The 112,704-nt window shown below is 64.8% G+C and carries 107 protein-coding genes and 2 pseudogenes (2 of these 109 cut by a window edge); 68 read left to right on the top strand and 41 right to left on the bottom strand.

Annotation, left to right across the window (positions count from 1 at the left end):
* From IB258_RS07995 to IB258_RS07985, 4 genes and pseudogenes are all read left to right on the top strand, one after another.
* Window positions 1-1,413 carry the 3' portion of an acyltransferase family protein gene (locus tag IB258_RS07995; RefSeq protein ID WP_054456331.1) on the top strand. Its footprint begins 555 nt before the window's first position, so the window shows 1,413 of its 1,968 coding nt (coding positions 556-1,968); its start codon lies beyond the left edge, outside the window; its stop codon occupies window positions 1,411-1,413.
* A 223-nt stretch (window positions 1,414-1,636) separates the two neighbouring features.
* Window positions 1,637-1,801, top strand: a pseudogene (locus IB258_RS30335) (transposase); the annotation flags it as partial.
* A gap of 123 nt (window positions 1,802-1,924) precedes the next feature.
* A complete protein-coding gene (locus tag IB258_RS30330) occupies window positions 1,925-2,398 on the top strand; it encodes a transposase (RefSeq protein WP_225590318.1) in 474 nt (157 codons plus the stop codon).
* Between the two features lie 83 nt (window positions 2,399-2,481).
* Window positions 2,482-3,111 (top strand): DUF2239 family protein, encoded by a 630-nt coding sequence (locus IB258_RS07985; RefSeq protein ID WP_054456330.1) that lies wholly within the window; start codon window positions 2,482-2,484, stop codon window positions 3,109-3,111.
* 120 nt (window positions 3,112-3,231) lie between these two features.
* On the opposite strand, the gene IB258_RS07980 is transcribed toward IB258_RS07985, so the two are convergent.
* Entirely contained in the window at window positions 3,232-3,825 is a 594-nt protein-coding gene (locus IB258_RS07980; RefSeq protein WP_175181328.1) for a LysE family translocator, read from the bottom strand.
* A 118-nt stretch (window positions 3,826-3,943) separates the two neighbouring features.
* On the opposite strand from IB258_RS07980, the gene IB258_RS07975 reads away from it, so the two are divergent.
* Both IB258_RS07975 and IB258_RS07970 read left to right on the top strand, forming a co-directional pair.
* Window positions 3,944-4,894, top strand: coding sequence for a GlxA family transcriptional regulator (locus IB258_RS07975; protein WP_192352395.1), 951 nt, complete (start codon window positions 3,944-3,946; stop codon window positions 4,892-4,894).
* Window positions 4,895-5,001: 107 nt separating this feature from the next.
* The gene (locus IB258_RS07970) at window positions 5,002-5,382 is read left to right on the top strand and encodes a DCC1-like thiol-disulfide oxidoreductase family protein (protein WP_013394373.1); all 381 of its coding nucleotides are present in this window, start codon (window positions 5,002-5,004) and stop codon (window positions 5,380-5,382) included.
* 58 nt (window positions 5,383-5,440) lie between these two features.
* On the opposite strand, the gene IB258_RS07965 is transcribed toward IB258_RS07970, so the two are convergent.
* On the bottom strand, window positions 5,441-5,710 hold the full coding sequence (locus IB258_RS07965; protein ID WP_054456327.1) for a hypothetical protein: 270 nt from the start codon (window positions 5,708-5,710) through the stop codon (window positions 5,441-5,443).
* Between the two features lie 122 nt (window positions 5,711-5,832).
* Window positions 5,833-6,552, bottom strand: coding sequence for a carbonic anhydrase (locus tag IB258_RS07960; RefSeq protein WP_175161491.1), 720 nt, complete (start codon window positions 6,550-6,552; stop codon window positions 5,833-5,835).
* A 193-nt stretch (window positions 6,553-6,745) separates the two neighbouring features.
* Between IB258_RS07960 and IB258_RS07955 the strand changes: the two genes are divergently transcribed.
* From IB258_RS07955 to IB258_RS07945, 3 genes are all read left to right on the top strand, one after another.
* Entirely contained in the window at window positions 6,746-6,931 is a 186-nt protein-coding gene (locus tag IB258_RS07955; protein WP_054456325.1) for a hypothetical protein, read from the top strand.
* Between the two features lie 164 nt (window positions 6,932-7,095).
* Window positions 7,096-7,587 carry a hypothetical protein gene (locus tag IB258_RS07950; RefSeq protein WP_233564603.1) on the top strand — a complete coding sequence of 164 codons (492 nt, stop codon included), beginning with the start codon at window positions 7,096-7,098 and terminating at the stop codon, window positions 7,585-7,587.
* A 2-nt stretch (window positions 7,588-7,589) separates the two neighbouring features.
* On the top strand, window positions 7,590-8,189 hold the full coding sequence (locus tag IB258_RS07945; RefSeq protein WP_119451338.1) for an OmpA family protein: 600 nt from the start codon (window positions 7,590-7,592) through the stop codon (window positions 8,187-8,189).
* A 29-nt stretch (window positions 8,190-8,218) separates the two neighbouring features.
* Here IB258_RS07945 and IB258_RS07940 read toward each other — a convergent pair whose 3' ends face one another.
* From IB258_RS07940 to IB258_RS07930, 3 genes are read right to left on the bottom strand one after another with little or no spacing between them, the layout of a single operon-like run.
* Window positions 8,219-8,728 carry a RidA family protein gene (locus IB258_RS07940; RefSeq protein WP_192352394.1) on the bottom strand — a complete coding sequence of 170 codons (510 nt, stop codon included), beginning with the start codon at window positions 8,726-8,728 and terminating at the stop codon, window positions 8,219-8,221.
* Window positions 8,728-9,699 (bottom strand): tripartite tricarboxylate transporter substrate binding protein, encoded by a 972-nt coding sequence (locus IB258_RS07935; protein WP_192352393.1) that lies wholly within the window; start codon window positions 9,697-9,699, stop codon window positions 8,728-8,730. The genes IB258_RS07940 and IB258_RS07935 overlap by 1 nt, the downstream gene beginning before the upstream one ends.
* A gap of 25 nt (window positions 9,700-9,724) precedes the next feature.
* A complete protein-coding gene (locus IB258_RS07930; RefSeq protein WP_088141054.1) occupies window positions 9,725-10,732 on the bottom strand; it encodes a membrane dipeptidase in 1,008 nt (335 codons plus the stop codon).
* Window positions 10,733-10,830: 98 nt separating this feature from the next.
* Between IB258_RS07930 and IB258_RS07925 the strand changes: the two genes are divergently transcribed.
* From IB258_RS07925 to IB258_RS07870, 12 genes are all read left to right on the top strand, one after another.
* On the top strand, window positions 10,831-11,712 hold the full coding sequence (locus tag IB258_RS07925; protein WP_192352392.1) for a LysR family transcriptional regulator: 882 nt from the start codon (window positions 10,831-10,833) through the stop codon (window positions 11,710-11,712).
* Window positions 11,713-11,728: 16 nt separating this feature from the next.
* Entirely contained in the window at window positions 11,729-11,938 is a 210-nt protein-coding gene (locus IB258_RS07920) for a hypothetical protein (protein ID WP_119451334.1), read from the top strand.
* Window positions 11,939-12,221: 283 nt separating this feature from the next.
* Entirely contained in the window at window positions 12,222-12,452 is a 231-nt protein-coding gene (locus IB258_RS07915) for a hypothetical protein (RefSeq protein ID WP_054456318.1), read from the top strand.
* 237 nt (window positions 12,453-12,689) lie between these two features.
* Window positions 12,690-13,667: a LysR family transcriptional regulator gene (locus IB258_RS07910; RefSeq protein ID WP_054456317.1), complete on the top strand. Its 978-nt coding sequence runs from the start codon at window positions 12,690-12,692 to the stop codon at window positions 13,665-13,667.
* Entirely contained in the window at window positions 13,664-15,127 is a 1,464-nt protein-coding gene (locus IB258_RS07905; RefSeq protein WP_192352391.1) for an NAD(P)/FAD-dependent oxidoreductase, read from the top strand. Before IB258_RS07910 ends, IB258_RS07905 begins: the two co-directional genes overlap by 4 nt.
* On the top strand, window positions 15,124-16,098 hold the full coding sequence (locus tag IB258_RS07900) for an ABC transporter permease (protein ID WP_054456315.1): 975 nt from the start codon (window positions 15,124-15,126) through the stop codon (window positions 16,096-16,098). Before IB258_RS07905 ends, IB258_RS07900 begins: the two co-directional genes overlap by 4 nt.
* Complete coding sequence (locus IB258_RS07895; protein WP_192352390.1) at window positions 16,095-17,009, top strand: ABC transporter permease; 915 nt, start codon at window positions 16,095-16,097, stop codon at window positions 17,007-17,009. Before IB258_RS07900 ends, IB258_RS07895 begins: the two co-directional genes overlap by 4 nt.
* Window positions 17,006-18,013 carry an ABC transporter ATP-binding protein gene (locus tag IB258_RS07890; protein ID WP_054456313.1) on the top strand — a complete coding sequence of 336 codons (1,008 nt, stop codon included), beginning with the start codon at window positions 17,006-17,008 and terminating at the stop codon, window positions 18,011-18,013. The genes IB258_RS07895 and IB258_RS07890 overlap by 4 nt, the downstream gene beginning before the upstream one ends.
* Complete coding sequence (locus IB258_RS07885) at window positions 18,010-19,023, top strand: ABC transporter ATP-binding protein (protein ID WP_054456312.1); 1,014 nt, start codon at window positions 18,010-18,012, stop codon at window positions 19,021-19,023. Before IB258_RS07890 ends, IB258_RS07885 begins: the two co-directional genes overlap by 4 nt.
* A 65-nt stretch (window positions 19,024-19,088) precedes the next feature.
* Complete coding sequence (locus IB258_RS07880) at window positions 19,089-20,681, top strand: ABC transporter substrate-binding protein (RefSeq protein WP_192352389.1); 1,593 nt, start codon at window positions 19,089-19,091, stop codon at window positions 20,679-20,681.
* 3 nt (window positions 20,682-20,684) lie between these two features.
* The gene (locus IB258_RS07875; protein ID WP_192352388.1) at window positions 20,685-21,980 is read left to right on the top strand and encodes an acyl-CoA thioesterase/bile acid-CoA:amino acid N-acyltransferase family protein; all 1,296 of its coding nucleotides are present in this window, start codon (window positions 20,685-20,687) and stop codon (window positions 21,978-21,980) included.
* Window positions 21,981-21,998: 18 nt separating this feature from the next.
* Window positions 21,999-23,168, top strand: coding sequence for a CMD domain protein (locus tag IB258_RS07870; protein WP_082401146.1), 1,170 nt, complete (start codon window positions 21,999-22,001; stop codon window positions 23,166-23,168).
* Between the two features lie 87 nt (window positions 23,169-23,255).
* Here the strand turns inward: IB258_RS07870 and IB258_RS07865 are convergent, their stop codons facing one another.
* Window positions 23,256-23,885, bottom strand: coding sequence for a LysE family translocator (locus IB258_RS07865; protein WP_192352387.1), 630 nt, complete (start codon window positions 23,883-23,885; stop codon window positions 23,256-23,258).
* Window positions 23,886-23,919: 34 nt separating this feature from the next.
* Entirely contained in the window at window positions 23,920-24,324 is a 405-nt protein-coding gene (locus tag IB258_RS07860; RefSeq protein ID WP_192352479.1) for a VOC family protein, read from the bottom strand.
* Window positions 24,325-24,554: 230 nt separating this feature from the next.
* On the opposite strand from IB258_RS07860, the gene IB258_RS07855 reads away from it, so the two are divergent.
* The 4 genes from IB258_RS07855 to IB258_RS07840 all read left to right on the top strand — a co-directional run bounded on the left by IB258_RS07855 (window position 24,555) and on the right by IB258_RS07840 (window position 27,313).
* Complete coding sequence (locus IB258_RS07855; RefSeq protein ID WP_192352386.1) at window positions 24,555-25,415, top strand: SAM-dependent methyltransferase; 861 nt, start codon at window positions 24,555-24,557, stop codon at window positions 25,413-25,415.
* Between the two features lie 109 nt (window positions 25,416-25,524).
* The gene (locus tag IB258_RS30325) at window positions 25,525-25,845 is read left to right on the top strand and encodes a hypothetical protein (RefSeq protein WP_225590317.1); all 321 of its coding nucleotides are present in this window, start codon (window positions 25,525-25,527) and stop codon (window positions 25,843-25,845) included.
* A gap of 39 nt (window positions 25,846-25,884) precedes the next feature.
* On the top strand, window positions 25,885-26,100 hold the full coding sequence (locus IB258_RS30320; protein ID WP_225590316.1) for a hypothetical protein: 216 nt from the start codon (window positions 25,885-25,887) through the stop codon (window positions 26,098-26,100).
* A 913-nt stretch (window positions 26,101-27,013) separates the two neighbouring features.
* On the top strand, window positions 27,014-27,313 hold the full coding sequence (locus tag IB258_RS07840) for a hypothetical protein (protein WP_192352385.1): 300 nt from the start codon (window positions 27,014-27,016) through the stop codon (window positions 27,311-27,313).
* Between the two features lie 96 nt (window positions 27,314-27,409).
* Here IB258_RS07840 and IB258_RS07835 read toward each other — a convergent pair.
* From IB258_RS07835 to IB258_RS07820, 4 genes and pseudogenes are all read right to left on the bottom strand, one after another.
* Window positions 27,410-28,568 (bottom strand): annotated as a pseudogene (locus tag IB258_RS07835) (IS30 family transposase).
* Window positions 28,569-28,672: 104 nt separating this feature from the next.
* A complete protein-coding gene (locus tag IB258_RS07830; RefSeq protein WP_192352384.1) occupies window positions 28,673-29,167 on the bottom strand; it encodes an SLATT domain-containing protein in 495 nt (164 codons plus the stop codon).
* A 245-nt stretch (window positions 29,168-29,412) separates the two neighbouring features.
* Window positions 29,413-30,042 carry a hypothetical protein gene (locus IB258_RS07825; RefSeq protein WP_192352383.1) on the bottom strand — a complete coding sequence of 210 codons (630 nt, stop codon included), beginning with the start codon at window positions 30,040-30,042 and terminating at the stop codon, window positions 29,413-29,415.
* A 424-nt stretch (window positions 30,043-30,466) separates the two neighbouring features.
* Complete coding sequence (locus IB258_RS07820) at window positions 30,467-31,318, bottom strand: hypothetical protein (RefSeq protein ID WP_192352382.1); 852 nt, start codon at window positions 31,316-31,318, stop codon at window positions 30,467-30,469.
* Between the two features lie 161 nt (window positions 31,319-31,479).
* Here IB258_RS07820 and IB258_RS07815 point away from each other — a divergent pair, with 161 nt between their 5' ends.
* Window positions 31,480-31,809, top strand: a complete 330-nt coding sequence (locus IB258_RS07815) for a YciI family protein (protein WP_192352381.1) — start codon at window positions 31,480-31,482, stop codon at window positions 31,807-31,809.
* Between the two features lie 82 nt (window positions 31,810-31,891).
* Here the strand turns inward: IB258_RS07815 and IB258_RS07810 are convergent, their stop codons facing one another.
* The 3 genes from IB258_RS07810 to IB258_RS07800 all read right to left on the bottom strand — a co-directional run bounded on the left by IB258_RS07810 (window position 31,892) and on the right by IB258_RS07800 (window position 34,810).
* Window positions 31,892-32,692 carry a hypothetical protein gene (locus IB258_RS07810; protein ID WP_192352380.1) on the bottom strand — a complete coding sequence of 267 codons (801 nt, stop codon included), beginning with the start codon at window positions 32,690-32,692 and terminating at the stop codon, window positions 31,892-31,894.
* Window positions 32,693-32,789: 97 nt separating this feature from the next.
* A complete protein-coding gene (locus tag IB258_RS07805) occupies window positions 32,790-33,770 on the bottom strand; it encodes a tripartite tricarboxylate transporter substrate binding protein (RefSeq protein ID WP_192352379.1) in 981 nt (326 codons plus the stop codon).
* Between the two features lie 113 nt (window positions 33,771-33,883).
* Window positions 33,884-34,810, bottom strand: a complete 927-nt coding sequence (locus tag IB258_RS07800) for a LysR family transcriptional regulator (protein ID WP_192352378.1) — start codon at window positions 34,808-34,810, stop codon at window positions 33,884-33,886.
* Window positions 34,811-34,902: 92 nt separating this feature from the next.
* Between IB258_RS07800 and IB258_RS07795 the strand changes: the two genes are divergently transcribed.
* The gene (locus tag IB258_RS07795; protein WP_192352377.1) at window positions 34,903-37,170 is read left to right on the top strand and encodes a DUF3604 domain-containing protein; all 2,268 of its coding nucleotides are present in this window, start codon (window positions 34,903-34,905) and stop codon (window positions 37,168-37,170) included.
* Between the two features lie 12 nt (window positions 37,171-37,182).
* Here IB258_RS07795 and IB258_RS07790 read toward each other — a convergent pair whose 3' ends face one another.
* Window positions 37,183-38,154, bottom strand: coding sequence for a LysR family transcriptional regulator (locus tag IB258_RS07790; protein ID WP_125472374.1), 972 nt, complete (start codon window positions 38,152-38,154; stop codon window positions 37,183-37,185).
* 287 nt (window positions 38,155-38,441) lie between these two features.
* Here IB258_RS07790 and IB258_RS07785 point away from each other — a divergent pair, with 287 nt between their 5' ends.
* The 4 genes from IB258_RS07785 to IB258_RS07770 are packed head-to-tail and all read left to right on the top strand — an operon-like array spanning window position 38,442 to window position 43,207.
* The gene (locus tag IB258_RS07785) at window positions 38,442-39,770 is read left to right on the top strand and encodes an MFS transporter (protein WP_192352376.1); all 1,329 of its coding nucleotides are present in this window, start codon (window positions 38,442-38,444) and stop codon (window positions 39,768-39,770) included.
* On the top strand, window positions 39,767-40,546 hold the full coding sequence (locus IB258_RS07780; RefSeq protein WP_192352375.1) for an SDR family NAD(P)-dependent oxidoreductase: 780 nt from the start codon (window positions 39,767-39,769) through the stop codon (window positions 40,544-40,546). Before IB258_RS07785 ends, IB258_RS07780 begins: the two co-directional genes overlap by 4 nt.
* Window positions 40,547-40,574: 28 nt before the next feature.
* Window positions 40,575-42,317, top strand: coding sequence for a dihydroxy-acid dehydratase (gene ilvD, locus IB258_RS07775; protein WP_192352374.1), 1,743 nt, complete (start codon window positions 40,575-40,577; stop codon window positions 42,315-42,317).
* On the top strand, window positions 42,314-43,207 hold the full coding sequence (locus tag IB258_RS07770) for an NAD(P)-dependent oxidoreductase (protein ID WP_192352373.1): 894 nt from the start codon (window positions 42,314-42,316) through the stop codon (window positions 43,205-43,207). Before ilvD ends, IB258_RS07770 begins: the two co-directional genes overlap by 4 nt.
* A gap of 43 nt (window positions 43,208-43,250) precedes the next feature.
* On the opposite strand, the gene IB258_RS07765 is transcribed toward IB258_RS07770, so the two are convergent.
* On the bottom strand, window positions 43,251-43,868 hold the full coding sequence (locus IB258_RS07765; RefSeq protein WP_192352372.1) for a cysteine hydrolase family protein: 618 nt from the start codon (window positions 43,866-43,868) through the stop codon (window positions 43,251-43,253).
* A 151-nt stretch (window positions 43,869-44,019) separates the two neighbouring features.
* On the opposite strand from IB258_RS07765, the gene IB258_RS07760 reads away from it, so the two are divergent.
* The 9 genes from IB258_RS07760 to IB258_RS07720 all read left to right on the top strand — a co-directional run bounded on the left by IB258_RS07760 (window position 44,020) and on the right by IB258_RS07720 (window position 53,012).
* Window positions 44,020-44,970 (top strand): GlxA family transcriptional regulator, encoded by a 951-nt coding sequence (locus IB258_RS07760; protein WP_054456291.1) that lies wholly within the window; start codon window positions 44,020-44,022, stop codon window positions 44,968-44,970.
* Between the two features lie 277 nt (window positions 44,971-45,247).
* Window positions 45,248-46,075, top strand: a complete 828-nt coding sequence (locus tag IB258_RS07755; RefSeq protein ID WP_225590315.1) for an ABC transporter permease — start codon at window positions 45,248-45,250, stop codon at window positions 46,073-46,075.
* Complete coding sequence (locus tag IB258_RS07750) at window positions 46,072-46,926, top strand: ABC transporter ATP-binding protein (RefSeq protein ID WP_225590314.1); 855 nt, start codon at window positions 46,072-46,074, stop codon at window positions 46,924-46,926. The genes IB258_RS07755 and IB258_RS07750 overlap by 4 nt, the downstream gene beginning before the upstream one ends.
* Window positions 46,919-47,956 (top strand): aliphatic sulfonate ABC transporter substrate-binding protein, encoded by a 1,038-nt coding sequence (locus IB258_RS07745; RefSeq protein WP_192352370.1) that lies wholly within the window; start codon window positions 46,919-46,921, stop codon window positions 47,954-47,956. The genes IB258_RS07750 and IB258_RS07745 overlap by 8 nt, the downstream gene beginning before the upstream one ends.
* Window positions 47,949-48,707 (top strand): LLM class flavin-dependent oxidoreductase, encoded by a 759-nt coding sequence (locus tag IB258_RS07740; RefSeq protein WP_192352369.1) that lies wholly within the window; start codon window positions 47,949-47,951, stop codon window positions 48,705-48,707. The genes IB258_RS07745 and IB258_RS07740 overlap by 8 nt, the downstream gene beginning before the upstream one ends.
* Window positions 48,704-49,927, top strand: coding sequence for an LLM class flavin-dependent oxidoreductase (locus IB258_RS07735; protein WP_192352368.1), 1,224 nt, complete (start codon window positions 48,704-48,706; stop codon window positions 49,925-49,927). Before IB258_RS07740 ends, IB258_RS07735 begins: the two co-directional genes overlap by 4 nt.
* 228 nt (window positions 49,928-50,155) lie before the next feature.
* Window positions 50,156-51,016, top strand: a complete 861-nt coding sequence (locus tag IB258_RS07730; RefSeq protein WP_192328403.1) for a hypothetical protein — start codon at window positions 50,156-50,158, stop codon at window positions 51,014-51,016.
* 127 nt (window positions 51,017-51,143) lie between these two features.
* A complete protein-coding gene (locus IB258_RS07725) occupies window positions 51,144-52,067 on the top strand; it encodes a bifunctional helix-turn-helix transcriptional regulator/GNAT family N-acetyltransferase (protein WP_192352367.1) in 924 nt (307 codons plus the stop codon).
* Window positions 52,068-52,127: 60 nt separating this feature from the next.
* Window positions 52,128-53,012 (top strand): DMT family transporter, encoded by an 885-nt coding sequence (locus tag IB258_RS07720; RefSeq protein ID WP_192352366.1) that lies wholly within the window; start codon window positions 52,128-52,130, stop codon window positions 53,010-53,012.
* Window positions 53,013-53,037: 25 nt separating this feature from the next.
* Here the strand turns inward: IB258_RS07720 and IB258_RS07715 are convergent, their stop codons facing one another.
* From IB258_RS07715 to IB258_RS07700, 4 genes are all read right to left on the bottom strand, one after another.
* A complete protein-coding gene (locus tag IB258_RS07715; RefSeq protein ID WP_125472351.1) occupies window positions 53,038-53,610 on the bottom strand; it encodes an HD family hydrolase in 573 nt (190 codons plus the stop codon).
* A 45-nt stretch (window positions 53,611-53,655) separates the two neighbouring features.
* Entirely contained in the window at window positions 53,656-54,036 is a 381-nt protein-coding gene (locus IB258_RS07710; RefSeq protein ID WP_192328409.1) for a hypothetical protein, read from the bottom strand.
* Between the two features lie 67 nt (window positions 54,037-54,103).
* Complete coding sequence (locus tag IB258_RS07705) at window positions 54,104-54,748, bottom strand: hypothetical protein (protein WP_192352365.1); 645 nt, start codon at window positions 54,746-54,748, stop codon at window positions 54,104-54,106.
* 247 nt (window positions 54,749-54,995) lie between these two features.
* Window positions 54,996-55,379, bottom strand: a complete 384-nt coding sequence (locus tag IB258_RS07700) for a hypothetical protein (RefSeq protein ID WP_054456281.1) — start codon at window positions 55,377-55,379, stop codon at window positions 54,996-54,998.
* A gap of 166 nt (window positions 55,380-55,545) precedes the next feature.
* On the opposite strand from IB258_RS07700, the gene IB258_RS07695 reads away from it, so the two are divergent.
* A complete protein-coding gene (locus tag IB258_RS07695; protein WP_225590313.1) occupies window positions 55,546-56,061 on the top strand; it encodes a hypothetical protein in 516 nt (171 codons plus the stop codon).
* A gap of 253 nt (window positions 56,062-56,314) precedes the next feature.
* On the opposite strand, the gene IB258_RS07690 is transcribed toward IB258_RS07695, so the two are convergent.
* Window positions 56,315-57,460: an alpha-hydroxy acid oxidase gene (locus IB258_RS07690; RefSeq protein ID WP_054456279.1), complete on the bottom strand. Its 1,146-nt coding sequence runs from the start codon at window positions 57,458-57,460 to the stop codon at window positions 56,315-56,317.
* A 162-nt stretch (window positions 57,461-57,622) separates the two neighbouring features.
* On the opposite strand from IB258_RS07690, the gene IB258_RS07685 reads away from it, so the two are divergent.
* Both IB258_RS07685 and IB258_RS07680 read left to right on the top strand, forming a co-directional pair.
* Window positions 57,623-57,961 carry a hypothetical protein gene (locus IB258_RS07685; protein WP_125472354.1) on the top strand — a complete coding sequence of 113 codons (339 nt, stop codon included), beginning with the start codon at window positions 57,623-57,625 and terminating at the stop codon, window positions 57,959-57,961.
* A 112-nt stretch (window positions 57,962-58,073) separates the two neighbouring features.
* Window positions 58,074-58,505 (top strand): VOC family protein, encoded by a 432-nt coding sequence (locus tag IB258_RS07680; RefSeq protein ID WP_054456277.1) that lies wholly within the window; start codon window positions 58,074-58,076, stop codon window positions 58,503-58,505.
* 28 nt (window positions 58,506-58,533) lie between these two features.
* Here the strand turns inward: IB258_RS07680 and IB258_RS07675 are convergent, their stop codons facing one another.
* Both IB258_RS07675 and IB258_RS07670 read right to left on the bottom strand, forming a co-directional pair.
* On the bottom strand, window positions 58,534-58,950 hold the full coding sequence (locus IB258_RS07675) for a VOC family protein (RefSeq protein WP_192352364.1): 417 nt from the start codon (window positions 58,948-58,950) through the stop codon (window positions 58,534-58,536).
* A complete protein-coding gene (locus IB258_RS07670) occupies window positions 58,947-60,974 on the bottom strand; it encodes an aminotransferase class I/II-fold pyridoxal phosphate-dependent enzyme (RefSeq protein WP_192352363.1) in 2,028 nt (675 codons plus the stop codon). Before IB258_RS07670 ends, IB258_RS07675 begins: the two co-directional genes overlap by 4 nt.
* Window positions 60,975-61,064: 90 nt before the next feature.
* Between IB258_RS07670 and IB258_RS07665 the strand changes: the two genes are divergently transcribed.
* Window positions 61,065-62,765, top strand: a complete 1,701-nt coding sequence (locus tag IB258_RS07665; RefSeq protein WP_192352362.1) for an NAD(P)H dependent flavin oxidoreductase family protein — start codon at window positions 61,065-61,067, stop codon at window positions 62,763-62,765.
* A 24-nt stretch (window positions 62,766-62,789) separates the two neighbouring features.
* Here the strand turns inward: IB258_RS07665 and IB258_RS07660 are convergent, their stop codons facing one another.
* The gene (locus tag IB258_RS07660) at window positions 62,790-64,703 is read right to left on the bottom strand and encodes a radical SAM protein (protein ID WP_192352361.1); all 1,914 of its coding nucleotides are present in this window, start codon (window positions 64,701-64,703) and stop codon (window positions 62,790-62,792) included.
* A 110-nt stretch (window positions 64,704-64,813) separates the two neighbouring features.
* A complete protein-coding gene (locus IB258_RS07655) occupies window positions 64,814-65,356 on the bottom strand; it encodes a hypothetical protein (protein ID WP_192352360.1) in 543 nt (180 codons plus the stop codon).
* A 170-nt stretch (window positions 65,357-65,526) separates the two neighbouring features.
* On the opposite strand from IB258_RS07655, the gene IB258_RS07650 reads away from it, so the two are divergent.
* A complete protein-coding gene (locus IB258_RS07650) occupies window positions 65,527-65,931 on the top strand; it encodes a hypothetical protein (protein WP_119451283.1) in 405 nt (134 codons plus the stop codon).
* Between the two features lie 16 nt (window positions 65,932-65,947).
* Here the strand turns inward: IB258_RS07650 and IB258_RS07645 are convergent, their stop codons facing one another.
* The gene (locus IB258_RS07645; protein ID WP_192352359.1) at window positions 65,948-67,123 is read right to left on the bottom strand and encodes a diguanylate cyclase; all 1,176 of its coding nucleotides are present in this window, start codon (window positions 67,121-67,123) and stop codon (window positions 65,948-65,950) included.
* 243 nt (window positions 67,124-67,366) lie between these two features.
* On the opposite strand from IB258_RS07645, the gene IB258_RS07640 reads away from it, so the two are divergent.
* Window positions 67,367-68,302, top strand: a complete 936-nt coding sequence (locus IB258_RS07640) for a DNA/RNA non-specific endonuclease (RefSeq protein ID WP_192352358.1) — start codon at window positions 67,367-67,369, stop codon at window positions 68,300-68,302.
* Window positions 68,303-68,347: 45 nt separating this feature from the next.
* Here IB258_RS07640 and IB258_RS07635 read toward each other — a convergent pair whose 3' ends face one another.
* The 4 genes from IB258_RS07635 to IB258_RS07620 form a co-directional block, all read right to left on the bottom strand.
* On the bottom strand, window positions 68,348-69,148 hold the full coding sequence (locus tag IB258_RS07635) for a hypothetical protein (protein ID WP_192352357.1): 801 nt from the start codon (window positions 69,146-69,148) through the stop codon (window positions 68,348-68,350).
* A 32-nt stretch (window positions 69,149-69,180) separates the two neighbouring features.
* The gene (locus IB258_RS07630) at window positions 69,181-69,984 is read right to left on the bottom strand and encodes a hypothetical protein (RefSeq protein WP_192352356.1); all 804 of its coding nucleotides are present in this window, start codon (window positions 69,982-69,984) and stop codon (window positions 69,181-69,183) included.
* Between the two features lies 1 nt (window position 69,985).
* A complete protein-coding gene (locus IB258_RS07625) occupies window positions 69,986-70,651 on the bottom strand; it encodes a hypothetical protein (RefSeq protein ID WP_192352355.1) in 666 nt (221 codons plus the stop codon).
* A 137-nt stretch (window positions 70,652-70,788) separates the two neighbouring features.
* On the bottom strand, window positions 70,789-71,268 hold the full coding sequence (locus IB258_RS07620; protein WP_192352354.1) for a VOC family protein: 480 nt from the start codon (window positions 71,266-71,268) through the stop codon (window positions 70,789-70,791).
* A gap of 241 nt (window positions 71,269-71,509) precedes the next feature.
* On the opposite strand from IB258_RS07620, the gene IB258_RS07615 reads away from it, so the two are divergent.
* Both IB258_RS07615 and IB258_RS07610 read left to right on the top strand, forming a co-directional pair.
* Window positions 71,510-72,970 carry a DUF1254 domain-containing protein gene (locus IB258_RS07615; protein WP_192352476.1) on the top strand — a complete coding sequence of 487 codons (1,461 nt, stop codon included), beginning with the start codon at window positions 71,510-71,512 and terminating at the stop codon, window positions 72,968-72,970.
* Between the two features lie 100 nt (window positions 72,971-73,070).
* Window positions 73,071-74,558 carry a DUF1254 domain-containing protein gene (locus IB258_RS07610; RefSeq protein ID WP_192352353.1) on the top strand — a complete coding sequence of 496 codons (1,488 nt, stop codon included), beginning with the start codon at window positions 73,071-73,073 and terminating at the stop codon, window positions 74,556-74,558.
* Between the two features lie 56 nt (window positions 74,559-74,614).
* Here the strand turns inward: IB258_RS07610 and IB258_RS07605 are convergent, their stop codons facing one another.
* A complete protein-coding gene (locus tag IB258_RS07605) occupies window positions 74,615-76,639 on the bottom strand; it encodes an alkyl/aryl-sulfatase (protein ID WP_225590310.1) in 2,025 nt (674 codons plus the stop codon).
* Between the two features lie 336 nt (window positions 76,640-76,975).
* Here IB258_RS07605 and IB258_RS07600 point away from each other — a divergent pair, with 336 nt between their 5' ends.
* The 9 genes from IB258_RS07600 (at window position 76,976) to IB258_RS07560 (ending at window position 86,252) form a co-directional block, all read left to right on the top strand.
* Window positions 76,976-78,577 carry a diguanylate cyclase gene (locus IB258_RS07600; protein ID WP_192352352.1) on the top strand — a complete coding sequence of 534 codons (1,602 nt, stop codon included), beginning with the start codon at window positions 76,976-76,978 and terminating at the stop codon, window positions 78,575-78,577.
* 15 nt (window positions 78,578-78,592) lie between these two features.
* On the top strand, window positions 78,593-79,375 hold the full coding sequence (locus IB258_RS07595; protein ID WP_054456266.1) for a hypothetical protein: 783 nt from the start codon (window positions 78,593-78,595) through the stop codon (window positions 79,373-79,375).
* A gap of 57 nt (window positions 79,376-79,432) precedes the next feature.
* Window positions 79,433-80,401, top strand: coding sequence for a hypothetical protein (locus IB258_RS07590; protein WP_192352351.1), 969 nt, complete (start codon window positions 79,433-79,435; stop codon window positions 80,399-80,401).
* A 172-nt stretch (window positions 80,402-80,573) separates the two neighbouring features.
* Window positions 80,574-81,323: a DUF899 domain-containing protein gene (locus IB258_RS07585; protein WP_217472161.1), complete on the top strand. Its 750-nt coding sequence runs from the start codon at window positions 80,574-80,576 to the stop codon at window positions 81,321-81,323.
* A 218-nt stretch (window positions 81,324-81,541) separates the two neighbouring features.
* Window positions 81,542-82,093 (top strand): hypothetical protein, encoded by a 552-nt coding sequence (locus IB258_RS07580; protein ID WP_192352350.1) that lies wholly within the window; start codon window positions 81,542-81,544, stop codon window positions 82,091-82,093.
* Between the two features lie 102 nt (window positions 82,094-82,195).
* Complete coding sequence (locus IB258_RS07575) at window positions 82,196-82,681, top strand: nucleoside deaminase (RefSeq protein WP_054456486.1); 486 nt, start codon at window positions 82,196-82,198, stop codon at window positions 82,679-82,681.
* A 96-nt stretch (window positions 82,682-82,777) separates the two neighbouring features.
* The gene (locus tag IB258_RS07570; protein WP_192352349.1) at window positions 82,778-83,266 is read left to right on the top strand and encodes a hypothetical protein; all 489 of its coding nucleotides are present in this window, start codon (window positions 82,778-82,780) and stop codon (window positions 83,264-83,266) included.
* A gap of 87 nt (window positions 83,267-83,353) precedes the next feature.
* Complete coding sequence (locus IB258_RS07565) at window positions 83,354-84,655, top strand: UDP-N-acetylglucosamine 1-carboxyvinyltransferase (RefSeq protein ID WP_054456262.1); 1,302 nt, start codon at window positions 83,354-83,356, stop codon at window positions 84,653-84,655.
* Between the two features lie 205 nt (window positions 84,656-84,860).
* On the top strand, window positions 84,861-86,252 hold the full coding sequence (locus tag IB258_RS07560) for an FAD-binding oxidoreductase (protein ID WP_054456261.1): 1,392 nt from the start codon (window positions 84,861-84,863) through the stop codon (window positions 86,250-86,252).
* Between the two features lie 27 nt (window positions 86,253-86,279).
* Here the strand turns inward: IB258_RS07560 and IB258_RS07555 are convergent, their stop codons facing one another.
* Complete coding sequence (locus tag IB258_RS07555; RefSeq protein WP_175162265.1) at window positions 86,280-86,696, bottom strand: DUF1801 domain-containing protein; 417 nt, start codon at window positions 86,694-86,696, stop codon at window positions 86,280-86,282.
* Between the two features lie 137 nt (window positions 86,697-86,833).
* Here IB258_RS07555 and IB258_RS07550 point away from each other — a divergent pair, with 137 nt between their 5' ends.
* A complete protein-coding gene (locus IB258_RS07550) occupies window positions 86,834-88,231 on the top strand; it encodes an HdeD family acid-resistance protein (protein ID WP_054456259.1) in 1,398 nt (465 codons plus the stop codon).
* Window positions 88,232-88,258: 27 nt separating this feature from the next.
* Window positions 88,259-89,308 carry a DUF4105 domain-containing protein gene (locus IB258_RS07545; protein WP_054456258.1) on the top strand — a complete coding sequence of 350 codons (1,050 nt, stop codon included), beginning with the start codon at window positions 88,259-88,261 and terminating at the stop codon, window positions 89,306-89,308.
* On the opposite strand, the gene IB258_RS07540 is transcribed toward IB258_RS07545, so the two are convergent.
* Together IB258_RS07540 and IB258_RS07535 are read right to left on the bottom strand one after the other, a co-directional pair.
* Entirely contained in the window at window positions 89,257-90,852 is a 1,596-nt protein-coding gene (locus tag IB258_RS07540) for an FAD-dependent monooxygenase (RefSeq protein ID WP_192352348.1), read from the bottom strand. The two genes, IB258_RS07545 and IB258_RS07540, sit on opposite strands and share 52 nt — an antisense overlap.
* A 159-nt stretch (window positions 90,853-91,011) precedes the next feature.
* Entirely contained in the window at window positions 91,012-91,917 is a 906-nt protein-coding gene (locus IB258_RS07535) for a LysR substrate-binding domain-containing protein (RefSeq protein ID WP_192352347.1), read from the bottom strand.
* 113 nt (window positions 91,918-92,030) lie between these two features.
* Here IB258_RS07535 and IB258_RS07530 point away from each other — a divergent pair, with 113 nt between their 5' ends.
* From IB258_RS07530 to IB258_RS07520, 3 genes are read left to right on the top strand one after another with little or no spacing between them, the layout of a single operon-like run.
* A complete protein-coding gene (locus tag IB258_RS07530; protein ID WP_054456255.1) occupies window positions 92,031-93,713 on the top strand; it encodes an alkaline phosphatase family protein in 1,683 nt (560 codons plus the stop codon).
* 10 nt (window positions 93,714-93,723) lie between these two features.
* The gene (locus IB258_RS07525) at window positions 93,724-94,176 is read left to right on the top strand and encodes a cupin domain-containing protein (protein ID WP_054456254.1); all 453 of its coding nucleotides are present in this window, start codon (window positions 93,724-93,726) and stop codon (window positions 94,174-94,176) included.
* Between the two features lie 3 nt (window positions 94,177-94,179).
* Window positions 94,180-95,151, top strand: a complete 972-nt coding sequence (locus IB258_RS07520; protein WP_192352346.1) for a tripartite tricarboxylate transporter substrate binding protein — start codon at window positions 94,180-94,182, stop codon at window positions 95,149-95,151.
* Window positions 95,152-95,176: 25 nt separating this feature from the next.
* Here the strand turns inward: IB258_RS07520 and IB258_RS07515 are convergent, their stop codons facing one another.
* The 5 genes from IB258_RS07515 to IB258_RS07495 form a co-directional block, all read right to left on the bottom strand.
* Entirely contained in the window at window positions 95,177-96,475 is a 1,299-nt protein-coding gene (locus IB258_RS07515) for an acyl-CoA thioester hydrolase/BAAT C-terminal domain-containing protein (RefSeq protein ID WP_192352345.1), read from the bottom strand.
* A gap of 9 nt (window positions 96,476-96,484) precedes the next feature.
* Window positions 96,485-97,471 carry a tripartite tricarboxylate transporter substrate binding protein gene (locus IB258_RS07510; protein WP_054456251.1) on the bottom strand — a complete coding sequence of 329 codons (987 nt, stop codon included), beginning with the start codon at window positions 97,469-97,471 and terminating at the stop codon, window positions 96,485-96,487.
* Window positions 97,472-97,698: 227 nt separating this feature from the next.
* Window positions 97,699-98,256 (bottom strand): DUF1415 domain-containing protein, encoded by a 558-nt coding sequence (locus IB258_RS07505; protein ID WP_054456250.1) that lies wholly within the window; start codon window positions 98,254-98,256, stop codon window positions 97,699-97,701.
* A gap of 69 nt (window positions 98,257-98,325) precedes the next feature.
* On the bottom strand, window positions 98,326-99,798 hold the full coding sequence (locus IB258_RS07500; protein WP_054456249.1) for a M20 family metallopeptidase: 1,473 nt from the start codon (window positions 99,796-99,798) through the stop codon (window positions 98,326-98,328).
* A 249-nt stretch (window positions 99,799-100,047) separates the two neighbouring features.
* The gene (locus IB258_RS07495) at window positions 100,048-101,673 is read right to left on the bottom strand and encodes a methyl-accepting chemotaxis protein (protein WP_054456248.1); all 1,626 of its coding nucleotides are present in this window, start codon (window positions 101,671-101,673) and stop codon (window positions 100,048-100,050) included.
* 169 nt (window positions 101,674-101,842) lie between these two features.
* Between IB258_RS07495 and IB258_RS07490 the strand changes: the two genes are divergently transcribed.
* From IB258_RS07490 to IB258_RS07480, 3 genes are all read left to right on the top strand, one after another.
* Window positions 101,843-102,349, top strand: a complete 507-nt coding sequence (locus tag IB258_RS07490; RefSeq protein ID WP_054456247.1) for a sigma-70 family RNA polymerase sigma factor — start codon at window positions 101,843-101,845, stop codon at window positions 102,347-102,349.
* Window positions 102,346-103,308, top strand: coding sequence for a FecR family protein (locus IB258_RS07485; protein WP_192352344.1), 963 nt, complete (start codon window positions 102,346-102,348; stop codon window positions 103,306-103,308). The genes IB258_RS07490 and IB258_RS07485 overlap by 4 nt, the downstream gene beginning before the upstream one ends.
* 102 nt (window positions 103,309-103,410) lie before the next feature.
* Entirely contained in the window at window positions 103,411-105,807 is a 2,397-nt protein-coding gene (locus IB258_RS07480) for a TonB-dependent siderophore receptor (RefSeq protein WP_175181383.1), read from the top strand.
* A gap of 82 nt (window positions 105,808-105,889) precedes the next feature.
* Here the strand turns inward: IB258_RS07480 and purL are convergent, their stop codons facing one another.
* The gene (purL, locus tag IB258_RS07475; RefSeq protein ID WP_192352343.1) at window positions 105,890-109,939 is read right to left on the bottom strand and encodes a phosphoribosylformylglycinamidine synthase; all 4,050 of its coding nucleotides are present in this window, start codon (window positions 109,937-109,939) and stop codon (window positions 105,890-105,892) included.
* Window positions 109,940-110,296: 357 nt separating this feature from the next.
* Here purL and IB258_RS07470 point away from each other — a divergent pair, with 357 nt between their 5' ends.
* The 3 genes from IB258_RS07470 to IB258_RS07460 all read left to right on the top strand — a co-directional run.
* On the top strand, window positions 110,297-110,845 hold the full coding sequence (locus IB258_RS07470; RefSeq protein ID WP_054456244.1) for a TRAP transporter small permease: 549 nt from the start codon (window positions 110,297-110,299) through the stop codon (window positions 110,843-110,845).
* Complete coding sequence (locus IB258_RS07465; protein WP_054456243.1) at window positions 110,842-112,140, top strand: TRAP transporter large permease; 1,299 nt, start codon at window positions 110,842-110,844, stop codon at window positions 112,138-112,140. The genes IB258_RS07470 and IB258_RS07465 overlap by 4 nt, the downstream gene beginning before the upstream one ends.
* A 94-nt stretch (window positions 112,141-112,234) precedes the next feature.
* A protein-coding gene (locus IB258_RS07460; RefSeq protein WP_119451268.1) for a DctP family TRAP transporter solute-binding subunit crosses the window boundary here: on the top strand, window positions 112,235-112,704 show its 5' end (the start). The gene runs 559 nt beyond the window's last position; 470 of the gene's 1,029 nt are visible here — the first part of the coding sequence; its start codon is at window positions 112,235-112,237; its stop codon lies off the right edge, out of view.

Genomic DNA, 112,704 nt, shown 5'->3' with positions numbered 1-112,704 from the left:
ATTGGTCAGAGGTACCTAGCTTCAGATCCATCGTTCTCCTATTACATGCTGCCAGCACGCGCGGGGGAACTGATGATGGGAGCCGCGGCATATTGGCTGGCTACTCGAACAACAAAACTCCATCCGGCAAATGCCGAGTTGCTCGCCCTGACCGGTTTCGCACTCATCGTCTGGTCAGTAGTAAGCCTGAGTGAAGCGGCAGGATTTCCCGGCTATGCAGCGATCCCGCCCACCTTCGGCGCCGCGATGCTTATCCTTGCTGGCTCCACGCGCAAGAGCATGGTAGGACGATTGCTATCCATGGCGCCTATGGTCGCCATCGGACGGGTTTCCTTCTCGTTGTATCTTTGGCACTGGCCGATCATGGCCTTCTATCGATATGCCTATGGAGAACCGACAACGGCAGGCTATCTCGCCTGCGCAACCGCCATGGCAATCATGACGCTGATTTCGTACTTCGGCGTTGAAAAACCTTTTCGGATCGCCAGCCCCAAGCCTAATGTCCAATCTGCACTGAAGTTCGCTACGGTGAGTGCCACGCTGGCAGGTATTGCTATGGCTACCGCCTTCACCAGCGGGCTGCCCTTCTTCAAACCAACTGGCTACGGCGCAGAATTGGCCAAATTGGACGGCACCACCAAACCGGCAAGTGAGTATCCATTCAATTGCCAGATGGGCGGTTTCGACGAACGGATGTTGACCGACGCCCGGTGCATCATAGGAGCCAAGAATGCGGCAGCGAAAACTCTGCTCTGGGGCGACTCCCATGCCGCACATTACGTTGGCTTTTTCAAAACGATTGGCGAGCATACAGGAGTCGCGCTCAGAAATATCTCCCTCTCAGGCTGCATGCCACTCTTCGGCACATCCTCGCAGTATGCGCCGGTCACCATCCGTGAAACTTGCGCCAAGTTCAACGAAGCAATGGAAACCGAGGTGACTAAGTACGACACCGTGATTGTGGGAAGCGCCTGGGCTGGCTTCGATCGGGACAATTCTCGGAGAGACATCGCCAACACAATCGAGGAATTGAGCAAGAAGGTTCCGCGCGTCGTGATCGCACTATCGGCACCGCTGTTTCTCCAGTACGACCGCCAGTGCGACAGGAAGGCGCTGATGATCCCCGGGATGCACTGCGAGGAAAAACGCTCGCAGCGCGACGGCCCGGAACGGAACATCAATGCATACTTGGTGGAATTGGCCTCGAAGTTCCCAAATGTCGAAACCTTCGATATTCACAATCTTCTATGCGATGGCGCCATGTGCAGGGCCGAAGTCAAGGGCCAGCCGGCCTACTTCGATGCCGGGCATATAAGCATGACAGGCTCCGAGAGTTTGGCGGAAGAGGCCATCGCGCAGAACCATACGCCGACATTCATGTTGCCGGCCAGCGGATCTGCCCTGCGGCCCTGATCTACAAATTGACAAGAGCCGCTTGAACAACCGCAGCGAGTGGCGCCCCGCCACACGGTCACGTGTTGGCCATTCCCCCTGGAGCCCCATCCTTGTATGGTGTAGGTGCCACTTCCACGGTTGGGAACGGTCGGTCCAGCATCGTCGGTTGGCTCAGGCGGCTGCTCGCTGGTTGCGTGATCGCAATGGAAGCCCGGTGGCTATCAAGAGCTTTTAAGCCGGGCTGGCCCATGAACGTGGGTTTACGGTTTATGTTTTAAACCCTACGCGCGTCCATCACTATGCGATCTCGCTGGGCAATCGAGGCAAGACCGACCGCCTGGATGCCGAGGTGACCGCCCAATACGTCGCGCAGCGTCATACGACCTTGCATCGCTATGAGCCGATCTCGGCAGAGCTACAACAGGTTCGAGCGCCTCAAGCGCTTAGATCGACGGTGGTACGCGTAGGGACTTCGCTAAGGTTGTCGGCGCAGCGACATGGTTGCGTAAGCTGTCATCAGAAGACGGCCTTGGCCAGTCTGAGTTCGTGGGCGCAACAGCTAGAACGGGAGCTGATCGCCAAGGTCAAGGTCCAGAGCGAGTGGACCAAGACATACGGTCTACTAACCGGAATCTGCGACATTGGGCCGATCAATGACGCTGCCCTGACAACCTTGTTCAACCGCGTTCACTTCACGAGCAGTGACGCTGCGGTGGCCTTCTGTGGGCTGGTTCCCAGGCCAAACGAGTCTGGCAGAAAGGTCGGTAGGCAACGCCTGAGCAAACAGGGTGACAAGGCCGCCAGGACCTTGCTGCACAACGCGGCCAGTTCGGCGGCTCGCACGGTTTACTTCAAGGATTACTACGCCATGCTCAGAACTCGAGGACTAGCCTCGAGGGCAGCCTTGGTGGTGATCGCACGCAAATTGTTGCGCATCGCCTACGGAGTCTGGCGCACTGGCCAAGCCTTCGATCCTGGAAGGTCGAGCCTCAGAAAAGCTTGACCCGCACCATAGAATCTCGTTTATTGACATTTAATTTTATCCGGATAATAATTGGTTTTAAATTTTACCCGGATAAAATTAACATGTTCCTCCACGCCTCCGCCAACACTTACACCGTCTTCGACAATTCGCGCATTCTCACATCAGGCGCACTCGGCTCCGTGGCCCTGACCGTCAAACGGATAACGGCTGTGCGCGCCGATGCCACAGTCCTCGTCTTTGACGACCGGTCGGGCAAACAGGTAGATCTCGATCTGCGAGGTAGTGACGCTGACATCATCGAGCGCCATCAACCGACTCCCAAGATCCCAATTACACGAGCCGTAGCGGAAATGGAAGCCGGCGACACCCAATCGCGCGGCCGAGGCCGGCCCAAGCTGGGTGTGGTAGCGCGCGAAGTGACTCTGTTGCCGCGCCACTGGGACTGGCTGGGCGCGCAGCCCGGCGGCGCCTCGGTGGCCTTGCGCAAGCTGGTGGAACAGGCGCGGCGCGACAACGAGGCGCGGGACCGCCGCCGCGAGCGCCAGGAGGCCGCCTACCAGTTCATGTCCAGCATGGGCGGCAACCTGCCCGGCTTCGAGGAAGCGACGCGGGCGCTGTATGCCGACGACCGCGAGCGCTTTGAGCGACAGATCGCTGCGTGGCCTGAGGATGTGCGCGGCTACGCCACGCAATTGGCGTGGGACACCTCCGGCGAAGCCACGGCGGAGTAGTCCAGACCGGGGGCCCAGGAAGTGGTCCGCGCGCCTGGCCGGCCCGTTCGCCCTGGACTCCTTGCTCGAAAACGCGCTGACGCGGCACGCCGAACGAACGAGTCCGGCTGCCGCGGCTCGTCACCGCAGCATCGGCCACAATGTCAGCGCCAGCAGCGTTCCCATGCCGATGTTGAACCACTTCAGCCTTCCAGGCTGCGCCAGGAATCCGCGCAGCGCCACGCCGAAGCCCGCCCACAGCGAAACGCTGGGCACGTTCACCACCGCGAACACCAGGCACATCCACGCCAGCGACGCCCAGGGCGCCGCGGCATCCACATAGACCGCAACCGCGGCCAGCGCCACGATCCAGGCCTTGGGATTGATCCATTGGAACAAGGCCGACTCAATGAACGTGAGCGGCCTGGCGGACGCCTGTCCCGCACCGATGGAACGCGATAGGGCTATGCGCCATGCCAGGTACAGCAGATAGGCCGCGCCCCCAACCTTCAGTCCCGCCGACAGGGCCGGCCAGGCGTGGAACAGCGCACCGAGGCCCAGGCCTACCCCAAGCAGCAGCGAAGTGAAGCCGGCGGTGATGCCCAGCACTTGGGGCAGCGTCCGGCCGAAGCCGAAGTTCGCGCCAGAGGTCATCAGCATGACGTTGCTAGGCCCTGGCGATACCGAGGTCACGAAGGCGAATACCGTCAGGGCAAGCAGATTTTCAAAAGACAAGACAAGGCTCCGGCAAGACGCGGCGCACGCTTGCGCCAGCGGTCAGACAGCGCCATTGTGAGTCCGGGCGGGCCTTATTAATATTGGCGGTTTTGACATCTTTGATAGCGTTCTTGCCATGAAGATCCAGATCCTGGCCCTGGAGGGCGTGTTCGATACCGGCCTGTCGGCCATCCTGGACGTGTTCACCACGGCCAACGAGCTGGCGCCGCTGCTGCCCGAACCGGTCCGGCCGTTCGACGCGCGGATCGTCGGCATGCGCCGCAAGGTGCGTACCGCACAGGGATTCGGCGTGCCCGTCTCGGGCAGCCCGGACCCGTCGGACCCGGACTGGCTCGTGATCCCCGCCATTGCCTGCAAGATGCCCGAAACCCTGCTGCCCGCGCTGGACCGCGCCGACGTGCGCGACGCCGGCCGCATGCTGCGGCAGCGCGCGCCCGGCGCGAACACCGCCGCAGCCTGCATCGGCACCTTTGTGCTGGCGGAATCCGGCCTGCTGGACGGCCACAAGGCCACCACCACCTGGTGGCTGGCCCCGCTGTTCAGGCAGCGCTATCCGGCGGTGGACCTGGAGGACGAACGCATGCTAGTGCGTTCGTCGTCGCTGCTGACCGCGGGCGCGGCGCTCAGCCACATGGACATGGCGCTGTGGCTGGTGCGCCAGGCCAGTCCGGAGCTGGCCGCGCTGGTGGCGCGCTATCTGATCGTGGACCAGCGGCCCTCGCAGTCGGCCTATGTCATTACCGATCACCTGACGCATGCCGAGCCGCTGGTACAGGCCTTCGAGCGCTGGGCCCGCGCGCATCTTGCGCAGGGGTTCTCGCTGGACGCCGCGGCGCAGGCGCTGGGCGCCAGCAAGCGCACGCTGGCGCGCCGCATGCAGGAGGTCTTGGGCAAGAGCCCGCTGTCGTTCTTCCAGGACCTGCGCGTGGAGCGCGCGGCCCATTTGCTGAAGACCAGCAACCAATCGCTGGAGCAGATCGCGGCGCAAGTCGGCTATGCCGACGGCGTCACGCTGCGCAACCTGCTGCGCCGGCGCCTGGGCCACGGCGTGCGCCAGATGCGCTGAAACCCGCGCCGCGATGCGGGCGGTGGGCGCTTGCCGCGATATGCGTTTTAATCGGATGTAAGAGGCAGGCGCGCCTTTCGCGCCCGCGCATTTCCACACGGTGCATCATGGCCATCGCAAAGAACTTCCTGCTCTACGACGGAGACTGCCCTTTCTGCTCGAACTACGTGCGGATGCTGCAACTGCAGAAGGCCGTCGGCCCCATCGACCTGCTGAACATGCGCGACCACCCAGACCTGGCGGTGGCCTACAAGGCGCAAGGCTACGACCTGAACCAGGGCATGCTGCTGCACCTGGACGGGCAGGACTACTGGGGCGCGGACTGCATCAACCGCCTGGCGCTGATCAGTACCGGCAACGACCTGTTCAACAGCGTCAACGCGGCCGTGTTCCGCAACCCCTGCCTGTCGACGGCGCTCTACCCCTTCATGCGCACCGGCCGCAGCCTGGCGCTGACGCTATTGGGCAAGAAGAAGATGCAGATGTAGCCGCGCCAGCCGCTGAGCCAACGCAGGAACGGTGTCTGATTAAATACGGCGCGCCACGCTACGCGGCGCCGACGGCTCTCGCCAAAGGCGCTTCGGCCGTTTCCGTGTGCACGCCCGCATCGGAGCGGCGCCACCCCGAAGCCGGGTCGCGCTTGTCGTAGAGATAATCCCAATCCGTGCCGCACACCGCACATGTGTACGCCTCGTGCTGCACGCCGCGTTGCTGCTGCCCCGTCGATCGCACCACGCCCAGGCTGATCAGGCTGTCATGACCAGGCGCGTCGCGCCGGTCCCTGACGATAGCCTCGCATTTTTCGCACGCCCCCATGCCTCTTCCCCTTTCAATATCCTTTCATCGGATATTACGAAGGGAAAAACGATTAAAGCTCAGCAATTCTCACCAGTTCGAGGCCGGCCGGCGCTGGAATTCAGCCGACCCCGGCGCTGGCGTCAGACCAACGTCACCTTGCCCGTTGCCAGGCTGTACACGCCGCCCACCACTCCCAACTTTTTCTGCTGCACCATCTCTTGCAACAGCGGCTGCGCAGTCTTCAGGCGTTCAACCGCAAGGCGCACATTGGCCTGCACGGCAGCCGACATCAGATCCCTTGCGCCCGACTTGCTCGCGATCTCGACAGCGGGCTTGATCGCGTTCACCAGCGCGGGCAGATGGCCAGGAAATTCCGTCTTGTCCTGCCACGCCTTCACCGTCGCATCGACCGCGCCGCAGTTGTCATGGCCCAGTACCACGATGAGCGGCGCCCGCAGAACCAGCGTGCCGTACTCCAGGCTGGCCAGACCGTCTTCGTTCACGAAGTTGCCGGCCACGCGCACAATGAAGAGGTCGCCCGGCCCTTGGTCGAAAGCCAGTTCCGGCGCCACCCGCGAGTCCGAACAGCCCAGGATGGCGGCGATAGGCTTTTGCTTCACGGCGCGAGCGGCGCGTCCCGCGGAATAGTCCCGCATGTTCGGCTTGTTGGCGGCGTAGCGGGCATTGCCGGCCATCAGGCGTTTCAGGGCCTCGTCGGGGCCGATATCGTTTGTCGGCACGGCGGCTTGGGCATCGCCCAGCCAGCCTGAAGCGCCGGCCGCGGCGATCGCTGCGGCGCCGAACAGCAGGCGGCGGCGGTTGAATTGCGGGGAATGGGCGAAAGAGGAACAGTCGCACATGAGGCTCTCCTGAAAGAAGAACATCTGGGAAACCAGCGCAGGACCATTGTGCTGCCGCGGCCACTACAAATGCTCAAACATTGCGCTGCCACAATCAAAAAATGCGCCGTAGCCGCAGCTTGAGAAACACGGATGAGGGGCGTAATGTGGAAAAGCGGCATATGCCGCGTCACCTGCTTGATAGGTACGCACCATGACGCCCAACACTCCCCACCCCAATCCCTCCCACACCGCGCCAGACACGCATGCCGACAAGGAACGCGCCCGCGCGGATCAACAGCATGAGGAAGCCCGGCGCAAGGCCCTGGTCGGCTCGCAGCACAAGGAAAACGTCCGCAGCGTCGCCGCACCGCGCTACCACGGGCACCGCGGCGGATGAGGCTTGTGCCGGCTAGATTCCGTAACGTCTTGGAAAAACATCAAACTGAAATAAGCGCCTGAAAGTTGGACCATCTTGCGTTGGACTTTGGACGGGACCAAAAGGATGAGTCTTGGTCCGGATGCCCTGCCCTGAATGGTTTTCAACGACAAAGGATGCTTATCGTGATTCCGATCAGAAAGACAGCCGCCGCCTGTGCCCTGGGTTTGGGCATGATGGTGGCGGCAGCCGGCCAGACCGCCATGGCGCAAGGCCAGGCCGACGCTCCCGCGCCCCTGGCCACCGGCCTGACCGATTCCGGCAGCGCGGAAGGCCAGGTCATCGAAGCGGTGCGCAGCGGTGACATCCTGTCCATCAAGATCCGGTTCAAGCCCATCGTCGACGGCAAGACGGAAATGATCTACTCGCAGATCAGCAAGGACGACTACGCCAACAGCTTCTACGTCATCGCCGGCAACAAGAAGCACCTGCTGCTGAAAGACAGCAGCGACAAGCCGCTGACCAATCCCAAGCTGCTCATCCGCACGTCCAAGGACACCCCCATGGCCGGTTCCTGGCAGGGCAAGTTCCCTGCCCCGCCCAAGGAAATCAAGGAGGTTTCGCTGACCATCCCGGGCGTGGAGACCTTCGACGCCATCAAGATCACCGACCGCTGACCATGGCCGCCGCCACGCGCGCGCCGACTCTCCTGGCCGCGGCGCTGCTCGCCGCCGCCAGCGGCTCCTGGGCGCAGGAGCCTCCCTATAAGGCCGAGATCCTGGATCTGCAGGCCACCATCCTGGACCTGAAGGGATTGCCTGCCGATGCCAGCGGCGGCATATCGGACCTGAACGCGCAGATAGACGGACTGGCCGCGCGCCACGACGGCCTGTCGGTGCGGCAAGACAAGAACGCCGTGACCGTCGCCATGCTGGGCGATGTGCTATTCGATTTCGACAAGACCGCCATACGCCCCGCCGCCGAACCTACGCTGCGTGACATCGCCAGCCTGATCAAATCCAGTTCGGCCGGCACCGTCGGCATCGAAGGCCACACCGACTCCAAGGGATCGGCCTCCTACAACAAGGATCTGTCGCTACGCCGCGCGCAGGCGGTGGCGCAATGGTTGGCAAGCCATGGCGTGGACAAGTCGCGGCTGACGGTCAAAGGACTGGGCGATACCCAGCCGATCCAGTCGAACCGGCTGGCCAACGGTTCGGACAATCCGCAAGGACGGGCGCAGAACCGGCGGGTGGAGTTCGTGCTGCCCAAGCGCTAAGCAAGCCCTGCGCGGGGCCGGCAGCGGCCTCAGCCGGCCGGCATTCGCGAGGAGTCCGCAGCCCTCAGTGCCACGTCCATGCTGACCAGCACCGGCGCATTGCGCGGCAGCTCGCGCACGCCAATGACCGAGCGCGGATGCTCGCCCTGGCGGCCGAAGATCGCGACCAGCAGTTCCGATCCGGTATCGGCAATGGCGGATAGCCGCGTGCTGGAGCGCTCGCCCACCTGGAAGAAGTAGTTGACGCGCAATACCTGTTCCACCGCATCCAGGCTGCCCTGCGCGTGGTGGGCCACCCACGACAGCGCATGCAGCACGCACAGGCGCACGGCCTCGCACGCCTGTGCTTCGCCGACCTGCTCACCCACCGCGCCTTGAACCAGCAACTGGTCCGCGCTGAGCTTCGGAATCTGCCCTGCGACGTACACCGCGCTGCCGTGCCGCAGCGCCGGCAGATAGGCATAGTGCGTCGGCGTAGGCTGGGGCAAGGCCAGGCCCAGGGCCTGCAAGCGCGCATCGGCTCCGGTCAGGATGCTCATCACAAACTGCCGGGCAGGAAGTTGACTTGTTTGGCCAGCGTCGCCCAGCGCTTGTTTTCGGCCGCGACGAAATCGGCGAAGGCCTGGGCCGAGCCGCCCTTGGTGCTTACCCCTTGCTCCTTCAGGCGCGAGGCCACTTCGGGCGACTGCAAGGCCCGGTTGAAGTCCTCGTTGAGTTTCTTGACGACTGCCTCGGGTGTACCAGCCGGAGCGACGATGCCCTGCCACGAAGTGATGTCCATATCCACCAGGCCGACTTCCTTGTAGCTGGGAATGTCCGGCGCCGTATCTATCCGTTCAGACGAAGTGACCGCCAGGGCCCGCAGCTTGCCGGCCTGGACGTGCGGCAGCAAGGTGATCACCGGATCCAGGATCAGACTGATGTGTCCGCCAAGCAGATCGTTGATGGCGGGTGCGCTGCCCTTGTAGGGGATGTGCGCCATGCGGATGCCCGCCCGCTGCTTGAACAGTTCGCCGGCCAGAAAGGTCGAGCTGGACGCGGAACCGAAAGTCAGCGTGTCCGGCTTGTCCTTGGCATAGGCGATGAACTCCTTCATCGTCTTGGCGGGCACGGCGTTGCCGGTGGCGATGATGTAGGGTTGATCGGCCAACAGGATCACGGGCGCGAAGTCCCGCGTGGCGGAGTACGGCAGGCTGCTGTACTGCAGTTCATTGATCGACATGATCGGCAGGTTGGCCAACAGCAGCGTATAGCCGTCCGCCGGTGCGCGGGCCACGAACTCGGCCCCGATGATGCCGCTGGCGCCGGGCTTGTTCACCACCAGCACGGGCTGCTTGACGTCCTGGCCCAGCTTTTGCGCGACAGTGCGCACGACCAGATCGGCCACGCCGCCCGGCGGGAACGGCACGACGATCTGTATGCTTTTGTTGGGAAAGTCCTGCGCGCTGGCGTTGCAGACGGCGCCCAGCGCCAGCGTGGCGCACGCAAGGATGCGAATGGCGTTCTTCATGTAAGTGCTCCGAGGTTGCGACCGTTCAGGGCTTGCGGGTAGTAGTGGCTTGCGGGCCGAAGCTTGCATCGAAAAAGCGCATCCAGTTGCCGCCCATCAATAGCGCCACCTCGTCCGCTGAAAACCCCGTGGCGCGCAAGCCCTGTTCGATGTTCTTGAAATCCCGGCTGTCCTGGAACCAGCCGGGCTGCGGCGGAAACCCCGGCTGCGCGGCCGAGCCTTCGCCGTAGTCGATGTTCTTGGTATAGCGGCCCGTGCGCATCCACTGGACCACCGAGTCCGGCTGGTCCTGGCACAGGTCCGAACCCAGGCCCAGGTGCTCCACCCCCACCAGATCCGCGGTGCGCGCCACCATGGCGCAGAAGTCGTCCAAGGTACAGGCCGATTTGTTCTTGAGGTGATGCGGATACAGCGAAAAGCCGAACATGCCGCCCGCGCCAGCCAGCGCCTTGAGCACCGTGTCCGACTTGTTGCGCAGCGCCTGCGCCCATGAATGCGGATTGGCGTGACTGATGGTGATGGGCCGCTCGGACAGTTCTATCGCTTCCAGCGTGGAACGTTCGCCCGAATGGCTCATGTCGATGACCAGCCCGACCCGGTTCATTTCCTTGATCACTTCGCGCCCCATGCGGGTGACGCCGCTGTCGACCGCTTCATAGCAGCCCGCAGCCAGCAAGGACTGGTTGTTATAGGTCAGCTGCATGAAGCGCACGCCCAGCGTGTGCACCACCTCGACCAGGCCGATGTCGTCTTCGATGGGTGACGGGTTCTGCAGCCCGAAAATGATCGCGGTGCGGTCGGCCTCGCGGGCGCGCCTGACGTCGTCGCCACTGCGCGCCTGCACGATCAGGTCGGGATAGCGCTCGAACCACCGGTTCCAGCGTTCGATGTTGTGGATCATCTCCCGCAGGTTCTCGTGATACGCAATGGTGACGTGGACCGCGTCCACGCCGCCTTCGCGCAGTTGGCGGAATATCTTTTCGGACCAGTTGCTGTACTGCAGTCCGTCGACGCGTAAGGCGCTTGCGCTCATTGCTTGCTTCCTTGAATGGCAGTGAGCGGTACTGTAGATTTCCGGCAAGAATTCAGTCAAACTAAAATAACTTCGTTCTATTTAATATTTTCTTAAATATGAAACTCGAGCATCTGCGCATGTTCATGGCCGTGGTCGATGCTGGCGAACTGGCGCAGGCCGGTGACCGCGTCGGCCGTACGCCGGCGGCGCTTTCCATGACCTTGAAGCAGCTGGAGTCGGAGCTGGGCGGCCCCTTGTTCGAAGGCGAACGCAAGATCCGTTTGTCTCCCCTGGGCCTTTATGTCCGCGCGCAGGCGCAGCGGGCCATTGCGGAATTCGACTCGGCCGTGGCCCACATGGTCCGCTATGCCAGCGGCGCGCTGGGAACGGCCAAGGTGGCCGCCGTGCCCTCGGCGGCCATCCGGCTATTGCCGCAAGTCATCGGCGCGATGCGCAGGCAGTATCCGCAGGTACGGGTGGATTTGCGCGACATAGACTCGGCGGCGGTGGGCAAGGCGGTGGCCGACGGCGAGGTCGATTTCGGCATAGCCACGCTGCCGGCGCCCCTGCCCGGCATCGTGACCGAGCCCCTGTTCGAAGACCGTTTCGTGCTGGTGTGTCCGGCCGGGCACCACCTGACGAAATTGCGGCGCGAGGCGCGCTGGCGCGATATCGACGCCGCGGAATTCATTGCAAACGGCTTGTGCGCCCGGTTTGACTCCCCGGAAGTGGCCGCGTTGGTGGAAGCCTCGCTGCTGACGGTGCGCAACACCACTTCCTTGCTGACCTTTGTCGAACAAGGCTTCGGCGTCACCATCCTGCCGGCGCTGGCGGTCACGGCTAGCGCAAAATTGGCGATCGTACCCCTGGCCGACCAAAGCGCCGTCCGCAGCCTGGAAGTATTGACCCGCGGCGGCGAGACGCTCAGCCCGGCCGCTCAGGCTCTTCTGGGACTCACGCGCAGCATGGCTGCCGAGTTGGCACTGGCCTGGTCATGATTTTTTCGGGACATCGATGAAATTCGACATCTACGGCAGGTTTCAGCTCGACATCCAACGCGAGGGCGCGGTGTGGACGGCGTACCGTTCGGACGCCGGCAAACGCGTACGGGCTGCGGACATTGCCATTCCTGCCGATGTGCCCGCAGACGGGCTGGCCGAATATCTGGATGACATCTATCACGAGTTGTCCGGTCCGGGCGACCGGATTGAGCGTATCGGCTAGGGCAGCCGGACTACTCCTCTTCACCGTAGCCGAAAGGCCAACGGCGCTTGTTCGGCTCGGGCGCGGGTTGCTGACTGTGCATGACGGGCTCCTGAGGTTCGATGGACGAATACTACCGGCATCCGCCAAATCGAACTGCAAAGGTTCGCAAAGATTGCGGCAATCATGCCGCAAGAGCCCCATCCGTGTTTCTAACACAAGGTGGACGCAACCCGCATCGGGGCTAGAACGTATGCCATTTCCCGGACCGGCGCGTAGGATTGAAGCCGTACGGGAGAGCGCCATGCCAGATTCCAGCTGGATTTGCGGCAGCGAGCCGCCGGGTCGCCAGGGATTCTTCGAGACGGAATTCAATACTGGCCAGACCGAAGTCACGATGTACTCCGTATTGGGCTGGATGCCGCCAGCGCATCGCGGCTACGTGGTCCGGTGGCGCTCGCTGGAACCAGCGGTGGAACAGGCGGAGATCGAACGCTATCTGTATTACCGGCGCGAGGGACGCGGGCATTCTTGACGCCCCAGGCTGGCCGCTTCTCTCCCGTTAATGCTCGCAAAGCCCGCGAATGCCGACGCGGGCTTTTTCTTTGTCCGGCGCGGCGTACAGGCGCCACCGCCGCAAGCCCTTGAAATAACTACCAGTTATGAAATTCCCTGATGAAAACCCCATCAGGGAATTTACTTATGCTCTTTAATTATTTGCAAAGCGCATACTTGCCGGGCAAGAATTCGTCCTTGGCATAAATCAAACCAGATGGAACTTCGTCAACTCGAGGCCTTCGCGGCCGTCATGTCCACGGGCAGCGTCACTGCTGCCGGCCGGCTGTTGGGACGCTCCCAGCCGGCGATCAGCCGGTTGTTGCAGGAACTGGAAGCCGAGATCGGCTATCCCTTGTTTGCGCGCAGCGGCCCGCGCGTGACGCCCACCGAGCAGGGCTTCCTGCTGTATGACGACGTCGAGCGCGCGTTGGCGGGCATGCAGCAGATCCGCAGCCGCGCCGATGAAATCGCGCGCGGCCAGGCCCAGCCGCTGCTGATGGCCGCCACTTCCGCCTTGGCGGCGGGCCTGGTGCCCGACGCGCTCAAGCGCATCGAGGACCGGGTCGGCGCCGCGCGCATCCAGTTGCGCAGCGCCTCGCCCGAGCGCGTGGTGCACGCCGTGCTATCCGGCGCCGCGCAACTGGGCGCGACCAGCCTGCCGCTGGAGCATCGCGGCCTGACGGTGCACTGGATCGGGCAAGCGCCCTGTGTGGTCGCGCTGCCGGAAAACGATCCGCTGGCGCAACAAGCCGTGGTGCCAGTCGCCGCACTGGCCGGGCGCCGCATGATCACGATGGCCAATCCCTATCGCCTGCGCCGCCGCCTGGATGCCGCGCTGGCGCAGAACGCCCAGACGCTGGGCACCATGGAAACCAACTCGTCCGTCAACGCCCTGGCCGCCGTGCGCGCCGGGCTGGGCGTGTCGGTGCTGGAACCGATCACCGCCTACGGCGCCCCCATGCCGGGCGTGGCGATCCGTCCCATCGACCTGGACATCCCCTTTTTCTTCGGGGTCATCACCCCGCAGTCGCAAACGCTGACGCCGGCCTGCCAGGCCATGGCGGACGCGCTCGCCCAAGCCGCCGCGGCCCTGCTGCCCGGCTTCGCCCTGCACGACGCCGCCGAGCATTCGGCCCTGCTGCAGTCGATCTATGGCGACGACGCCCCTCTTACGGAATCCCCTGCTATATGAATCAGCCTGTAGCCACCCCGCCGCAAGGCCTAGCCGCGCTGGAAGCGCGCCTGCGGCAAGACCTGTCCTGGCTGGAACTGCCCGCCAAGAACTGGGTCACGCCCCGCCTCGTCGACGGCCAGCCGGTGCTGGACGTGGCCATCATCGGCGGCGGCATGGCCGGCCTGGCCGCGGCCGCCTCGCTCAAGCACCTGGGCATCAATGCCCCGATCTTCGACCAGGCGCCCGAAGGCTATGAAGGCCCCTGGGCCACCACCGCCCGCATGGAAACCCTGCGTTCGCCCAAGCAGCTGACCGGCCCCGCGCTGGGCCTGCCGGCGCTGACCTTCCGCGCCTGGTTCGAGGCGCAGTTCGGCTCCGAAGCCTGGGAAGCGCTGGACAAGATCCCGCGCCTGCAATGGATGGACTACCTGCGCTGGTACCGCCGCGCGCTGGAACTGGATGTGCGCAACGAGCACCGCATCCTGGCCGTGCTGCCGCGCGCCGACCAACTGGTGCAGCTGGACATCGAATCCCCCGCCGGACGCAGCACGGTGTTGGCGCGCCGCGTAGTGCTGGCCACCGGCCGCGACGGCCTGGGCGGCGCCTATGTGCCTGATTTTGCGAAGAAGCTGCCGCGCGACCGCTGGGCGCATTCGTCCGACGTGATGGACTACGGGACGCTAGCCGGCAAGCGCGTGGGCGTGGTGGGCGCGGGTGCCTCGGCCATGGACAGCGCGGGCACCGCGCTGGAAGCCGGCGCCGCCAGCGTGGACCTGCTGATCCGCCGCAACGACATTCCGCGCATCAACAAGGGCAAGGGCGCGGGCAATCCGGGGCTGACCCATGGGCACCTGACCCTGCCCGACGAATGGAAGTGGAAGATCCGCCACTACATCAACGCCGCCCAGGTGCCGCCGCCCCGCGGCAGCACGCTGCGCGTCTCGCGCCACCCCAACGCCCGCTTCAACCTGGGCTGCGGCGTGCAGGACCTGGCGCTGGTCGGCGACGAGATCCACGTCACCACGCCCAAGGGCGTGTTCGTGCTGGACTTCCTGATCTTCTCCACGGGTTTCCGCATCGACTGGACCGTGCGTCCGGAGTTCGCCGCGCTGGCGCCGCACGTGCGCGCCTGGGGCGACCGCTACGTGCCGCCGGCTGGCGAAGAAGACCAGGAACTGCACGACTCGCCCGACCTGGGCGCCGTGTTCGAACTTCAGGAAAAGACCCCGGGCGCCTGTCCCGGCCTGGACCGCGTGCATTGCTTCTCCTACCCCGCCGCGCTGACGCAAGGCACGATCTCGGGCGACATCCCGGCCATCAGCGAAGGCGCCAAGCGCCTGGCGCAAGGCATCGCCGGCCTGTTCTACCGCGAGGACGTGGAGACGCACTACGCCAACATGGAAGCGTTCTCCGAACCCGAGGTGTTCGGCGATGAATGGACGCCGGCCCCGGCCCCGCAAGCGGAGACCGCGCAATGACGGGCTGGTTGCTGCGCCGCATCGCGCAAGCCGCGGTGGTGGTCTTCCTGATGACGCTGATCGTCTTCGTGGGCCTGCACGCCATCGGCAATCCGGTGGACATCCTGATCGGCCAGGACGTGGACCAAGTGGACCGCGCCCGCATCATTGCCGAACTCGGCCTGGACAAGCCGCTGTGGGAACAGTACCTGGCGTTCCTGAACGGCGCCCTGCACGGCAATCTGGGCAATAGCTTCGTCTACAACATCCCGGCCGTGGAACTGGTGATCCAGCGCCTGCCGGCGACGTTCGAGCTGGCCATCGCCGCGATGATGCTGGCCGTGGTGGTGGGCCTGCCGCTGGGCCTGTACGCCGGCCTGTATCCGGACAGCCGCTTCGCCAAGATGATCATGGCGGGCAGCATCGTCGGCTTCTCGCTGCCGACGTTCTGGATCGCGCTGATGCTGATCATGACCTTCAGCGTGTCGCTGGGCTGGCTGCCGGCCAGCGGCCGCGGCGAGACGGTGGAGTTCCTGGGCTTCCAGTGGTCCTGGCTGACGGCCGACGGCTGGCGCCACCTGATCCTGCCGGCGTTCAACCTGTCGCTGTTCAAGATCTCGCTGGTGATCCGCCTGACCCGCGCCGGCGTGCGCGACGTGCTGCCGCTGGACTTCGTGAAGTTCGCCCGCGCCAAGGGCCTGTCGCCCATGCGCGTGGTCTGTGTGCACGTGTTGCGCAACACCATGATTCCGCTGGTGACGGTGCTGGGCCTGGAGCTGGGCTCCACCATCGCCTTCGCCGTGGTCACGGAAAGCATCTTCGCCTGGCCCGGCGCCGGCAAGCTGATCCTGGACAGCCTGAACGCACTGGACCGCCCCGTCATCGTGGCCTACCTGATCGTGGTGGTGTGCCTGTTCGTGACCCTGAACCTGATCGTGGACATTCTTTATAAAGTGCTGGACCCGCGGGTGCGGCTGGAGGCCTCGGCATGAGCGCCGTATCGACAAACCCCACCCCCGCGCTGCGCCGCGAATCGCCGTGGCGGCGCAACCTGGCCGAGTTCATGTCGTCCAAGACGGCAGTACTGGGCCTGACCGTTGCCACGCTGCTGATCCTGGCCGCCATCCTGGCGCCCTGGATCGCGCCGCAAAACCCCTATGATCTGCTGCAGATCGACGTGCTGGACGCGCGCCTGCCGCCGGGCAGCTTGAACGGCCTGGACACCTTCCACTACTGGCTGGGCACCGACGGCCAGGGCCGCGACCTGCTGTCGGGCATTCTGTACGGCCTGCGCATCAGCCTGATGGTGGGCGTGGGCTCGGCCGTCATCGCCGGCATCGTCGGCACGCTGCTGGGTCTGCTTGCGGCCTACGCCGGCGGCAAGGTCGACGCGCTGATCATGCGCCTGGTCGACCTGATCCTGTCGTTCCCGTCCATCCTCGTTGCCATGATGATCCTGGCCTACCTGGGCAAGGGCGTGGGCAACGTGGTGCTGACGCTGGTGATCCTGGAATGGGCCTACTACGCCCGCACCGCGCGCGGCCAGGCCCTGGTCGAGCGCCGCCGCGAATACGTGGAAGCCGCCCGCTGCCTGGACATCCCCAACTGGCGCATCATGTTGAAGCACATCCTGCCCAACTGCCTGCCGCCGCTGATCGTCATCGGCACCTTGCAGATCGCGCGCGCCATCACGCTGGAAGCCACCCTGAGCTTCCTGGGCCTGGGCGTGCCCGTGACCGAACCGTCGCTGGGGCTGCTGATCTCCAACGGCTTCCAGACCATGCTGTCCGGCGAATACTGGATCAGCTTCTATCCTGGCATCGCGCTGTTGGTCACCATCGTGGCGATCAACCTGGTGGGCGACCGCCTGCGCGACGTGCTGAACCCGAGGACCCACAAATGAGCGCCGACCGCCATACTGCCGGCGCGCCGACGCTGGAGGTGCGCAACCTGCGCACCCATTTCCACACCCGCGCGGGCGTGCTGCCCGCCGTGGACGACGTGTCCTTCACGCTGGAACGCGGCAAGATCCTGGGCCTGGTCGGCGAGTCCGGCTCGGGCAAGTCCGTCACCGGCTTCTCCATCATGGGCCTGGTCGACGCGCCGGGCCGCATCGTCGGCGGCGAAGTGCTGTTCCAGGGCCGCGACCTGACCAAGCTGGCGCCGCGCGAACTGCGCAAGCTGCAGGGCAACCGCATCGCCATGATCTTCCAGGATCCGATGATGACGCTGAACCCCGTGCTGCGGGTGGACGCGCAAATGATCGAGACCGTGCGCGCGCACAACAAGATGAGCGCAGCGCAAGCCCGCGCCCTGTCGCGCGACACCCTGGGCATGATGGGCATCCCCAGCCCCGAAGAACGGCTGCTGGCCTACCCGCATCAGCTGTCCGGCGGCATGCGGCAGCGCGTGGCCATCGCGATCGCGATGCTGCACCGGCCCGACCTGATCATCGCCGACGAACCCACCACCGCGCTGGACGTCACCATCCAGGCGCAGATCCTGTCCGAAGTGCAGAAGCTCGCGCAGCAGCACGGCACCAGCCTGATCTGGATCACCCATGACCTGTCGGTGGTGGCCGGCCTGGCCGACGACGTGGCGGTGATGTACGCCGGCCGCATCGTCGAACACGGCACCGTCGACGACGTGCTGGACCGTCCGCAGCACCCCTACACCGTGGGCCTGATCGACAGCCTGCCCAGCAACAACCGGCGCGGCCAACGCCTGCGCCAGATTCCCGGCATGACGCCCAACCTGCTCAACCTGCCCGCGGGCTGTGCCTTCGCGGCGCGCTGCTCGCGCGCCACCGCCGCCTGCGGCCAGCAGCCCGGCATCACCCAGGCCTTGCCCGAACACAAAGTGCGCTGCTTCCATCCCACGATCCAGACCAGCGAGGTAATGGCATGAGCGCGACCGCCCCTACCCCGCTGATTGACCTCAGCCAAGTCAGCAAGCGTTTCGGCGAACGCCCCACCGGCCCCGCCACGCGCGCCATGCAGCGCCTGGGCCTGTCCAAGCCGCCCGCCGTGACCCGCGCCGTCGACAACGTCGACCTGATCGTCAACCCCGGCGAAGTGGTCGGCCTGGTCGGCGAATCCGGCTGCGGCAAGTCCACGCTGGGCCGCATTGCCGCGGGCCTGCTCACGCCCTCCGGCGGCGAAATCCGCATCAACGGCGTGCGCCCGGCCGACATGAACTCGGCCCAGGCCCATGCCGCGCGCCTGCAAGTGCAGATGATCTTCCAGGACCCCTACGCCAGCCTCAACCCGCGCCTGCGCGTGGACGAGATCGTGGGCGAAGCGGCCCGCATCCACGGCCTGGTCGGCAACGGCGACTTCGACGACTACGTCAGCGCCCAGCTGGAACGCGCCGGCCTGGACCCGGCCCTGCGCCAGCGCTATCCGCACCAGTTCAGCGGCGGCCAGCGCCAGCGTATCGGCATCGCCCGCGCCCTGGCCGTGCAGCCCACCATGCTGGTGTGCGACGAAGCCGTGGCCGCGCTGGACGTGTCGATCCAGGCGCAGATCCTGAACCTTTTCATGGACCTGCGCGAAGACCTGGGCTTGACCTATCTCTTCATCAGCCATGACCTGGGCGTGGTCGAGCACCTGTCCGACCGCGTCGTGATCATGTACCTGGGCCGCGTGGTGGAAACGGCCACGGTGGAAGAAGTCTTCCGCCATCCCAACCACCCGTACACGCAGGCCCTGCTGGCCGAGATCCCCAGCCTGAAGTCGCGCCACAAGACCTTTACCGCGATCAAGGGCGAGATCCCCAGCCCGCTGAATCCGCCGGGAGGCTGCCATTTCCATCCGCGCTGCCCGCATGCGATGCCGCGCTGCAAGACCGAGGTTCCCACCTTGAAGGGAATCGCCATCAACCACCTGAGCGCCTGTCACCTGAACGACATGGCGTGACCACCGCCGCCGCGCCGCGGCGCCCGAACCAACCGCCAGTTCCCCCTATACCAAGGACTCCGAACATGAAACGCCTGATTCTCACCACCCTGACCGCCGCCATCCTCGGCGCCTCCGCCGCCATCCTCGGCGCCTCCGCCGCCGCCAGCGCCGACGACCTGTCCATCGGCTTCGCCGACCCGCTGTCGTCGCTGGACCCGCAGCTGAACAACCACGCCGGCGACCGCTCGGTGGCCCTGCACTTCTGGGACCTGCTGATCGAGAACAAGTGGAACAAGCTGCAGCCCGGCCTGGCCGTCAGCTGGAAGCCGCTGGACGACAAGACCTGGGAATTCAAGCTGCGCGAAGGCGTCAAGTGGCAGGACGGCACGCCCTTCACCGCCGACGACCTGATCTACTCCTACACCCGCGCGCGCGCCGTGCCGGGCAGCGTGGCCACCTACGCCGGCTACCTGCGCACCATCGACACGATGACCGCCAAGGATCCGCTGACGCTCATCGTCAAGACCAAGGCCCCCAACCCCGACCTGCCGCTGAACCTGGCGTCGGTGCACGTGGTCAGCAAGCACGTCGGTGAAAAGTCCACCACCGAGGACTACAACTCGGGCAAGGCCATGGTCGGCACCGGCCCCTACAAGTTCGTGTCCTATACCCCCGGCGACCGCGTCATCATGGAACGCAACGACGGCTACTGGGGCGACAAGCAGATCTGGGACAAGGTCAACTACCGCTACATCAACAACGCCGCCGCCCGCACCGCCGCGCTCTTGGCTGGCGACGTGGACGTGATCGACAAGGTCTCGGTGTCCGACCTGGCCAAGCTGCAAAAGGCCGCCAACGTGTCGGTCTACCCCTACGACGGCCTGCGCGTCATGCTGCTGCAGCCTAGCTTCAACCCCGCGCCCAACCAGTACATCACCGACAACAACGGCAAGCCGCTGGACAAGAACCCGCTGCTGGACGTGCGTGTGCGCCAGGCGCTGAACCTGGCCATCAACCGCAAGGCCATCGCCGACCGCATCCTGCAAGGCGCCGCCACCGAAGCCAACCAGTGGATGCCCAAGGGCACCATCGGCTACAACCCCGACGTCAAGGACATCCCCAACGACGTCGCCCAGGCCAAGAAGCTGCTGGCCGAAGCCGGCTACCCGGACGGCTTCAAGCTGACCATGCACGTGCCCAACGACCGCTACCCGCAAGGCCCGGAAACCGCCCAGGCCGTGGCGCAGTTCTGGACCCGCGCCGGCGTCAAGACCCAGGTGGAAGTCGTGCCATGGGCCGTGTACTCGGGCCGCGCCAATAAGAACGAATTCGCGGTCAGCATGCTGGCCTGGGGCAACGGCACCGGCGAAGGCAGCTACGCGCTGGTCAACATCCTGGCCACCGCCGACGCCAAGAAGGGCCTGGGCGCGTCCAACTGGGGCCGCTACAGCAACCCCAAGGTCGACGCCGCGCTGGAGCAATCCACCTCGGAATTCGACGTAGCCAAGCGTGAAGCCATCCTGCGCGACTCCGTCAAGATCGTGTACGACGACGTCGGCATCATCCCGCTGTTCCACTACAAGAACATCTGGGCCACCAAGAAGGGCCTGAAGGTCACCCCCATGACCAGCGACCGCACGGCCGCCATGATGGTGACGAAAGAGTCGGGCAAGTAAGCCATGACGCCCACCCTGACCATCACCCCGGCCGTCGACCTGATCGACGTCCCACGCCAGATCCGGGTCGGACACGTCGTGCCCGGCCAGACAGTGGAGATCACCGCCCTGACCCGCCGCAACGGCGTGCTCTGGCAAAGCCAGGCCGCCTTCGTGGCGGGCGCGGACGGCACGGTCGACCTGGGCCGCGACGCGCCCGTGTCCGGCGATTACGAAGGCGTGGCGCCCATGGGCCTGGTCTGGTCGCAGTCCCCCGTGGACTCGTCCAGCCGCGAACACTTCAACCACCCGGTGACCGAGGCCCTGGTCACCGACGTAGTGGCGCGCGTCGCGGGCTCGCAGGCCCAGGCCAGCTTCACCCAGCGCCTGGCGGCTGACGGCGTCACCCGGCAGGACGTGCGCGAGGAAGGCCTGGTCGGCACGCTGTACCTGCCGCCCGGCCCCGGCCCGTTCCCCGCAGTCATGATCCTGAACGGCTCCGGCGGCGGCATCAACGAACCGCGCGCAGCGCTGTATGCGTCCCGCGGCTACGCCGCCTTCGCCCTGGCCTACTTCAAGGCGCCGGGCCTGTCGGACTACATCTCCAACACCCCGCTGGAATACTTCCAGACCGGCCTGCGCTGGCTGCGCAAGAAGGTCCAGCCTAAGCACGACTTCGTCGCCATCAGCGGCCAGTCGCGCGGCGGCGAACTGGTGTTGCTGCTGGGCGCCACCTTCCCCGAGGAAGTCTCGGCCGTGGTCGCCTACGTACCCGGCGCCGTGGTCCACAGCGGCCAGAACGCCTGCGATCCCAAGATCGGCCGCGAAGGCCCCACGTGGCTCTTGGGCGGCAAGCCCATCCCCCACGTCTGGGAGAACAACCGCACCGCGACCTGGGCGCCCTTCGACGAAGGCCCCGCGCCGCACCGCCACGAAAAAGCCATCCTCACCGCCCTGCAAGACCCCGACGCCGTGGCCCGCGCCCGCATCAAGGTCGAAGACATCCAGGGCCCCGTCATGCTGCTGTCCGGCACCGACGACGGCTCCTGGCCGTCCAGCATCTATTCCAAGATGGTGCAGGACAAGCTGGCCGAGGTGAATCACCCCTACCCGGTCGAATGGCTGGACTACGAGAACGGCGGGCACTCCATCCTGTTCCCCTACGTGCCCACCACCCAGCTCGTCTACGCCCACCCCGTGTCCGGCAAGATCAGCACCAGCGGCGGCAACCCCAAGGACAACGCCCGCGCCGACCAGGAATCCTGGGAAGGCGTGAAGCAGTTCCTGGACGCCGCTGTCGCAGCACGCGCCGCCAAGTAAAGCATCAAGGAGATCCGCATGGCTGAACCCATCGTCTACAACGTCACGGACGACCTCGTCGACCGCCTGATCGGCCTGGCCCCGGGCGCCAAGACCTACGAAGTGCGCCACTTCCGCGAGAAGGTCGCCGCCGCCACCCAAGGCAGCTACGACGCCCTGTTCGACCCCGCGCTGCCCGGTCTGTCCCTGGCCGAGCGCCTGCTGGTCGCGCTGTACGCCACCCGCATCACCCCGTCGCCACTGCTGGCCGCGCACTACCGCAAGCGCGTGGCCGAGGCCGGCGCCACCCCGGCCGACATCGCCGTCGCCGAATCCGGCAAGCCGTCAGACGCCGCCACCCCGCGCCTGGCCGCCATCCTGGAATTCACGCGCAAGCTGATCGAGAAACCCGTCGAAGGCGACGAAGCCGCGCTCAAGACCCTGCCCGCCGCGGGCGTCTCCACGCCCGCCGTGGTCACGCTGTCCCAGCTTGTCGCCTTCCTGTCCTACCAGGTCCGCCTAGTCGCCGGCCTGGAAGCCATGAAGGCGCTGGAAGGCCAGCCCGAACGCGCCGCAGGCACCCCGCCCGCTCCCTTCCCCGCCAACACCGCCGCCACCGCGCCCGGTGCGGTGATCAAGGCCCACGGCTTCACCAACGAATCGCTGGAGTGGAAGGCCTGGCTCGACGTCGTCAACGTCGAAACCGCCACGCCCGAACAAGTCGCCGTCCTGGAAGAAAGCCACCCCAAGGCCAAGGTCTCGGACTACTACCTGTTCCTGGTGCATCAGCCCGAAATCCTGCGCCAGCGCTCCACGGCCTTCAACGCCATCATGTACGCGCCGGGTGGACTGTCGCGTGCAGAGCGTGAACTGGGCTCGACCTACGTGTCGCGCATCAACGGCTGCGTGTACTGCGCGTCCGTCCATGCCCAGCGCTTTGAGCAACTGGCCAAGCGCAATGAGGTCATCGCGCAGGTGTTCGAGGATCCCGCCACCGCCGGCACCACGGCGCGCGAACTCGCCATCGGCAAGTTCTCGATCCAGATCACCGAAGCGCCTGCCTCGGTGAACGCCGACAGCATCCAGGCCCTGAAGGATGCGGGCTTGAACGAAGGCGAGATCCTGGATCTGCTGCATTCGGATGCGATCTTTGCTTGGGCGAATCGCTTGATGCTGAACCTGGGCGAGCCGGTTTTCCCTAAGGCTTGACCCCGCGGCGCCCGGCCGCTTGCGTGCCGGACGCTTTGCCTGCGGCTTGTCATCGCCGACCAGTATCGGCAATGACAAGCCGTGATATCAACGCTGCCAGGTCAGCAGCTTGACGCCCGCAACGCCAAACACCACGGCCACCGTCCCTTCGATCCAACGCCGCAGCCTGGCGTACAGCGCAATCATCGGCGCAGTCGAGAACGCGATCGCATAGCCGCCAAACACCATCACGGCGAGCAACGCACAGCCGCCGATGATCGCGGGCAAGGTGCCGCCCGACGCGCTCTCCCCCAGCCCCAGCGACATGATCGCCATCCAGGCCAGCACCGCCTTCGGATTGCCGATGTGCATGAGCACGCCCTGGCGGTACAGCACCCGATAGCGCGGCGTCGCACGGCCCGTTTCCACCTTCGCAAAGGCCGCGCCCCGCCTCAACGCCGACCTGGCGCTGCGGAACGCCAGGTAGAGCAGATAGACTCCCCCCACCACCTTGATGATGAATAACGCCTGGGCGGAAGCCGCCAGCACGGCGGAAATCCCAGTCGCCGCCAGCGTCGCCCAAAACAACGAACCCGTAATGACGCCCGCCGCCAGCGCAAGCGCCGGCACACGGCCGTGACGCATCGCCGTTGCCATGATCGCCATATTGCTGGGTCCGGGACTGGCCGTGGCGATCAGATAGGTGCCGTACACAAGAGCGAGCTGACTCACGAGCATTTGCGTTTCTCCAGGGATGTCGGGCCTCTCCGCCTTACAGCGGGAGGTCCCCGCGATGAACGATATGTACCTTGTTGCCGTCAGGATCGCGCAGATACGCGCCGAAGTAGCCGTCGCCGTAATGAGGACGTACCCCCGGCGCCCCTTCGTCCGTCCCGCCCTGCGCCAGCCCGCCCGCATGGGCCACGCTCACGGCTTCCTGCGTAGGAGCCAGAAAAGCCACCATGCTGCCATTGCCCACCGTCGCCGGCTCGCCATCGTAGGGCATGTAGACGTAGAAGCGCGGCAGCAGCGCCTGACCACTCACCCAGCAAAGCGCCAGGGGCCCGCCGTCCGGCGTGACAACGCGACGCTTCAACCCGAGCGGAAGCAGCACCGCGTCATAAAAACGGCCCGCGCGTTCAAGATCACGCGTCCCGACAGTGATATGGCTGAACATTTGATGACTCTCCCTGCGCCCGCCCTGAGGGTCAGGCGCTTTCAAAAATGCATGACATGCCTCAATCGCATCGGGCATGTTACTCGCATGCCAGATAACCTGGATCGCAAAATACTGCACAGTCCAGGGCCGGTTTTCCCGGTTCGCCAGCGTCGGCGGCGTTTTCGTTAAACTGACGCTTTCCGCCTTCTTATGCGCCCCGCCCATCGCGGGGCGCATTGCCTTACCCCATGTCCGACAAAACCCACGACATCCGCCCCGGCCAGTCGATCGAACTGCTAAAGGCCCTGCACATCCTGACCCGCGACGGCAAGATGAACCAGGACAGCCGCCGCAAACTCAAACAGGTCTACCACCTGTTCCAGTTCATCGAACCGCTGCTCAAAGACGTCCAACAACAACGCGGCGCCGTCACCCTCGCCGACCACGGCGCGGGCAAGTCGTACCTGGGCTTCATCCTCTACGACCTGTTCTTCAAGGAACAGCCCGAGGCGCTGAAGAACGGCTCCCACATCTACGGCATCGAAACCCGCGAAGAACTGGTGAAGTCGTCGGAAGAACTGGCCAAGCGGCTGGGGTTTGGCGGCATGTCGTTCCTGAACCTGTCCGTGGCCGATTCCATCACGTCGGACAAGTTGCCTGCCACGATCGACGTCGTCACCGCCCTGCACGCCTGCAACACCGCCACCGACGACGCGATTCACTTCGCGTTGGAGAAGAAGGCCAAGTACATCGTCGTCGTGCCCTGCTGCCAGGCGGAAGTGGCCTCGGTGCTGCGTAAGAACAAGGCGAAGGCGTTGGCTGATCCGCTGGCTGAGATTTGGCGGCATCCGCTGCATACGCGGGAGTTCGGGAGCCAGATCACGAATGTGTTGCGCTGTCTGCAACTGGAAGCGCATGGGTATCAGGTCAGCGTGACGGAGCTGGTGGGATGGGAGCATTCGATGAAGAATGAACTCATCATTGCGCAGTACAAGGATTTGCCGCGCAAGAAGGCGGCTGAGCGGCTGACGGAGATGCTGGATAGGATTGGGTTGCAGGAATTGAAGGATCGGTTCTTTGTGCCGCAACCTGCAGAGGCGGCGGCGTAAGCGCCTGTCGTCCCTCATGCCGCAGCGTCAGCATCCGCGGTGCGTACCGTCGTCTGCCGCCGGATGCACCGCATGACGCGGTGAACGCCATTCGAGCAGCATTCCCCACATGTCCTCTCGCCCGCGCAAGGCATCCCCAGAGCAGACGGCGCTGCTAACAGCGGCCTTCCCCGCGCGGCTACAAGCCGAAGCAGCACATATCGCCGAGGAAATCTGCCCCTCGGTCATGTGCGGCCGCGGATTGTCCGTCATCGTGCAGGACGAGTCGTTGACGCTGCCCTATCGCGTTCAGCATGGGGGCAGCGATTCCTTGTCTTCCAAGCTGGACGAACCCCAGGCACTGATCTACGCGTGCATACAGTCACGCCATCATGACGGCCACATGCGCCAGCGCCAAATTGAGCGGTTGGCTGGGGTGTCCGAGCCTTAGGTTGTGCCGTTCGTGGTGCAGCTCTGCAGTGAATACGTCGTGGAAATCCTGCAGGACATTGAGGCGCGTTTGCCCTTGCTGGACAAGCGCGCCTATGGAACGGTTCTTCGAGACAATCCGACCTTTCTGGATCTGGCGCAGCAACGCATGACCAGCTACTGGGATTGCTACTACCGGCGGCGCTGGATCAGAGGCGAAACCTATGTCGGGTTTCGCCTGTTCAAGCAGTTCCGCGACTGGCAGGTCTCTGGCTAGGACTTCACGAGCTTGAAAAGCTCGATCCGCAGCTCAATTGCCAGAGCTGCGGCGCAACCGATCGGACGAGTTCTTGTTCAAGCGCTTCGCTTCGTCCTCCGCGTAGTCTTCCTCGCCCTCTTCGTACTTGCCTTCATACATGCAGCTGCTGCGGTTCCATCCGCACTCGCCGCCTAACGAGCAACCTGAGCTCAAGGCGGCAAGAAACAAGAGGATGCTGCAACGGCCTAATCTTTGAATCGACATATCGCTCCCTGGTGATCGGGGTAGTGTACGGGATGGGGATGACGACTAAGGGGGCAAGCCGCATCAGGATTTCATCTTGTACGACCTATTCCTCAACGAGCAGCCCGGGGCGCTCACGAACGGTTCCCCCCTCTACACGCATCGAAACCCTCGAAGACCTGGTGAAGTCATCGGACGAACGGGCCAAGCGGCTGCGACTATCCGGGATACCCTTCGTGAACCCGTTCGTGGCCTGCTCGATCACGTCGGATAGGGTTGGCGAGAATCGGACTGCAGAAACTGAAGGACCGGTTTTTCGTGCCAAAAGCTGCGTGAGAATAGGCAATGGACCACTTGCGATCCCTTGTCCGTTTACGCATCAGTCTCCGAAAGGGACGAAAATGCCACTCGCCGCATTACTGCCATGATCCGTTCCGCCTATACTTGCCCTGCGATCGCACCAACGATCGCCCGGATTGACAGCCGGAGTTAACAGGAGCGGACAGTCGCCGCAATAGCGGCATTTTTACGTCCGTCGGCCGACGCACGTCCCTGCTATGGGCGGGCCTAGGCTGGGGCACGCTCGCGTGCGCCGGTTGCTTCTGTTACCGGTCTGTCAACCCGGCCTTGTGCCCGCCCACCCCGATTGACAGCGGGACGCGGGCTCCTTACTCAACAGGAGGCCGTAATGAATGACCACCCCTACACACTTGACCGCTGGGCGACACCGGATGATCCCGAGCATGGCCTTGTTCGGTTTTCTGACCTTCGGAAGATGGAGCGGGCTTGCCAGGGAATTTGGGCAATTAGCCGAATCGTTGGCAATGGAGCAAATGACCCGGAGAGGTCCGGTAACCAGCAGCTCGATCCTTGGGTTGTATCCAACTTGCTAGGCGGCATTGAAAGTCTCTGCGATCACATCACAGATCTTGTTGAATCTGCCCTTGATGAATTCAGATTCACCGACGGAGCAAAACCGATTCATTAAGAGATGTGTCTGACGGAGTCAGCATTGGCGTGATGCTGACTCGCGATAGCACAGCCAGTGCCTCAGATGCAAGAGAGTCAGCTTACGGCTGTGCATTCAACCGGTCGTTGCAACAGCTTGGTTAAATCGCTCGGCCGGCGTTTCGTAGCCCAGAGTCTTTCGCGGACGCTCGTTCAAGCATCTAGCAATAGCATCTAGTCTGTTCTGCGAGTAGTCGCTGAGGTCGAGGCCCTTTGGCAGATATTGCCTGAGGAGGCCATTGGTATTTTCGTTGGTTCCACGCTGCCAGGGACTCTGTGGATCGCAAAAGAACACTTGTATATCTGTGGCTAGAGTGAACCGGCTATGCGCAGCCATTTCCTTTCCTCGGTCCCACGTCAGAGATTTGTATAGCTCATGAGGCAACCTCCGAGCATGCCTGATCAGCGCATTGACGACCGTTTCGGTGTCCTTCGCTGCCACCTTGATCAGCATGAGGTAGCGCGTCTGCCTTTCGACCAGCGTGGCGATCTGACTATTACAACTTCCGAAGAGCAGGTCGCCTTCCCAGTGGCCTGGTACGGCTCGATCCTCCGCTGAGGCCGGGCGCTCGCTTATCGAGATCGCATCCACGATCCGCCCGTGGTCATCCGTCTTTTGCGTATGGTGGCGAGATCGGCGCATGGCTCGGGTACGTCGCAAATGCGCTACGAGCTCCTTTTTCAAGGCTCCGCGCGTGGATAAAGAGTGTTCGATAAATGGTCTCGTGCGACACTTGGCAGGCCTCGTCCCCGCAGTAGGCGCGTTTCAGCCAACCGGCGATTTGCTCTGGCGACCATTGCAAAGCCAACTTCTCCGCCACTAACTGCGCCAAACGCCAATTGTCTGCCAGTTTGCAGGGCTTTGGGCGACGCGCCCTGTCCCACGTCGCTTGATCGGCCTGGCTGGCGCGGTATTTCGACTGCCCGCCATTGCGCTTGATCTCTCTGCTGACGGTTGAGGGTGCACGCCTGAGCCCTATGGCGATGGAGCGAATCGATTGACCGCGGACTAGGCCCCGAGAAATTTCTTCACGCTCTGCCAAAGACAGCGCTAGGCAAGATCGACGGCGCGGCGCGGGCTGAATACCGCCCGTCTCAGCAAGAATCCTCTGAATTGACGAATGATTTCGGTCAAATAGTTGAGCAATCTGCTGAAGCGAGTCACCCTTTCGCCAGTGCTCCCACATCACGAGCTTCTGACTTTCGGTGTAGTAGATTCGAGCTCTCTGCTTCATTTGCAACACCTCTTCTGCTTGCGCAGCCTCTAGTGTGTTGCAACGACCGGTTGAATGCACAACCCATAACTGCCAGTTAATAGAGACCAGCGATCTATACCAATCTAAGGTTTCATCTCTTTTGCCCATTTTCCAATATCTTCATACTTTGCAATTTCCTTATGAATATTCTTTGGAATGTGGGGCATCTCGGCCGCAAGGTTATCAAGACGCTCACGAACTTGATCTAGCGTTGCTATGTTTATGTCTGAACTTGCTAAAAGTTGCTCAATGCATCTCCCCACTGCATTGTATTTAGCACCTGCGACTCGATGCCGTTCAGCGCGATCTTGATACTGGAAGCCTGCACCTAGCGCGGCCAATACTGCTGCGGCTACACTCATGAAGCCAGTAAACACTTTTAGCCATATATCTGGTTGTGCCTGAATGCTGCTAAAGACAGCCGTTCCAACCAGTGCGGACAGTCCGGCGGACCAACCTACGAGCCACCTATTTCTGCGACTAAGTAATTCGGCAGTCTTATAGTGCCCAACTGCAACAGTAGCGCATCGCTGATACCAGTCAATCGCCAATTTGTGGAAACTTTCTAGGTCCGTCAAAAGATCATCCTTGAAGGTTAATGTTCGATTATCTACAAGGTCTCAGTCTTTGCCTATGTCCGAAAGCAGTGTCTGCAGGGTGCCAAAATTAGTCATATAACCTCCGAGGAATTCTGATGCTCTTGGAGCTTAGTCTTGGCTAGCACCATCACCTCGGTAGCAAACTCTCTGACGGTAAAAATGGTGTCAGACTACAATTTGGTTAGCTAAATTGTAGTCTGACACCATTTCTGAGTACAACTGCTTCACTTTGCACTTCGAATGTCGGGAAAAACAACTCTCTGCACATCACTACCTATTGAGTGATAGCAAAACACGCCGTCACCATCGAATCCAGATGCAATGCACTTGACTTGAAACCTCATGCCATTCTGATCACGATTGCAGGTATTAATTTGCACACCCACCAGGCGCAACTTTCGCTTCGCCAAATCCGGACGAAAACATACATTAGCCGCAGGACGCGCAGCAACGGACGGATAACACCATGCATCTTGCATTTGAGGCGGGAGATCAAAGTAATCTTTTGCAATAACGTCCGAGATATTGTACAAATATTCGGTGCCGACCCCTACATCCCGGGTAAATTCGTGCGCCAAGAAATCATTTAGCATTCTCAGCTTTAGAACCTCATCCTTATTTAGATTCGGAAGATCAGGAGTCACCCCTATGGTTGAGACCCTAATATCCTCCAACGCCTCATAAACAATAAGTGAGAAGTTCTCCCCATCAGGAATTTTCATTTCCTCGACGGCCACCGTAGGATTACCCGGCGAAGTGTAAAGTAGCGGCTCCCCCACACGATTCAATCTACCTGCCCCAACGACATGCGCAGGAGGACTCCAGGCGTCTGACTCCACGCGCATGCCTTTCAAGGGAATTTTCGTATCATCAGCCTGAAGCGTTCTTACTCGATAGAATCTCGTTCCCGCAGGATATGCACCACCACCAGGGACAAGTATTGCCGACTTTCCCTTCGGGGTATCGAAGCACAACACATCTAGGACGTGTCTTGCAATCTCCATCCTAGATAGACGTTTAAAGGGAAGCTGTCGAAACGCACTTATCTTTCCATGCAATTCTCCTATATCTACATATTCTAGATTCTTCTTTAAATGACTTTCCAACTCCAGCCTCCCAATACGTTCGAGAAAAGGTGTCAGGCTACCATTCCACTTCTGCAGGAAAGGTGTCAGACTACGATTTCGCTTCCGAAATTTTAGTCTGACACCCTTATGTTACCCCCCAATAACAGAACATCTCTTCCGAAAAACTCGAAAAAATCCAGACTGCAACTGGCTAGCGGACTTGAAACCCGACACTCGGTTTGGATTTATATTCACACCGCTGACGAACAAATTCGGACGGCACAGAAACGGTTGCCTCAAAGAAATCAGAAAAACTAAAATCTACTAGTTTCTCCGGTGCTACCAGTACAGCTTCTTGTGCATTTCCAAGGAAGACTACCGGCTGGTCTGGAGCAACGTTAGAGCATTCGTGCACGTGGTTAAACTCTAATGCATATGCCATCAAATAGATTTTTTCTGGCACTCGGGAATCAGATAGTTGATTGGTTGACCACCCCCACCCATAATACACAATCACGGCGGAAACAAAAGCAGAAAGCAAATAATAAAGTGGCGTTAATTCGATGTTTTCTTTGCCACTCATCTCGTTATGGAGCCAGACAAGACTGTTTATTGTGTGCATAGCGAACAAAATCGCCACTAAAACAATTATAAAAGGCAGCAGGAGTTTCAGCACCAATATGGCCGTAGAAAACACCAAAGTAATGGGCAGCGCAGATGCATCAATGTGAAATATCTCATTAATAATTCCTGCCGCCTTTCCTCTAGCATAGAGTACCACTCCAGAAAGAATAATAGAAACCAGAAATTTCGTGACAGTGTGCTCCCATAGAGACTGTATCACTGTCGATCGTTCCAAGGAAACTCCGACGAACACCGTGCACAAAAATACCGCACACAACCTAAATACCAGTGTATTTTCGCGCACCCAATCCCAGTCGCTGCTTGCTGAACGAGTTATCGCCAACATGACACCAAGAAAGCCAATCAGCCCTAGGGACCATTTAGTTTCATAATTTCGCTTCATTTTCTCAGTGTTGCGTAATTTCAGCAGCTCACTCACACCATAGCGAACTTTGAAAAATAATAATAACGTGGTGCTTTATATCACCACCGCATCAATCTTGACCACCTTCCCCTTTTGGGAATTTTGACGTTAGACTACAATTCTCTCAGCAAATTGCAGCCAAACACTATTTCTCCTACCTACAAAGGAGACACTCCATGCCAAAATTCGTGACCATCGGATATGGCGATCAAGAGGGCTACGATCGTACGCCTGCGACCATCCGAAACGCAGCCCATGCGCACGACGCAAAATTGCAGAAAGACGGCGTATTGATGGGCGTTGCAGGCAAGCCAGTACAAGTGCGCAACCACGAGGCCGCCCAGCTCGAAACAACGCCCGGCCCATTCATGGAATCCCTCTTGCCAGTGGCCGGCTTCGCCATCATCGAAGCCGCCGACATGGCCGAAGCTATAGCGATAGTGTCGCAAACGCCCTGCGCCGTCGCGCACGGGGTCGTTGAAGTGTGGCCGCTAGAACAGCCGTAGCGACACCTCTCATTCGCACCGTAGGTTTACGTCTCGCAAGAACGGGGGAACAACAGCCCAGCGCCTATCCCCCACCCCGCATTCACAAATGCCGATGGCTGCAAACCATAGCCTGCCCGGTCAACCCCTCGATCAGCCTAGCCAGACCCCGTGCGCTGCCATCATCCAGCCATTCCGTCCGAACCATCCGAAACCCCATCGCCAAGCTGTACTGCCAATCCAGCTCCAGTATCCGGTAATCGCGCCCATTCTCCGCACAATGCCATTGCGCCGCCGGATCCTCGTAAGCCGCTCCAATAAAATCAACATGCGAGTCAAACGGCGGCATGGATTCCAGCAGCTCATCTGCCCCCGGCAAGCTAGGCTCGGACAGGTTCTCCCCCACCGCCACATGTGGCTCAGGCCCGTCATAAGCCAGCAGCATCAACGGAAAATTCTTGGGATCTGCGTCGTAGGAAGCCCGCGTATCGTCAGTCAGATAGGCACGAGCCGCCGGCCCCAGGCAGTACTGCGGACTGTTCCAGTCGCTGCTCTCGTTATCGGCATACCGATCCCCCGGCGTAATACCGTGCTCAGCCAGCAACGCCATGGCCTCTTCCATCGTGTCGTTGTGGCGTATCGGCATATCCGCCGGCAAATACCCCGCCCCCACGTACATGGCGATCACGTCTCCCGTGGTGCGCAGTCCTTCTTGATATTGGTACGACCCTTCGTTCAGGCTGGCCAGATCGAAGCTCAGATTCAACAGAGCGCGATACGGAACACCGTCGCCGCGCGGCTCCAGCACGTATCCGCCTTCCAGCAGTTTGATTTCCAGCGCCCGCCAATCAGGCGGCGCCAAATGCATGTCGCGGGGGCACAGAAACTGGTGGTGTTCGGACATGGGCGAGACTCACTCTGCTGAGGTGATTGGGGCCGGCGAATTGTAAGCTGGCGCCCCGCGCATTTCCCCAGGCAGAGGAATCAGGCAACGCAAACACTTAATCCACTTTCGCCCCCGACCTCTGCACCAGCGGCACCCATTTGGCGATATCCGCCTGGATAAATGCCGCCAGTCCGCTGGGTGGCCCGTCGTGGAAGATCTCATACCCCAAGCCCTGCAACCGCTGGCGCTGTTCGGCGCTATCCATGACTTTGCGTGCCGCGGCGTTGAGTTTCGCCACGACGTCCGGCGGCGTGCCAGTGGGGGCCATCAGGCCTAGGTCGACGGTGATCACGTAGCCCGGCACGCCCTCTTCCATCATGGTCGGCACGTCTGGCAGCAAGGGGGATCGGGCCTCGCCCGTGACCGCCAAGGCGCGCAGCTTGCCTTCCTTGACCAGGCCGGACACGCTGGGCGTGTTGTAGAAAGCAAAAGCGACCTCATGCGCCATGACGGCGGCCACGCCTTGCGGGGCGCCACGGTAGGGGATGTGCGCGGCCTGGGTGCCGGTGATCGACAGCAGCAATTCGGCCGAGAGGTGGTGCGTGGTGCCGTTGCCGCCGGACGAGTACATCAGCTTGCCCGGTTGGGCTTTCAAGGCCGCGACCAGTTCGGGTACGGAGCGGTATGGGCTGTCGGACGGCACGACCAGCACATTGGAGCCGCCGGCCAGATAGGCGACCGGCACGAAGTCCTCGGTCGGGTCGTAGGATAGCTTCGAGAACAGTCCCAGGTTGATGGCCCAGGTATTGTTGGAGCCCAGCACCAGCGTATAGCCATCGGGCGAGGCCTTGGCCACGTAGCTCATGGCGATCTGGCCGCCGCCGCCGGACTTGTTCTCGACGACGACCGTTTGTCCCAGTTGCTGGCTAAGGCCGGGCTGGATCGAGCGCGCCAGGATATCGGCCGTGCTGCCCGCCGCCAGCGGCACGACCAGCGTGATGGGACGATCCGGAAACGGCGCCGCCTCGGCTGGCGTCGCGGCAAGCGACGCACAGGCCAGTACAGCCCCCAGTAGAACCCCTTGTAGTGTTTTCATGATGCCTCCGCGCTGGCGCGAGCTATGGAAACCATGCGGGCTTGCATGATGCCAAGCAGCGTATCGGAGCAGGCAACCCCGAAAAATAGGCGGGGTGCTATAGCGTCATGCCATCACGGCATGGCGGCGTCGCGGCGCAGGCGTTGGGAGACCGAGCGGACCACGGCGACGAAGGCCTGGGCCGCGGGAGACAAGGGGTAGTTGGCCAGGCGCGCGATGGAGATCGGCCATTCCAGCGCCGGATTGCGCAAGGCAATGCCTTTGATGCCGGCGGGCATCTGCCCGCGCGCGATTTGCGGCAGCATGGCCACGCCCATGCCGGCCTGTATCAGGCCGATGGCCGTGGACAGCAGGACGACGCGCTGTTCGACGCGCGGATAGATGTTCGCCGCGATCAAGCGGCGGCTGATGTTGAGCCAGGCGGGCGCTTCGGGGTTCAGCTGGATGCAGGGCAATTCGGCCAGCACCTTGGCGTCGACCTCGTCCAGCCTGGCCAGGGGATGATCCATGCGCGCGAAGAGCGCGATGCCGCTGTCGGAAAGCTGTTCCACCATGATGCGGGAGTCGTCGTCCTGCATGACCGCACCCAGGCCGACATCGGCCTCGTGCGAGAGCAGGCGCGTGCGGATCTGCTGCACCATGCAATCGACCACGATCAGGTCCAGTTGGGGGTGGCGCTGGCGGAACTCCATCAGGATGTGCGGCAACAAGGTAGCCGCGCTGACGTGGCCCACGGCGACCATGACTTTGCCGCGCTTCAGGTCGGAGTGTTCGCGGCATTCCTGGATGGAACTGTCTATGGCCAGGATGGCGCGCCGCGCGGCGTCGACCATGGCCTGGCCGTCGCGGGTCAAGGAGACCTCGCGGCCGCGCACCACCAGCGGCTGGCCGACTTCGGCCTCCAAGCGGCGGATCAAGTGGCTGACCGAGGGTTGCGACAGGCCCAGGCGTTCGCCGGCGGCCGTAAAGCTGGCCGTTTCACCGATAGCGACCAGCGCGCGCAGTTGGCGCAGGGAGACGGATTCGATCGGCTCGGTCATGTAGCGACGTCATGATGGAATAGTTTGCATACTATAGCTATATGGATGTGCGGTCCCTAAGATGGGATTTCCCTAACCCGCCTGGAACCGCAATGCCCCACTCTTCCTACGCCGCCGACCGCATGGGATCGGCCATCGTCGAACCTACCGGCCGCTTCGAAGCGGGCAGCTTCGCGTCGTTCACGCTGACTTACACGGCGGGCTATTTCGGCATCGACGACACTGGTTCGATCAAGATCGTGCACCGCTTCGCCAGCGACATGGGCAAGCCGCAGTTCGATCAGCCAGACGGCTGGAACTACACCACGGTCGAGGCTTCCAACGGCGCGGTGTTGCAGGTCGAGTACGACGGCAAGCGCAACATCCGGCCCTGGGACAAGACGCTGTTCATCCGGGTGGTGCGCGGCTACCTGGAGGAAGGCGATCGCATCGTGGTGCGCTTCGGCGATACGCGGCAGGGCTCGCCCGGCATGCGGGTGCAGACGTTCAGCGAGCCAACGTTCGAGTTCAAGGTGCTGGTGGACGCCTTCGCCACCTACAACTACACCGAGCTCCAGCACTCGCCCACCATTGCCGTGGTGGCCGGGCCGCCGGTGGCCTACAAGGCCATCCTGCCCAGCCAGGCGGTGGCGGGCGAGCCCTTCAGCCTGGGTTTCAAGGGCGAAGACAAATGGGGCAACCCCAGTGATCAGGTAGCGGGCGAGTTCACCCTGCGCAGCAGCCTGCCGCTGCACGGCCTGCCTGCCACGTTCACTATGCGCGAGGGCGAGCTCTCGTCGCGGCTTGAAGGGTTGGTGGCCGAAGCGCCCGGCGAGCTGCGCATCGAGGTGCTGCGCGACGGCCTGCCCGTGGCGCAAAGCACGCCCTGCCGCATCGTCGCGGCCGGCGGCGGCACACGCGGGCACTACTGGGCCGATCTGCACGGGCAGTCCGAGGAAACCATAGGCACCAATTCCGCCGAGGACCTGATCCTGTTCGCGCGCGACCGCGCCTTTCTGGACGTCATGAGCCACCAGGGCAATGACTTCCAGATCACCACGCCGTTCTGGGAACAGCTGAACCAGCTGACCGCGCAATACAACCAGGATGGATCGTTCATCATCTTTCCCGGCTATGAATGGTCGGGCAACACCGGCCTGGGCGGCGACCGCAACGTGCTGTACCTGAAGGAAGGCCGCCCCATCCATCGTTCCTCGCACGCCCTGATCGACGACCTGTCGGACCTGGCGCTGGACGCCAACGATGCCGATGCGCTGTTCGACGCGTTGAAGGACGAGGACGTGGTGGTGTTCGCGCACATAGGCGGGCGCTACGCCGACATTACGCGGTCGCATGACGCGCGGCTGGAGCGCTCCATCGAGATCCACTCCGACTGGGGCACCTTCGAATGGCTGCTGGAGGATGCTTTCCGGCTGGGCTACCGCGTGGGCATCCTGGCCAATAGCGACGGGCACAAAGGCCGGCATGGGGCCAGCCATCCTGGCGCATCGTTGTTTGGCGCGTATGGCGGCCTGAGCTGTCTGATTGCCGACCAGTTGACTCGCCAGTCGATCGCCGAATGCCTGCGCCAGCGCCGGCACTACGCCACCACCGGATGCCGCGCCTACCTGGACGTGCAGGCGCATTTCGATAGTCCGGCGCAGCGCTATTCCGATGATCCCAAGTTGGGCGCGCCGGTCACGCGCGAGTCCGTCACGCAGGCCGATATGGGCGCCATCCTGTCGTACGACGGCGACTCGCTGGAGCTGTCCTTCGAGGTCCTGACCCATGGCGCCATTGAGCGCGTGGAAGTCCGCAACCGCATGGACGTGGTGCAGACGCTGTACCCCTACGACGAGGCCGCGCTAGGCAGCCGGATCCGCATCGTCTGGGAAGGATCCGAGTACCGCGGCCGCGGTCGCCAGACGGTCTGGGACGGTAGCGCGACCCTGGAAGGCAATACCTTCGTCGATCCGCTGCCTATCAATTTCTGGAACCTGGACAAGACCCTGGCGCAACCCCGCCCCGACATGCTGAGCTGGCGCTCGCTGACCACCGGCGGCTATAGCGGCATCGACGTGCGGCTGAACAATCCGCGCGCTGGTGTGTTGAAAATCGACACGCCGGTGGTGCGTACCGAGATCCGCGTCGACCAGATCGGACTGGAACCGGTAGTCGTGGAAAACGGCGGCATCCGGCGCCGTCTCCAGGTCTATCGCCTGCCGGACGAGAATCCGGTGCAACGGATGCAGGCCCGGGTGCGCGTGCCGCTGCACACTGACTCCGACAATGCGGTGTACCTGCGCATCACGACCGAGGACGGCTTCTTCATCTACTCCAGCCCGATCTATGTGGAACGGACCGGGTCCGGGCCGAAATAAGGCGGCCGGCCGCTAGGCGCCGGCGGCATCGATCAATTCCGCCGACGACTCCCGCAGGCACTCGGCGAATAGCTGCGTGGTCGATGTCGTGGTGTCTTCGCGCCAGTACAGGATGGCCTCGCCCAAGGGGCCCAGCGGCGGCAGCGGCAGCATCCGCATCGTTCCGCGCTGCACGTAGCGGCGCGCGAGCGACAGCGGCAGGATCGAAACGTATCCCCCGTCGCGCAGCAAGGACAGGTTCAGCGCCAAGGAACTGGACTCGATGGTCGGACGCAACAGGGTCACGCCATGTTCGGCCAGGATCTCGACCATGGTCGCAAAAGCGGGCGAACCCTGCATGGGCGTGATCCAGCGCACGTCCTGCAGGTCGTCCCAGGCCACGGGAGTGTCGGGGCCGCCCAATGGGTGGCGCGTACCCACCACGAACACGAACGGCTCGTGATGCAAGGACTCGTGGCGCATCACCGGCAGATATCCGGTCACGCGGTTGCGGCCCAGGGCCAGGTCGAGATTGCCTTCGTCCATCATCTTGAGCAGGCGATCGAGCGTGGCTTCCACGAACGAGAACGAGGCATTCGGCGCGCGCCGCGTGAACAGTTCGACGGCATGCGCGATCAGGGGTTGGGGAATCGTCACCACGGCGCCGAATCTGACGTGGCCCGCCGTGCCTGAGGCCAGCGCCTTGACGTCGCGCCGCGCCAGTTCGATCTGGCGCAGGATCTCGCGCCCGCGTTCGACCAGCACGCGGCCTATGCGCGTCAATTCGATGGCGTTGCCTACACGGCGCACGACCGGCGCGGCCAGCGCCTCCTCGATCTCCGCGATCTGCTTGGAGATGGCAGGTTGCGTGACGTGGAACGCGGCGGCCACCCGAGTCACCTGGCGCAGCTCGCCCAGCGCCACCAGGATACGCAGATGCCCAAGCTTCAGGCCGCTGCGGAAAAAGCGTTCTATCGAATTGTCGGACGGCGTGTTGGCGGACATGTCGTGAATGGAAAGACAGGGGGTATCGGTCGCCATCGGGTAATGGCGCAAGCCGCCAATCATAACCAAACGGTAATGCCAAATGCGCAAAGTGTGATTTGCCGCCGAATGCGAGCAGCCCGTACCCTTCGAACGGACAGCACTGTAGCGCAGGCCTTTCGTGAAGCATCGACGATCAACTGGGAACAATGATTGATCCCACGTCGATGCCGCACCGCATAACCGAACTCGCAGACTGCCGAATAACTCGATGTGCCCCATGGCACACACCCACGGAGACAACACCCATGAGCTCGTCCCTTTCCGGCGGCGCGCCGGCCTATGCCGGCGCGCAGGCCGCGCAGAATCCTGCGCAGCTTGACGCGCTGTACCGCAAGCTGGCCTGGCGCATCATGCCGTTCCTGTTCCTGTCGTTCATCGTCGCCTACATCGACCGTGTGAATGTGAGCTTCGCCAAGCTGCAAATGCTGGCCGACCTGTCGATGTCGGAAACGGTCTACGGCCTGGGGGCCGGCATTTTCTTTCTGGGCTACTTCATCTTCGAGGTGCCCAGCAATCTGATCCTGCATCGCGTGGGCGCGCGCATCTGGATCGCGCGCATCATGGTCACGTGGTCGATCATTTCCTGCCTGACGATGTACGCGCAGGGACCGTTGTCGTTCTATTTGCTGCGTTTCCTGTTGGGGGTGGCCGAAGCCGGTTTCTTCCCAGGCATCGTGCTGTACCTGTCGACCTGGTTCCCGTCGAGCCGCCGCTCGCAGATCATCGCCCTGTTCATGGTGGCCATTCCGGTGTCGGGCGCCATCGGCGGTCCGCTGTCCGGCTGGATCATGGAACGGTTCGGCGGCCTGCATGATCTGGCCGGCTGGCAGTGGCTGTTCCTGGTCGAAGGCCTGGGGTCGCTGCTGGTCGGTATTGCCGCCTTCTTCATGCTGCAGGACCGGATCGAGACGGTGAAGTGGCTGAACGCGGACGAGAAGCGCCTGCTGGCGCAGGATCTGGCGGCCGACGACAGCACCCGCGCCCGCCATAGCGTGCGGCAGGTGTTCGGCGACCGTAAAGTGTGGCTGCTCGGCCTGCTCTATTTCTGCATCGCCATGGGCAACTACGGCCTGGTGTTCTGGCTGCCGACGATGATACGGGCCGCGGGCGTGGCCAATCTGGGCAATATCGGCCTGCTGTCGGCAGTGCCGTCGCTGGTCAGCGCGGTGGCGATGATACTCATCGCGCGCCATGCGGACCGCACGAACGAACGCCGCATCCACGTTGCCGTGTGCTGTGTGCTGGGCGCCGTCGGCATGCTGGTATCGGTGCTGCTTGCCGAACACCTGTGGTGGTCGATGGCCGCCCTCATCGTCGCCGCCATCGGCATCAATTCGATCGCGCCGGTCTTCTGGGGCATCCCCACGGCGATGATGAGCGGCGCGGGCGCTGCAGCGGCCATCGCGCTGATCAATTCGGTGGGCAACCTGGCCGGCTTCGTCAGCCCGTATGTCATCGGCTTTCTCAAGGACGCCACGGGGCAGCTGCTGCCCGGCATGATCCTGCTGGCCTGCGCGCTGGTCGGCGGGGCCTTCATCGCCATGTCGCTGCGCACGAAGCGGGGGCAGGCATGAGCGTGCCCGTCTGTCTGGTAACCGGCGCGGCCAGCGGCATCGGGGCCGCCACGGCCCTGCGTTTCGCGCGTGAAGGCTGGGCCGTGGCCATCAACAATTTCGACGACGGCACGCGGGCGGCGGCCGAGGCGGTGGCCGCGCAGTGCAGCGAGGCCGGCGCGCAGGCCATCGTCGTCGATGCCGACGTGGGCGACGACGCTGCCTGCCGCGGCATGGTCGATGCGGTCGCGGCGCAGTGGGGACGGCTGGACGCTGTCGTCAACAGCGCGGGCACGACGCGCGTGATTCCGCACGGCGACCTGGACGCGGTCGACGCTGGCGAATTCGAACGCGTCTACCGCGTGAACCTCATCGGCATGTTCCAGATGACGCGCGCCGCGGCTCCCCTGTTGCGCGAGCGTCCGGCAGGCGCGGCGTCGGGCTGCGTCATCAATATTTCTTCGCTGGCGTCCCTGAATGGCACGGGATCGTCCATCGCCTATGCGGCCTCGAAGGGCGCGGTCAATTCGCTGACGCTGTCGCTTGCGCGCAATCTCGCCCCGCAGGTCCGCGTTAATGCCATTGCCCCGGGCATGGTCGACGACGGCTTGCTGCGGCGCGTGCTCGGCGACGAGGCCTACGCCCGAGTGGTCGACGGCATGCGCGAGAACGCGCCGCTCAAGCGGGTGTCGCAGCCTTCGGAAGTCGCGGACCTGGCCTGGTTCATCGCCGCCCGCGCGCCGGCGATGACCGGCCAGGTGCTGGCCATCGAAAACGGCTTGATGCTCAACACTTGAGTCTCCGCCAATACTAGGAACATCATCCATGAAAGATCTGCACAAACACCGCTCCCGTACGGTCACCGAGGGCGTGACGCGCGCGCCGCACCGCGCCTTCCTGCGCGCCACGGGCCTGGACGACGAGGCCATCGACAAGCCGTTCGTCGCCATCGTCGACACGTACGGTGAGAACACACCCTGTTCCATGTCGCTGAACCAGATTTCGGACAACGTGCGTCTCGGGATCGCGGCCGGCGGCGGCGTGCCGATACGCGGCTCGGCGATCTCGGTCTCCGACGGCACGTCGATGAATCACTCGGGCATGCGCTTCTCGCTGGTGTCGCGCGAGACTATCGCCGACAGCGTCGAGCTGTTCGTGCGCGCCCACTGCTACGACGCGCTGGTCGGCGTGGCCGGTTGCGACAAGACCTTGCCCGGCATCCTGATGGGCATGGTGCGCGTGAACGTCCCCGGCGTGTTCCTGTTCGGCGGAGCGATGCTGCCGGGCGTGGCCCCGGACGGATCGCAGGCCACGATCCTGACGGCCATCGAGGCCGTGGGCGCGGCGCAGCGCGGCGATATGTCGGCCGAAACGCTGCGCGGCATAGAAAAGCGCTGCACGCCGACCGCCGGTTCCTGCCCGGGGCAATTCACGGCCAACACCATGGCGATGGTCGCCGAAGTGCTGGGGCTGGCTCCGCTGGGCTCGGCAATGGTGCCGGCTGTCTACAGCGAACGCATCGCGATCGCCCGCCGCGCCGGCGAAAACGTCATGCGCGCGCTGCGCAACGGCGGGCCGCTGCCGCGCGACCTGGTGACCCGCAAGAGCCTGGAGAACGCCTGCGCGGCCGTCGCCGCCACCGGCGGGTCGACCAATGCCATGCTGCACATCCCGGCCATCGCCCACGAGGCAGGCATCACATTCACGCTCGATGACGTGTCGGAAGTGCTGGCGCGCACGCCGCTCATCGGCGACATGCAACCCGGCGGACGCTATCTGGCCGTGGACCTGCATCATGTCGGCGGCGTGCCGGCGGTGCTCAACGCCCTGCTCGCGGGCGGGCATATACACGGCGACACGCTCACGCAAAGCGGCGAAACGCTGGAAACGGCGCTGCGCGCCTTCCCCGGCCCGGACGGCCGCGTGGTCAAGCCGCATGACGAACCGCTCTCGCCCAACGCGGGGCTGGTGGTCCTGCGCGGCAATCTGGCCCCGGACGGTGCCGCGCTGAAGACCGCCGGCCTCAAGCAGCTGGTGTTCTCGGGCACGGCGCGGGTATTCGAGACGGAAGAGGACTGCATGGCCGTGGTTGCCGCTGGCACCTATCGGGAAGGCGACGTCCTCGTCATTCGCAACGAAGGACCCAAGGGCGGCCCGGGCATGCGTGAAATGCTGAGCGTCACCGCAGCGATCTACGGACAAGGCATGGGAGAAAAGGTCGCGCTGCTGACCGATGGCCGGTTCTCGGGCGCCACGCGCGGCATGTGCATCGGCTATGTCGGCCCCGAAGCCGCGGCGGGCGGTCCGATACGCCTGCTGCGCGACGGCGACCGCATACACATCGACGCGGTCAAGGGGAGCCTGGACGTCGAACTCTCCGACGAGGAACTAGCGGAGCGGGCCAGGGTCAGCCAGCCGTTCTTGCGCGGCAGGCTGGGCGGCGTGCTTGAAAAGTATGAAGCGCTGGTGCGTCCGGCCAAGCTGGGCGCCGTGACCCATTCCGGGGCCGTGAACTGGCCTTACGAAGCGTCGCTCGGGAAAGCTCCTGCCCAGGGAGGCCAGGAATGACGAAGACGCCGCGCATTGGCTTTTGCGGCATCGGCCGCATGGGTGAACCCATGACCCGCCGGCTGTTGGCCGCTGGGCACGAGGTCGCCGTCTGGAACCGCTCCAGCGCCAAGCTCGGCTCCCTTGTCGCTGCGGGAGCCGTGGCAAAAGCCACGCCGCAGGCGCTGGGCGACAGCGTGGACATCGCCCTGCTTTGCCTGGGCGACGGCCAAGCCGTGGAGGACGTGGTGTTCGGCGCGCACGGGCTGGCGCAAGCCGCCACGCCGCCCGCTTGTCTCATCGACCATTCGACCTTGTCGCCCGCGCTCACGCGCGCCTTGGCCCAGCGCTGGACGACGGCGACCGGCGGCGTGTGGATCGATGCGCCCGTCTCGGGCGGCACGGACGGCGCGGCAGCCGGTAAGCTGGCCATCATGGCGGGCGGACCCGCCGACACGATCGAAGCCGTGACACCCTTGCTGCGCGCATACGCCTCGCGCGTCACGCGCATGGGCGAGGTCGGCGCGGGCCAGACCACCAAGCTCGCCAATCAGGCCATCGTCGCGACCACGCTGGCCGGCCTGGCCGAAGCCTTCGTGCTGGCCAAGCGCAGCGGCATCGATACCGCCGCCCTGCCGTCGGCACTGCAAGGCGGTTGGGCCGATTCCGTGCTGCTGCAAACCTTGTGGCCGCGCATGGTGACCCCGCCCGAGCATGCCACCGGCACGGTGCGCGTGCTGCTCAAGGATCTGGACGCGATTGCCGAACTGGCCGAAGCGAGCGCCACAATCCAACGCGTGCTGCCGGAAGTGCGCCGGCTGCTGCAGGATGCCGCACAGCGCGGCATGGGCGACTGGGATCTCTCTCAAGTCTTCCGGATCGGCGAGGCCGAGAGCCAGGCCGGCGCGTAACGGACTGCGTAATGGGGAGCGCCTGGCGCCCCCCCTTTCTCCGTCAACCCAACGGCAACTCCAGCACCTGCTTCGTCGTCATGATGTCGCCGAAGGTGTCATCGATGCTCGCCAGCGCCGCACGATGCAGCATCGCATGCGGCAAGGCCGACTGTTCCCCCGCGCCCGTATCCAGGTCGCGCGTGGCGCAGGCATCGGCCGCCACGATCACCTGATAGCCCAGCGGCACCGCATCCCGGGCCGCGCCTGCCACGCAGGCGTGCGTCATCAGGCCGGTGATCAGCAGCGTGCGTACGCCAGCCGCCTTCAGGCGCTGGTCGATATCAGTGCTGGGAAACACGCTGACCGTGGACTTGCGCAGCACCGTATGGCCCGGCGCGGGACTCAGGTCCGGATGGAATTCGATGCCTGCGCTGCCGTCGGCGAAGACCGGGCTGCCGGCGGGCGTGGCGTGCTGGATGTGGAAGACCGGGATGCCATGCAGATCGGCGTGGGCCACGAGCTGCGCGGCGTTGCGCAGGGCCGCGGGGCCTTCAGGGATAGGCAGCCTGCCGCTGAAGTATTCATTCTGGAAGTCGATCACCAGCAAGGCGGTGCTGGCCGGGTCGATGGACTGCGGGGCGGTGGCGCCAGCGATGGCGCGAATGGTCGGGTGGTTCATCGTAGGTCCTTGATCTGTAGGCGTTTAGTGTGCAGTTCACGCATGCGGGCGAACGGCATCAAGGATGCGCCATCGGGCGTTAACCCGAAAGTGGCCCGAATACCAATAAATGATAGGATCGGGCCAAATCCGCATTCCTGCCTCTTGTGCCATGCATACCATCGCCGTCGTCGCCTTCGCGGGCATCAGTTCCTTCCACCTGTCCGTGCCCTGCATGGTGTTCGGCGACGACCTGGCCCGGCTGGGCGTGCCGCGCTATCGCCTGCTGGTTTGCGGCGAAGCGGTCGGACCCGTCGCGACCATGTCGGGTTTCGATATCCATGTGCCGCACGACTATTCGGCCCTGGCCGAGGCCGACACGGTGATCGTGCCCGCCTGGCGCGATCCGGACGAGCGCCCGCCGGAAACCATGCTGCAGGCCCTGCGCGAAGCGCATGCGCGCGGCGCGCGGGTCATCGGCTTGTGCCTGGGCGCCTTTGTGCTGGCGGAGGCCGGCCTGCTCGACGGCCGCCCGGCTTCGACGCACTGGGTCTGGAGCGACGACTTCGCCCGCAAGTACCCGCAGATCCGTCTCGACCGCAAGGCCCTGTACGTGGACGACGGCGACATCCTGACATCGGCCGGCACCGCGGCCGCCATCGATTGCTGCCTGCACCTGCTGCGCTGCGACCATGGCGCAGAACTCGCTAACCGGGTGGCCCGCCGCATGGTGATGGCGCCGCACCGCGATGGCGGGCAGGCGCAGTACATCGAACGGCCGCTGACGCGGGAGGACGGCGGCGACCCGATAAGCGTCGCGATGGAATGGGCCATCGAGCATTTGCAGGAGCCGCTGGGGCTGGACCGCCTGGCCGACCACGCCGGACTGAGCCGCCGCAATTTCACCCGGCGCTTCAAGCTGAAGACGGGCACGACGGTGACGCAATGGGTGCTGAACCACAGGCTGGCTGCGGCGCAGCGCCTGCTGGAGACGGGCGGGCTGTCGGTGGACCGGGTGGCCGAGGCTACGGGGTTCGGGTCGACGGTGTCGCTGCGGCAGCATTTCACGGCGGCGTTTTCGGTGTCGCCTGCCGCTTATCGGAAGCAGTTCCGGCAGCGGTGATGGCGTTTTGTATCGACGAACCAAGGCTCGGATGCTGGCCAGGTTTGATCGATGCGCGCGGGGCAACAAATAATTCAAACAGAGTTCGTCTTTTCAAGCTGGCGCTCGCCAACTAAGCATAGTCAAAAACAAGATTTAGCCTCCCTTCTCCCCACGCTATATTTTTTTCATCAGCCGCGCCTCGCACAGAGCCGGATCGAACCGCCCCTGGCCATCAATCGTCGCGGCGCTTATTAATCATCCAGCGGCATCACACCGGAAAGCGATGAAGAGAAGAATGTCCAATGAGACACAGGGAGTCTTTTTCTTGCGGGCGATGCGTGCGCTGCGCGGCGGCGCGCACGCCCTTGCAGGACGCCTCAGTCTGCCGCTGATCATTCTCTCGGCTTGGCAATCGGCTTCCATCACAGGCCTGATTTCGCCCACCCTGTTGCCCTCCCCGCTCCATGTCGCCGAGACGGTGGCGTACCTGATCGACAGCGGAGAACTCTGGCGCCACGTCAGCGCCAGCGGCCTGCGAGTGATACAGGGCTTCGTCGCGGCTGCCGCGCTGGCGCTGACATTGGGAATCTCCATGGGAATCTTCAACCGCCTGGAGCGATTCGTGGATTTCCTGATTCAAATACTCAAGCCGGTTCCCCCTATCGCCTGGATTCCGCTGTCGGTCCTCTGGTTTGGCATTGACGAAGGCGCCAAGATTTTCATCATCGTGCTCGGCAGCTTTTTTCCGATTCTGACGACTACCGTGGACGCCATCCGCCAGACGGACTGGCGCTACGTGGAGCTGGCCCGGACGCTGGAGCTGCCCCGCCATCTGTTCATCCGCAAGATCATGCTTCCGGGCGCGACGCCGCAGATCATGAGCGGTCTGCGCATAGGCCTGGCCATGGCCTGGATGTGCGTTGTAGCCGCCGAGCTGATAGCAGCGCCCAGCGGCGTAGGCTTTCTGATCATGGACGGCCGGGCGATGTCCCAGGCAGATTTGGTGCTGGCAGGCATGCTGACCCTGGGTGTGCTTGGGAAGATCACTGACGACGTTCTACGGGCTGTGGAACAACCGCTGGTCCTATGGCGTCCTCAGTTCAAGGGGATGACACGCACATGAACGTCCTATCGCAAGCGCAGCAACGGGCAGGCAACGGCATGCAAGCCCTGAATGTGAGCAAGCAATACCTGGGTCCCCATGGCCAGCATGTGGCTGCGTTGGTGAACATAGATCTCGTCTTTCCCGAAGGCAGCATTACCTGTGTAGTGGGGACCAGCGGTTGCGGCAAGAGCACCTTGCTCAGGATCCTGGCGGGGCTGGATGGCGATCATGGCGGCAGCGTCACGCTAGGCGCACAGACTTTCTCCGGGCCATCGCTCCAACGCGGCGTGGTGTTCCAGGACCATCGCCTGCTGCCCTGGATGACGATTGCGGAGAATGTGGCACTGGGCCTGCACCGCAAGACCGCCCAGAGACGCCGGGAGATCGTGGACCAGAAGCTGGAGTTGGTTGGGCTATTGGCGTTTCGCGACACCTATCCTGCACAGCTTTCGGGCGGCATGGCCCAACGTGTAGCCATTGCACGTGCGCTGGCGCATGAGCCGCGCGTGCTGCTGCTGGACGAGCCGTTCGGCGCGCTGGACACCATCACCCGGCTGCAGATGCAGGATGAGTTGCTCCGAATCCGCGAGAAGGAACGGGTGACGACCGTGCTGATCACCCATGACATCGAGGAAGCCGTCTATCTGGGCGATCGGATTGCCGTCCTGTCGAGCAGGCCGGGCACGGTACGGGCCGTGGTCGATGTCGAGTTGCATCACCCGCGCAAGAGGACAAGCGCCAGCTTCGCGGCCTTGCGCCAGTCGCTTTACGAGCAATTTCTACAACATGCCTCCGGAGCGCCGCCAAGCAACGTGCCAGAGCGTGGCGATACGGCTTACACCCCGATAGCAGGTGGCACCCATGCATGAACGATTCCGGAACCTCATGACAGCGGCGGTCTTCGGCGCAGTCTTGCTCTGCTCCATGGCGGCCCACGCCACCGATACGCTGCGCCTGGGCGTCATGCCCTTCGTGCCGTATTCGGCAAGCCTGCTGGCCCGGCAATACGGCTGGGTGGAAGAGGAACTGAAAAAGGCCGGCCACGACGACGTCAAAGTCATCTGGACGCAATTTTCCGGCGGCCCGCCGATCAATGAGGCGTTTGCTTCCGGCGACCTGGACATCGCCGCGCTCGGTGACACTGCCGCATTGATCGGCCGCGCTTCCGGAATCGACGATCGCATTATCGGTCTGTCATACAAGGGAGAGGAAACGCTGGCGCTGATGGTGCGCAAGGATGCGCCATTCCAGAGCGTGGCAGAGCTCAAGGGTATGAAGGTGGCGACGTTGCGCGGGGGAAACGTGCATGAACTGCTGGCGCTTATCCTTGCCGAATCCGGCCTGAAACTGTCGGACGTGCAGTTTCTCAACCTGTCTCTGCAGGACATGAACACGGCGCTGCTCAATAGCGATATTGACGCCGCGCTGGTGTGGGACCCCGTCTTCACTCAGTTGGAGACCGAAGGCCAGGCACGCACGCTGCGCGATGGCAAGGGCCTCAAGAGCAATCTGATTCCCATCATCGCCTCCGCATCGCTCATCAAGCAGAAGCCCGAGTATGTCCAGGCCTACCTGCGCGGTATCGCCCGCGGCGCCGACGCGCTGAAACGCCGGCCGCAGGAAACGGCCGCCGAGCTGGCTCCTGTTTTCGGATTGAGCCCGGCGCAGACGTTGACGGCATTCAGCCGTTCTTCCTGGGTCCCGCGTCTGGACGCGCAAGCGTTGGCCGAACTGAGGCGTTCAGTCGAGTTCCTGTTGGGCAATCGAATGATCCGCAAGCCCCTGGATCTGGACAAGTTTGTCGATCCTGCAGACGCCGCAGCCACAGACCTGACGGGATATTTGGGATCCGCCCGTGATCCCTCCAACCCGATCCCGGCGGGAGTGCCCCATGCCTGAATCAAACAAAGGCATAGCGCCCCAAAACGCGGATGATCAACCCCGGGCCTTGCCGGCGCGGCTGGTGCTTTGGCCTGCGGCGCGCCCTGATTTCCAAGCCGTTCGCGACATCGTGCTCGAAGCTGAAGCGTTGGGCGCAAGCGCGGCGCTGATCACAGGCGGACGCGGCGCGCTGGAACCTTTGACCGTGGTAGGCGCGCTGGCGCCGCTGACCGCACGCATAGGCCTGCTCGCCGAAGTCGACGCTGCCGAAACCCATCCCTATACCGCTGCCCGCCGACTGGCGGCGCTCGATCACATCAGTGGCGGCAGGATTGGCTGGTCGCTGACTGGCGCTCGCGAACCTGGCCGCATTCGGGACTACGTCGATGCGGTGCATGCGCTCTGGGATAGTTGGGATGACGATGCCCATCGATTCGACAAGCGCAGCGGCGTCTACATCGATACGGATCGGATCGCGGCAGCGGACCACGCAGGGCCGTTCTATCGCGTGGCAGGCCCGCTCGATATTCCTCGACCGCCGCAGGGCCGCCTGCCCAGGGTGGGCGATGACAGCACTGCGGATGTCTCTTTCAGTGAGTGGATTGGCGTCGTGGCAGATCCGACCGCATGGCGCAAGCTGCGCACCCGGTTCGAACCGGGCGTCGCGGATACCGCCGGACGGCCGCCTCGGACGCTGCGGCGCGAGTTAGGCCTATCGGACATTCCCCCGCAGTACTCCAACCGTCTTGCCGCCGCCCCAAATCCATGACCGCTCAAGATCGATCGTTGATTCTGCTCGTGAACGCCTTTGTCGCGGGCCACCACGAGGGGGCTTGGCGGCTGCCCCAAGCTCAACCAGAACGCCTGCGTGACATCCGCTATCACCAGGAGATCGCCCGCCTCGCCGAGACTGGGGGCTTTCATGCCATGTTCGTCGCGGATTTCTTCGTGTTCAATCCGGGCGCGCGCCATAGCCCGCGCTGGGAACTGGATCCGCTGACGCTCCTGTCGGGTGTCGCGCAGGCGACCGAACGGCTGGGCTTGATCGCAACAGGATCGGCCACGCTGAGCACGCCGGAAGAAATTGCGCGCACCTTTTCCACGTTGGATCATGTCAGCGCCGGACGCGCCCTCTGGAACATCGTGACCAATGGCGATCCCGCGGCAGCCGCCAATTTTGGACAGGACAAGCCCGTACCGCATCAGCAGCGCTACCAGATCGGAGCGCAGGCTGTTCAAGACGTGCTGCAGCTTTGGCGCAAAGGACAGGACGTGCCAGCGCCAGTCCAGTCGCATCCGGTTCTGGTGCAGGCCGGGTCTTCATCGGATGGCCGCGACTTCGCCTCGCGCTATGCCGAACTGGTATTCACCGCGCAAAACACCATCGGGGAGGCACATGCGTTTCGTCACGACTTGCTGACACGCGCCGCGGCGCATGGACGCAAGCCTGATGCTGTGAAGCTCATACCCGGCATCAGCCCCGCCATCGGCAGCACGGTTGAAGAGGCGCGCCGCAAAAAGCGCGACCTTGACGAGTTGATCGTACCGGAAGCTTCGCTGGCGTGGCTGGCTGGCTTTGGAATCGATCTGGGAGCCCACGACCTGGACGGTCCCCTGCCGCCGATATTGGGTGACATCGATAGATTCGAAGGGATAAAAAGCCGCTTTGGGGTGATCGCTTCGGTAATCGAACGCCACCGCCCGACGACCATCCGTGCGTTGCTCCAGTTACTTGCGGGCAGTCGCGGCCATGCCAGCCTGAGCGGCACGCCGGAGAGCATCGCGGACCTGATTGCCGAGTGGTTCCAACAGGGCGCGGCCGATGGCTTCATGCTGATGCCGCATGCTTTCCCGAGCGAGTTCCAGTTGTTCGTGGACGAAGTCGTGCCCTTGCTACGCCGACGCGGCTTGCTGCGGAATGGAGAGCGGCAAGCGGGCTTGCGTGAGCGCCTGGGGTTGCCGATGGAAGGGCTGGGCGAGCGAATCTAGGAAATATCTGCGCAATGCCCCCCAGATGAGGGTCTGAAAAGGCATTCGTCTGCCGCAGTAGGCCAAGGGCCTATGAAATGGGGCAAAGCGGCGCGATCGCCCGCAATCGACGAGCATCTGCCCACGCGACTCCAGAGGCACAAAGAAAATCCCGCCATATCAGTACATTTACATCCGCTCCTGCCGTAAATCTAGCTAAGTCTGGTTTATTGAAAACAGGAGTTTGATGTGGCAGAAAAAGGCTTGATCCGTGGACTTGTGATCGGCGTACCCTCATTGGTGGTTTTGGGAGCCGCTTCCCTCTCCATGCTGGGGTACGGTGCAGCCAGTGCCATTGAAAGCCGCTTTGGCGTGCCTACGGAATTGACGTATGACACGCCACTAGATCTTCTGCATCTCTCCAGTCACGCGTTTTCCGGCTGGATAGAAATTGCGGACGAGATACACACCCTCGAAAACTTCAAACTGTTGGCCATCGTCATGGCGGCCATAGGCCTCGCAATCACCTTGGTTTTCATTGGCTCGCACACGTCGAAAGTGCGCGAACCCGTGATAAAGGCCGGAAGCAGCATCGCGCTCATGCTCTCCAAAATTCCTGGCTGGCAGTTCATTCAAAGAGGCCGGAGATGGCTGCGCAAGGAAATAATCAGCTTCATTCCACTAGCCGCACTCAGCATTGCACCTTGGCTACTTATTTTCGCCATGAAGACCGTGCTGATTCTATTTGCCCTCCTTCCCTATTTGGGATACGTGGGGGCAATGAAACAGCTCCAAACCTGGATAGTTTCCGCTGAGCATTGCACCCCAATCGGCAGCAGAAATGAGAGATTGATTCTCTCCGACCTTCCAAAGACATCTGCCCAGCAAGAGAACAAAAGCAAGGCCACTCCATGCCTCGCTCTCTGGAGAAACGGTTCCATGATTGCAGAAGGCCGACATGTCGCGTCAACCGGAAGCACCATCATCCTTTTTGATCCGGTAAGCGGCAATGTGACGATAGAGCCGACCGAGGGAAGCTCCTTGCGTTTACACGGCCTTTCCGCAGTGACGCTGAAAGAGTTGATTGAAACTCCCAACACCGACAACTAAGGCGGAAAATGGCCCGATCATTTGATAGAAAACATCTATAGCCTTGAAATAATCATAGCAAAATATATAAAATTACTTGCCTATAGCAAACAATAATATGCCTTAAGCAAGTAATTGGAACTCCCCCATGACAGAGCAATCGCTCTACGACCGCGCCGAAGCGGTCCGGCATTTCAACCGTTTCTACACCCGCCAGATCGGCGTCCTGCATGAGCACCTGCTGGCCAGCGAGTTCTCGCTGACCGAAGTCCGCATTCTTTATGAACTGGCCCACAGGCCGGCGCTCAGCACCTCGGACCTGTGCCGGGAACTGAACCTGGACGCCGGGTATGTCAGCCGCGTGATCTCGGGCTTCGAAAAGAAAGGCTTGATCGCCAAGACGCGCTCGGCCGCGGATGCCCGCGTCGGCCTGCTGGAATTGACAGAGGCCGGCCGGGCGGCGTTTGCTCCGCTCAATGAAGCGTCCCGCAACGAGATCATCGCCATCCTCAAACAGCTATCGGAGCCGGCGCAAGCGCAGCTGGTCAATGCCATGAACGAAATCCAGAACCTGCTCGGCGACAAAGCCCCCCTGCCCTATGTGCTGCGCGATCCGCGCCCGGGCGACATGGGGCTGGTGGTGGCAAACCAGGCCATGGTCTATGCGCAAGAATTCGGCTGGAACTCGGAGTACGAGGCGCTCGTGGCCGAGATCGTGGCGAAGTTCATCCGGGAGTTCGACCGCGAGCGAGAGCGCTGCTGGATCGCGGAGAAGGACGGGAAGATGGTGGGCTCTGTCTTCGTGGTGCGGCAGGACGAAACCACGGCGAAGCTGCGCCTGCTGTATGTGGACGGCTCCGCGCGCGGGCTGGGCATAGGCCATCGGCTGGTCGACGAGTGCCTGCGTTTTGCGCGGCAGGCGAGCTACAAGCGCATGGTGTTGTGGACCAATAGCGTGCTGACGGACGCGCGCCGGATCTATGAAAAGGCCGGCTTCGAACTGGTCGAGGAAGAACAGCACCACAGCTTCGGCAAGGATCTGGTGGGACAGTATTGGGCGCGGGATCTGTAGGAAGCGCGATGCATCCCTGCGGCCAGATCAAATCCGTTTCCACGGACAGGCTCGACTCCGATGAGTGAACGCGCCCAGGCCATATGCGCCGCCGCCGTCACAGGCGCGCTTGTGGGGGCCGCGATGGTGTCCACCCGCGCGGTGTCGAGCAACGTGTCGCCCGAGACGCTGGCTTTCCTGCGTTATGCCATCGGGGCGCTCGTGCTTGCCGCGCCCATGCTGCGCCGATGGTCTGTACGGTTCACGGCCAAGGATTTCTGCGCGGTGGCGGGCCTGGGCATACTGCAATTCGCGATGCTGATATTGCTGTTGAACTACGCGCTGGCCCGGCTGCCGGCCGCCACTTGCGCGCTGGTGTTTTCCACGCTGCCGCTGGTAACGCTGTGCCTGGCGATTGCCACGGGACGCGAGCAGTTCAGCTGGCCGCGGCTGATCGGCGCGGTCGTGGCGGTCTCGGGGATTGCGCTATTGCTGCAACCCTCTGCCGCCGCGGTGGGCAGCGCCGCAGATGGCTGGGCATGGGCCGCCTTGTTGGGCGCGACCTTCATCGGCGCGGCTTGCAGTCTTTTATATCGTCCGTACCTGCGTCGCTATCCATCCATGTATGTCAGCGTAGTGGCGATGCTGGTGTCGGTCTTGTTCCTGGCGGGCGTCTGCCTGGCGCGAAGCGCGCCATTGCTGCCCAGCCTGTCCGGCTTTCAATGGGCGAACGTGGTGTTCATCGGGCTTTCCAGCGCAGTGGGCTATTTTTGCCTGCTGTGGGCGCTGAGCCGCCTGGAGGCAAGCCGGGTAATGTCGTTTCAGGCGCTGGCGCCGATCACGGCAGTATTGATCGAGCTGCTGAGCGGCTCGTATCCGCTGACCTGGCGCCTGACGGGGGCTTTTGTTCTGGTGTTATCGGGCGTCTGGTTCGGCACGCATGAACGGCGCGCGAGCCCCGCTTGACTCTGCCTCTGGAGCATCAAACCGTTCAGGTTTCTGGATTGATCCGGGCGCGCGTCTTCTCGTCCAGGATGCTGCGCACCAGCGCAAACAAAGGATCCGCGTCGGTGTGCTTCTGGCCGTAGGTCAGATTGAACCCATAGTCGAAATCCGGCGGATTCAAACCCTGCGTGTGCTGCAGGATGGTTTCCAGCTTGTCCAGGGCCTTGACGGCTTTGGCTTCCGGCGTGGCGGCATCCTCATATTCCTGCCAAAGCGCCAGGATTCCTGCGCGCTGTTGCTCATCCAGGGAGCGGGTCAGGTGCAGCAGGTCGGCTTTCTCCTGTTTGGCCTTGTCCGGATGATGGTGTTTCTCGATGGCGGGCACGTCGCCATGGATGGCCTCGCCCAGATCGTGCAGCACACACAGCTTCAGAACCTTGAGCATGTCCAGGCCGGCCAACTCGTCTTCGAAGGCCATGGCCATCAGGCACAGGCGCCAGCTGTGTTCAGCCGTGCTTTCAGGGCGGCCGGTGGACGTGAATCCGCTACGCAGCACGCTCTTGAGTTTTTCGGCTTCCTGCAGAAAGGCCAGCCGGCCTTTGATGTTCTCGATATTCATTTCAATTCCAACCCAATGCGGCGCGGCCATGGGCCGCGCCGGCCATCACAAGGTCGGCTGCGGAATGGGGATATCCTTTGATATCAGGTCGCCGTCTTGAATCCTTGTGTCGCACCCGGAGCTAAGGCCCCACTTGGTGACCGTGCCGTCATCAATCCTGAACTTCTCCGTGCATCGGTAGATGGTGTTGTTGATGATGCCACGGACGTATTCGTACGAAATGATCTTGCCGCCGCTGGACAAGGTATAGCTGTTGGTGGGCGGCCCCCATTTGGAAACCAGCTTTTCTTCGCTTTCGCCAACCCACGATTGCATCATGTCAGCCCTGGTTTCCTGGCGTTCATTGTTGATCATATTGCCTAGCGGGGAACCCGCGCACCCGGCAAGCAGTTGAGCCACAAGAACCGTCAAGATTAGCTTCTTCATTTATTTTTTCCCCTGGGATCGGCCTGACATGGCCGTGGATTGCAAAGACAGCCGTTCGCAGTGCGGCCTAGCGGCAAGATTCCTTCGGCAGATCGAACCCGACCTTGACGCTGGTCGCGATCACGTTCTTGAAAGCTGCATCGGCGACGCTGTTGTAGCGGGCGTCGCAATTGAATTTGTTATTGAGCAGGTAATCCTTGCCTTCCGCCTTTTCCATCTGCGTGGCCCATTTCTCGGCTGCATCCAGCGCTTGGTCTCCGGCCTGTACAAAGCCCAGCATGATTTCCATGCCACCGGCTGCGCGAGGCGCGGTCCAGCTTGCGTACACCCAGGGATCGGCGGCGTTGCCGCAGTCGGTCAGGCAATCTGCCGTATACGTCAGGTCAGAGCCAAAGGCGGCGGGGGTAATTTTCTGCCCAGGCTTGGGCGCATATTCGCCGATGAAGCTGGCGAGGTCGGGCTTGCAGGTTTCAGAGGGTTCCATGCTCAATGCCGATACCTTGCCCGACTGGATCGTCGCGGTGACCAGGCAGCCCTGCACGTCGAACACGCGATCGTCGCCATAGGATTCCTGCGGCGCGCCGGCTATCGTTTCGAAATGCGCCTGGCTCTTGCCCAGCATTTTTCCATTGAAGACTTCCTGCACGGTGGCGGCCTGCGCAATATTGCCGCCGGCCATCAGCAGCCCCATGGCCAAAACTCTGAAATACATACTGGATCAGGCTCCGTCGAATATGGGTTTTGCCGCGGGCCAAACCTCGCGCGCAAACGGAGCGTATTCAAACATAGATGGCACTGCACGAATGGGCAAAAAATCGGTAATTCACCGGCATACGCCTGCGGATACTTCGCATTCACTGGAAGCCGCGGATTCAAGCAGTAACAACTGCGGCAGCGGGGGAACAAATTATCACGTTTACGATACGGCCCTGGCAGATCGCCGTATGACCGGCCTCCGATTAACGCTTAGGCGCGAATATCACCTTGACCGGCGCGCCCTGCTTGACCGTGCTGGCCCAGGGGCCATTCTTCGGTTCGAACGCGGGATGCCAGGCCCTGAGTTCCGTATCGGAAATCCATTCAAGCTGCAGTTGCTCATCAGGCGTATACGACCGGAACTGCGTCAGCGCCACGATGAACGCATTGCACTTTTCCGACACGCCGGTCTCGACCACGGATACCTGGGTCTGCTCGTCCCAGGTCAGCGACCCGCGCTGCGGGCATTTGCGGACCTCGACGTGATACTTTCCGCCAGGCGAAGGGAGATCGGCGATGATTTTGTCGGGACCGCAAGCCGTCAGCAGCATGGACGACAGCAATACCAGCGGAATGCTTTTTTTCATTGAAAAGCCTTCTGACCGTGAAGGAGGTCGATCCGTGAAAACCTGCGCATGATACCTTGCGACCTTGCGCACCGTTGAAGCCTGAAGCGTTCACACATGGACGATCGATGAACACACCTACGCAATACTGCAGCCAGAAGTTTGCCCGCAAGCCCTGGAGGCTCGCATGCCGATAGCCCTGGCCGATCTGGAGCAAGGCGTCATGGAGCTGTTGCGCGCACAGCCCGCGTTCGCTGGCTGGAAGAAAAAGGGCAAGCGTTGCCTGTGGCGAGCCTGCGGCGAATTGCAGCAAGGCGTGGAACTGATCCGCTACAAGGGCTCGTTCGACGACGCGCAGCACGTGTCCTTGGGCGTTTACGTGTCCTTTCCGTATGAAAAGGAATGGCCGGTTTACGTGCCGGCAGAAGTCTGGAACAAGGGGCGCATGTACCGCCGCGCCTATTTGAAGCCAGTTGCCGGGCTAATCCTGGAACCTACGTTGGGCAGCGGCGCGGTGCTCAAGATCGGCAGTGCGCAGGACCTGAAGGACTGGCTGTCGACCTTGGCGGCGGATGTCGAAAACCATCTGGCTCCATGGTTTCAGCGCTATCAGACTCTGGAGGAAGCGTGGTACGAGTACCGCATCCCGTCCTGGCGTCTGCAGGCGGCCGGCCTTAAACCGGAAGAAAGACCGGAGCGCTAAATCAAGGGAGAGTAAAGCCCGCCGCGCCATTCCCGAAGTTCTCCACGCTGCGCGGGGACGCAACGATAGGCTCGTTCTCGGGTCATATCGTTTTCGTCAATCTGCACATTCTGGCGACGCCACGGCCCCTTGCAGACGATATCTCCAAAAGAATATCGCACCCACGCCCGCACGGTGGCATGTTTGTCAGCGACCTCACCGATCGGAAACTCAAGTGGTCTCAACGCATCCGATAATACCGGCGAAGAGACGATCAGCGGAACCGCAGGTGCCGCCGCTGCAATTCAGCAACGGTCCTGCACCCCATCAGCTTCATGGCCCGCTCGATCTCGACCCGCATCAGTTCCAGCGCCCGCTCCACGCCCGGCCGGCCGGCGGCCGCCAGCGGAAACAGGTAGTAGCGGCCCAGCCCCACGGCCTTGGCGCCTAGCGCCAGCGCCTTGAGTACATGAGTGCCACGCTGCACGCCGCCGTCCATCATCACGTCGATGCGGTCGCCAACCGCGTCGACGATTTCCGCGAGCTGGTCGAAAGCGCTGCGCGAGCCGTCCAATTGGCGGCCGCCGTGGTTGGACAGCACGATGCCGGTGCAGCCGATGTCGGCCGCGCGCCTGGCGTCTTCCACCGACATCACGCCCTTCAGGCAGAATTGCCCGCCCCATTCCTGCACCATCGCGGCGACATCGTCCCAGGTCATGGCCGGGTCCAGCATGTCGGTGAAGTAGCGGCTGATGGACATGGCGCCGCCGCCCATGTCGACGTGGGTGTCAAGCTGCGGCAGCCGGAAGCGTTCGTGAGTTAGGTAATTGAGCGCCCAGGCTGGCTTGATGGCGAACTGCGCGATGCCGGCAAGATTGAGCCTGAACGGAATGGCGAAGCCGGTGCGCTTGTCGCGTTCGCGGTTGCCGCCAGTGATGCTGTCCACGGTCAGCATCATGACCTGCACGCCGGCTTCCTTGGCGCGGGCCATCATTTCGCGGTTCAGCCCGCGGTCCTTGTGGAAGTAGAACTGGTAGACCTGGGGGCCGCCGCTGATCTTGCGGGCTTCTTCCAGGCTGACGGTGCCCAGCGAGGAGACGCCGAACATGGTGCCGAACTTGCCCGCGGCGGCGGCAACGGCGCGTTCGCCGTCATGATGGAACAGCCGCTGCAAGGCGGTGGGCGAGCAATAGACCGGCAGCGCCAGCTTCTGGCCCATGACGGTCACCGACATGTCCACTTCCGCCACGCCGCGCAGCACATCGGGCAGCAGGTCGCAGGACTCAAAGGCCGCGGTGTTGCGCCGGTAGGTGGTTTCATCGTCGGCCGCGCCGTCGATGTAATTGAAGATGGGGCCCGGCAGCCGCTGGCGGGCCATGCGGCGAAAGTCGTGGAAGTTCTGGCACTGATGCAGACGCATGGGTGGACCTTTATCGACACTACACGTACAGACAGCCTGAGCCCCCGGATGGAGCGGGAGGAATTGTAGACCGATAGCCGCATTTCCAAGGACATCAAAATGGACCCAAGCGCAGATCGTGTTAAATGCGGGCTTTCGCCCTACGAACGGAAGTACTCCGCAATGCCTCACCACCTGCTCAAACCGGCCACGCTGATCGCGGCCGCCGTCCTGTCGCTGCCCGCCGCAACCGTCTCGGCGCAACAGAACCTGGAGCGCGCCACCTCCTTGGCCCAGATCCACGCCATCATGGAGTATTGCGAGGTGCTGACCCCCGAACTGCTGGAGGTCCTGAAGAAGCGGCAGCAGTCCGCCACGCGCGAGTCCGGCGTGTCGTCGCTGGTGTTCGATGCGGAGTATCTGCGCGCCTACGCCAAGGCGCGCAAGGACATGGCGGATTTCGGGGAGGAAGAAAAGGAGCTGACCTGCCAGCCCATGCGGGCCATGGCCGGCAAGGACTGAGCCCTCATTGCCATGCACCCGAAGTGGCTGCGCGGCGCCTTGAAACATGGCGCCGGCAAGCGTAGTCTGACACCGCTGATTCTTCCCCCACTGCCATAGCCGGGAGCGATTCATGGCGCAGAAAGAACGACATAAGGGCCGCTTGATAGATCACATCGGGCTGGTGGTGCGCGACCTGCCCGCCAGCAAGGCGTTCTACACGGCGGTCTTCAATGCGTTGAAGATTCCCATCGGCGGTTCCGACGGCCCGGACTTCTGGACGGACGAGCTGTTCATTTCCTCGCGCGGCAGCGCCGAGGTGCAGGGCGAACTGACCGGCCGCATCCATCTGGCGTTCCAGGCGGAAGACCGGGCCATGGTAGATGCCTTCTACCAGGCGGCGTTGGCGCATGGCGGCCGGGATAACGGTCCGCCGGGCGAGCGCGCAAACTACCATGCCGGCTACTACGCCGCGTTCGTGCTGGACCCGGACGGCAACAATATCGAAGCCGTCACGCGCGCGGGCGCCCAACGCAGCGCGGCCTCGGTGCGGATCACCTACTGAACGCGCCGCCAGCGCCCGGGGCTGGACGTCAGGCCGCGCCCCGCGGCGCCTGGATCATCTTCCAGCCATTGCCCGCCGGATCGCGAAAGCCCGCGTCCACGCTGCCGTAGCGTTCGATGGGTTCCTGCGTGAACTCGACGCCCAACGCCTGCAGCCGGGCATAGTCTGCGCGGCAGTCGGCCACACGCAGGACCAGAGGCGGCATCGCGCCTTTGGCGACCATGGCACGCAGCGTCTGCGCCGTGGCCTCGTCGTGGATGGGCGGGCCGGGCGCAAACAGGCCGAGCTGAAACGAGGGCTGGTCCGGATGCTGGACCGTCAGCCACCGGTACGGCCCGTTGCGCACGTCCGTATGGACGCGGAATCCGAGCTTGTCCACGTAGAACGCCAGCGCCGCGTCCTGATCGTCCACGTATATACCCGCCACGTTGATGCCTGAGTTCATGAGACCTCCTTGGTTGATGGCGGAAATTTACCGTCGGTCTCGCGGCGGCGCTTCTCCAAAACAGCGATGTTGAGGTCGGGGCGCTGCGCGGCCTTCGCTACGCAGCCGGGCATGCTGTCCAGTGGCGGCGTCCCCGCCCGCGCCTGCACCCGCATGGCGCTGGGGCTGAGCCCGGTGACGTCGCGGAAAATGCGGCTATAGGTGCCGAGGCTTTCCCACCCGGTCGCATAGGCGATTTCCGTGACGCTCTGCTCCGTGTCCCGCAGCATGGCCACGCTTTGTTCGATACGCCGCGTCAACAGGTAGCGGTGCGGCGGCAGGCCGAAGGCGCGCTTGAAGGAGTGCGCGAAATGGGCCTTGGAGATGCCGCTGACCTCGGCCAGGCGCTCCACCGGCCAGGCTTCGTGCGAGGCCGCGTCCATGCGGTCCTTGACGCGCAGCAGGCGGCGCAGCAAGCCCGGATCCTGCTGCGCGCCCGCGCCTGGCGCGGCTTGCGCCAGCAGCGTTCCCAGCTTCAGCAAGGCGTCTTCCTGCACCGTGCTATAGCCCACCACCACACCCGACGCCAGCTCCACCTTGCGGCAGAAGTCCGCCACCGGCTGCATGCCCACGCCCGCGGCCCGCGCCGCCGCCACGGCCTGCGCCACATCCCAGCCCGGGGGCAGCCACCACAGCAGATGAAAGCCGGCGTGTTCGCCACCGACGCGCAATGCATCGCTGCCGACGGCCTGGCGCAAGGCGCGCAGCACGGCGTCGCGCCGGCGCGCGTACACGCCGCGCGCCTTGCGCACGTGACGCGCGAAACTGCCGTCCTGCAGGAACGCCGCCAGCGTCATTTGCTCGATGATGCTGGGCGAGCGCCCCGCGCGGCGACGCGCCTGCACGAAAGCGGGCGCCAATTCCTTGGGCACCACCGCATAGCCGATGCGCAGCGCGTTGAACAAGGTCTTGTTGAAGCTGCCGCAATGGATGACGCGATCGGCCGTATCCAGGCTTTTCAGGGCGGCCAGCGGCGCGCCGTCGTAGCTGAATTCGCTGTCGTAGTCGTCCTCGACGATCCAGCAGCCGGCCTGCGCGGCCCAGTCCAGCAGCTCCAGGCGGCGGGACACGGGCATGGTGGCGCCGGTAGGCGCCTGGTGGGCGGGCGTGACGTGCACGAGCTTTACGCCGCGCTGGCGCCGGGCCTGCGCAACCGGAAAGCCCCCGGCATCGATGGCCAAGGGAACGATGTGCGGCGTGTACTGGCCGAAGATCGGTTCGGCATTCAGGTAGCCCGGATCCTCGATCAGCACCTTGTCCTGCGGCTGCAGCAGGAGATGGCCGCAGAGGTCCAGGCCGTCGCGGATGCCGCCCAGGACGATGACCTGCTCCGGATCGCAGCTGATGCCGCGCGCCGCGCCCAGATAGCGGGCGATCTGCTCGCGCAAGGGGCGCCAGCCTTGCGGTTCATCGTTGGCAAGCTGGGCCGGCGTGACGCGCCGAGCGCTCGCCATCAGCCCCTTGCGCCAGCGTTCCATGGGGAAGAGCGCGGCGTCGGCGCTGCGGGAGTAGAACTGGGAGTTGGGCTGCAACGGCGCGTAGATCGCGGCCATATGCGGCGCGGCCCCAGGCGGGCTGACAGCGGGCGCGGGCTGCGGCTCGCCTGCTTGCGTTGCCGGCCGCGGCTCCGGGGCCTGGGACGTTGCGGCGCTCTCGCCCGGCAACCCCGCCCGGAAAAAGTTGTCCGGAATCACCGCCGCCACGTATGTGCCCGAACCCACCGTGCCCGCGGTATAGCCTTCGCTGCGCAATTGGTCGTAGGCAGCCTCGACCGTGGAGCGCGCAATGTGCCAGCGCGCGGCCAGGCTGCGCGTGGACGGCAGGCGCGCGCCGGACGGCAGCGCGCCCTTCAATATGCGTTCGCGGATCTCGCGGTAGACCCAGGCCTGCTTGGACTCCCCTGGCCGCGCGGCGTCCATCGGCAGGTCCAGGCTGGCTTCCTGGCGTTTCGCTCCTGGCTGCCCTGCGGAAAGTGGCTTGTTCATATTGAGAGAAATGGCTCTATTTCATGTAGCCATTCTATCGGTAGATTGGCTGCCTGAGCCCCATGCGGGGCAAATTTCCTGGAACCTGCCATGACCGCCACTGCGCCCTGCCACACCATCACCCTGGAGACCGGCCCCTTCTTCACGGACGGCACGACCTCGATCCTGGAGGCGGCACTGGCCCAGGGCATACCCGTACCCTTCTCCTGTCAGCGCGGGGCCTGCGGCTCATGCCGCGCCGTGGTCATGGATGGCAGCTATGAACGCATGGCGCCGCCCGCGGACGGCGGCTACCAGACGGCCAGCGACGAACTGCTGATGTGCCAGTGCCGCGCCGCCAGCGACCTGACGCTGCGCTTCCCGCATTGGCGCGCCCCCGAAGAACCCAGTCCGCCGCGCCGCGCCCGCGTCGCGTCGCGCCTGCCGCTGGCCCCCGACGTCACCCAGCTCATCGTCGAAATGCAGGGCGAGGACGACTACGGCTACCTGCCCGGCCAACATGCCCGACTGATCCTGGACGGCGGCGCCCGCCGCAACTTCTCGATTGCGAATGCGCCCGGCGCGGCGGGGCCTGCCCGGCTGGAGTTCCACATCCGCCGCATGCCCGGCGGCGCCTTCACCGATGGCATCCTGCCCGGCCTCCAGCCCGGCGACATGCTGACCCTGGACGGCGCGCAAGGCAGTTGCACCTGGCCTGCGGAGATGCCTGCCGGCATCGACCACCTGGTGCTGCTGGCCACCGGCACGGGCTATGCGGGCGTGGCTCCCATCCTTATGGCAGCGCTGCAAAGCCGCGCGCTGAAGACGGTGACCTTGTACTGGGGCGGACGCACGCCGGACGATTGCTACGCCGGGCAGATGCTGGATGCCTTGCGGGGCAAGGGCGACGGGTTCCAGTGGCATGCGGTGCTGTCCCAGGCCGATCGCGCAGATGGTCAGCCCCGCCACGTGCAGGACGCCGCCATCGCCGCGGACCACGACTGGTCACGCAGCCTGGTCTACGCCTGCGGCAATCCGGCAATGGTGCAGGCGGCCCGCGACCGGCTGCTGGCGGCCGGCCTGCCCGCCGACCGCTACCGGTCCGAGGCCTTCCACCCCGCGGCGAGAGGCACGGCCGGCGCCGCGCCGCAGCGCGAGGCGCATCCCTGGGAGCGCCTCAGTCCGCGCTACACGCTCGCAGGCATCCTCGACGCGCGCCAGCGCTCCATGCAGGCGGTGGCGGAAATCGCCGCGCTGATGCGCCCCGGCATGACCACGCGCGAGGCCATCGCAGTGGCGGACGAGCACTTGCGCCGGATGGGCGCGTCCAACAACTGGCACCCGACCTATGTGCGCTTCGGCCCGGATACGCAGTCCCCGCCCATCCAGCGCACCGACTATGACCGCAAGCTGCAGGAACATGACATCTTCGTGCTGGACATCGGCCCGGTGTGGGACGGCCACGAGGGCGACTATGGCGACACCTTCGTGCTGGGCGCCGATGCAGACCGCCTGCGCTGCGCCGAAGCCGCGCGCGAGGTCTTCCGGCGCGCCCGCCTGGCGTGGCTGGAAGGCCTGACGGGCGCCGCCCTGTACGACCGCGCCTCGGAATATGCGCGCGAGCTGGGCTGCGAACTGGTGCGCGAGATTCCCGGGCACCGGGTATCGGATTTTCCGCATGCGCTGTACGGCAAACATCTGCTGGCGCAGGCGGACTTCGTACCCGCCGACGGCATCTGGGTACTGGAGATCCAGGTGCGGGATGCAGAGCGGCCGATGGGCGCGTTCTACGAGGACGTGTTGCTGCGCTAGCGCGGCGGGCGCGAAGCCCGCGCCTTACCCCCGCTGGCTCAATGCCCGGCTGATCCGGTGCTTCGACACGGTGGTCTTCGGCACATGGAACGGGAACCAGCTGCGCACGTCCTCGTCCAGCCCGATGCCGTGCATGTAGTTGTAGATGGCCTTCTTCAGCGCACGGCCGAGCGCATCGTGATCCACGCCGGTAGGGTCAAGGAAGCCGATGTCGTTCTTGGCGAAGGTGATCGGCGGCAGGGGCTTGAGGGTAACGCCGTATTCCTCGGGGTTCTGTCCCACCGGTGAATGCACCGTACAGGCGAACCGGTGGAAAAAGCCGCTCTGGATGCAGCCGTTGTCGAACAGTTGCCGCACGTACTCCAGCGCGTCCACGGTGTCCTGTACGGTCTGCGTGGGAAAGCCGTACATCAGGTAGGCATGCACCAGGATGCCGGCGTCCGTGAAGGCGCGCGTGACCCGTGCCACCTGGTCGACCGAGACGCCCTTCTTCATCAGGTTCAGCAGGCGGTCCGAGGCGACCTCAAGGCCGCCCGACACCGCAATGCAGCCGCTGTCGGCCAGCAGTTCGCAAAGCTCGGGGCTGAAGGTCTTTTCGAAACGGATGTTGCCCCACCACGAAATACCGGTATCGCGCGCGATCAGTTCGGTCGCAAGCGCCTTGAGCGACTTGGGCGGCGCGGCCTCGTCGACGAAATGGAAGCCGGTCTGCCCGGTTTCGCGCACGATGGCCTCGATGCGGTCGGCCAGCACCGCGGCGGATGCGCCTTCGTAGCGGCCGATGTAGTCCAGGCTGACGTCGCAGAAGCTGCATTTCTTCCAATAACAGCCATGCGCCACGGTCAGCTTGTTCCAGCGCCCGTCGCTCCACAGCCGGTTCATGGGATTCAGCATGTCCAGCAGCGACAGGTAGCGGTCCAGCGGCAGCCCATCCCAGGTGGGCGTGCCCACTTCGGCAAAGGCGATGTCGGGTTCGACCATGTTGACGTAGCGCACCGCGCCCGTGTCCGCGTCGCGCAGGAAGGTGCGCACCAGGCGCTGGCGCGAGCGCTTGCCCTGCAGGTGCTCCAGGAGCGACAGCAAGGGGCGCTCGCCCGCGTCCAGGGTCACGTAGTCGAAATAATCGAAGACCCGCGGGTCTTTCAGTTCGCGCAGTTCGGTATTGACGAAGCCGCCGCCCAGCACGGTGACGATGCCGGGATCGTGCGCCTTGATGGTCTGGGCGATGCGGAATGCGGCATAGACCGCGCCGGGGAACGGCACGGACAGGAGCACCACGGTGGGCGTGTGGCGGGCCAGCGCTTCCGAAGTCAGGCTGCGCAGCATGTCGTCCACCAGCGTGGGCGGCGCCGCCAGCGCCTGGGCCAGCGGATCGAAGGTGGGCTGGCTGCCCGCCAGCGATTCCGCGTAGCGCACGAACTCGAAACGCGGATCCACCGCGTCCCGCAGCACATCGGCCAGGTCGTTCAGGTACAGCGTCGCCAGGTGCTTGGCGCGGTCATGCAGGCCCAGGGCGCCGAAGGCCCAGCCCAGCGGATCGCCGCCGTCTTCGTCCAGATACACGTCCAGCGAACTGAAGCGCGGCCCCTCGGGCAGGAAATGGCGGCCGACGATGCGGTGCGCCAACGTCGAATCGCGGCCCTGCAGGAAGGCGATCACAGGCCCGATGGTCGCCAGATAGCGCGCCTGCTGCGCCACGAAGGACTGGACCGCGGGACTGTGCTTGTTCGCCGGCAAGGCAGCAACGCGTTCCGCCACGGCGCGCAGGCCGTCGGCCGACAGCAGGCGCAGCACCAGGGCCAGCGCCAGATCTTCCTGGAACGAGGTCACCTCGCGCGACCGCAGAAAGCCGGTCAGGTAGGCGGTGGACGGATACGGAGTATTGAGCTGCGTCATCGGCGGGATGACCGACAGCACGCGTAAAGGCAGAGAGGACATGAAGCACGGCAAGATTGCCGTCAAAGCGGGGATCGGGGCCATTATAGGCAGCGCGGCAGAACCAGACCCGCCGCCCGGCAACAACCGGCGGGTTGGGCCGGGCGCAGGCGTCAAAGATCGCCGAGCACGCGGGGGTCGAATCGCCAGCGGTGGTTGCCATTCACGCAGCACACCGCCATTGTCTTCTTATCTCGCTTCGGACCGATTTCCCTGAGCTTCAATTCGCCATCGCATACCGGGCACTGGCCGCCAATCTCCGTATAGAAAACCTCGCCGGCGCGATTGGCCTCCAGGTTGCACATCATGAAAAACCGCGAATAACGCTTGCGTTTCAGGTCATTGCCGGTATCCAGGCTGATGAAACTCAGGAATATCAGGATGAACCACCACGCCGACATCCCCCAGGCGTAGACGCCCAGGGCAGTGATCGCCAAGCCCGCCGCGCCGGCAGCCAACAGCCAGACCGTCTTGACGGGCTTGCCGCGCAGTCGCAGCGGGACAATGTGGTAGCGCTGGAATGCTTCAGCCCAGCTGCCGCGAGAGGCCGCGTCGGCTGGCGGACTGGCGGCGGGCTGCGGATTCGTCACCGCCGGCGGTGTCTCGTTCGCCGCAAAACTGCCGGTGTCCGATGCGAAGATGTTCTTGCTGGGCATGTTGCCCAGCACTCTCGCGCATTCGTCGCATACGCTGTTCTTGCCCTTGTGGGCGGCTCCGCATCTAGAGCAATGCACGCTATCCCCTCGCAGTCGAAACTTTAATCCGGCACCATTATTACCATTATTCTTGGGTTCCCGCCGCAACCCGTCCCGCCAGAAGTCACCCCATGCGCAACCGATCAGACCCATTCGCCCCGCCCCCCAAGCAACGGAACGTCCGCCTCAATTCGCTGCTCTGGATACTGGAACCGCTGGAGCGCGATGCCGGCTACCTGCGCCGCAAGATGTTCGGCTGCGATGCCGCCTACCTGGACGGCCTGCTGTACCTGGTCGCCGCCGATCGCGAGGATCCCTGGAGCGGCCTGCTCGTCTGCACCTCGCAGGAGCGCCACGAGGCGCTGTTGGCGGAGTTCCCCGCCCTGCGCCCGCACCCCGTGCTGGGGAAATGGCTGTACCTGCCCCAGACCGACGAGGACTTCGAGACAATCGCGGCGCGGTTGGCGCAGCTTGCGCTGGCGCGGGATTCGCGGATGGGGGTGGCGCCCAGGCCGCGGTCGCGACGCCGGACCTGATCCGGGCCAGTTGCGGTCAGCAGTTCACCGCGCTTGCGGCGGCACCCGCCAGCTCCACCCTATTCCCGCCCAGCGCCTTGGCCTGATACAGCGCCCGGTCGGCCGCGGCCAGCGCGTCGGCCAAGGGCGGAACCTTGTCCTCGAATTGCGCCAACCCGACGCTGACCGTGGCCGGTATGCCCAGACTGTCGTCCCGGCCGGACACCGTTACGGAAAAGCGTTGCGCCACGGCCGCGCCCAGCACCGTGGCGCGGCGCGCGTCGGGGCCGGACAAGAGCGCGGCGAATTCCTCGCCGCCCAGGCGGGCGAGCAGCACGTCTTCACCCAGCACGCAACGCGCGCTATCGGCGAAGAATTTCAGCACCTGGTCGCCTGCCTGATGGCCATACCTGTCGTTGATGGACTTGAACTGGTCCAGATCGAAGGCCAGCACGGCAACCGGCCCGCGCCCTGCTCCACCCTCGATGATGCGTGCGCCCTGCTCGAAGAACCAGCGGCGATTGCCCAGGCGGGTCAGATAGTCGGTCTGAGATTCCCGCAGCAGTTGGCCGTGGGTCTCTTCGCGGATCAGCTTGAGCAGCGTCATCGGCAGCACGATCGAATACAGCACGCCTTCATACATGGTGAGGGTGCTGGCGGTCAGGTGTATGGCCGGCCCGTGCTCCGCCACCCACCAGGGCAGGATGAAGGCGCGCGCGGCGTAGACCAGTGCGTGGAGGGTTACCGCCGCCGTTGCAATGCGCAGCGGCGTCAACGACCTGAGCGACTGGCACCGCAGCAGTTCCCAAGCGGTCACGCCGCTGACCAACGCGATCGGGAATGCGCTGATGTACTTCCAGACGAGATCCTCCCACTGTGCGCCGGCCGCCAGCCAGATCAGCGCCATGACGACCAGCAAGCCGATGGAAGCGCCCCGATGGCGCCTGCCGCTCAACGAGGCCGCGCCGTTCATGATGAGGAGATAGCCGCTGAGGACGATGAGATTGGCGACGGCCGAGCCCAACGGGCTGGGAAGCCTCGCGCGAAACAGCGCGACAGTGCAGCCCACGGCCAGCGTGGCGAAGCCCGCCGCCAGGATGCGCAATGATCCGCTGCGGCTGGGGTGGGTCCGATGCTCCCAGAACGTCAGGCCTGCACTGGCTAGCAGCGTTCCGATGATGATGAAGTAAAGGGTGAGGAGATCGACGTACATCTTCAACGCGTGGATATCGCGCCGCAGCAATCGCCGCAGCCAGCAAGGATTCTACGTGGGAAATGCGTCATGGAAACATAGCGTAACCCCTGTCACAACTTGGTTGCGCGTCATGCAACACCGGACCGCGCAGCCGTCTCTTCAAACGAAAGAATCCCGTGCAAGTGGCAAATTTGCCACTCATCTACAATCCGTGGCGGTGCCGGTTGCCAACTGCAATCGGGCAGTAGCTCACAGGTAGTAATGACGCGCGCGAAGACACCCGCTTCCAAGAAGAGAAGTCCCCCCAGCAGATCCAAGGCCCGGGCCGGTTCCCGATCCAGCGGCCGCTTCCCCCGATTCCTGAAGGCCCTGCTGTTCTCGTCGCTGGCGAGTTTCGGCGCGGCGACCTATATGCTGAATCCGCAGTGGCGGATTCCGGCGCCGGTGCAGGAAGTCATTGCGCGCCTGGGCTGGCCGCAGCAGCGCGAGCATGCCGCGCCCGCGGCGGTGCCGACCGCGGCGCGGACAGGGGCGCCGGTTCAAACGATGTTTGCCGAATGCCGGCAGTTCTTTCCGCATTCGCGCCCGCCCGAAGTGCCCGGCGGCCAGAAACTGCGGGAGGTGTGCTTTTCGGCCTTCGCCATCCTGCACGACGGGCAGACCAAGACGCCGGTGTTCGTGGCGGAACGCCTGAACCGCCAGATGCTGACCCAGGCCCAGGGGCAGCGCCGCACCGACAAGTTCTACGCCGAGGCGCGCCTGCCGCGCGCTGAACGGGCGGAACTGGACGACTATCGCGGCTCGGGCTATTCGCGCGGGCACATGGCCCCTGCCGGCGACATGTCCAGCCCCGAAGCCATGGCGCAGAGCTTTTCGCTAGCCAATATGGTGCCGCAGGACCAGACGCATAACGGCGGCGCCTGGAGCAGCATCGAGCAAGACACGCGCAAATACGTGATGCGCGCCGCGGGCGACGTGTACGTCTTCACCGGACCGGTCTACGCCGACAAGCCCAAGACCATAGGCGCGGGCGTGGCCGTGCCGACTTACATCTACAAGGTCGTGTATGACGCGACCACGAGGCGTTCATGGGTGCATTGGCAGGCCAACGCCGCCAGCACCAAGGCCGGGCCGCCCATCAGCTACGAGGAATTCGTCAAGCGCACCGGGCTGCGCGTGCTGCCGGCCGGCGGCTGAAGCGCGCGCCAGCCGCTTCAACCATTCAACCGCGGCTCGGACTTGCTAGCGCTCGTAGTACTCCATCTCGATGCGGTCGGCACTCAGGTAGCCGCAGAGATTGGCCGGGAAGCGCGCCCGGCTGCATGCGGCATAGGCGTTTCCGTACAGCACCGCGGTCTGGAGAAAACTGCGGTTGAGCGCCGTGCTGTCGGTCTGGATCGTCCGGGCGAGCTCGGCTTGCAGCTGTACATGCGCGGCACGGATCGGCCGCAGGATTTCCGCCTCGAACTTGCGCGCCACGCGCAATTCCGCCTCCCCTGCCGGCACGCTGGAACGATCGGGGTCATAGGCATCCAGCAGCTCACTCGGCGCCCGGCGCGCGCAGTAGAACGCCTGGTAGTACGAACCCGTGGCAGGCCGCTTCAGGCGGGCTTGCGCCAGATAGACCAGCGACGGCACATGGGCGATCCAGGAAGTCGGATTGGCGCCCGGCCCTTGTTTCACGCCGCTCACGTACACGGCCATGCAGGGGCCGAGCGGCGCCCCCTTGGACCGCAAATAGGCTTGCATCGCGGCGGCATAGCGATCGCTGTAGCGCAGCACGTCCTCGTAGTTGCCGCTGAGGTGGCTGCCTATGATGGCGCCTTGCAATACCGAATTGCAATTTCCGTCGATGGTCTGTCCGTCCTGGCAATAGGCCGCCAGCGCGCGTTTCATGTTGGGCCCCATCGCCTGAAAGCCCTCATCCAGGGCCGCGAAATAGGCGTTGGAAATGGCCCGGGCCTGCTCCGTTCCCAAACCCAGCGGCGCGCCCAAGGTCGAAGACGCCAGCACAGCCGCCATGAGCGACGCGAACAATGACATATCACTACTCCTGTCGGGGGGTGAAAGCCGGCTTACTGGCGTTCGTAATAGTCCACCTCGATGCGGTCGGCGCTGAGGTAGCCGCGGAGATTGGCCGGGAAGCGCGCCCGGCTGCACGCCGAATACGCATTTCCGTAGAGGACCGAGCGTTTGAGCAGGTGACGGCGGCCCGCCACGCGGTCTTGATCGGCGGTCTGCAGGAGTTCCGCGTGCAATTGTTCGCCCGCGGCGCGCAACGGCTGCAGGATCTCCGCCTCGAACTTGCGGGCGACACGCATTTCCGCCTCGCTGGCCGGCACGCTGGAATGCTCAGGGTCGAAGTCTGCGAACAGATTGTTGGGCCCACGGCGCGCGCAGTAGAACGCCTGGTAATAGGAGCCGCCCGCCGGCCGCTTGAGCTTGGTCTGAGCGAAATAGACCAGGGACTGCACAAAAGCGTCCCAGGATGCCGAGATCCTGTACGTGTGTGGGTTCACCACTGCCGCGTTCACGGGCATGCAGGCGCCGGCGGGCAGGCGATTGGCGTTCAGGCGGGCGAGCATGGCCGTTGCGTACCGGTCGCTGTAGCGCAACACAGCCTCGTAGTTGCCGCTGAGGTGACTGCCTATGATGACGCCGTGCACCACCCAGCTGCAGTAGCCTTCGATCGACAGCCCGTCCTGGCAATAGGTTGCCACTGCGCGCTGCATGCCAGGCCCCATCGCCTGAAAACCTTGGTCCAGGGCGCTGTAATAGGCCTTGAGCAAGGCTTCACTCCTTTCCATTCCCGAGCCCTGCTGCGCGCCCACGGTCGAAGACGCCAGCACGGCCGCCATGACCGACGCGAACAATGACATGTCACTTCTCCTGCTGGGTGGCGGACAGCCGGCTGCGGTCGCGCGCGCTCAGCACGGTGTCGGGATAGCGGTAGGCCCAACGACCGTCCTTGCATTGGTAGACGCGCCCGCCGTACACGACGGTCGCCCCTTCGCTGTAATAGTTCAGGTGGGCGGCATCCGAGGGCCGGGTGAAGTACTCGCAGGCCTGGCCGGCGTAGTCGAGCCCGGGGTCCTTGCCCGCGGCCTTGGCTGAAGCCGGAGGGTTCGGCGCGTCGGCAGGCGCATTGCGGGGCTTGTCGCGGCTGGCGGCACCGTTACCCCACGGATTCAGCGCGGGATCGGCGCCATAGCGTTCCTTGATCCGGTCGTGGTTGCGCTGATAGTCGGCCTCCTGCTGCTTCGCCCGCGCCTGGTCCGCCGCGCGCTGCGCATCTTCGTATTGCTGGCGCAGCCGATCCTGCGCGCCCTGGTCAAGCAACGCATCGTCCTGCTGCCCGGAACTGCGCACATAGTCGCTCAACGCCTTTTGCGCTGCATCCAGGGCGGCGCCGGTGTTGCTACGCGAGGAAGATGAGGAGCGTGAGGTGCCTGTGGCCTCAATGGCCTGTCCGGGCCCCGCCTGGGCTCCGACGCCACAACCCGCCAGCACGACAAACGCCATGAGGCGAACCGCGAGCGTGGCCATAGGAAAGCTCCCCGAGCAAGATAGCGCAAACGCCGGCTAGCCTCGGAACGAGCCATGCGGATGGCCTATCCCGGCGCGGCGCTTCCATGATAGATCGCGCCGCCTCGGCCGGAATCAGCCAAAAGGGGGAATCCGCCCTACCCCCGTCGCGCCGCCTCGATGGCCGCGATATCGATCTTGCTCATGGTCATCATCGCGTCGAACGAACGCTTGGCGACCGCGGGATCCGGATCCGAGATCGCTTCGATCAAGGCGCGCGGCGTGATCTGCCACGACAGGCCCCACTTGTCCCGGCACCAGCCGCATTCGCTGGCCTGGCCGCCGTTGCCGATGATGGCGTTCCACAGGCGGTCGGTTTCGGCCTGGTCCTCGGTGGCAATCTGGAAGGAAAAAGCCTCGCTGTGCTTGAAGGCCGGGCCGCCGTTCAAACCCACGCAGGGGACGCCCGCCACGGTGAATTCCACCGTGAGCACATCGCCCTGCTTGCCTGAGGGATAGTCGCCCGGCGCGCGCAGGATCTTGCCCACGGCGCTGTCGGGAAAGGTCTGGGCATAGAACTTCGCGGCTTCCAGGGCATCCTGGTCGTACCAGAGGCAAATGGTGTTTTTGCTGGGCATGCTGGATCTCCTTTTCATGGCGGGCGCGGGATCATCGAGCCAATCGCATACGAGCCGCCGTCATTCCCAGCGACTCCACGAAAAAATTAGCATAGACTTGGGTGTTCTATTTGAGAAACCGCCCCGGCGAAACGTTCGGAAACACAGGCGGTGCCGGCTCCAAGCGGCCGGTCGCGTTGCGGCAATTTTGCAAGCTCCGATTCATTCATTACCCAGGCAAGTTCCATCCGGGAGCCCAATGATGAAGCATGGACTGGCAGTTCTGTCTTTCGCACTCCTGGCGGCCAACGTGCCGCCCGCGCTCGGCGCGCCGCCGGCTCCCGCCGGCAAGACGACGCTGACGCAACCCGCCGCTGACGTCATCATGCACCCCGAGTACGCCAAGACCATCGGCCGCCTGGCGTACGTCTGGGGCTGGCCCATGGTGAACATGCAGAACCGCAACGACCGGATCACCAAGGCGCCCCGCCCCGGCCTGCTGGGCGGCATTCTGCCGGTTGCGCCGCGCGGCCAGGTGGGCATGCTGCACAACTACATCGCGCCGGAGGAAACCTTCGTCACCTGTCCGAATCAGGACGTGGTCTATGGCCTGGGCTTTTTCTCGCTCGACGAAGAACCCGTGATCGCCCAGGTGCCGGATTTCGGCGACCGTTTCTGGGTCTATGCGCTGTATGACCAGCGCACCAACCAGTTCGGCCAGCTGGGCAAGCCCTACATGAGCAAACCCGGCTTCTATCTGCTGGTCGGCCCCAACTGGAAGGGCAAGCGGCCCGCCGGCGTGCAGGCCGTGATCCGCAGCCCGACCGCGCTGGCCAATGCCATTCCGCGCATTTTCATGGATGACACGGAGCAGGACCGCAAGGCCATCCAGGCCAAGATCAACCAGGTGGTGTTCTATCCGTTGAAGGACTTCGACGGCAAGATGAAGACCATGGACTGGAAGGCCACGCCCGACATCCCGAATCCCCAGGCCGACAGCGCCAGCTCGGGAGAAACGCGCTGGGTCGTCCCCGAAACCTTCTTCGACCAGTTCGGCAAGGTGCTGGACACGGTGCCGCCGCTGCCGGGCGAAGAAGCCATGTACGCCCAGTTCCGTTCGGTACTTGCCGCGGCGGCGCGCGACCCTGCGATCAAGGAAGCGCTGCTCCAGGTCGCCAAGGAGACCGAGGAGCAGGTGATCGCGCCGTTCTTCCAGTGGAAGCACAACGGCCGCCCGGCCGGCAACAACTGGAACCGGTCCGCCAACAACGCCCAGACCGGCCTGGATTACTTCAACCGCACGGGCACGGCCAAGTCGAACATGTTCGACAACCGCCCGACCGAAACGCAGTACTTCTATACGGATTTCGATGCGGCCGGCGCCCAGCTCGACGGCAACCAGCGCTACGAAATCACCTTTGCCAAGGGCCAGCTGCCACCCGTCAAGGGCTTCTGGTCGCTGACCCTCTACAACAAGCTGCATCTCTTCAGCCCCAACGAGCTCAAGCGCTATTCGCTGGGCACCAAGAACAAGAACCTCGCGCGCAATGCGGACGGCTCCCTGACCCTCTACGTGGGACCGACCTCCCCGGGGAAAGACAAAGAGACCAATTGGCTGCCGTCGCCAAAGGAACCGTTCTCGCTCTACATACGCGCGTATTGGGGACAACAGGCCATACTCGACGGCAGCTGGAAGCCGCCGCAAGTCAAGAAGATCGAGTGATCTCCTGGACCGGCGCCCCCCGGCGCCGGCCCGCTGCGTCCCTTCCATCCCGTCATGGCATGCGCGGAGCATGTCCGCGTCAGTGATCAGGAGCCCGGTCATGTCTTTCAAACCCAAATCCACCCTGCTGACGGCTGCGCTGCTTGCCGCCCTTGCCGCGGGAGCGGGCGCCGCGCCCGAGCAGGCGGCAATATCCCCGTTGGTCAGGCAAATCAACAATGGCAACTGGCTCGATCAAAAGGAAGCCGAGGGCCTGCGCGACGAGCTCTACTACCAGCGCGCCATCCACGCCTACATGACGATGCTGCCGGCGCTCAATGTCATCGGCATGCGCGATGGTTCCGAGAAGGCGTTCGGCGCAGGCTACAACGTGCTGCCGATCTGGAAGGAGCGCATGGACGCCAAGACCATGGTGCCCACGCCCAATGCCGACGTCATCTATTCCATGAGCTATCTGGACCTGAAGAAGACCGGCCCGCTGGTGGTCAAGGCGCCCCCGAATGTCATCGGCATGTTCACCGACTTCTTCCAGCGCACCATTACCGACGTGGGCGCCATCGGCCCGGACCGCGCGCGCGGCGGCCTGTACCTGCTGCTGCCGCCGGACTATGACGGCCACGTTCCCAGCAGCTACTTCGCCTTCAAGTCGCCGACCTACAACGTGTTCCTGTTCTTCCGCACGGTCATGGCCAAGGGCGACGGCAAACCCGACCCGGGCCCCGCCGTCAAGGCCGCCGAGACCACCCGCGTCTATCCGCTATGGGCGGAGGAAAAGAACATCAAGCCCATGGAGTTTCCGGATGCCAGCGGCAAGCGCGTGGACATGATGTATCCGGTGGACCGCCAGTTCTGGCAAAAGCTCAAGGACTTCGTCGACTACGAGCCCGTGTCCGCCATCGACCCCGAGCTGCGGGGCGTGCTGGCGTCCATCGGCATCGTCAAGGGCCAGCCCTTCGAGCCGACCCAGCGCCAGCAGGAAATGCTGCAGAAAGCCGTGGAGACCGCGCCCAGGATGATATTGGCGCTGCGCCAGTTGGGCCGCGACGACGGGCGCAACCTCTATTACAAGGACCGGCAGTGGGAGCGCGCGTGGGCAGGCGGCACGGCCGAATGGATGCAGGAAAGCTATCTGGACGTGAACCAGCGGGCGGGCTTCTTCCAGTATGCCTATTCGTCGGCGCCGGCAATGGTCATGCGCACGACGGGCGCGGGTTCGAAATACCCTTACACCGCCCGCGATGCCGCCGGGAATTTCCTGCATGGTTCCGGCACCTACAAGCTGAGGCTGCCGCCCGACGCGCCGGCGGCCTTGTTCTGGGCGGTCACGGCCTACAACGTGACCGACGGCACCATGCCGGAAACCAGGCAGCTCATGCCCTCCACCAATGGCTACTACGACATCCCGAAGCAGGCGGACGGCTCGGTGGAAATCTGGTTCGGACCGGAAAAGCCCGAAGGCACGGCGGACGCCGCCTTTATCCAGACCATCCCGGGCCGCGACTTCCTGGTCGCGCTACGGCTGTATGGCGCGGAAGACGCCTTCTACGACCAGACCTGGAAGCCTGACGACATCGTCAAGGTGAAGTAGGAATAGGTTCCCGCCCATGGGCGCGGAAGGCCGGTAGCGGCCTTCCGCGAATTCCGCTATGGCGTCACGATGTTGAACCAGAACGGAAAGTCATCCAGCGCGCCGAACACGTCGGCGAGCTTGGCCTGATCGCCGCTGACCTTGACGTCGCCCTTGGCCATCGCATCCTTCAGCGTGGTCTGCTTCAGCATGATGTTGTTGAGGGTGTCGCGGGTCAGGGACACGCTGGCGCTGGGTTCCTTGGCCTGCCGGCCTTCGGAATGGTTGAGCACGCTGTTGGCCATCTCCAGCATGTACTGCTGCTTCGTGTCGGTGAAGTCCACGTTCAGCACCACGTGCTTGCCTTCGGTCTTCTCGCGGTTCAGGCGCACCGCGAAGTAGTCGAACAGCATGTCCAGCGTCATGGCGCGCACGGTATCCGGGCTGGCGGTGTCCGGCACGGGCAGCTTCTGCACGCCTTCGCGCAGTTCCTTCGCGCCGGTCAGGTAGAAGTTGCGCCATGGGCCGCTCTCGGCCTGGTAGCCCAGCTGCTCCAGCGCATCGGCCTGCAGGCTGCGCGCCTCCTGGTTCTTCGGATCCGCGAACACCGCGTAGTTGACGACCTCGGCGACCCAGCGGTAGTCGCCCTTGGCGTAGTATTCGCGCGCCTTCTTCACCACCGCGTCCACGCCGCCCATCATGTCGACGTAGCGCTTGGCGCCCTCTTCGATGGGCAAAGTGTGCAAGGTGGCGGGATTGCCGTTGAACCAGCCCAGGTAGAGCACGTAGGTCGCGCGGACGTTGTGATTGACGGAGCCGTAATAGCCGCGGTTGGAGAACTTGGTGGCGATGGACTTGGGCAGCTTGACCTGTTCGGCGATCTCTTCCTTGTTGTAGCCCATGTTGGCCAGGCGCAAGGTCTCGTCGTTGATGTAGCGGTACATGTCGCGCTGCAGGCTGAGCTGTTCGCGCACGTCCTTGTTGTTCCAGACCGGCCAGTGGTGCATGGCGTACATCACTTCGACATCGTCGCCCCACAGGTTCAGGGCTTCGTTCAGGTACTTCGACCAGGCCAGGGGGTCACGGATCTTGGCGCCGCGCAGGGAATAGGTGTTGTGCAGCGTGTGGGTGGAGTCCTCGGCCGTGTTGAGCGCCTTCTTCTCCTTGATGTAGTACAGCATCTCGGCAGGCGCTTCGCTGCCGGGCGCGTACAGGAATTCATAGGTCAGGCCGTCGATGGTGCGCTTTTCGCCGGTCTTCTCGATGATGTCGGTGGGCGGAATCAGCGTGACCGTGCCCGCCGAGGTCGTCGTGCCCAGGCCCGCGCCCACCTGCCCGGTCGCGCTGGGCGGCAGCAGATTGCCGTACATATAGCTGGCGCGGCGGCTCATGGCCGTGCCGGCCATCACGTTTTCGGCCACGGCATGTTCCAGGAATCCCAGCGGGGCATAGATCTTGACCTTGCCCGCCTTCACGTCGGCCTCGTCGACCACGCCGCGCACGCCGCCGTAGTGGTCGACGTGGCTGTGGGTGTAGATCACCGCCACGACAGGCTTCTTGGGACGGTGCTTGTAGTAGAGGTCCAATGCGGCCTTGGCCGTTTCCGTGGAGATCAGCGGATCCATGATCGTCAGGCCTTCCTTGCCTTCGACGATGGTCATGTTCGACAGGTCCTGGTTGCGCACCTGATAGATCCCGTCCATCACCTGGAACAGGCCCGAGATATTGATCAGCTGCGCCTGGCGCCACAGGCTGGGATTGACCGTATCGGGCGCATCCGAGCCTTCCTTGATAAAACCGTACTTGTCCGAGTCCCAGACCAGGTTGCCCTCGGCGCCCTTGATCATGCCGGCGGGCAGCGGGGCGATAAAGCCCTTGTGCGCCAATTCGAAGGCCGTCTTGTCCGAGAACGGCAATTCCTTCAGCAAGGCTGCGTTGGCTGCCTTGGTGGGAGCCTCGGCAGGCTTGGAACCATCGGCCGCCCATGCCGGCGCCGCAAGCGCGATGGCCAGCGACGCCCATGCGGCCGGCACTGAACGTGGGCGCCTGGGCGCCAGGCTTTGCTGTGTATGGAAGGCAGTCGCGCGGTGAAGCAGCTTCATGATCACATTCTCCAGACGGGCAGTGAACAAACCGCTCGGATGGGCGGTCCGGCAAGCAATGAGGTCAGGCGAATTGCAGGAGCAAGATCACACTAGCAAGAGCGGCAAAGCGTGATGGGTCCAGCGGCGAACGTAATAAGAAATTACAGGCGTGAACGGCATCACGCGGCGCTATGTTGGCTGTACCGCACAAAGCCTACACATTTTCTTCGTTAAATCAATCGTGGATTGCAATTACGGAAGCCCGGTATTGCGGCATGTTCCCTACCCATTTATCGTTGTCAAACTAAACGCGGTCGATACACCAGTACGCATGGGATATTGCATGGAGTCTCGATGAGCCCTCGGTCAAGCCGCGCAAGCACGCGCAAGCGCAAGCTCGGATTGCATGCGGTACTGGCCGCCCTGGCCGTGCTGAGCGTGGCCGTCGGCTTTTCCAACGCCATGTACTCGAGCTACCAGGTACAGAAGGCGCAGATCATCAAGAACGCGCTGGCCGCCAACCACGCGCGCGCGGAAAAACTGGCCGAGGTCATCGACGTCTATGTCGCCGCGTTGCACCGCCAGGCCCGGAGCGCCGCCGACCGGCTTCCGGGCTCCCTGGGCAAGCCCCAAGCGCTGCAGGATGAGTTGCAGCGCCTGGCCGGCCAGATCGATTCGCTGCACGCGGTCATGCTGGCCGACGCCGAGGGCCGTATCGTCGCCCGTTCCCCCATGGGGCAGCTCGCGGATGCCAAGGTCCTGCGTCTTGCCGACCTGGGCATAAGCGCCCAGGGCCCAGCGTCCTGGGTGACGACAATACCCGGGGCGCAAGCCGCGGTGCTTACCGTGGCCGAACCCGTGGAAGACGCGGCCGGCGCGCCCCTGGCCTACCTGGCCATCGCCATCACGCTGGACGCCGGCAGCGGCATGGACCGCATCATCGGCGACCGCGACGAAATCGCCGGCATGTCGGTGTTCCTGGTCGGCAGCAACGGCGACGTGCTGTACCGCAGGCATGCCCCTGCCGGGACGTTCGATCTGGCCAGCCTGGAGCCCGCACGGCACGGCGGCGCCGCCCTTTATCCGAAGGCGGACGGCGGCGCCGTATTGATCGGCTACGCGCCTTTGGCCAAGGGCAATTGGGCCGTGGTGGCTCAGCGTTCGCTGGATCAGGTGCTGTCGCCGCTGCGCGAATTGCTCGGGGATGCCCTGCGCTCGGCCATCCCGGCCATCCTGCTCACGCTGTTGCTGGTATGCGGCCTGGCCTATGCCATCGCCTCGCCGCTGTCGCGTCTGACGCGCGCCATGAGCGCGGGCAAATCGCCTGGCGTGGACCTCGGGCGGCTCAACGCATGGTATGCCGAGGCCGACACCTTGCGCGACGCGGTGGAGCTGACGCTCAACCAGCATCAGGACGAGGTGGGTCGCCTGAATACCCAGGCGCTGACGGATCCCATGACCGGACTATTGAACCGCCGCGCCATGACCGACGTGCTGGACGCCTACGCGGCCGATGGCGCATCCGTGGCCGTCATCGCCATGGATCTGGACCACTTCAAGCGCATCAATGACAGCTTCGGCCACATGACGGGCGACAAAGTGCTGATCGCACTGGCCGAGGTAATCCGCGCCGGCCTGCGCGACCAGGATCGCGCCTTCAGGGTGGGCGGAGAAGAGTTCATCGCCCTGTTGCCTACCGGCTCGGCCGAAAAGGCGTGCGAGATCGCCGAGCGCCTGCGCACCGCCGTAGCCCGACGCCTTATGCCGGACAGCGTGGGCCGTGTAACCGTGTCGATCGGCGTCGCGCTCTGGCCGCAGGACGGGGAATCCGCCGCCGACGTCATACGGCGGGCGGACGAAGCGCTCTACGAATCCAAGCAGCTAGGCCGCAACCGCGTGACGCTATGGCGCGACCGCGCCGCCACCGAACAGTCCCCTCCGAACAAGCGCAATTGAACACACGGTGACCAAATGAACTATTCCCTCTTGCTGGCGGGTTTGGCTGTCCTGTTCTTCGCGCTGCTGCTGCTTGCCATGAGAATCGGAAGACGGCTCGGACATGGCGCGGACGACAAAAGCGGCGCGGGGACCGCCGCCATCGAGGCATCCGTGTTCGCGCTGCTGGGCCTGTTGGTGGCCTTCACGTTTTCGGGCGCGGCCCAGCGCATGGCCGAGCGCCGCGACCTGCTGGTCCAGGAGGTCAATGCCATCGGGACGGCGTGGCTGCGCATCGACATGCTCGATGCCGCCGACCAGCCCAAGCTGCGCGAGCAGTTCCGCCGCTATGTCGACAGCCGTATCGAGTATTACAGCCACGTCGCCGCGCTGGATCAACGCGAAGCGATTGCGGCCCGCGTGGGGGCCCTGCAGAAAGAAATCTGGACCACCTCCATGAGCGCGGCGCGCCATGCCGTGCCGCCCTTTGCCGCGTCGTATGTGGGCGCAGTCAACGACATGTTCGACGTGTCCACCGCGCAGACCGTGGCGCAGAAGGTTCACCCGCCCGTTGCGACCTATGCCTTTCTGGTCTTTCTGGCCCTGGTCTGCGCCTGCCTCATCGGATCGAAACTGGCCTTGTCCCAACGCGACAGCCTGCTGCATCAACTGGTCTATGCCGTGGTCATGACCGCTGCGATATACATCATCGTGGACTTCGAGTTTCCGCGCATAGGCACGATTCGGATCGACCAGAGCGATGCGCTGCTGGCCGCCCAGCGGCAGGCCATGGTTGACCCGCCTGCCGCGGCCAAGTAGATTCGCTGACGCCGCAAGGCCGGCTGCTGTTGGACACGCATTCATTCCGGAGATGACATGCCCCCGCCCGTGATGATGGTGATACGGCGTTCAGGCTGGTTGCTCGCGCTGCTTGGCAGCGCAAGCTTTGCTCCTGCCATGGCCCAGGGCCTGCGGCTAAGCCAGGACGACCTGCAAAAGCGCGCCAACGGGGTGCTCGCCATCATGTCGTTCTCCATCGTGCCCGACATCACGACCAGTTCCCTGAACATAGGCGGAGGCAGCGGATCGGTCTCGGGATCCAGCGAATTCGCCATGACGCAGCTGGGCGGCGGCGACACCATCTCCAAATCGGTCCCCATCTACCTGGAAGGCGTGCTGGCCGCCAGCCGCTACGATCCGACCTTCGTCGCCACGCAGGGCGCCGAATCCCGCAGCATCCCCACCAAGTGGAACAGCTTTTCGGCCACCGGCGGCATAGGCTGGGACTTCAAGCTGACCGACGAACTGAAGCTGCGGCCCATCTTCAATTTTGCGCTGGGCAACGTCACCAGCGACCTGCGCGCCGCCAGCTGGTATGTGGGACAGCAGACCGGCAAGGACATCAGCTTCCTGGACAAGGGTTCGCTCAACGCCTATGGCCTGGGCGGCTCGCTGATGCTGGACTATGAGCATTACCGCCCCGGTTACGAGGTCGACGTGGAGCTGCGCTATTCCGACATGCGCCTGCAGAGCTTCAACAGTTCTGCCGCCGTCGAGGGCCACGCCACGGCGCAATCGGCCAATCTGTGGGCGCGCTACCGTGCGCCGACGGGATTCGTCGTGCTGCAACGGCCGCTGCGCTACGTGCTGGAGCTGACGCACTCTGAGTTCCTGGGCGACCAGCGCGGCATCCTGGGATTCGACCGGCTGACCTCCGTGGGCGCCGGCCTGGAGCTGGATTCCAGCGCCTATGACGTGATCATCACCCGCACCCGGCTGGTGGGCCGCTATGTGTTCGGCACCAATGTGTCGGGCTTCTCCATCGGGCTGGCAGTGAGCTTCTGAGCCCGCCGCCGGCGGAATTGCGCCGGATTTGTTACTCCCCCCTCTCCGCCCGGCGATGCCAGACTGTTTCCAGGCCGCCGAGCAGCCAGTCTGCGCGCAGACCCTTGCGCCAGGGCCTCGGCCCGCGATAAGGAGGTAGGAAATCATGACTGCATCAAGCAATGGCGCGCCCATGCGCACGCCCCCGGTCGTCTCGCCCCAGGACTGGGAAACCGCCCGCCAGCAACTGCTGGTCAAGGAAAAAGCCCACACCCGCGCCCGCGATGCGCTGGCCGCCGAACGCCGGCGCATGCCCTGGACGCCAGTGACCAAGGCCTATGCGTTCGAAGGCCCGTCGGGCATGCTCGCCCTGCCCGACCTGTTCGACGGCCGCCGCCAACTGATCGTCTACCGCGCCTTCTTCGAGCCGGGCGTGTATGGCTGGCCGGAGCACGCCTGCCGCGGCTGCTCCATGGTGGCCGACCAGGTCGCGCATCTGGCGCACCTGAACGCCCGCGACACCACGCTGGTCTTCCTGTCCCGGGCGCCGCAGGCGGACATTGCGCGGCTGAAAGCGCAGATGGATTGGAAGATGCCCTGGTACACGCTGACCGATGGCTTCGATACCGACTTCGGCGTGGACGAGTGGCATGGCACCAATGTGTTCTACCGCGACGGAGACCGCATCTTCCGCACCTATTTCCTCAACAACCGCGGCGACGAGCAGATGGGCGGCACCTGGAACTACCTGGACATCACGCCGCTGGGCCGCCAGGAAGTCTGGGAGGATTCTCCCGAAGGCTATCCGCAGACCCCGACCTACAAGTGGTGGAACTGGCACGACAGCTACGTGCCGGACGCGCCGCCGGACAGAAAATGGGTCGAGATTTCCGATGCGGGCGAGGCCGCATTCCGGGCGCAGAGCGCAGCCGCCAAACGGTGAGCGGGCGGGCGGCTGGCCGGGCGCGGCCGCTTGCCGTATTCATTGGTAATTAAAATAACCAATAGATACACAAGCTCAAACAACAGCAATTATCGGGGTCCGATGACCGTGCTAATTTATGCGCCCGCCGACCTTCGGCCCAGACGCATCCCCAGCGTCCCCGTCAGGCGGCCGTTGCCGGGCCGCTGCGCCCTCCTACCCCTATTTGACGAGAACCCATGCACAAGAACCTCGAGAGCGACACGATCATCGCCCAGGGAAAAAAGCGGATGTCCGGCCTGCTGCTGGCGGCGGGCCTGGCGCTTGCGGCAACCGCGCCGGCCATGGCCGTACCGCCGATCAAGGCGCACGGCGCGCCTGCCGCTGCACCCGCCACGGTAGCGCCCTCGGGTTCGGTACAGAAGACCGACATCCAGAACCAGGCCGCCTATGAGCGCCTGATGAACAACAGCGGCATCACCCTGCAATGGCTCTGGTCCGCGCAGCGCGGCCACCTGACCGCGACGGATGAAAACGACGTGGTCCGCATCGAGGGCACGCAGGCCAACCACGAAGGCACGCTGAAGATCAAGGGCGATATCGTCTCCATCGCCAGCGACCGCTTTATCTTCCGCGGCACGATCCTGATCCTGGACGCGCCGGACAAGGGCCGCCGCTGCGAACGCAACGGCGAGTTCGAGTTCCGCGCGACCGGCAAGCGCAAGTACTGGCGCCTGCAGCAGATGGAAGCCTGCGGCGGGCTGACGGACTACGTGGACGTGTACTACTGAGCCCAGCCTGCAAGAAGGCTATGCTTGCGCATCGATGCCGGCGGCCTCCTCATGCCGCAGTCCGCCGGCGCCACGGCGCGCGGCATATCTGAGGAGGTTTACATGATCACCGAAGTGGACAAGAAGCACCTGGCGCGCTGCGTCGAGCTGGCGAAACAGGCGCTGGAAGCGGGCGACGAACCCTTCGGCTCGGTGCTGGTTTCACCCGACGGCGTGGTCCTGTTCGAAGACCACAACCATGTCTCCAGCGGCGACCGCACGCGGCATCCGGAATTCGAGATCGCGCGCTGGGCCGCCAGCAATCTGCCGCCGGCCGAGCGCTCGGCCTGCACCGTCTACACCTCGGGCGAGCACTGCTCCATGTGCGCCTCCGCGCATGGCTGGGTGGGCCTGGGCCGGATCGTCTATGCCAGTTCTTCTGCCCAGTACCGGGAATGGCTGCGGGAATGGGGCGTCGCCCCCACGACCAAGGTGCGGCCGCTGGCCATCGCCGAAGTCGTGGACGGCATACCGGTGGAAGGTCCCGTGCCGGAATTCGCCGAACAGATCAAACTGCTGCACCAGGAAAGAATGCGCCGCCGCGGCTAGGCGGCGCCCTGCCCGGTTCGCCGTTACCGCCCGTCTCAATCGTCAGCAGCAATCCGCAGTATTCTCGCTGCACCGCACTATGAACAGGACTCCCGCATGCCCTCTGCCCTGACCAAATGGCTCACCAGCATCGCGTTCGGCCTGCTAGTCGCCTGGGCCAGCGGCGGCGTCGTCAATCCGGTCATGCAGCAGGCGCTCGGGCTGGCGGACTTGACTGGGCTTGCCTATATGGCGGCGCTGGACAGAATGCTGATCACGACGGGCGTCGTGTCGCTGCTGATAGGCGTGGCGCTAGTCGCAGCGCTGGTCCGCATTCCAAATTTTCGCCGCCTGATCGGCTGGGGCTGCGCCATGCTCGGCCTGGCCGTCCTGCTGAACCTGCTCGGCGCCGTGCTTGCAATGGAACCCGGCATCTTCAATCCGGCCACCGGCGGCAAGCAGGCGGCCAACGACGCCTATACGGCGCTGTTTTTCTGGGCGCTGATTTTCGGCCTGCCTTATCTGGCCGGCGGGCTGGCGCTGACCATAGGTGGCTGGGTCCTGATCCGCAAGAATCCCGGCCCGGGCGCGGCCAGGCCGGCATGACACGGCCGCCGTGCGCCCTTAAAGTGTGAAATTAACCGGAGCTTCGCAAGCTCCCATCTCCCTGTTTTTTCTGGCCCTACTCGCTCCATGTCCAACCTCATCGTCCACGGCGGCACCCCTTTGCGCGGCCGCGTCATCCCTTCGGCCAACAAGAACGCGGTCCTGCCGGTGCTGTGCGCCACCCTGCTGACGGACCAGCCGCTGCGGCTGCACGGCGTGCCCGACATCACGGACGTGCGCAAGATCCTGGACATCTTCCGCACGCTGGGCAGCGAGGTGCGGCTGGACGAGTCCACCCGCACCCTGGACCTGCATCACCGCGACACCGCCTTCGACGCCGCCCGCCACCGGCTGCCCGAGGAAATGCGCTCTTCCATCATGCTGGTGCCGCCGCTGCTGGCGCGCTTCGGGGTCGCGCGCCTGGAAGACAACGTCAAGGGCTGCACCCTGGGCGTACGCGAGATCGATCCGCACGTGGACATCTTCCGCTCCTTCGGCGGCGAGGTGGAACGCGCCAGCGGCTCGCTGCTGGTCCGCAGCAGCGGCCCGTTGAAGCCGACCCACCACTGGCTGGACTACGCCTCGGTGACGACCACCGAGAACTTCGTGCTGTGCGCCGCCGCCGCGCAAGGCGAGTCGACGCTGACCAACGCCGCCTCCGAGCCGCACGTGCAGGAGTTCTGCCGCTTCATGGCGATGATGGGCGCGGACATCGACGGCATCGGCACCTCGCGGCTGACGGTGCGCGGCGGCGTCAGCCTGGGCGGCGGCGAATTCACTTTCGAGGAAGACTTCCACGAGATCACCACCTTTCTCGCGCTGGGCGCGATCACGGGCGGCGACGTGGTGGTGCGCAACAGCACGCCCGCGAACTTCCCGCTGATCGACCGCACCTTCGCCAAGTTCGGCGTGCAGATCGTGCACGAGAACGGCTGGTCGCGCGCGCTGCGCTCGGGCCCCTTGAAGGTACAGACGCCCTTCACCAGCAATGTGCTGACCAAGGTCGAAGCGGCACCATGGCCCTATTTCCCGGTGGACCTGCTGCCCATCTTCATCGCGCTGGGCGTGTGCGCCGAGGGCAACGCCATGTTCTGGAACAAGGTCTACGACGGCGCGCTGGGCTGGACCGGTGAGCTGTCCAAGTTCGGCGCGCACGTGTTTTCGTCCGATCCGCACCGGCTGATCACGTTTGGCGGCCGGCCGCTGACGCCCGCGGTGGTCGAAAGCCCCTACATCATCCGCGTCGCCATCGCGCTCTTCATGATCGCCAGCAGCATCGACGGCCGCTCGGAAATCCGCAACGCCACGCCGATCCGCCGCGCGCATCCCCGCTTCGTCGAAAACCTGCGCAGCCTCGGCGTGCAGGTGGAATGGACCAGCGAGGAGTAAGCTTTCCAGATACGCACGCCACGGCGCGCATAACGGGAGCGGGCCGACCGGCTCCCGGCGCGGCGCGCCGCCCTCCTTAGGTCATGGCCTCTCACGCAGGAGGCGTACTCCATGCCGCGTCCGAACCCATAGGCGGCCAGGGCCTGCTTCGCAGGCCCCAGTTTCAAAGGTTGTTCACGAAGCAGCACCTTCAAGGAGGTGTGTGATGAGCCAACTTTCCGATAGCGCCCTGGATGATCTGAGAGCCTCAGCCCGAGGCCAGGTCCTCTGCCCGGGCGACCCCGGCTACGACGACGCCCGCAAGATCTGGAATGCGATGATAGACCGCCGGCCGGCGGTGATCTTCCGATGCGCCGGCGCCGCCGACGTGCGCCGCGCCGTGGATTTCGCGCGCGACAACGGCCTGGTCCTGTCCGTACGCGGCGCAGGCCACAACATCGCAGGCACCGCGGTCTGCGAAGGCGGCATGATGATCGACCTGTCGCCGATGAAGTCGGTGCGCGTCGATCCCGTGCGCGCCCGAGCCTATGTGGAGCCCGGCGCGACGCTGGCCGATTTCGACCACGAGGCCCAGGCTTACGGCCTGGCGACGCCGCTGGGCGTGAATTCCACCACCGGCGTGGCTGGGTTGACGCTGGGCGGCGGTTTCGGCTGGCTGACCCGCAGGTTCGGCATGACCATCGACAACCTGCTCTCAGCCGATGTCGTCACCGCGGACGGCAAGCTGCTGCACGCCAGCGAACAGGACAACCCGGATCTGTTCTGGGCAATCCGGGGCGGCGGCGGCAATTTCGGCGTGGTCACCATGTTCGAATTCCAGCTGCATCCGGTCGGACCCGAGGTTTATGGCGGCCTGGTCGTGCTGCCGCTGGAACAGGGTAAAGAAGCGCTGTCGAAGTACCGCGATGCGCTGGCGACCCTGCCCCAGGAACTGACGGTCTGGGCCGTGCTGCGCCTGGCTCCGCCGCTGCCGTTCCTGCCGCAAGCGGTGCACGGCAAGCCCATGGTTGCCTTCGCCATGTGTTATTCGGGCGATCTGGCCAATGGCCCAGCCGCGGTGGAAGTGGTGCGCGGCTTCGGCACGCCTTATGGCGAGCACCTGGGCCCCATGCCCTACGCCGCCTGGCAAAAGGCCTTCGACCCGCTGCTTACACCCGGCGCCCGCAATTACTGGAAGTCGCACAATCTGGGCGGGCTGGAAGACGGGCTGATCGACGCCATAGTGGCGGCGGTGGAAAATCTGCCTTCGCCGCAATGCGAGATCTTCCTGGGCTACATCGGCGGCGTAGCGGCGCAGGTGCCGGTGTCCGCCATGGCCTATCCGCACCGCTCGGCGCAGTTCGCCATGAACGTGCACGGCCGCTGGGACTTTCCGGAAGAAGACGAGCGCTGCATCGCGTGGGCCCGGACGCTGTTCCGGACCACGGAGCCCTATGCGCAAGGAGGGGTGTACGTGAACTTCCTGACGCAGGACGAACCGGAGCGGCTGGGCGCGGCCTACGGCCCTAACTTCGACCGGCTGGTCCAGGCCAAGACCCGCTACGACCCGCAGAACCTGTTCCGGCATAACCAGAACATCAAGCCGGCGTCGCCTTGAACCGGACCTGCGCGGCGGGGAATCCGACTAGCGGGCGCCGGACTTCCCCGCCGCGTTCAGGGCCGCGGCCGCTCGGATCAGCGCCGCCAGGGCCGTTTCGTCCAGCGTTTCCCCCTCGCGGATATCGATGGCGCGCCGCGTGTTGCCGTCCAGGCTGGCGTTGAAGAGCCCGGAGGGATCCTCCAGCGCCGCACCCTTGGCGAAGGTCAGTTTCACGGCGCTTTTGTAGGCTTCGCCGGTACAGATGATGCCGTCGTGCGACCACACCGGCACCCGCCATTTCCATTCCTCGACTACGCCGGGATCGGCCTGCCTGATGATGGCCCTGACCCGCGCGAGCGTCTGGCCGCGCCAGTCGTCCAATTCTCGTATCCTGGCGTCTATCAAGGTGGAGGCCGTCTCTTGCGTTGCCTCTTTGGTTGCGTTGCTCGTCTTGGTGTTCATGCCATGTCCCGGGAAAGATCGCAGACGGATGCGTCAGAAAGAATACCTGCATCGATCCCGGAAAATTTGTTAACTTGGTTAGCAAACCAAAATAGCTAGCACCGTAACGGGGTCACGGAAGAGGAGAATCAAGCGCAATGGCCAATCTGGTTTTGCTGCTGCTGGGCGTGGACTATCTGCGCAAGCGCGCCCGCGGGCTGTATGTCATCGGCGGCCTGCTTTTCATTACAGGCGTCACGCTGTTCATCGACGCGCTCGATAATGCCGTCTATTTCCCGCTGAATTTCTTCGCGGCGCTGCTGGTCCTCGAAGGCCTGGCCACGCTGGTGATCGCCAAGTCCGGCGTGGGGGGGCAGCGGGTGCTGCGCTATGCCAAGGGCGCCATCGTGCTGACGGCGGGCATCCTGGTCCTGATCGGCCACCATCACGGGCATTTCGCGCTGTCCATGCTGTTCGGCCTCATGTTCCTGGTGGACGGCCTGATCCAGTGCACCGCCGCCTACGTGGTGCGCTATGACCGCTGGCGCTATGTCTTTGCCTCGGGCGTGGCCGAAATACTGTTGGCCATCTTCTTTTTCCAGCCCTACCCGACCCATTACGTCGGCACGGTGCCGTACTGCCTGGGCCTGTTCCTGGCGTTTACAGGGCTGCGGCTGCTGTCGCTGGCGCGCCGCGTCCGCCACCTGGACTCCAACCCTGCGCTGGACGTCAATCCGCATCCGGACTTCATGCCCACGCGCGCCGACGCCCATGCGCAAAAGGTGTTCGACGGCCCGCCGCTGGAATCGGAGCGCGCGCTGACCGTGCACGTCTGGACGCCGTCGGGTTCGGCCAAGACCGAGACGCGCAACTATCCCGTGGTGAACCGCTACATCGCCGCCGTCGACATCAACGGCGTGGTGTCGACCGGCCACGCCGCGCTGGAATCACCGGAAGGCGTGTACATCAGCCTGTATCCGGCCCAGGAGATCGACCACTCTCCGGAACAGTTCGGCACCCTGCTGCGCGCCACGGCCGAAAACAACGTGCCCGGCGTGTACCAGCCCGACTACGCGACCGAATCCAAGGCCTGGACCCCGTCCACGATGCGGGTGCGCATCCGCAACTACGACGCAGCCAAGCTGCAGGCCTTCTGGGACGAATACCGCAAGACCGAGATCTACAACCTGACCCACCGCAACTGCTCCAGCTCCGTGTCCAGCGCGCTGGAAGCGGCGCTGGACGGCGTGGTGGGACGCCTGCACGGCCCGGATGCCGGTTGGCGCGTGCTGCTGCGCCTTTTGCTGACGCCGGAACTGTGGGTGGCGGCGCAGATCCGCAAGCGCGCGCTGACCATGGCCTGGACCCCGGGCCTGACGCTGGACTATGCCCGTGCGCTCAGCATGCTGGCCGACCCGCGCCCGTTCGGCTGGTGGAAGATGTCGCAGGACGCGCTGCGCCAGATCGCGCGCATGCGCGCCGGCTGGCGCAAGCAGGACCGCAAGGCTCAGGCCCGCAATGCGGAGCAGGCCGAGTCCTCGCAAGGGGCGCAATGACGGCCTCGCAACGCGCGTGAAGACGCCATGATTGCGCAGATCGTGAGCGGCGTGGCCATCGTGGCCGGCGCGGCCTGGGGCGCGGCGGCGCTCTGGTTCCAATCGCCGTTCCCCGGCCGCGCGCGCGCCGTCCTGCCGGCGGCCTGGCTCGCGCTCGCGGCCGGCGCACTGATGGGCCTGTCTATCGGACAGCCCCTGATTGCCTGGCTGTTCGGCGCCCTGCTGCTGGCGCTCTTGGCCTGGTGGTGGCTGGGTGTGCGGCCGTCCAACGAGCGCCAGTGGATGCCCGAGGTGGCGCGCCAGACGCAAGGAACGGTCGAGGGCGACATCGTCACCCTGCGCAACGTGCGCAACTTCGACTGGCGGTCGCGCACCGATTACGACATACGCTGGGAGACCCGCAGCTACGACCTGTCACGCCTGGAATCGGTAGACCTGGCGTTGTCCTACTGGGGCCGGCCCGCCATCGCGCACGCCTTGGTGTCGTTCGGTTTTGCGGATGGCCAGTACGTGGTGTTCTCGGTGGAGATACGCCGCAAGCTGCACGACGTATTCTCGGAAATTGGCGGTTTCTTCCGCCAGTACGAGTTGTCGGTGCTGGCCTCGACCGAGGAAGACAGCCTGCGCGTGCGCACCAATGTGCGCGGCGAAGAAGGCTATCTGTACCGCGTGCACATGCCGGACGGCGCGGCTCGCAAGCTGTTCCTGGCCTATGTGGAGACCGCTACCCGGCTGGCGGACAAGCCGCGCTTCTACAACACGCTGACGGGCAACTGCACCACCATCGTGTACCGGCTGGCCGACCAGATCGTGCCGGGGTTGCCGCTGGATTACCGCGTGCTGTTCTCGGGTTATCTGCCCGAGTACCTGTACCGCCTGGATGCTCTGGAAGGAGCGGATAGTCCGCTGGCGTATCGGCAGGCCGGCCATTACACGCAGCGTGCCCGCGCCACCGCGGACGCGGCCGAATTCTCGCGCAACATCCGGCGCGGCGTGCCAGGCGTGCCGCAGGCGCCCGCCCCCGCTCAGGATGGCGCGGCCGTGCCCGGCGCCGGTGCGCGCAGCCGCGCCAAGTAAGCGCCCAGTGTCTCCAGGTGGCTTTCTTCCGAGCGTAGCCCGACATGGCCATCCGCCCTGACGGCCAGCACGAGGATATGCCGCACGCCGAGCCTTCCGGCCACCGAGGGATCCACATAGCCGTCCACGCCATCGACATCCGCATTCGCCGTCAGCGCGACCACGGCCTCGATGATGGCGCCGTCCGATAGCGGCTCGATCGCGGCGCGAACCTGGGCAAGCGCGTCCGCAGACGTCCGCGGGCCGCCCAGGATGAAGACTGTATGGCCCTTGCGGTGGGCGCTCTCATGCAACATCCCCGCGCCGCCCGCCGCAAGGCGTATCGGGATCTGGTCGGGCAGCCGCTGGCCCGGCGAAACCGGGTCGTGCCGGTCTCCCATGACGATGGGCGAATCGCGGTAATCGATGTCCAGCTCCGCCTCGGCAACGGCCTCGTGGTGCTGCGAGGCGCCGTCCTCGAAGGCTTTGCGGATGGCGGCATTGCGCTCGCGCAGCACGTCCGGGTCAGTGGCCAGCTGGGCGCTCTCGGCCTCGTCGCCCGACGCCAGCACGCGCTGCGCGGCCGGCCGGCGCTCCGCCTGGTAGCTGTCCAGCAGACTGTCCGAGCACTGGCCGCGGCAGACCAGCGCAAGCTTCCAGGCCAGGTTGACGGCGTCGTGCAGGCCGCTATTCATGCCATGGCCTTGGGCCGGACTGCAGGTGTGCGCGGCGTCTCCGGCCAGCAGGATGCGATCGGCCCGGAATTGCCGCGCGACTTTGGTGTAGCAACGGAAGCGCGCCGGATGGGCAACGTCCTCGAAATTCGCCTCGGGCAGATAGCGCCGCAGCGTGGACAAGGCATCGGCCACCAGATCGGAGTCTTCGGCAGTAGGCCGCAGATACACGCGCCAGCGCTGGCCCGGCAGCGCCGTCAGGATCACCGGGATCCTGTCCAGGTAGGCGTAATTGGCCTCGAAGATCTCGGGCCAGCCGCTGATCGCGGCGTCAAACACCGCCCAAGGCTGGCTGATGTCGTGGCCGTCCTGCTCGATGCCGGTCAGCTCGCGCACCGTGCTGTGGTGGCCGTCGCAGCCTATCACCCACTCGGCCAGCACTTCGATTGCGCCGCCCGGCTGCTCGATCCTGGCCAGCATGCCGTCCGGCCGTTCCTGCAGATCCACCAGCTTGCTGGCCCGCTGGACGGCGCCGCCGTGGCTGGCCAGATAGTCGGCAAGGATGGACTCCGTGACCTCTTCCGAAATCCCGATGTTGTAGGGGTAGCGGCTGCCGCAAAGGTCCAGATCGATCTCGCCCAGCACCTTGCCGTCGGCATGGATGCGCGCGCCGCGCTGCTTCACGCCCGCGGCCAGCAACGGCTCGACGATGCCCAGCGAATCGAAGATCTCCAGCGAGCGGGGGTGGACCACCGTTGCGCGGTCCCATTCCAGCGGCCGCTCGTGCGCATCGATCAACAGGCACTGCACGCCGCGCCGTTGCAGCTCGGCGGCGGTGAGCAGGCCCGCCGGACCGGCGCCCACCACCAGGACTGTCGTTGCAATCACCATGATGTCGCCTCGAGAAATTTCGAGGCGACCTGGATTGCGCCTCGGCACGAACCAAAAAAAATAAGGCCGGGCATCACTTACCGTCAAAGATATTGAGGCTTACGCCGCTGGCATGACGCCGCGGACGGACCTCAACCTTTTGGACCGATCCCTGGCGACTCAGGGGTGACCGGCCAGCTGCGCGGCCTCGCCCAGCAGCGCGTCCAGCAGGCGGCGCGCCGGCACCGTCAGCGGCGCATCGGCGCGGTGCGTCACGTAGATGACGGTCTTGGGCAAGGGATCGATGATGTCCAGCCGCACCAGCCCTAACGCCGGCCCGTAACGGTCCAGGAACCCTTGCGGCATGATGCCGATCAGGTCCAGCTGCGGCATCAGCGCCAGCAGCGTGGAAAAGGACTCGCATTCCAGCTGCAGGTGCAGCGCGCGTGCCTGCGTTTCGTCGCTGTACAGCGCCCTGGGATCGCCGGGCCCCTGCGCCGGCCCGGTCAGCACCCAGGCGGCTCCGGCCAGTTCGCTCAGGCGCCGGGCGCCGGCCAGCGGATGCGACGCCCGCGCAACGATGACCGACTGGCTTTCGAACAGCGGCTGCACGGCCAGGTCGCCTCCCCCGCCCGCTTCGGGCAGCGGCCCCAGCGCCATGTCCAGTTCGCCCGAACGGATGCGCTCCAGCGCCTGCGGATACAGCGTGTCGCGCACCCGCAGCCGCACCTGCGGCCAGCGCGCGCCGTAGCGCGCCACCGCGCCCGGCGCCAGCAGGATGGCGGCGGCGGGCGATACGCCCAGGGTCACCTGGGCTTCGGCGCCGCGCAGGTGCCAAGCCAAGTCTTCATGAGCCTTCTCGATTTCTCGCATGACGACCGCGGCGCGCGCCGCGAGGATCTCGCCGGCCTGCGCCAGCCGCACGCCCTTGGGCGTGCGCACCACGAGTTCGGCGCCGACCTCTTCCTCCAGCTGGCGCAGCGACTTGGTCAGCGCCGGCTGCGACACGTTCAGGACCTGCGCGGCGGCGCGCATGCTGCCAGTCCGGGCCAGGGTGAGCAACAGGTTCAGATGCTGGAGTCGCAAGCCGCCTCTCCGGCCGATTACCTGGGGTAATCGACATCAAAACAATTCAAGGGATGCGCGCGCAGGCCGTCGATAGAATTCCTGCATGCCCCAATCGGAGACAGGAGCCTAGCATGACCCGAGGCGTGAAGAACATTCTCTTCATCATGTGCGACCAGCTGCGCTACGACCATCTTTCCTGTTTCGGCCACCCCAGGCTGAAGACCCCGAATCTGGACGCGCTGGCCGCGCGCGGCGTGATCTTTGACCGCGCCTTCGTGCAGTCGCCCGTTTGCGGCCCGTCCCGCATGAGCTACTACACCGGACGCTACGTGCATGCGCACGGGGCCAGCTGGAACTTCGTGCCGCTGAAGGCCGGCGAGATGACCATCGGCGACCATCTGCGGCCGCTGGGCGTGCGTTCCGTGCTGGTGGGCAAGACCCACATGCGCGCCGACATGGCCGGCATGTCACGGCTGGGTATAGACCCGGCCTCCGTCATCGGCCGCCGCATTGCCGAATGCGGCTTCGACGCCTACGAGCGCGACGATGGCATCCATCCGTATTCTGGCCACGACCCGGACCCGCGCTACAACGACTATCTGCGCGCGCAGGGCTACGGCGGCGACAATCCCTGGGAAAGCTGGGCCAATTCCGCCGTGGACGCGGACGGCACGGTGCGCTCGGGCTGGTTCCTGAAGTACTCCAACCTGCCCGCGCGCGTGCCCGACGAGCATTCGGAGACGCCGTACATCACGCGCCGCGCGATGGACTTCATCAGCGAGGCGGGCGAGCAGCCCTGGTGCCTGCACCTGTCCTACATCAAGCCGCACTGGCCCTATCTGGCGCCTGCGCCCTACGCCGGCATGTACAACGCGCAGGACGCGCTGCCTGTGGTGCGATCGGAGGCCGAACGCGCCGACCCGCATCCGGTGTACGCCGCGATGATGCAGCATCGCGTGTCGGCGACCTTTTCCGAGCCCGGCGTGCGCGAAGCCGTCATGCCGGGCTACATGGGATTGATCAAGCAGATCGACGACCAGCTCGGCGCGCTGTTCCGCTTCATGGAGGCGCGCGGACTGTTCGACAACACCATGATCGTATTCACGTCCGATCACGGCGACTATCTGGGCGACCACTGGATGGGGGAAAAGGACCTGTTCCATGAACCCGTCATCCGCGCGCCGCTGATCGTCTACGACCCGGATCCGCGCGCCGACGCCGCCCGCGGCACGCGCTGCGCGGCCATGGTCGAAGCAATAGACCTGGCGCCGACCTTCCTGGAGGCCTGTGGCGGCGTGCCGGTGCCGCACATCATGGACGGGCGTTCGCTGCGGCCCCTGCTGTTCGGCCAGACGCCGCCGGATTGGCGCGACCACGTCATCTGCGAGTACGACTATGCCTTCCAGGATTCGCGCATCGCGCTGGGTACGCCCGCGCGCCAGGCCTGGCTGCGCATGGTGCGCGATGAACGCTGGAAGTACGTGCTGGCCGAAGGCTACCGGCCGATGCTGTACGACCTGCAGGAAGACCCGAACGAATTCGTCGACCTGGGCGCCTCGCCCGCGCATGAGGCGGTGCGCAAGCGCATGGAGGAATTGCTGTTCCGCTGGGCGCGCCAGCCGCGCCAACGCGCCACGGTGGCCGACGGCACCATCGAATCGATCGAAGTCCAGCCGCGCATTTCCGAGGGCGGCATCCTGATCGGCTATTGGGACGAAGCCGACCTGGCCCGCGCCAGGCAGACGTTCAAGCCCCGTTTCGCATCATCCAACCCGCTCGTGAAGCCGACGCTGGATCGGCTGTCGCAATCCTGAGGAGTGCAGCATGATTCTCGAAACCCCCGACATCACCCGCGCCCAGGCCGGCCTGGACGGCGTCTCCTGGAACATCCTGGGCCAGGTGTACGTGCCCAAGCAGGTCAGCCTGGACAGCATTTCCTGGCACGCCACGTTTCCGGAAGAGAGCTTCGTGCCGCCGCACGTGCACCCCAACCAGGACGAGTACATCTTCGTGCTGGACGGCCGCATCGACCTGCTGCTGGACGGCAAGAAGACCTCGGCCGGCCCCGGCGACCTCGTGCGCATGCCTCGTGGCGTGCCGCATGCCTTCTTCAACAATTCCGGCGTCGCCGCCACCGCGCTGTTCTGGGCCGCGCCCGCGGGCAAGCTGCTGGAGCTTTACCGGCGCATCCACAACATGTCGAGTCCGGCGGAGGTCGTTGCGGTGGCGCCGGAGTACGACGTGATCTTCATGCCGCCTGTCTCGTCAGCGGCCTGAACCATGCGCCGCCGCACGCTACTGAAGGGCCTGTCCGGCGCCCTGGCCTGTACCCTGCCCTGGGCCGCCCGCGCCGCGTACCCGGACAAGCCCGTACGCATCATCGTGCCGCTGCCGGCGGCCAGCCCGCCCGACGTGCTGGCGCGCGTGATCGGCGAAAGGCTGCAGCGCCTTTGGGGGCAGCCGGTGGTGGTGGAGAACCGGCCCGGCGCGACCGGCATGATAGGGCTGGACGCCGTCGCCCGCAGCGCCCCCGACGGCTACACCGTGGGCATCATGTTCCTGACGCATACCGTGCTGCCGGCGCTGTTCGGCAAGGTGTCGTACCGCACGGATGGCGACTTCGCGCCGATCGCGAACCTGGTCTGGCTGTATAACGCCCTGCTGGTGGCGCCAGGCAGCGAATACGCCGACGTCCACGGCCTGGTCGAACAGGCGAAGCGCCAGCCCGGCAAGCTCAGCTACGGTTCCGGCGGCAACGGCTCGCCCGCCCATCTGCTGGGCGCGGCCTTCTGCCAGGCGGCCGGCATAGACATGCTGCACGTGCCGTTCAAGGGTCCTGCGGAAGCGGCGCAGGCGCTGATGGGCGGCTACGTGCAGACCATGTTCGCCACTGCTTCCGTCGCCGTGCCGCTGGCGCAGTCCGGCAAGCTGCGCGCGCTCGCCGTCACGCGTGATGGCGGCATGGCCGCCTTGCCCGGCGTGCCCACGCTGGCCGAGGCCGGCGTGCCTGCGTTCAACCTGAAAGAATGGGAGGGAATCGTCGCGCCCGCAGGTACGCCGCCGGACCTGATCGCCAAATGGAACGGCGCCATACAGACCATCCTGGCCGACGCCGAGGTGCGTGACAAACTAGCCGGCCTGGGCATGGAAGCCGCCCAGGCCAACACGCCGGCCGAGTTCGCCGGGCTGATACGCGGCGAGCTGCAACGCTGGTCGGCGTTCGTGTCGGAACAGAAGCTGCGCAACGGATGACGGGCGGGCGGCCAAGCCCGGCCGCCTACTTCGCCACGCCCCCCACCCTGCCCAGGAACTCCAGCACCGCCAGATAGGAGCCTTCGTTGCCCGCCGCGTTGGCGCTGGGCGTGCCGCCCGCGTCCAGCAGCAGGCCGGACATGGCGTGCGGCTTGCTGATCAGGGTCGCGGGCAGGCAGGGATAGTGCACGTGATGGCCGGCGCCCATGCAGACATGGTGGAAGGTGGGCAAGCCATGTTCCTGGCGCCGCCGCATGACGATTTCAGAGTACGCGGTGCTGGGCCAGAAGCCGTCGTCCGACGCGCTGACCAGCAGCACCGGACCAGGATAGTTCTCGACCGGAATGCGGGCGCGCTCGAACGCCGCGCTGTCGCGCGTGGCGCTGAGAAAGGCGTGCGTCTGGCGGTACGGCGGCTGGGACGCGTAGGCGGCGTCCCAGTTGGCGCTGGCGTTGTCCTGCCACAGGTGCGGCAGCGGCTCGCCGCCCTTGGTCCAGACCTGCGCGTCGCGGCCGGTGCCGGGCGCGCCAGCGCTGACCACGCCATGCATCACGGGCGAAGGCACATAGGCCACCACTGCGCTTACCAGGTCCGGGTAATGCGAGGCCACCAGCAGCGAGGTCTCGCCGCCGCGGCTGATGCCGGACAGGGCCACGAAGCCGTCGCGCGGCTTGAGCTCCGCGCGTGCCCAGCGCAGCGCATGCTCGAAATACTCCAGCGGCATGTCGTTCAGATACTTGGGGCGGCCTTCGTAGTTGAAGATGGCCAGCGCCAGGCACTGGTAGCCGCGGGACGCGAACAGCGCCGCGCGCGGCGCGTTGACGCCGCCGGACGAGCCGTTCATGTAGATCACCAGCGGATGCGGGCCCGGTCCGGCGGGGGTGTAAAGCTCGCCCGACAGCGTCATGCCGCCGACTTGCTCGCGCACGCTGCGGTGCGTGACGCCTTCGGCCTGGAATTCCTGCACCAGGGTCGCCGCGGCGGACTGGCGTCCGTCGCTGGCTTCGATGCGGATGGCGAGCGGCTCGGTCCGGTCCGGCGGGAACACCACGCTGGCGACGTCCTCGCAGGCCATGGACCAGACGATGCCCATGGCCGAGGGTTCGGCATAGCTGCCTGACACGGGGCAATCGCGGGACAGGTCCAGGCTGCCGTCATGGCCCGCCACGAATACCGCTTGCGAGCGCCATGGCGCGCCGCACATCGTCATGCTGGCCGTGACCGTGATGAAGGCGTAGGCCGGAAAGCCGCTCACGCGGATCTCGCGCGTCACGTCGATCAGGGCGCGTTCCGGGGTGACGGTGATGCTGGGTTGTTCTGCCACGGTGGCTCCTTAGCTCTTCAGGTCGGTCTTGGGCACGCCGTTGGCCTTGATGACCTGGGCCCACATGGCGGATTCATCGGCGATGACCTTGTCCAGGTCGGCCGACGAGGTGAACTCCACGGTCACGCCCTGGTCCGCGAACTGCTGCACCAGGCTGGGATCGCGCGTGCCTTCGCGCACGGCGTTCTCCAGCGCCGCGACCACGGGCGCCGGCATGGCGGCCGGACCCGAGATCATCATGCGGGTATAGAGCTCGAAGCCGTCCACGCCCGCTTCCTTCATGGTGGGAACGTCGGGCAAGCTGGACAGGCGCTTGTCGGAGGTGACCGCCAGCACCTGCAGCTTGCCAGACTTGATGTTGGGCAGCGCCGAGGTCGGGAAGTCGAAGGTGCTCTGCACCGTGCCTGCCATCAGGTCCAGCAGCGCGGGGCCGCTGCCCTTGTAGGGCACGTCCTGGAACTGCGTGCCGGTCTTGGACTGGAAATGCAGCAGCGCCAGGTGGTTGATCACGCCCCGGCCCGCATGCGCGCAAGTGATGTCGCCGGGCTTCTTCTTGGCCAGCGCAATGAATTCCTGCACGTTCTTCACGCCCAGGTCGGGATGCACGATCAGCAGCATCGGCGACTTGCCCATGGAGCCCAGCTGCTTGAAATCCGATTGCTGGTAAGGCAGGTTGTTGTAGAGCAAGGGATTCAGGATCATGCCGTTGGTGCCGGCGAAACCCAGCGTGTAGCCATCGGGCTCGGCGCGCGCCACCGCCACCGTGGCGATGATGGCCTGGCCGCCGGGACGGTTTTCCACCACTACGCTCTGTTTCAAGGTCTTGCCCATGCGCTCGGCCAGGGCGCGCGCCGCGATATCGGTCAGCCCGCCAGGGGCAAAGCCCACCAGCAGGCGCACGGGACGGGTCGGAAAGGTATTCTGGGCCCAGGCGGGGCGCGAGATCAGGGGCAACGCGGCGAGCGCGCCCAGGGCATGGCGGCGGGTAAATCGCATACAACTCTCCAGGCAAGGACAACGCCCCCGCGCCCGGGAGAGGCCGCGGGGCAAAGCAATCGAAGGGAAAGGACGCGCGGGCCGCTCACCTTACGGCGAGCTGTCACGGCGTCAGTATGTTGTATGCAATACCGCGGACGGGCTATCTAGGGATATCCCGAGGCTCTCCGTGGAGCAAGCGAGCGCTTTATTCCGAACAGCGGTATTTGGTATGCGATCTGAGGGCGCTAGGCCTTGGTCATCAGCTTCTTCCAACCTTCCAGCCCCAGCCGCTTCATCGTATCGATGTTCTTCTCGTAGATTTCGGCGGCGTCCGGGAAGGACTCCACCGCGCGGTCGATGCTGTCTTCGCGCAACAGGTGCAGGATCGGGTACGGCGACCGGTTGGTGTAGTTCTCGATGTCGTCCGGCTGCGTGTCGGCGAACTGGAACTGCGGATGGAAGGTGGCCACCTGCAGCTCGCCCACCAGACGCATGCGCTTGAGCAGACGGTCGGACAGGTCTTCGAAGTCATTGAAATCAATGAAATCGTCCAGCGCGTCGGGAATGATCAGCAGCGTGGTGTCGATCTTTTCCGGATCGGCTTCGGCCAGCAGCGCCAGTTCGTCCTGCAGGTCGGTCAGAACGCCTTCGGCGTCGGTGGCATCGCTGACGGCAAAGCGGATCTGGTCCTTGACCTGCACCGCCTTGGCGAAGGGACAGAGGTTCAGGCCGATCACGGCCTGGTTCAGCCAGTGCTTGGTCTCAGCGACCACGTTGGCGTAGGCGTCGGAAGTGGAAATCATGGGTGTCCGTCCTGGAAAAAAGAAAAGCGCGGGCGTTGCGGCCCGCGCTTTGAAGAGCGTCGCCGCCGCTTACGCGGTGGGCATGGCGGCCATGGTCTGGGCCACGGCTGCGGTCAGTTTCTTGCCGTAGGGCACGTGCAGGAATTCATTGGGGCCGTGGGCGTTGGACTTGGGGCCCAACACGCCGCAGACCATGAACTGGGCCTTGGGAAAGCCCTTCTGCAGGATGCTCATCAGCGGAATGGTGCCGCCCTGGCCAATGTAGCCGCAGGACGCGCCGTAGTATTGCTGCGAAGCCGCATCCAGCGCCTGGGTCAGCCAGGGCGCCGAGGCCGGGGCGTTCCAGCCGGTGGCGGCGCCTTCGTTGGCCTTGAAGATCACCTTGGCGTTATAGGGCGCGTCGGCTTCCAGCAGGGCCTTGATCTCTTGCGAGGCGGCCACGGCGTCGATCAGCGGCGGCAGGCGCAGCGACAGCTTGAATGCAGTGCGCGGGCGCAGCACGTTGCCGGCGCTGGACAGCGGCGGCAGGCCTTCGGCGCCGGTCACCGACAGCGTCGGACGCCAGGTGCGGTTCAGCAGCGCCTGTTCGGGTTCGGTCGTCATGGGCAGCACAAAGCCGCCGTCGGCGCCGCAGCTCCAGGGGAAACGGCGCCAGACTTCGTCGCCCAGGATGCGCGCGGTGGCGTGCACTTGTTCCACGCGTTCGGCGGGGATCTCGCAATGCAGGCTCTGCGGCAGCAGGCGGCCGGTGCTGCTGTCTTCCAGGCGGTCCAGCAGATGGCGCAGGATGCGGAACGAGGACGGCACCACGCCGCTGGAGTCGCCCGAGTGCACGCCTTCGTCCAGCACCTGGACTTCCAGCGTGCCCGACACCATGCCGCGCAGCGAGGTCGTCATCCAGAGCTGGTCGTAGTTGCCGGCGCCGGAGTCCAGGCACACCACCAGGGCCACGTTGCCCAGACGGTCGCGCAGCGCGTCCACATAGGGCAGCAGGTCGTAGCTGCCGGATTCTTCACAGGTTTCGACGATGCCCACGCAGCGCGGACGCGGAATGCCCTGCTTGTCCAGCGCCATGATGGCGGTCAGCGAGGCGTACACGGCATAGCCGTCATCGGCGCCCCCGCGGCCGTAGAGCTTGCCGTCTTCGAGCTTGGGGGTCCAGGGGCCGAGGCCTGCGCGCCAGCCGGAGAATTCGGGCTGCTTGTCCAGGTGACCGTACAGCAGCACGGTGTCGCCGTTGTCGCTGCGGGTGGCGGGCGCGTCAAAGAAGATGACGGGCGTGCGGCCCGGCAGGCGCACCACTTCCAGCTTCAGGCCGGAGACCTTCTGCGCCTCGACCCACTGCGCGGCGTCGCGCACCACGCGCTCGATGAAAGCGTTCTTTTCCCAGTCCGCGTCGAACGCCGGGCTCTTGGCCGGGATGGCGATGTAGTCGGTCAGCGCCGGGATGATCTCGTTGTCCCATTTCTCGTCGACGAAAGCCTGCAGGGCCTTCGGGTCCAGGGTGGGAGGAAGAGCGTCTTCGGGGATGCGTGCGTTCATGGCGCGGGATCCTGTGTGCGGGAGGGGGTAGGCAATCCGCTATTTTATGCCTGTGTGGCGCGGCTGGCATCTTTTGTCCCTGGTTGTTGTCGGCGCCGGGAAATGGTGCCACCATGTGGTGCCGCCCTGTGGGCCGCAGATCTGGCCCATGAACAAAGCCCCCAAGGCGCAAACACGCAGGGGGCTTTGGTTCGGTTCACGGCCAGCCCTCCGGGCCGGCCGCCTTATGGGCCAAGGTCAGCGACGCAATCAGGCGCCGAGCAAAGCCGGTTCGCCGTTGCGGCCCACGGCCGGCGCGTCGGCGTCGATCACGCGGCCGGTCTGCAGCTTGAACACGGCCACGGCTTCGCGCAGGCGCTGCGCCTGGGTTTCCAGCGAGGCTGCGGACGCCGCGGCCTCTTCGACCAGCGCGGCGTTCTGCTGCGTCACGCTGTCCATCTGCGACACGGCCTGGTTGACCTGCTGAATGCCCTGCGACTGTTCTTCAGATGCGCTGGAAATTTCGTTGATGATGTCCGTCACGCGACGCACCGAGACCACGATTTCCTGCATCGTGGCGCCGGCGGCTTCCACCTGGTCCGAACCGACCGATACCTTCTGCACGGAGTCGTCGATCAGGCCCTTGATTTCCTTGGCGGCGGCGGCGCTGCGCTGCGCCAGGGCGCGCACTTCGCTGGCCACGACGGCGAAGCCCTTGCCCTGCTCGCCGGCGCGCGCCGCTTCCACTGCGGCGTTCAGCGCCAGGATGTTGGTCTGGAAGGCGATGCCGTCGATCACGCCGACGATGTCGGCGATGCGGTTGGAGCTGTCGGCAATGCCGCGCATGGTGCCGACCACGTCGCCCACGGCCTGGCCGCCGCGCGTGGCCACTTCGGACGCCGCCACGGCCAGTTCCGAGGCGCTGCGGGAGCTTTCCGCGTTGTTGCGCACGGTGGAAGACAGTTCATCCATGCTGGCGGCGGTTTCTTCCAGCGAGGCGGCCTGCTGCTCGGTGCGCGAAGACAGGTCGATGTTGCCCGCGGCGATCTCGCGCGCGCCGGTGTGGATCTCTTCCACGCCCAGCCGCACGGCCGACACGGTACGCGCCAGGCTATCCTGCATGCGCTTGACGGCGGCGTAGAGCACGCCGATTTCGTTGTTGCCGCGTTGCTCGATGCGGTTGGTCAGGTCGCCGCCGGCGATGCGGTCGAACAGGCGTCCGGCTTCATGCAGCGGACGGAACACCGCGCGGCCGAACACCGCGTACAGGCCCACCACCAGCGCGGCCACCACGACCAGCAGGCCGATCAGGACGGCGATCGCGCCGTTGATGCGAGTGGAGGCGTCGCGCGCCACGCGCTGGCCGACTTCGTCGGCGTAATCCACGTACTTCTGGATGGCGGCGGTAAAGGTCAGGCCCAGCGGCGTGACTTTTTCCAGGTTGAGGCGGTTGGAATCCTGTGCGTTGCCGGCACGGATGGCCGCGATCATGGGCACGATGGCGTCGCGGTGATAGACGTCGTAGGCCGCCAGCGCCGCGTCCAGCAGGGGCTTGCCCTGGGGCGAGGTTTCGGGTGTCTTGCGCGCCAGGTCGATCAGCTCGCCGGCCTTCTTGGTGTAGCCGTCCAGGCGCTGCATGCTGGCCAGGTTGTCCAGGCTTTTGCCTTCCATCAGCGCGGTCTGCGCGGCCAGCAGCACCAGGCGGGCGCGCAACAGTTCGGCGCCAGCGCCGTTCACCGCATTGGCGCGGACCAGGTTGGTGTCCAGCAGCACTTCGATGGAATTGCGGTTGGAGGTCAGCTGCTGGTGGACGGCGATGCCGGTTAGCAGGAAAAGCGCGAAGAAAACGGCTAAAGCGGTCGTCAAGACCGCGCGAATACTGAGATTCTTGAACATTGGGGTCACTCCGGGTTGCGTGTAGCGGCTACCTATGCTTTACGACAGGTTGCAATGAAAAGTTAAACATCTCATTTGATTGCATGAGGCATTTCGTTCCGCGCCGCGCTTGTCCAACACAATTAACAACGATTATCATTTGCAGTTTTGAACCTGACGGGAACCCATCGTGACGGCGGCCACCCAGCCCACGGCGCACCATGCCTTGAACCTGCTCTACCGCGACCACCACGGATGGCTGGCGGGCTGGCTGCGGCGGCGGCTGGGCTGCGCCCACGACGCTGCGGACCTGTCGCACGACACCTACGAACGACTGCTGAACTCGGGCCGGCTGCCCGAAGCCGGCCAGGCGCGCGCCTTTCTGACCCAGATCGCCCGGGGCCTGGTGGTGGACCTGTACCGCCGCCGCGCGCTGGAAAGCGCCTACCTGGACGCCCTGGCCAGCTTGCCCGAAGCGCACATGCCATCGGCCGAGGCGCGCGCGCTGGCGCTGGAAACGCTGATGGCGGTGGACGCCGCGCTGGACGCCCTGCCCGCCCGCGCCCGCCAGGTCTTCATCCTGTCCCGGTTCGAGGGCCGGACCTATTCCGACATCGCGCAAAGCCTGGGCGTGTCGGTGGCGCTGGTGCGCAAGCACATGCTGCGCGCCGCCCAAGCCTGCCTGGCCGCGCTGTGAGCGCCCGGCACGGGGACATCCCCGAACCGATACTGGCTCAAGGACTGGAATGGCTGGTCATCCTGTGGTCCGGCGAAGCCAGCGCCGACGAACGCGCCGCCTGGCAGCGCTGGCGCGCCGCCCATCCGGACCATGAGCGCGCCTGGCAGCAAGTGCAGCGGATCGATACGCGGCTGATGGACGTGTCGCCCGAGGCATCGGCCCAGGCTCTGGCCCGCTCGGGCCGGCAGGCGGGACGCCGCAAGGCCCTGCGCTTGATGGGCTGGGCGGTGCTGGGCGCCGGCGCCGCGGGCCTGGCGGCCCAACGCCTGCCTTGGCAGGCCTACGCCGCCGACTACCGCAGCGCCGTAGGCGAACGGCGCGAAATCACGCTGGCCGACGGCACCCGGCTCGTACTCAACGGCGACAGCGCCGTGGACATGGAATACACCGCCGACACACGCCGGCTGGTCCTGCGCCGCGGCGAGATCTACGTGCAAACCGGCCACGGCCCGGCCGCCGCGGGCCGACCCTTTTTCGTCGCCACCGCCTTTGGCGACGTGCAGGCGCTGGGCACCCGGTTCACGGTGGAGCAGCAGCGCGACCGGATACGGGTCGGCGTCTATGAAGGCGCGGTGGAGATCCAGCCCTCGCGGGGCCGCCCCCTGCGCCTGGACGCGGGCCAATCCGCCGCGTTCACGCCGCTGGCGGCCGAGCCGATGCCGGAGGCCTTGCAGCAGGCGCCAGCCTGGCTGCGCGGCCAACTGGTGGCCGAACGCCTGCGCCTGGCCGATTTCCTGGACCAGGTCGGGCGGTACCGGCGCGGCGTGATCCGCTGCGACCCGCGCGTGGCCGACCTGATCGTGTCGGGCGTGTACGCCCTGGACGACACGGACCGGATCCTGGCCTCGCTTGCAAGAGCCCTGCCGTTGCGCGTGTCGCGCTACACGAGCTACTGGGTGGTGGTGGAACCCAGATAGCCCTCCATAAAAAAATTTCGCGAAAACCGTAGCACTTTTTATTTCTCGTTCGGGATACCTGCATATCCGCAGCATTCACGTCCGCAACGAGGAACCCACTACATGCAAGCCCGCTCCACTCCCAAGCCCGCCCGCAGCACGCTGGCGCTGGCCCTGACCGCTTTGGCGCTGGCCGCGCCCCCCGCCGCCATGGCCGCGGAACCGGGCGCCCCCTCGCCCCAGGAGCGGGCCGCCAGAAGCTACGACATTCCCGCCGGCCCGTTGGACCAGGTGCTTAACGCCTATTCCCAGCAAGCGGGCGTGACCATCACCATCGACGGCGCCCTGACCGCGGGCCGGCGCAGTCCCGGCCTGCGCGGCGCCTATGGCCTGAACGCGGGCTATGCCGCGATCCTGGCCGGCAGCGGCCTGGCGGCGCGCCTGGAAGGCGGCGGCTACGTGCTGCGTCCGCTGCCGCCCGGCGCGGCCGGCGTCTCCACGCTGGAGCCGGTCACCGTGCGGGCCTCGAGCGTAGCGCCCGACAGCTACGTGGCCGAGGAAACCCGGGCCGGCACCAAGACCGACACGCCCATCCTGGAAGTGCCGCAGTCGATCTCGGTGGTAACGCGCGCGCAGATGGAAGCGCAGAACGCGCAAAGCGTGACCGAAGTGCTGCGCTACGTGCCTGGCGTAACGGTGGAAACCTACGGCGTGGACCCCAAGGGTTTCGATTGGGTCATGCTGCGCGGCTTCAACGCCCAGGCCACCAGCGACTATAAGGACGGCCTGCGCCAGGCGACCTCCGGCTACACCCTGTTCCGCAGCGAACCCTATGCGCTGGATCGCATCGAGGTGCTGCGCGGCCCCTCTTCCGTGCTGTACGGCCAGGGCGACGCGGGCGGGGTCATCAACCGCGTGAGCAAACTGCCCTCGGCCACGCCGCACTACGAGGCCGAGCTGGAGTACGGCAGCTTCCAGCGCAAGCAGGCGGCGGTCGACCTGACCGGCCCGGCGACCGAAGACGGCACGCTGATGTACCGCGTCATCGGCGTGGCGCGCGACGCCAACACGCAATTCACCTATCCGAACGGCGACCGGATCTCCGACGACCGCCTGTTCCTGGCGCCTTCGCTGACCTGGGCCCCTTCCGCCGCGACCCGCTTCACGCTGCTGACGGAGTACCTGCGCGACCGCTCCGGCGGCACCATCGGCACGGTCACGGTCAACGGCAAGCCCACCAATCTGCGCAACGGCGATCCCAATTTCAACCGCTACGACCAGGACCAGAAGAGCATCGGCTACCTGTTCGAGCACCGCTTCAACGACACGCTGCAGGTACGGCAGAACCTGCGCTACGGGCGGGTCGATTCGATCCTGGACAACATGTTCCTGGCCGGCCTGACGCCCACCGGCATCGCCCGCACAGCCCGGCGCTACGACGAAAGCATGACCGCGCTGGCGTTGGACAACCAGGCTCAGTTCGACCTGCGCACCGGCCCGCTGGCCCATACGCTGCTGCTGGGCCTGGACTTCAACCGCAGCAGCGCCGACGTGTCGCGCACCATGGGGCCGGCGCCCAGCCTGAACCCGTTTGACCCGGTCTATGGCGTGGACGTGCCCACGCCAACCATACCGCTGGCCAACTACCTGGAGCGCACGCACCAGACCGGCCTGTATCTGCAGGACCAGGTCCGCTTCGATGAACGCTGGGTGCTGACCCTGGGCGGCCGCTACGACTGGTACAGCCAGAAGACCGAAAACCGGATCCTGAACAACGACACCGATCAAAGCGGCAGCCGCTTCAGCGGCCGCGCCGGCCTGAACTACGTCATGCCCAACGGCATCGCGCCCTACGTCAGCTTCGCCCAGTCCTTCCTGCCCAATACCGGAACCTCTGCGCCGGCCAATGGCAGTTCTCCGTTCGCGCCCTCGCGCGGACGCCAATGGGAAGGCGGCATCAAGTTCCAGCCGCCCGGGTCGAATGCGCTCTACACGCTGGCGGTCTTCGACATCAAGAAGAGCAACGTGCTGACCAATGACCTGCAGAACCCCGGCTTCCAGGTCGCCTCGGGCGAGGTGCAATCGCGCGGCGTGGAACTGGAAGGCAAGTTCAGCCTGGGCGATGGCTGGGACTTCACCGGTTCCTATACCTATGTGCGCGCCCGGATCACCCGCGCCAACAACGGCACCGAAGGCAACCGTCCGGCCCTGGTGCCCGAGCACAGCGCCTCGGGCTGGCTCAACTACACGGTGCGCAACAGCGCCCTGGCCGGGCTGAGCCTGGGCGCCGGCCTGCGCTACGTGGGCTCGACCTACGGCGACAACGCCAACACGCTGAAGATCGCCGGGCGCACGCTGGTGGACGCGGGCGTGTCCTATGCGGTGGACAAGCACCTGACGCTGTCGGTCAACGCCACCAACCTGTTCGACAAGGAATACCTGGCGACCTGCTCCGACCTGAGCGATTGCTATCCGGGCAGCCGGCGCAGCGTCATCGGCCGGGTGAAGTACCAGTTCTGAACGCCACAATGAAAACGCCCCGCCGAATAGCGGGGCGTTTCGCGCAAGCGCCGGGTAACGAGCCCCGGCGCCAGCGCACGGCTTACTTCAGCCAGACGCGCGCGTTGCGGAAGATGCGCATCCAGGGGCTGAACGCGCCGCCCTTGTCCGCCTTGCCCCATTTCTCGGGCGCCCACGACATCATGACGTTGCGCGTCACGCGTTCCGGGTGCGGCATCATGACCGTGAAGCGGCCGTCGGCGGTGGTGACCGAGGTCAGGCCGCCCGGGCTGCCGTTCGGGTTGAACGGGTAGGCTTCGGTGGCCTGGCCGCGGTTGTCGATGTAGCGTGCGGCGGCCAGCAGGCGGCTGGCGTCGCCCTGCTGCGAGAAGTCCGCATAGCCTTCGCCGTGCGCCACGGCCACCGGAATGCGCGCGCCTTCCATGCCGGCGAAGAAGATCGACGGCGACTTGGCCACTTCGACCATCGCCAGGCGGGCTTCGTACTTCTCCGACAGGTTGCGCGTGAAACGCGGCCAGAACTCTGCGCCCGGGATCATCGGCGCCAGCGCAGCCATCATCTGGCAGCCGTTGCAAACGCCCAGCGCGAAGGTGTCGGGACGCGCGAAGTAGGCGGCGAACTGGTCCGACAGCTTGCTGTTGAAGCGGATGGTGCGTGCCCAGCCTTCGCCGGCGCCCAGCACGTCGCCGTAGCTGAAGCCGCCCACGGCCACCAGGCCTTGCACCTGAGCAAGATCCACGCGGCCGGACAACAGGTCGGTCATGTGCACGTCGACGGCTTCAAAGCCGGCGGTGTCGAAGGCCCAGCCCATTTCCACCTGGCTGTTGCAACCCTGCTCGCGCAGGATCGCCACGCGCGGACGCTTGCCGGTGTTGATGAAGGGCGCAGCCACGTCTTCCTGGGGATCGAAATCCACGTTGGGGCTCATGCCCGGGTCCGTGGCGTCGTTCCAGACGTCGAGTTCGGCCTGGGCGCAGGCCGGGTTGTCGCGGCGCGACATGATGCGGTAGGACACTTCGCTCCAGGCGCGGCCGAGTTCGGCGCGCGGCTGGCCCCAGACCTTCTTGCCGTCGCGGTAGAACTCGACTTCGTCGGCGCCGTTCAGGCCGCCGATGACATGCGAGTGCGCCGACAGGCCCGCGCCGCGCAGCACCTGCATGACGGCGTCGCGCTGGGCGGCCGGCACCTGGATGACGGCGCCCGCTTCTTCGGAGAACAGCGCCTTGAGCGTCAGTTCCTCGCGCTGCACCGCCACCTGCTCGGGGCGGATCTTGTAGTCGCCCCAATCCGCCGATTGCGGATCGAAGGTCAGCATGTCCAGGTTGACCGAGATGCCAGTGCGGCCGGCGAAGGCCATTTCGGTCAGGGTCGCGAACAGGCCGCCGTCGGAACGGTCGTGGTAGGCCAGGATGGTGCCGGCCTCGGCCAGGGTGCGGATGGTGACGAAGAAGGCGCGCAGGTCTTGCGGCGCGTCGATGTCCGGCACGGTTTCGCCGACCTGGTTATAGGCCTGCGCCAGGATCGAGCCGCCCATGCGATGGCGGCCGCGGCCCAGGTCGATCAGGATCAGCACGCTGTCGCCAGCGTCGGTGCGCAGCTGCGGGGTCAGGCTGGCGCGCACGTCGGCCACGGGCGCGAATGCCGTGACGATCAGCGACACCGGCGCCACCACCTGGCGCTGTTCGCCGTCCTGTTCCCAGGACGTCTTCATGGACAGGGAATCCTTGCCCACCGGGATCGACAGGCCGGTGGCCTGGCAAAGTTCGCTGACGGCCGACACGGTGTCGTACAGCGCGGCGTCCTGGCCGGCAACGCCGCAGGCGGCCATCCAGTTGGCCGACAGCTTGATGTCTTCCAGGCGCGCCACGTCGGCGGCGGCCAGGTTGGTCAGGGCCTCGGCCACGGCCATGCGGCCGGAGGCCGGCGCGTCCAGCATGGCGATCGGGGTGCGTTCGCCCATGGACATGGCTTCGCCGCGGAAGCCTTCATAGTCCGCCAGGGTCACGGCGCAATCAGCCACCGGCACCTGCCAGGGACCGACCATCTGGTCGCGGCTGGACAGCCCGCCCACGGTGCGGTCGCCGATGGTGATGAGGAAGGATTTGTTGGCCACCGTGGGGTGGCGCAGCACGCGGTAGGCGGCTTCGGTCAGGTCGATGCCGGCCAGGTCCAGCGGCGCGAACACGCCGGGCAGGCGCGTGACGTCGCGGGTCATGCGCGGCGGCTTGCCCAGGATGACGTCGATCGGCACGTCCACCGGACGCACTTCGGCTTCGCCCTGCGGACGGATCGAGTCCAGGCCAGGCAGTCCCTCGCCGTCCACCACGCGCAGTTGGCGCTCCTCGGTGGCCACGCCCACCACCGCGTAGGGGCAGCGTTCGCGGCGGGCGATGGCGTCAAAGCGTTCCAGGTCCTTGGGCAGGATCGACAGGACGTAGCGTTCCTGCGATTCGTTGCTCCAGATTTCGGCGGGCGACAGGCCCGATTCTTCCAGCGGCACGCGCTTCAGGTCGAAGATGGCGCCGCGGCCGGCGTCGTTGACGAGTTCCGGGAAGGCGTTGGACAGGCCGCCCGCGCCCACGTCGTGGATCGCAATGATGGGGTTGTTCTCGGCCTGCTGCCAGCAGCGGTCGATGACCTCCTGGGCGCGGCGCTCGAGTTCAGGGTTGCCGCGCTGGACGGAATCGAAGTCCAGCTCGGCCGAGTTGCTGCCCATGCTGATGCTGGAGGCGGCGCCGCCGCCCATGCCGATGCGGAAGCCCGGACCGCCCAGCTGGATCAGCAGCGCGCCCGGAGGAATCACGTCCTTGTGCGTCAGGCCGGCGTCGATGCTGCCCAGGCCGCCCGCGATCATGATGGGCTTGTGGTAGCCCCAGCGCGTGCCGCCGGCGGTCTGCTCGAACGAACGGAAATAGCCCAGCAGGTTGGGACGGCCGAATTCGTTGTTGAACGCCGCGCCGCCGATAGGGCCGTCGATCATGATGGACAGCGGCGAGGCGATGCGCTCGGGCAGGCCATGATGGTCGGCTTCCCAGGGTTGCAGCGCGTCGTCAAAGCGCAGGTGCGACACGGTGAAGCCGGTCAGGCCGGCCTTGGGCTTGGAGCCGCGGCCGGTCGCGCCTTCGTCGCGGATCTCGCCGCCCGCGCCCGTCGAGGCGCCGGGGAACGGCGCGATCGCGGTCGGGTGGTTGTGGGTTTCCACCTTCATCAGCGTGTGCACGGTGGTGTCGCGGCGGATGTACCTGGCGCCTTCGACGCCCTCGCCGGTCACGCCCGGCACGCCTGCCTGGAAGCGCTGGGCGGGGCCGCCTTCCATGATGGCGGCGTTGTCCGAATAGGCGACCACGGTGCCTTCGGGCTGCGCCTTGTGGGTGGCGCGGATCATGCCGAACAGCGTGTTGGGCTGTTCCTGGCCGTCGATCACCCACTGGGCGTTGAAGATCTTGTGGCGGCAGTGTTCGCTGTTGGCCTGCGCGAACATCATCAGTTCCACGTCGGTCGGATCGCGGCCCAGGTCGGTGAAGGACTTGGCCAGGTATTCGATTTCGTCGTCCGACAGCGCCAGGCCCAGCGAGATGTTCGCCTCGGCCAGGGCTTCGGCGCCGCGCGCCTGCACGTCGACCGTGCGCATGGGCTTGCCGGCCAGCGGCTGGAACAGCGCCTGGCCGTCGAAGCCGGCGTCCACCACGGTTTCCGTCATGCGGTCGTGCAGGCAGTCGGCCGCGCGCGCCAGCATGGCGTCGTCGAAGGACTTGGTACCCAGCAGGCCGCGCTCGGGAGTGATCACGTAGCGCACGCCGCGTTCGATGCGGTGCACCGACGCCAGGCCACAGTTGTGGGCGATGTCGGTGGCCTTGCTGGCCCAGGGCGAAATCGTGCCCAGGCGCGGAATCACCAGCAGGGACAGGCTCTTGGCCGGCGCGTCGCCGGTGGCGGGAGTGCCGTAGTCCAGCAATTGGGTCAGATGTTGCTGCTGTTCGGCCGTCAGGGCCGCGTCGGTGCTGACGAAGTGCTCGTAGCGGGCGGATATGTCGGCCACCGGCAAGCCGGCTTCCTTCAATTGCGCCAGGAGGCGATCGCGACGGAAGGAGGACAGGACGGAGGAACCAGGCAGATGCTGAACTAGGGACACGATGCGGGCGCCGTATAAAGAGAGGAGAGCAAAAAGAGATTTTACCTGTTTAGGGGGTTTTCCCGGAGCCGTTGTTCAATCGATCCCGAACGCCCCTGTTTCGGCCATTGTTACAAAAGAATTCCGAAGGCCGCGCACCGGGATGGTGCGAAGCAGCATCCGCGCCAACTCCGCGCCGCTGCGAATCTTTCCCAATACCGCCCGGCGCCCTGCCTGCGGTTTTATATTGCGTCGCAACATGTTGCGATCATCCCGCACCGCGGGAAAACACGAACTTCCGGCCCCACGGCGCGACGGTAGGATGCAGCGACCCCCATTAATGCATGGCGCCTACCCGCGCGCCGGCCGCTGCCTCACATGTCCCGCCCCGAAGCCCCCGCCGAGCCTGTCGAACCGATCATTCCCGCAGAAGCAGATCCCGCAGTCAAAGTACCGCTGGCCATCGAGGACTGGCTGGCCGTGATCCTGCTGGCGACCCTGGCCATCATCACCTTCCTGAACGTGCTGGTGCGCTATTTCACCGACCAGTCCTTCGCCTGGACGGAAGAAATCTCGGTGTTCCTGCTGATCGTGCTGACCATGGCGGGCGGCAGCGTCGCCTTCGTGCGCAACCACCACATACGTATCGAGATCCTGGCGGACTCCGGCTCCCCGCGCCGCCAGCGCATCATGGCGCTGATCTCCAACGGCTGCGTGCTGGCCTTCTTCCTGCTGCTGACCGTGCTGTCGGTGAAGCTGGTTGCCGACGAATATATCTACGAGGAGACCTCGCCCGCTATCGGCGTGCCTACCTGGTGGTATTCGATCTGGCTGCCCGTGATGGCCGCGGCGATCTCGCTGCGCACCATCGGCACGCTGCGCCGCATCGCCAAGAGCGGACGCGCCGCCGGGCAGGATCAGCAATGATCGCCGCCATCCTCTTCATTGTCTTCATCGTCCTGATGCTGATCGGCGTGCCGGTCGGCGTGGCCCTGGGCCTGGGCGGGACCGTGGCCATCGTGCTGTCCAACCTCGACACGCCCTGGTATGGCCTGTTGACCGTGCCGCAGAACTTCTACGCCGGCCTGGCCAAGTATCCGCTGCTGGCCATCCCCATGTTCGTGCTGGTGGGCTCGATCTTCGACCGCTCCGGCGTGGCCAAGCGGCTGGTGGATTTCGCCATTGCGATCGTCGGCCGCGGCCCGGGCATGCTGCCGCTGGTGTCGATCGCGGTGGCCATGTTCCTGGGCGGCATCTCCGGCTCCGGCCCGGCCTGTGCCGCAGCGGTGGGCGCGGTGATGATCACCGCCATGTCGCGCGCCGGCTATCCGGGCTCGTTCTCGGCCGCCGTGGTCGCGGCCGGCGCCGCCACGGACATCCTGATCCCGCCCTCGGTGGCCTTCATCATCTACTCGGTGCTGGTGCCCGGCGCCTCGGTGCCGGCGCTGTTCGCCGCCGGCATGATCCCCGGCATCCTGGCCGGCATCGCCCTTATCGTTCCGGCGGTGTGGCTGGCGCGCAAGCACAAGATGGGCGCGCTCGAAGCCCACTTGCCCCGCCCGCCCTTCTGGGCCAGCCTGCGCGAAGCCTCATGGGGCCTGGCCGCACCCGTCCTGATCCTGGGCGGCATGCGCATGGGCTGGTTCACGCCCACCGAAGCGGCCGTGGTCGCAGTGTTCTACGGCCTGTTCGTGGGCATGTTCATCCACCGCACCATCAAGCTGCGCGACCTGTACACCATCCTGCGCGAAGCCGCCGAGCTTTCCGCCGTCATCATGCTGGTGGTGACGCTGGCCGGCATCTTCGCCTGGGCCCTGTCCACGCTGAGCGTGATCGATCCCATCACCCACGCCATCGTCAACTCCGGCCTGGGCGAATGGGGCGTGCTGGCGCTGCTGATCCTGCTGCTGATGACGGTGGGCATGTTCCTGGACGGCATTTCCATCTTCCTGATCTTCGTGCCGCTGCTCATGCCCATCGCCAACGCCTATGGCTGGGATCCGGTGTGGTTCGGCGTGATCCTGACCTTGAAGGTCGCCCTGGGCCAGTTCACCCCGCCGCTGGCCGTGAACCTGATGGTGTCGTGCCGCATCGCGCGCGTGCCGATGGAGTCCACGGTGCGCTGGGTGGTGTGGCTGCTGGGCGCGATGTTCCTGGTGCTGGTCGCGGTGCTGGTGTTCCCGCAGCTGGCGCTGTGGCTGCCCAAGAAGCTGGGTTATTGAAAGGGCCGAACGGGGCGACCTCAAGGGGCGCCCCCAAGGCCGGCGGTACCGGTATTCATTACAACAACAGACACGCAAAGAGAGGAGACGCAACATGAAATTCCGCAACCTGATCGGAGCAGCCCTGTGCGCGGCTGCCGTCGTCGGCATGGCGCCCGCGCATGCGCAGAACTACAAGTCCGAGTACAAGCTCTCCATCGTGGTCGGCACCACCTTCCCCTGGGGCCAGGGCGCCGAGATCTGGTCCAACCTGGTGCGCGAGCGCACCCAGGGCCGCATCAACATCAAGGTCTATCCCGGCACGTCGCTGGTCCAGGGCGACCAGACGCGCGAGTTCACCGCCATCCGCCAGGGCGTGATCGACATGGCCGTGGGCTCCACCATCAACTGGTCGCCGCAGGTCAAGCAGTTGAACCTGTTCTCCCTGCCCTTCCTGATGCCCGACTATGCCGCCATCGATGCGCTGGTGCAGGGCGACGTGGGCAAGGAGATGTTCAAGCTCATCGAGAAAGCCGGCGTGGTGCCGCTGGCCTGGGGTGAAAACGGCTATCGCCAGCTCAGCAA

Source organism: Achromobacter sp. ACM02, from assembly GCF_014851605.1.
Classification (GTDB): domain Bacteria; phylum Pseudomonadota; class Gammaproteobacteria; order Burkholderiales; family Burkholderiaceae_B; genus Achromobacter; species Achromobacter aegrifaciens.
Note: the sequence above shows the minus strand (reverse complement) of the source record. Positions and strands in the feature narration are given on the sequence as shown.

What these genes read in the sequence shown, in the direction of transcription:
- IB258_RS07985 (WP_054456330.1), top strand. Translation starts at nt 2,482, where the DNA reads ATGTTCCTCCACGCCTCCGCCAACACTTACACCGTCTTCGACAATTCG.
- IB258_RS07975 (WP_192352395.1), top strand. Translation starts at nt 3,944, where the DNA reads ATGAAGATCCAGATCCTGGCCCTGGAGGGCGTGTTCGATACCGGCCTG.
- IB258_RS07970 (WP_013394373.1), top strand. Translation starts at nt 5,002, where the DNA reads ATGGCCATCGCAAAGAACTTCCTGCTCTACGACGGAGACTGCCCTTTC.
- IB258_RS07965 (WP_054456327.1), bottom strand. Translation starts at nt 5,710, where the DNA reads ATGGGGGCGTGCGAAAAATGCGAGGCTATCGTCAGGGACCGGCGCGAC.
- IB258_RS07960 (WP_175161491.1), bottom strand. Translation starts at nt 6,552, where the DNA reads ATGTGCGACTGTTCCTCTTTCGCCCATTCCCCGCAATTCAACCGCCGC.
- IB258_RS07955 (WP_054456325.1), top strand. Translation starts at nt 6,746, where the DNA reads ATGACGCCCAACACTCCCCACCCCAATCCCTCCCACACCGCGCCAGAC.
- IB258_RS07945 (WP_119451338.1), top strand. Translation starts at nt 7,590, where the DNA reads ATGGCCGCCGCCACGCGCGCGCCGACTCTCCTGGCCGCGGCGCTGCTC.
- IB258_RS07940 (WP_192352394.1), bottom strand. Translation starts at nt 8,728, where the DNA reads ATGAGCATCCTGACCGGAGCCGATGCGCGCTTGCAGGCCCTGGGCCTG.
- IB258_RS07935 (WP_192352393.1), bottom strand. Translation starts at nt 9,699, where the DNA reads ATGAAGAACGCCATTCGCATCCTTGCGTGCGCCACGCTGGCGCTGGGC.
- IB258_RS07930 (WP_088141054.1), bottom strand. Translation starts at nt 10,732, where the DNA reads ATGAGCGCAAGCGCCTTACGCGTCGACGGACTGCAGTACAGCAACTGG.
- IB258_RS07925 (WP_192352392.1), top strand. Translation starts at nt 10,831, where the DNA reads ATGAAACTCGAGCATCTGCGCATGTTCATGGCCGTGGTCGATGCTGGC.
- IB258_RS07920 (WP_119451334.1), top strand. Translation starts at nt 11,729, where the DNA reads ATGAAATTCGACATCTACGGCAGGTTTCAGCTCGACATCCAACGCGAG.
- IB258_RS07915 (WP_054456318.1), top strand. Translation starts at nt 12,222, where the DNA reads ATGCCAGATTCCAGCTGGATTTGCGGCAGCGAGCCGCCGGGTCGCCAG.
- IB258_RS07910 (WP_054456317.1), top strand. Translation starts at nt 12,690, where the DNA reads ATGGAACTTCGTCAACTCGAGGCCTTCGCGGCCGTCATGTCCACGGGC.
- IB258_RS07905 (WP_192352391.1), top strand. Translation starts at nt 13,664, where the DNA reads ATGAATCAGCCTGTAGCCACCCCGCCGCAAGGCCTAGCCGCGCTGGAA.
- IB258_RS07900 (WP_054456315.1), top strand. Translation starts at nt 15,124, where the DNA reads ATGACGGGCTGGTTGCTGCGCCGCATCGCGCAAGCCGCGGTGGTGGTC.
- IB258_RS07895 (WP_192352390.1), top strand. Translation starts at nt 16,095, where the DNA reads ATGAGCGCCGTATCGACAAACCCCACCCCCGCGCTGCGCCGCGAATCG.
- IB258_RS07890 (WP_054456313.1), top strand. Translation starts at nt 17,006, where the DNA reads ATGAGCGCCGACCGCCATACTGCCGGCGCGCCGACGCTGGAGGTGCGC.
- IB258_RS07885 (WP_054456312.1), top strand. Translation starts at nt 18,010, where the DNA reads ATGAGCGCGACCGCCCCTACCCCGCTGATTGACCTCAGCCAAGTCAGC.
- IB258_RS07880 (WP_192352389.1), top strand. Translation starts at nt 19,089, where the DNA reads ATGAAACGCCTGATTCTCACCACCCTGACCGCCGCCATCCTCGGCGCC.
- IB258_RS07875 (WP_192352388.1), top strand. Translation starts at nt 20,685, where the DNA reads ATGACGCCCACCCTGACCATCACCCCGGCCGTCGACCTGATCGACGTC.
- IB258_RS07870 (WP_082401146.1), top strand. Translation starts at nt 21,999, where the DNA reads ATGGCTGAACCCATCGTCTACAACGTCACGGACGACCTCGTCGACCGC.
- IB258_RS07865 (WP_192352387.1), bottom strand. Translation starts at nt 23,885, where the DNA reads ATGCTCGTGAGTCAGCTCGCTCTTGTGTACGGCACCTATCTGATCGCC.
- IB258_RS07860 (WP_192352479.1), bottom strand. Translation starts at nt 24,324, where the DNA reads ATGTTCAGCCATATCACTGTCGGGACGCGTGATCTTGAACGCGCGGGC.
- IB258_RS07855 (WP_192352386.1), top strand. Translation starts at nt 24,555, where the DNA reads ATGTCCGACAAAACCCACGACATCCGCCCCGGCCAGTCGATCGAACTG.
- IB258_RS30325 (WP_225590317.1), top strand. Translation starts at nt 25,525, where the DNA reads ATGTCCTCTCGCCCGCGCAAGGCATCCCCAGAGCAGACGGCGCTGCTA.
- IB258_RS07840 (WP_192352385.1), top strand. Translation starts at nt 27,014, where the DNA reads ATGAATGACCACCCCTACACACTTGACCGCTGGGCGACACCGGATGAT.
- IB258_RS07815 (WP_192352381.1), top strand. Translation starts at nt 31,480, where the DNA reads ATGCCAAAATTCGTGACCATCGGATATGGCGATCAAGAGGGCTACGAT.
- IB258_RS07810 (WP_192352380.1), bottom strand. Translation starts at nt 32,692, where the DNA reads ATGTCCGAACACCACCAGTTTCTGTGCCCCCGCGACATGCATTTGGCG.
- IB258_RS07805 (WP_192352379.1), bottom strand. Translation starts at nt 33,770, where the DNA reads ATGAAAACACTACAAGGGGTTCTACTGGGGGCTGTACTGGCCTGTGCG.
- IB258_RS07800 (WP_192352378.1), bottom strand. Translation starts at nt 34,810, where the DNA reads ATGACCGAGCCGATCGAATCCGTCTCCCTGCGCCAACTGCGCGCGCTG.
- IB258_RS07795 (WP_192352377.1), top strand. Translation starts at nt 34,903, where the DNA reads ATGCCCCACTCTTCCTACGCCGCCGACCGCATGGGATCGGCCATCGTC.
- IB258_RS07790 (WP_125472374.1), bottom strand. Translation starts at nt 38,154, where the DNA reads ATGTCCGCCAACACGCCGTCCGACAATTCGATAGAACGCTTTTTCCGC.
- IB258_RS07785 (WP_192352376.1), top strand. Translation starts at nt 38,442, where the DNA reads ATGAGCTCGTCCCTTTCCGGCGGCGCGCCGGCCTATGCCGGCGCGCAG.
- IB258_RS07780 (WP_192352375.1), top strand. Translation starts at nt 39,767, where the DNA reads ATGAGCGTGCCCGTCTGTCTGGTAACCGGCGCGGCCAGCGGCATCGGG.
- ilvD (WP_192352374.1), top strand. Translation starts at nt 40,575, where the DNA reads ATGAAAGATCTGCACAAACACCGCTCCCGTACGGTCACCGAGGGCGTG.
- IB258_RS07770 (WP_192352373.1), top strand. Translation starts at nt 42,314, where the DNA reads ATGACGAAGACGCCGCGCATTGGCTTTTGCGGCATCGGCCGCATGGGT.
- IB258_RS07765 (WP_192352372.1), bottom strand. Translation starts at nt 43,868, where the DNA reads ATGAACCACCCGACCATTCGCGCCATCGCTGGCGCCACCGCCCCGCAG.
- IB258_RS07760 (WP_054456291.1), top strand. Translation starts at nt 44,020, where the DNA reads ATGCATACCATCGCCGTCGTCGCCTTCGCGGGCATCAGTTCCTTCCAC.
- IB258_RS07755 (WP_225590315.1), top strand. Translation starts at nt 45,248, where the DNA reads ATGTCCAATGAGACACAGGGAGTCTTTTTCTTGCGGGCGATGCGTGCG.
- IB258_RS07750 (WP_225590314.1), top strand. Translation starts at nt 46,072, where the DNA reads ATGAACGTCCTATCGCAAGCGCAGCAACGGGCAGGCAACGGCATGCAA.
- IB258_RS07745 (WP_192352370.1), top strand. Translation starts at nt 46,919, where the DNA reads ATGCATGAACGATTCCGGAACCTCATGACAGCGGCGGTCTTCGGCGCA.
- IB258_RS07740 (WP_192352369.1), top strand. Translation starts at nt 47,949, where the DNA reads ATGCCTGAATCAAACAAAGGCATAGCGCCCCAAAACGCGGATGATCAA.
- IB258_RS07735 (WP_192352368.1), top strand. Translation starts at nt 48,704, where the DNA reads ATGACCGCTCAAGATCGATCGTTGATTCTGCTCGTGAACGCCTTTGTC.
- IB258_RS07725 (WP_192352367.1), top strand. Translation starts at nt 51,144, where the DNA reads ATGACAGAGCAATCGCTCTACGACCGCGCCGAAGCGGTCCGGCATTTC.
- IB258_RS07720 (WP_192352366.1), top strand. Translation starts at nt 52,128, where the DNA reads ATGAGTGAACGCGCCCAGGCCATATGCGCCGCCGCCGTCACAGGCGCG.
- IB258_RS07715 (WP_125472351.1), bottom strand. Translation starts at nt 53,610, where the DNA reads ATGAATATCGAGAACATCAAAGGCCGGCTGGCCTTTCTGCAGGAAGCC.
- IB258_RS07710 (WP_192328409.1), bottom strand. Translation starts at nt 54,036, where the DNA reads ATGAAGAAGCTAATCTTGACGGTTCTTGTGGCTCAACTGCTTGCCGGG.
- IB258_RS07705 (WP_192352365.1), bottom strand. Translation starts at nt 54,748, where the DNA reads ATGTATTTCAGAGTTTTGGCCATGGGGCTGCTGATGGCCGGCGGCAAT.
- IB258_RS07700 (WP_054456281.1), bottom strand. Translation starts at nt 55,379, where the DNA reads ATGAAAAAAAGCATTCCGCTGGTATTGCTGTCGTCCATGCTGCTGACG.
- IB258_RS07695 (WP_225590313.1), top strand. Translation starts at nt 55,546, where the DNA reads ATGCCGATAGCCCTGGCCGATCTGGAGCAAGGCGTCATGGAGCTGTTG.
- IB258_RS07690 (WP_054456279.1), bottom strand. Translation starts at nt 57,460, where the DNA reads ATGCGTCTGCATCAGTGCCAGAACTTCCACGACTTTCGCCGCATGGCC.
- IB258_RS07685 (WP_125472354.1), top strand. Translation starts at nt 57,623, where the DNA reads ATGCCTCACCACCTGCTCAAACCGGCCACGCTGATCGCGGCCGCCGTC.
- IB258_RS07680 (WP_054456277.1), top strand. Translation starts at nt 58,074, where the DNA reads ATGGCGCAGAAAGAACGACATAAGGGCCGCTTGATAGATCACATCGGG.
- IB258_RS07675 (WP_192352364.1), bottom strand. Translation starts at nt 58,950, where the DNA reads ATGAACTCAGGCATCAACGTGGCGGGTATATACGTGGACGATCAGGAC.
- IB258_RS07670 (WP_192352363.1), bottom strand. Translation starts at nt 60,974, where the DNA reads ATGAACAAGCCACTTTCCGCAGGGCAGCCAGGAGCGAAACGCCAGGAA.
- IB258_RS07665 (WP_192352362.1), top strand. Translation starts at nt 61,065, where the DNA reads ATGACCGCCACTGCGCCCTGCCACACCATCACCCTGGAGACCGGCCCC.
- IB258_RS07660 (WP_192352361.1), bottom strand. Translation starts at nt 64,703, where the DNA reads ATGTCCTCTCTGCCTTTACGCGTGCTGTCGGTCATCCCGCCGATGACG.
- IB258_RS07655 (WP_192352360.1), bottom strand. Translation starts at nt 65,356, where the DNA reads ATGCCCAGCAAGAACATCTTCGCATCGGACACCGGCAGTTTTGCGGCG.
- IB258_RS07650 (WP_119451283.1), top strand. Translation starts at nt 65,527, where the DNA reads ATGCGCAACCGATCAGACCCATTCGCCCCGCCCCCCAAGCAACGGAAC.
- IB258_RS07645 (WP_192352359.1), bottom strand. Translation starts at nt 67,123, where the DNA reads ATGTACGTCGATCTCCTCACCCTTTACTTCATCATCATCGGAACGCTG.
- IB258_RS07640 (WP_192352358.1), top strand. Translation starts at nt 67,367, where the DNA reads ATGACGCGCGCGAAGACACCCGCTTCCAAGAAGAGAAGTCCCCCCAGC.
- IB258_RS07635 (WP_192352357.1), bottom strand. Translation starts at nt 69,148, where the DNA reads ATGTCATTGTTCGCGTCGCTCATGGCGGCTGTGCTGGCGTCTTCGACC.
- IB258_RS07630 (WP_192352356.1), bottom strand. Translation starts at nt 69,984, where the DNA reads ATGTCATTGTTCGCGTCGGTCATGGCGGCCGTGCTGGCGTCTTCGACC.
- IB258_RS07625 (WP_192352355.1), bottom strand. Translation starts at nt 70,651, where the DNA reads ATGGCCACGCTCGCGGTTCGCCTCATGGCGTTTGTCGTGCTGGCGGGT.
- IB258_RS07620 (WP_192352354.1), bottom strand. Translation starts at nt 71,268, where the DNA reads ATGCCCAGCAAAAACACCATTTGCCTCTGGTACGACCAGGATGCCCTG.
- IB258_RS07615 (WP_192352476.1), top strand. Translation starts at nt 71,510, where the DNA reads ATGAAGCATGGACTGGCAGTTCTGTCTTTCGCACTCCTGGCGGCCAAC.
- IB258_RS07610 (WP_192352353.1), top strand. Translation starts at nt 73,071, where the DNA reads ATGTCTTTCAAACCCAAATCCACCCTGCTGACGGCTGCGCTGCTTGCC.
- IB258_RS07605 (WP_225590310.1), bottom strand. Translation starts at nt 76,639, where the DNA reads ATGAAGCTGCTTCACCGCGCGACTGCCTTCCATACACAGCAAAGCCTG.
- IB258_RS07600 (WP_192352352.1), top strand. Translation starts at nt 76,976, where the DNA reads ATGAGCCCTCGGTCAAGCCGCGCAAGCACGCGCAAGCGCAAGCTCGGA.
- IB258_RS07595 (WP_054456266.1), top strand. Translation starts at nt 78,593, where the DNA reads ATGAACTATTCCCTCTTGCTGGCGGGTTTGGCTGTCCTGTTCTTCGCG.
- IB258_RS07590 (WP_192352351.1), top strand. Translation starts at nt 79,433, where the DNA reads ATGCCCCCGCCCGTGATGATGGTGATACGGCGTTCAGGCTGGTTGCTC.
- IB258_RS07585 (WP_217472161.1), top strand. Translation starts at nt 80,574, where the DNA reads ATGCGCACGCCCCCGGTCGTCTCGCCCCAGGACTGGGAAACCGCCCGC.
- IB258_RS07580 (WP_192352350.1), top strand. Translation starts at nt 81,542, where the DNA reads ATGCACAAGAACCTCGAGAGCGACACGATCATCGCCCAGGGAAAAAAG.
- IB258_RS07575 (WP_054456486.1), top strand. Translation starts at nt 82,196, where the DNA reads ATGATCACCGAAGTGGACAAGAAGCACCTGGCGCGCTGCGTCGAGCTG.
- IB258_RS07570 (WP_192352349.1), top strand. Translation starts at nt 82,778, where the DNA reads ATGCCCTCTGCCCTGACCAAATGGCTCACCAGCATCGCGTTCGGCCTG.
- IB258_RS07565 (WP_054456262.1), top strand. Translation starts at nt 83,354, where the DNA reads ATGTCCAACCTCATCGTCCACGGCGGCACCCCTTTGCGCGGCCGCGTC.
- IB258_RS07560 (WP_054456261.1), top strand. Translation starts at nt 84,861, where the DNA reads ATGAGCCAACTTTCCGATAGCGCCCTGGATGATCTGAGAGCCTCAGCC.
- IB258_RS07555 (WP_175162265.1), bottom strand. Translation starts at nt 86,696, where the DNA reads ATGAACACCAAGACGAGCAACGCAACCAAAGAGGCAACGCAAGAGACG.
- IB258_RS07550 (WP_054456259.1), top strand. Translation starts at nt 86,834, where the DNA reads ATGGCCAATCTGGTTTTGCTGCTGCTGGGCGTGGACTATCTGCGCAAG.
- IB258_RS07545 (WP_054456258.1), top strand. Translation starts at nt 88,259, where the DNA reads ATGATTGCGCAGATCGTGAGCGGCGTGGCCATCGTGGCCGGCGCGGCC.
- IB258_RS07540 (WP_192352348.1), bottom strand. Translation starts at nt 90,852, where the DNA reads ATGGTGATTGCAACGACAGTCCTGGTGGTGGGCGCCGGTCCGGCGGGC.
- IB258_RS07530 (WP_054456255.1), top strand. Translation starts at nt 92,031, where the DNA reads ATGACCCGAGGCGTGAAGAACATTCTCTTCATCATGTGCGACCAGCTG.
- IB258_RS07525 (WP_054456254.1), top strand. Translation starts at nt 93,724, where the DNA reads ATGATTCTCGAAACCCCCGACATCACCCGCGCCCAGGCCGGCCTGGAC.
- IB258_RS07520 (WP_192352346.1), top strand. Translation starts at nt 94,180, where the DNA reads ATGCGCCGCCGCACGCTACTGAAGGGCCTGTCCGGCGCCCTGGCCTGT.
- IB258_RS07510 (WP_054456251.1), bottom strand. Translation starts at nt 97,471, where the DNA reads ATGCGATTTACCCGCCGCCATGCCCTGGGCGCGCTCGCCGCGTTGCCC.
- IB258_RS07505 (WP_054456250.1), bottom strand. Translation starts at nt 98,256, where the DNA reads ATGATTTCCACTTCCGACGCCTACGCCAACGTGGTCGCTGAGACCAAG.
- IB258_RS07500 (WP_054456249.1), bottom strand. Translation starts at nt 99,798, where the DNA reads ATGAACGCACGCATCCCCGAAGACGCTCTTCCTCCCACCCTGGACCCG.
- IB258_RS07495 (WP_054456248.1), bottom strand. Translation starts at nt 101,673, where the DNA reads ATGTTCAAGAATCTCAGTATTCGCGCGGTCTTGACGACCGCTTTAGCC.
- IB258_RS07480 (WP_175181383.1), top strand. Translation starts at nt 103,411, where the DNA reads ATGCAAGCCCGCTCCACTCCCAAGCCCGCCCGCAGCACGCTGGCGCTG.
- IB258_RS07470 (WP_054456244.1), top strand. Translation starts at nt 110,297, where the DNA reads ATGTCCCGCCCCGAAGCCCCCGCCGAGCCTGTCGAACCGATCATTCCC.
- IB258_RS07465 (WP_054456243.1), top strand. Translation starts at nt 110,842, where the DNA reads ATGATCGCCGCCATCCTCTTCATTGTCTTCATCGTCCTGATGCTGATC.